Genomic DNA, 110,012 nt, shown 5'->3' on the forward strand with positions numbered 1-110,012 from the left:
ACGCCGCCAAACACCACTTCGCCCAGCTGCATCATCACCAGCGGCACCATGCCACCCAGCGGCGTGAGCGAGTCGTGCATGCCATTCACCGCACCGCAGGAGGCGGCGGTGGTGATGACGGCGAACAGGCTGCTGGCGGTGATGCCGTAGCGCACTTCCTTGCCTTCCATATTGCCGCCAGCCTGCAGGCTGCTGGCCAGTTGGTCCACGCCCAGCGGCGGCAACAGCGGGTTGCCGGCCTGCTCGGCGGGCATGATGGCCACCACGGCGATGACGAACAGGATGGTCATCGCCGCCAGCACGGCCCAGCCCTGGCGCGGGTCGCCGACCACGCGGCCGAAAGTGAAGCACAGCGCCGCCGGGATCAGGAAGATCGCCAGCATCTGGAAGAAGTTGCTCAGCGCCGTCGGGTTCTCATACGGGTGCGCCGAGTTGGCGTTGAAGAAGCCGCCGCCGTTGGTGCCGATCATCTTGATGGCCTCTTGCGACGCCACCGGGCCCATGGGCAGGGTTTGCGTCGGGGTCTTGGCGTCTTCCAGCACCGGCTGGCCTTTGGCGTCGAGTACCGGCGCACCCGCGGCATCCAGCTTGGGCTGCTGGTAGCTGGTGGTTTCCAGCGTGGTCACATCCTTGTAGCCGTCGAAGTTCTGGATCACGCCCTGGCCGACCAGGAAGATGGCGAACACCAGGGACAGCGGCAGCAGCACCCAGGTGGTGACGCGCACCATGTCGACCCAGAAGTTGCCGATCACGGCGGTGGAGCGTGCCGCAAAGCCGCGCATCAGCGCAAACACCACGGCAATGCCGGTGGCGGCCGAGAAGAAGTTCTGCACCGCCAGCGCCAACATCTGGGTCAGATAGCCCATGGTGGATTCACCCGCGTAGCCCTGCCAGTTGGTGTTGGACACAAAGCTCACCGCGGTGTTGAACGCCGAGTCGGCCGACACCGCGGCCATGCCCTGCGGGTTCAGCGGCAGCCAGACCTGCAGGCGCTGCAGCGCGTAGACCACCAGCACGCCCAACAGATTGAAGGCCAGCAGCGCCAGCGTGTAGTGGGCCCAGTGCATGGATTTGTCGGGGTCGGTACCCGCCAGCTTGTACAGCGGGGTTTCGAGCTTCTGCATCCAGCCGGGCACTTTGCCATTGGCCAGACGCGCCAGCCACAGGCCCAGCGGCCAGGCGGTGGCCAGCAACACGGTCAGGTAAAGGGCCAACAGGCCCCAGGCATTCGCGCTCATCAGAACTCCTCCGCGCAAATCAGCGCGTAGACCAGGTAGGCCAGCAACAGCACGGCACACAGGCCGCCCAGGCCGTACAGCATGTGGAGCGGGATCATGCGCGGCCTCCCTTGGGCTTTTCGAGCTTCTGGAAGCCCTTGACCAGCAACACCATCACGCCCCACAGCAGGCCTGCGCCCGCCAGATAGACCACGTCCATACCATCCCGCTTTCTTTGAGAAATTGATGGGCTAAGCGTAGGTTTCGGGGCGTAAAAACGGGGTACAGAGGTGGGGAGTGGGTATAAAGAAAGCGTAAAGACGCTTGGGGTTTGCTTTTGGGTTTGGGGGGTATTTATTGGCATCCCCGGCCGGGTCTCGCCCCGGCGAGCGAGGTACTTCTTCTTTGCTTCGCCAAAGAAAAGTACCCAAAAGAAAGGCGAGCCGAAGTCGTCGCCCGGCTGCGCCGGTACGCTGCGTTGCTCGGTCTGAGCGGGGTCTGGCTAAACTCGCTGCGCTCAGACAACGCCAGCCCTGATCCGCTCAGACCTCCGCTACTCGCCGACGCCACACGGCGGGGGAGCGGACAGCCAACACCAACAACCAATACCCAGCCCGGCGCAGCCGGGCTGCAACCATCTCGCGCCCAAGGCGCGATGTGGCGCACAGCGCCACCGATCCCGATCCCCGGGGTCCCCCTCTGCATGCGCCGAGGAGCGCAGCTTTGGGGGGATCAGGGCTGGCGTTGTTTGAGGCCGTAGGTCGAGTTTAGCCAGACCCCGCCCAAAGCGAGCACCGCAGGTTCCCGTAGCGCCAGCGGAGGGCGCAGGCGGTGGGGGCGCCTTTCTTTTGGTGACTTTTCTTTTGCGCAAAAGAAAAGTTACTGCGCCGCCGGGCGCACTACCCGGCCAGCAGCGCAGGTGACGTTATCGGCAGCAAACGCCACCAACAAACAACGTCGAAATATTTTATGAAAAGTGCCTCCAGCACAGGTTTAATAATCACAACCAGCTATCGCATTAGAGTGCCCATGCCAACTTCCCAACGCATCTCCTATGACCGAGGCTTCCGCACACTCTTTGAGGATGGTGTCTATCTGCTATTAGCGAGCGAAAAGGAACAGGACAATGACACGGCCAACAGCCTAGCGCGAGGCTCCATTGCATGCACAATGATGCTCCCTGAGGTGGCTGCGAACATTTGCATAGAGTCCTTAAACCTCGAGCCAAACGTATTCAAGGACATTGACAAGCTTTCTCCACTTGCGAAGTTCGACTTCTTCCTGCGAACAAATTTCAGACAGAAGAAGCTTCCAACAGGCGTGCTGTCAGTGCAGAAGGCTCAGGAGCTAAAACGACTGCGGGACACATTCGTGCATCCAAAGAAACAAGCTGTTATCTGGACTAACGCCGGATACGAAACAGAAGAAGGCATTTCCGAACGAACACAGTTTCTCGATATGTCCAAAAATCCGAGCGTGTGGGATGCGCTGGATGCTGAGCGTGCACTGCGTGGTGCTCACGAATTCTTGGCGCTATTCTTTCGCGGTCTTTGCGGCTACACGCAGAGGCGAACGACAACTCTGTTGTTCTCAGACGAACCTAATCTTGCATCAAGCGAAGGCGGCACCTATTACTATCATTTGCCATTCCGGCACGCACTCAAACGCTGGAAAGTCGACACCTCGTACTTTCGTATCGGCGCCCTCTAACCTCAGGAGCAACCGGACACGCAACGGCATGTTGGTTACCGCTAACCCCACGCCCCTCACCAAGCCACCCCCGCAAACCGCCCCACCAAAAAATCCAGCAAGGCCCGCACCGCCGGCGACAAGTGCCGGCGCGACGGGTACAGCGCATGGATGGTCATCGCCGGCAAACTCCATTCAGGCAACACCACCTGCAACTGCCCGCTGCGCAACAACGGATTCGCCAGATAGGTGGGCTGTAGTGCGATACCGCCGCCGGCCAGCGCGGCCTGCAGCAAGGTGGTGGCTTCGTTGGCGCTGAAATGGCTGGTGACGCTGACCTTGGCGGTCTCGCCCATGCGCTCCAGCTGCCAGACGCTTTTACCGAAATTGGCGTAGCTCAAACAACGGTGCCGGGCCAGCTCGGCCGGGGCCTGCGGCACGCCGTGCTGGGCCAGGTAGGCCGGCGAGGCGACCAGCAGCGAATCGCAGCGCGCCAACGGGCGCGACACCAGCATAGGGTCGGGCTCGCTGCTGATGCGGATCGCCAGGTCGATGCGTTTTTCCACCAGGTTCAGCGAGCCCTCGCTGACATCCAGGTCGATCTTCAGCTGCGGGTGCAGCGCCAGAAAGTCGGTGATCGCCGCGGCCATCTGGGCGTAGCCCAGCGACATGCTGCAGGTCAGGCGCAGTTGGCCGCGCAGCGCGCCCTCGGTGCTGGCGGTTTCTTCCTCCACGTCCTGCATCAGCGCCAGCATCTGCTGGCTGCGGCGCAGGCAGTGCTCGCCGGCATCGGTCAAGGTGACGCTACGGGTGGTGCGCTGCAGCAGCCGGGCGTTCAGCCACTGCTCCAGCTCGGCCACATAGCGCGTGACCATGGCGCGCGACATGTCCAGCTTGTCGGCGGCGGCGCTGAAACTGCCGCTGGTGGCGACCTCGGTAAACACCTGCATGGCGGTCAGTCTGTCCATGGTTTGCCCGATTTATGCAATAGATAAGCGCAGTCTAAGGGGTTTATTTGCCCGATTGGCGCAAATACACTGCTGCTACTGATTCTCGCCCTCACCCAAACTGATATGCAAAACACGACCCACATCACCTATTTGTTCGACCCGCTGTGCGGCTGGTGCTATGCCGCCGCACCCGGCCTGCGCAGGCTGAGCGAAGTGCCTGGCGTGGCCGTCACGCTGGCACCCACCGGCCTGTTTGCAGGCCAGGGCGCGCGCCGCATGGATGCGCAGTTTGCCGCTTATGCCTGGAGCAACGACCAGCGCATCCAGCAGCTGACCGGCCAGCCGTTCAGCCAGCGCTACCGCGACGAGGTGCTGGGCCAGCAGCAGGCGATGTTCAACTCCGGTCCGGCCACTCTGGCGCTGACCGCCGTGGCCCTGACGGCACCGGAGCGCGAACTGGACGCACTGCAGGCCTTTCAGCAAGCCCGCTATGTGGATGGGCGCGATACCAGCGCGCTGGCGGTGCTGGTGGAGATATTGCAATCCCTGGGGCTGGGTGCAGCGGCAGCGCGTTTGAGCGCCCCCGACAGCGCACTGCTGGCTGCCATGCAGGTCCGCATGGACCAGGCCCAGGCGGAGATGCGGGCCTTCGGCGCGCAAGGCGTGCCCACGGTGATCGTCTCGGATGCCGCAGGCCGGCGCCTGCTGCGCAGCGGCGCGCTGTATGGCGATCTGAAACCCTTGCTGGCCGAGCTGAAAGCGGCGGCGGGCTGAGCGCCTCAGTGCGCGGCCCACAGCCGGGCAAAGCTGGCTGCCGCCGCCAGGCCCGCAAAGCCCGCGCCCAGGGCCAGCGCCACGGTGGAGCCATGCACGCCGGCCAGGCCGAAGCACAGGGCCACCAAGGCCGCGCCGGTGGTCTGGCCGAGCAGCCGGGCCATGCCGATCACGCCGCTGGCGCCGCCACTGCGCTCGGGTGGCGCGCTGGACATCAGCGCCTTCAGATTCGGCGACTGAAAGAAGCCAAAACCGGCACCGCAGACCGCCATGCGCAGCACGATGTCCCAGGTCTGCGGCTCGGCGGGCAGCAGGGCCAGCGAGGCCAGCCCCAGGGTCAACAGGCTCAGGCCCACACCGCCGAGCAAACCGGGCGGATGGCGGTCCGACAGCCGGCCGGCAAACGGCGCAGCCAGGGCCACGATCACCGGCCAGGACATCATCAGGAAGCCGGTGTCCACCGGGTTGCGGTGCAGCACGGCTTCAAAGTAGAACGGCAGCGAAACAAAAGCCAGGCCTTGCGCGGCGAACGCCGCCATGGCGGTGATGGTGGACAGCGCGAACATCGGGCGGCGTAGCAAGTCCACCGGCAGCATGGGCGCAGGGTGGCCGGCTTGGCGCCTCAGCAGCAGGCCACCGGCCAGCAGCGCCACCCCCAGCGGCAACAGCACCAGGGCCCAGGCTTCGCGCTGCGCGGCCGCCCCCAGCGCCAGGATCAGCGCGGCAAACGTCAGCGCCGTCAGCAGCGCGGTCGCCGGGTCGAAGCCATGGCCGCGGCGCGGGCTGCGCTGCAGCGTGGGCACGGCAAAGGCAATCGCCAGCAGGCCCAGTGGCACATTGATGGCGAACAGCCAGGGCCAGGACGCCACCGACAGCACCAGCGAGGCCACGGCCGGCCCCAGGGTGAAGCCTATGCCCACCACCAGCGCGTTCAGCCCCACGCCGCGGCCCAGGCGCGAGGGCGGGTATAGCTGGCGTATCAGCGCGATGTTGACGCTCATCACCGCGCCTGCGCCTATGCCTTGCAGCGCGCGGGCACCGGCCAGCAGCGGCAAGGTGGTGGCAAACGCACACAGCAGCGATGCTGCGGTAAAGAAGGCCAGCCCGCCGATGAAGATCCGCCGCGGCCCCCACAGGTCGCCGAGCGCGGCAAACGGCAGCAGGCTAGCCACCACCGCCAGCTGGTAGGCATTGATCACCCAGACCGAGGTGGCGGGCGGCGCCTGCAGGTCGGCGGCGATGGCCGGCAGCGCGGTATTGGCAATCGCGGTGTCCAGCGCGCTCAGCACCACCCCCAGCAGGATCGCCACCAGGGCCAGCCATTCACGGGTTTGAAACGGGGTCGAGGGGCTGGCGCTGAGGGGTGGGGAAGTCCATTCGGGCATCGAAAAAATGTACCCGGGATGGCAGGCCGCCGTGGCTGCGGGGTTAATCGGCCGCCGCCCGCTGCTTCTGCCAGATCACCAGCGCGATGCCGCCGAGCACGGCCACCGACGCCAGCAGCAGGCGCAGGCTGGCGGTCTCGCCCAGGAACACAATGCCGCCCAGCGCCGCCAGCACCGGCACGCTGAGCTGCACGGTGGCGGCCGCCGTGGACGGCAGCTTGGGCAAGGCGCTGTACCAGATCGCATAGCCGATGCCCGAGGTCAATGCCCCCGAAGCCACCGCGTACAGCAGACCCGCAGAGTCCAGTGAGATCGCGGGATAGAGCAGCACGCTCAAGGCCAGCGCCATCGGGGCCGCGCGCATGAAGTTGCCGGCCGTCACGGCCAGCGGGTCGCCCGCACCTTTGCCGCGCAGCGAGTACACGCCCCAGGCCACACCCGCGCCCAGCATCAGCAGCGCGCTGGGCAGCGGTGGCGCAGACAGGCCGGGCAGCAGCAGTCCGACCAGTCCGCCCAGGGTGACCAGCAGCCCCGCCCATTGCAGCGACCGCAGGCGCTCGCCGGCCCAGACGCCATGGCCGATCATCGTGGCCTGCACCGCGCCAAACAGCAGCAGCGCCCCGGTGGCAGCGGATAAGCGCAGATAGGCAAACGAGAAGCCCGCCGCATACGCAAACAGCGCTCCGGCCGATAGCCAGTTGCCGCCCACCGGCGTACCAGGGCGGCGCATGCGCACCAGCAAGCACAGTACCAGCGCACCGGATACCAGCCGGATGCTGGTGAAGCTGGCCGCATCCAGGCTGGTGTGCTTCAGCGCCACCCGGCAGAGCAGTGAATTCCCGGCAAATGCCAGCATCGCCAAGGCCGTGTAAACCAGGGTGCGGGTACGGGACATACGTTGCCTCCAAGGCGTGTAGCGCTCGGTTGCGGGACCACACCATCTTAGTCTTTTCGGCATCTAGCGCAATCAGCATCTGCGCTAACAGCTATTCTTTATGTAGCACCACAAGCAACAATGCCGCACCTGGCCGGCTGCCACACTCTTTTTGCAGATATTATATAAATTGGTATATTGAAAAGTGAGCCCCACCGCATGCCCAAAGCCGCCCAGACCATCCACCCCGAAACCCTGCGCGGCGCAGCCCACCATGCGGTGGCGGCCATGAAAGTGTTGGCCAATGAAGACCGTTTGCTGCTGCTGTGCCAGCTGTCTCAGGGCGAGATGTGCGTGGGCGACCTGGAACAGCAGCTGGACATCCGCCAGCCCACCTTGTCGCAGCAGCTGGGTGTGCTGCGCAACGAGGGCGTGATCACGCCGCGCCGCGACGGCAAGAACATTTACTACAGCGTGGCCGACCCGGCGATGCTGGACATCCTGGCGCTGCTGTACCGCCTGTACTGCCCCAAGGAGGCGTAATGACCCTGGACTGGAACCATTTCACCCCGCTGGCTGCGCTGGCCGGAGGTGCATTGATCGGCCTGGCTGCAGCGCTGTTTGTGCTGCTCAACGGGCGGATTGCCGGCATCAGCGGCGTGCTGGGCGGGCTGCTGGTACCCACACGGGGCGATATCGCCTGGCGGCTGGCTTTTGTGCTGGGCCTGGTGGCTGCGCCCATGGTGTACCGGCTGTTCGCCGCGCTGCCCACGCTGCAGATCGACGCAGGCTACGGCAGCTTGGTGCTGGCCGGGCTGCTGGTGGGCGTGGGCACGCGCTATGGCGCGGGCTGCACCAGCGGACACGGCGTGTGCGGTCTGTCGCGCCTGTCGCCGCGCTCCCTGGTGGCGACGGCGGCCTTCATGGCCGCGGGCTTTGCCACGGTGTTCGTGCTGCGCCACGTATTGGCTTGGTAAGGAGTTGGCCATGGTGTTTATCTCTGCATTGCTGTCGGGCCTGGTGTTTGGCCTGGGCCTGATCGTCTCCGGCATGGCGAACCCGGCCAAGGTGCTGGGTTTTCTGGATCTGGCCGGCGTGTGGGACCCGTCGCTGGCATTTGTGATGGCCGGCGCCATCGCCGTGGCCGCTGTGGCCTTCGCCCTGGCCCGGCGGCGCAGCCACTCCCTGCTGGGCGCGCCCATGCAGCTGCCCAGCGCGCGCCGCATCGACCGCCGCCTGGTCATCGGCAGCCTGCTGTTCGGCGTAGGCTGGGGCGTCGCCGGCTTTTGCCCGGGCCCGGCTCTGGTGGGCTTGGGGATGGGAGCGGACAAAGCGCTGGTGTTCGTGGCCGCGATGCTGGCGGGCATGGGCCTGTTCGAGTGGCTGGAGCGCCGTTAGCACGTGCCGCATGGTGAATAAACTCGGGTTTTGACCACGCCACGCCCGATGCCCTCCAACCGTCTTCCTTCCAACTGGATTCGCTACCGCTATTTGCCGCTGATCGTGGGTGTTGTCGGCGGGGCCCTGGCGACCTCGCTGGCCTGGGTGGTGATCAACATCTCGCATACCAAGGCGCGGACCGAGATTGCGGTGCAGGCCCAAAACCATTTGCTGCAGATCCGCGACCGCATGGACCGGCAGCTGCAGAGCACCTTGTCGGTACCGGAAACGGTGGCCGCTTTTGTGGCCGCGCAGGGCCGTATGCCGCCCGATATTTTTGCCACCGTGGTGGGGCGCCTGCTGGAGCGCCAGCGCAATATCCGCAACCTGGCACTGGCGCCGGACAACGTCATTGCCGACATTTATCCGCGCCTGGGCAACGAGAAGGCCCTGGGCCTGCGCTACATGGACAACCCGCAGCAGCGCGGCGCGGTGGAGCGCGCCATCCAGACCCGCCGCACCGTGGTGGCCGGACCGATCCAACTGGTGCAGGGCGGGCTGGGCATTACCAGCCGCACACCGGTGTTCCTGGCGCCGGTACAGGACGGCAAGCACAACCCCGAGCCCGCCTACTGGGGCATCGTGTCGCTGACCGTGAACGCCGACACCTTGTTCGCCGACGTGGGCTTGACGACCGAGCAAATGGGCTTCCAGGTGGCGGCACGTGGCCAAGATGCCACCGGTGCCGGTGGCGCGGTGTTCTTGGGGCGCGCCGATCTGTTCAATGAGAGCCCGGCCACACTGGAGGTACCCCTGCCCGGTGGCGGTAGCTGGCTGCTGGGGGCTGTGCCCACCAGTGGCTGGCGTGCCGCGGGCAGCGCCCCCACGCTGGTGGTTTGGCTGTCGTACGCCTTTGCGGTACTGCTGGGCTTGTTGGGTGCGCGCCTGATGCGTGCCCACCAGCAGGTGCTGGCGCTGGCCAGCCACGACCGCCTGACCGGCCTGCCCAACCGCCGCCTGTTTGAAGACCGCTTGTCGCAGGCGGTGCTGACGGCGCACCGCGACCACCGCCCAGGTGCCCTGCTGTTGATCGACCTGGATGGCTTTAAGCCGGTCAACGACAGCCTGGGGCACCGCAGTGGCGACCAGGTGCTGGTGCGTGTAGGGCAGCGCTTGCAGGGCCTGGCCCGCGCCAACGACACGGCGGCCCGGATTGGCGGCGACGAGTTTGCCTTGGTGCTGAATGCCGTGGCCTCGCCCGAGGCTGCGATGGAGGTGGCCCACAAGGTGCTGCAAACCATGCTGACCCCGGTGGGGCTGGACAGCGGCGAGCACGTGTCCATGGCCGCCAGCATCGGCGTGGCGATGTTCCTGGGCGGCACGGTGGAGAGCCTGCCCAATCTGATGGACCGCGCCGACCAGGCCTTGTATGAAAGCAAGCGCAACGGCAAGGGCATGGCCAGCATGGCGCCGTTGGCGGTGCGGGACACGGCAGCGCAGGTGGCCTGAAAATGAGCGTCTACTAGGCTTCTCGCGCAGACACTACCTGCGCAGAAAGCTATACTTTCAATAGCAGTCGAGATGAAGATATCGCCCTCACCGCTGACCGCACTGCTCCATCCACTGCAACAAGCCGTCCAGCGCCGGGCACAGCGCCTGGCCCCATGCGGTCATGCGGTAGTCCACCCGTGGTGGCACCTCACCGTGGTCGGTGCGTTCGACAATGCCGTCGGCCTCCAGCTGGCGCAGCTGCTGGGCCAGCATCTTTTGCGAGATGCCGTCGATGCGCTTTTCCAGGTCCGAAAACCGCTGCACCTGGCCGCCGAACAGGTTGAACAAGATGAGTAGCTTCCAGCGGCCTTCAAGCAGGCTGAACACCGCCTCCAGATCGATGGCGGCAGAGAGGGCGGTGTAGGTTTTTCGGGGTGGTAGCTGCAGACCAGGCAGGGTACTTACTTGGGGGTGCGTTCTTGTCATGCCGGGATGGTGAACGCAACATGGCTGCATTGCAAACCCGATTGAAAGAGCCCCCATGCCGCTACAGCTTCCTACCGCCATCGCCCGCTACCTGGACGCCGACCGCACCGCCGACCCGGCGCTGCTGGCAGCTTGCTTCACACCGGACGCGGTGGTGCGTGATGAAGGCCACAACATCCACGGCATCGCCGCCATCCAGGCCTGGCGCCTGGCGGCCCGGGCCCAATACCAGTACACCGCCGAACCGCTGGGCAGCACGCAGGTCGGCGACAGCACCCGGTTGCTGGCGCGGGTGACGGGCAACTTTCCCGGCAGCCCGGTGGATTTGCTCTATGTGTTTGGTCTGCGGGACGACAGGATCGCCGCGCTGGAGATCCGCCCGCCGGTGGAGCTGGAGGGACGGCGCGCGCTGGTCACCGGCGGTACACAGGGCGTGGGTGCGGCGGTGGTGGCGCAGCTGACGCAGGCCGGGGCTACGGTGTTAACGACGGCGCGCCATCGGCCGGCCACACCGCCAGATGTCCGGTTTGTCACCGCCGATGTCAGCACGGCAGAAGGCTGCGCCACCGTCGCTGCTGCGGTGCTGGAGCAACTGGGCGGTGTGGACATCGTGGTCCACGTGGTGGGTGGCTCGTCGGCACCAGCGGGCGGCTTTGCCATGCTGGGGGATGAGGAGTGGCACCAGGCGCTCAACCTCAACTTGCTACCCGCCGTGCGGCTGGACCGGGCCTTGCTGCCGGGCATGCTGGCCCAGCGCGCGGGCGTCATCATCCACATCACTTCCATCCAAAGCCAGCTACCGCTGCCCGAGGCCACCACGGCCTACGCGGCGGCCAAGGCGGCCTTGTCTACCTACAGCAAAAGCCTGTCCAAAGAGGTCAGCCCCCAGGGTGTGCGCGTGGTGCGCGTGGCGCCGGGCTGGGTGGAGACCGACGCGGCTGTTCGCCTGGTAGAAAACATCGCGCGGCAGAACGGCAGCAGCGTCGACACGGCCCGCCGGTCGTTGATGGATTCGCTGGGTGGCATCCCCATCGGCCGGCCTTGCAAGCCGAAGGAAGTGGCCGACCTGGTGGGCTTTCTGGTGTCATCGCGTGCGGCATCCATCACCGGTACGGAATACGTGATCGACGGCGGTACGGTGCCGACGGCGTGATAGAGAATTTAAGCCTTATGGGGCGCTGGCGCAGGTAAAACCTGCGCCAGCAGCTATATTTTCAGTAGCAGACTAGCGTTCGGCCAGCGCCAGCCGCGCCGCCATGCCCAGGAACACCGTACCCGCCATCCGGTTCAGCCAGCGCTGGGCCGAGGCCGAGCTGCGCAGCCCGCTGCTGACCGCCGCCGCGAAATAGGTGATCGTGCCGAAGGCCACCAAGGTGGCAACGATGAAGATGCCGCCCAGCACGCAGAGCTGCAACGCAATCGCGCCGCGCTCGGCATGGACGAACTGCGGCAGCAGCGCCAGGAAGAAAAACACCACCTTGGGATTGGTCAGGTTCATCACCCAGCCACGTAAAAACATGCGCAGCATGCTGGGTTGCTGCTCGGCCTGCAGGGCCAGCGGGCCGACCGGCGCGCGGAACGCCTGCCAGGCCAGGTAGGCCAGATAGGTCGCACCCAGCACCTTGAGCACGGTGAAAGCCGTGGTCGAGGCGGCAAACACCGCCGCCAGGCCCAGCGCCACCGCCAGGGTGTGCACCACCAGGCCCGCACACAGGCCCAGAGTCACCACAAACCCCGCCTTGCGGCCCTGGGTGGCCGACTGCATCAGCACAAAAATATTGTCGGGGCCAGGCGTAAAGCCCAGCACCAGGGACAGGCCAAAGAAGGCGATACAGGTATCCAGAGACGGCATAAAGACCTTTTGAAAAGGGACGGGACACCGCGGCAAAGTGTCGGCAGAGGCAAATTATGCGCCCCGGAGCGGCCCCGATAATGGACCATGCCCACGACCCGCAAAAGCCATCTCGACCCCTTCGCCATCGCCCTGCTGCTGGCCTGCTGCATGTTCTGGGGCTTCCAGCAGGTGCTGGTCAAAGCCACCATGGCCGAGGTGCCGCCGGTGTTCCAGGCCTGCCTGCGCTTTGCGGTGTCCAGCCTGGCGGTGGCCGCCTGGTGCCGCTGGCGCGGCGTGCGCCTGGGGCTGGGCAGCGAGCCGGCCGGGGCCTGGCGCTTCGGCCTGCTGGCCGGCGCGCTGTTCGCCGCCGAATTTGCCTGCATCCACGCGGGGCTGCAGTACACGCTGGCCTCGCGGCTGACGGTGTTTCTGTACAGCGCGCCGTTCTGGGTGGCACTGCTGCTGCCGCGCTTCGTGCCCGGCGAGCGGCTGCGCGGCTGGCAATGGCTGGGCCTGGCCTGCGCATTTGCCGGCATGGCGCTGGCCCTGGGCGAAGGCCTGTTCCGCCATCCTGCCGGCAGCGCCTACCCACTGGGCTGGTTCGGCGATGCGCTGGGTCTGCTGGCCGGGCTGTTGTGGGGGCTGACCACGGTGGTGATACGCACCACCTCGTTCGCCCGGGTGGCGCCGGAAAAACAACTGCTCTACCAGGTGGGCGTGAGCGCAGCGCTGCTGCCGCTGGTGTCCATTGCGCTGGGCGAGGCCTGGGCGCTGGACTTCAGCGCCTTCGCCGCCGGCTCTCTGCTGCTGCAGGCGCTGGTGGGCGGCTTTGCCAGCTACCTGGCCTGGATGTGGATGCTGGCCCACTACCCGGCCACGCGGATGTCGGTGTTCGTGTTCCTGACGCCGGTGTTCGCACTGCTGTTCGGCGCCTGGTGGCTGGGCGAGCCGCTGTCGGCCGGGCTGCTGGCGGCGATGGCACTGGTGGGCACCGGCATCGTGCTGGTGAACCGCCAGCCCGCTGTGCAGACGCAGCAGAAGCCAGCCTGAATATGCAAGCTTTTTAGGCCTCTAGCGCAGGTAATACCTGCGCCAGCAGCTACTTTTTAGATAGCAAAAACTGTGTTTACTTCTTGCCGCCCATCGCCAGCAGCAGGCCCCCGACCACGATGGCGCCGACACCGGCCCACAGCGGCACGTTGACGGTTTCCTTTTCCTTCACCGACAGCTCCAGCGGGCCGAGCTTCACGGCGGTGGTTTCCTTGGTGTAGCTGAAGCCGCCATAGACCAGGGCGAGTACGCCGGCGGCAATCAGGACCACGGCGACGAATTTGAGAGAGTTCATGAAGGGGAATTCCAGGTTTGTAAGTCGGATGCTGTTGCGCGCATTCTGCACCGGCCGGCAACGGCTCAGGCCTCGGCCCTTTCGGCCCAGCGCTGGCGCCAGGCCTTGAAGCCGTCGACCGGCAACGGCCGGCTCATGTAGTAGCCCTGGGCTTCGTCGCAGTTTTGCTCGCGCAGCAGGTTCCAGACGGCGGCGTTTTCCACGCCTTCGGCGACCACGCTCAGGCCCATGTTGTGCGCCAGGTCGATGGTCGAGCGGACGATCTTGGCGTCGTCGGGATCGCGTTCCATGCCCATCACAAAGGATTTGTCGATCTTCAGTTCGTCCACCGGCAGGCGCTTGAGGTAGGCCAGCGACGAATAGCCGGTGCCGAAGTCGTCGATGGACAGCTTGAAGCCGCGGTCCGACAGGCGCTTCAGGGTGCCCTCGGCGCGCAGCGGGTCGTCCATGATGGCGCTTTCGGTGATCTCCAGGCAGAAGCCTTCGGGCGCCACCTGGTGCTTGTCGAGCAGCGCATCGAGCCGGGCCGGGAAGTCCAGGTCCAGCAGGTCGCGGGTCGACAGGTTGATCGACATACGCAGCGGCAGCCCGGGCTGCTGCAGGCCGGCCCACTGGCGTGCGGCTTCGTCGAACATCCACAGGGTCAGCTGGCGTACAAAACCGGTCTGCTCGGCAAACGGGATGAAGGCGTCGGGCGGCACCAGGCCGCGCACCGGGTGCTGCCAGCGCACCAGGGCTTCGGCGGCGATGACCCGGCCGTTGTCCAGCGCGATCTTGGGCTGCAGGAACAGCCGCAGCTCGTGGTGTTCCACCGCGTAGCGCAGCTCGGACAGCAGCGACAAGGTCTGTTTGCTGGACGAGTCGAGCGCCGGGTCGTAGAGTTCGAACACCGTGGCCTTGCGCTTGGCGATGTACATCGCCACCTCGGCCCGGCCCAGCAGACTGTCCACATCGCTGGCGTGCTGCGGCCAGCAGGCCACGCCCAGGCTGGCGCTCAGGTCGACGGTCTGGTCGTCGAAGCTCAGCGGGGCCTCGAACGCATTGGCGATGGTCTTGGCCGCCTCCATGGCCTGGCTCGCATCGGCGTTGAACAGCACCACCGAGAACTCGTCGCCGCCCAGCCGGGCCACCAGCGCGCCCTCGTCCATGCGCAGCAGCAGGCGCTCGGCCACGGCCATCAGCAGGCGGTCGCCCAGCGCGTAACCGAGGATGTCGTTGACGTGCTTGAAGCGGTCCAGGTTCAGGGTGATAACGGCCAGCGGCTGCGCCTCGGCATCGTTGCGGCGCTGGAGTATGGTTTCCTTGACGGTATCGCGAAAGCGCAGCCGGTTCGGCAAGCGGGTCAGCCGGTCCCAGTAGGCCAGCTGCTGGATCTCGTTGCGGCTGATGGCGATGTTCTTGCGCATGCGGTCGAAGGCATTGGCCAGGTCGCCGATCTCGTCCTGCCGCCAGGTGTATTGCACCGGCTGCTCGTATTCGCCGCGGCCCAGGCGCTCGGCGCCCTGCACCAGCGCGCTCAGCGGCGTGGTCACCCGGCGCGCGGCCCAGGTGCTGCCCAGGCCGAACAGCAGCAGGCCCAGCACGGTGATCACCAGCAGCACCAGCTGCACCTGCTGGAACGGCGCCACCACCTCGTTGAGCGAGCGCAGCAGCAGGGTCTGCACGCCGCCGCCCACGGCCTGCAGATCGACATGCCGGGTGACCAGACTGTCGTCGTCATTGTCCAGCTCGGTGACGCCGGCACCAGCGCTTTGCAGGGCCTGCAGGCTGGCGTCGGGCAAGGTGGACAGGCCGATCTGCGCCGGCTGGCCCCTGGCCTGGGTCAGCATGGCCACGTGCAGGCCCGACAAGGTCAGCATGTCGTTGGCCAGGGTCTGGTCGATGGGAAAGCCCATCAGCACCCAGCCGATGACCAGCGGCGCGCGCAGCGGCACCATCACGAACTGGTAGGGGGTATTGCCGACCAGGGCCACCGTGCCACCCAGCTCGCTCTTGGCCAGCGGCGCGGTGATCTCGGCGATGGCCGCGGTCAGGGCCGGGTTGTCGGGCGTGTCATTGAGGGCCCGCAACGCCATCTGGTTGTCCAGCAAGGCGGTGACGGTGGCACCGATGCGCGCGCCCTGGTTGTCCAGCGCCGAACGTATGGTTTCGATGTCACCGGAATTGACCGCCGCACGGAAGCCGAAGTCGCCGGCCAGCAAGCCCGCGCCCTGGCGCAGTTTTTCGGCGTTCTGGTCGAGCAGGCGGCGCCATACGCGGTCGCCCAGCTGCAGCTCGTGGCGGATCTGCTCGCGCGCATTGCGTTCTATGCTGGCCCGCACCACCAACAGGCCGGCGGTCTGCACCAGCAACAGCAGCAACAGCGAGAGCGCCACGATGCGGGTGGACAGGCGCCAGCGCCCGACGCCCATCCAGCTCAGCAGGCCCAGTCTCATGGAACCAGTCCGGCGATCCGCACGGTGGCCGCACCGCCGGCCGCCGCCAGCGCCAGCGGTTGGTCCAGCGCCGGCGCGCCCACCGCCATGTTGGCGTGCCAGACGCGCAGCCGGTAGTTGCCGGGCGGCACGTTGTCCAGGCTGAGCTTGCCGTCGGCGCCGCTGCGGCCGAAGTACGGGGTTTCGACGACCACCATCCAGGCCACCATCTTGTCGTGGATGTTGCAGCCCAGCACGGCGATGCCGGGCTTGTCGAACACCACCGGGTTGGCCGTGGTGCCCGCATACAGCTTGAGCTCGAAGGTCTTGGTCGGGGAGAAGGAATACACGTGGTGGCGCACCGCGTCGTGGTTCGGAAACTGCACCGCGCTGCCCACGGTGACCACCCGCACCTGCGGGTCGAACTGCTTGTTGGCCTGCGCCACCTCCACGCCCTGCAAGGGCTTGGCCGCGGCCTGGGCTTCGCGCGACTCCAGAAACACCACCGCCCCGGCCAGCGGCTTGCCGCCACCGTCCTGCACCTGGACCTGCATGCTCGCCGCCAAGGCAGGGCCAGCGGCACACAACAGGGCGGTCAACAGAAAGGACAGGCGCATGGAGTTATGGCAATCGGGGCTGGGCAAGAGAAATGGACGATCACCAGGCCAGGCCCGGTAACTGCATATTAATACGACCCGTTCGCGCCGCACCAAACAGGCGCTAAATATCTGCCTTCAGGTAGTGCGCACCGGGAATCGGGTTGTGGTAGTAGGGCGGCACCTCGGCAAACCCCAGTTCTTCGTAGAGGGTGCGGGCGGCTTCCATGTCGTCCAGGGTGTCAAGCAGCACGCAGCTGTAGCCGGCCGCGCGGGCGGCGTCCAGCGCGGCCTCGGCCAGTTGGCGGCCCAGGCCAAAGCCGCGGAAGGCCTTGCGCACGAACAGGCGTTTCATCTCGCTGGCGTTGGCATAGTCCGCGCTGTCCAGCGGGCGCAGTGCGCAGCAACCGGCCAGCTCGCCGTCGACCAGGGCCAGCAGCAGCGCACCGCGCGGGGCCGCGTATTCGCCGGGCAGGGTGGCCAGCTCTTCGTCGAACGACTGGAAGCACAGATCCACCCCAAGCTGGCCCGCGTATTCCTGGAAGATGGCACGGGTCGCGTCCAGCTCCTCCGCCTGGGTCGGCGAAACGAGTTCGATCACGGGAACATTCACAACGGGCTTGGAGGCTGAAGACACCATGCCAGTTTAGCCCCCCAGGCTGACCACCCAGGCCACCACCGCCGCGCACAGCCCAAATACCAGCAGCGCGACAGTGCGCGTCACCGCGTCGTCGCGCGAGGCTGGCTGGGGTGTGGCCAGCCATTTGTCGCCCAGCAGCATGGGCGTGACCAGGTTCTGCTTTCTCTTCCAGGCGTAGAACGCGATGGCCGCCAGGTGCAATAGCACCAGAACGATCAGCACGGTCTTGCCGACCTCGGCGTGGTACCAGGTGGCCTGGCTGACGGTGTCGTTGGAGACAAATTTGGTCAACGGGCCGGCGGCAGCGATCTCGTCATCGCTGACCAGGCCACTGCCTACCTGGGCCAGCAAGAAACCGAGCAGCGCAAACACCGAGCCTGCGCCCAGCGGGTTGTGGCCCACCGAATGCGCGGGCAGGCCCTGGCCGCGCAGGTAGCGCCAGATAGTGCGCGGCGCATAGATAAAGGCCGCAAAGCGCGACCAGCGCCCGCCCACCAGCCCCCAGACAATGCGGAACAGCAGCAGGCTCAGCACCGTATAGCCGAGGCGGAAGTGCCAGACCATGGCGGCGCCGCCGAGGGTGCCGGTCACCAGCAGGCCCACGACCGCGCAGGCCAGCACCCAGTGGAAGATCCGCGTCGGCAAATCCCAAACCCGTACTCTGTGCATCTGCATCGTGAAATCCTTGGTTTACGCGCCAGGGGGCTGCAAAACGGCTGCGCTAAGGCTACAGTGGGCCGCGCAGGTTTTTGAAAAATATTAACCCACGAAGGACTAACCACCATGCAACGGATTGCTTCATTTGTTCTGGCCGCGTCCGCGCTGGCCCTGGCTGGCCCGGCGGCAGCCCAGTTTGCCAAGCCCGAGGACGCCATCAAATACCGCCAGAGCGTGATGTTCGTGATGTCGCAGCATGCAGGGCGCATCGGCGCCATGGTGCAGGGCCGGGTGCCGTTTGACGCCAAGGTCGCCACCGAGAACGCCGAGGTGGTGGCCGCCATGGCCCAGCTGCCGTGGACCGCCTATATGCCGGGCACCGACAAGGGCGGCAATACCAAGGCCTTGCCCGAGATCTGGACCGACGCCGCCAAGTTCAAGGAGCACGGCGACAAGCTGCAGGCCGACAGCGCCAAGCTGCTGGCCGCCACCAAGACCGGTAATCTGGACAATGTGAAGACCGCGTTCGGCGCGGTGGGCGGCAACTGCAAGTCCTGCCACGACGCCTTTCGCGCCAGGTAGAACCGCTGATTTGCTATTGAATAAATAGCTGCCTGCGCAGGCAGCATCTGCGCCAGAGGCCTGTTTCATATAAAAAAACAGGCCAGGACGGGGTTCAGGCTTCGGCGAGCAGCTTCTCGATCATGCGGTGCAGTTCGGCAAAGTCGGGCTCGCCGATGAAGCGCTTGACGATTTCGCCGCGCTTGTTGACCAGAAAGGTGGTCGGCGTCAGCTGCACCGGGCCCCAGGCGTTGGCGGCGGCACCGGTGTTGTCAATGGCCACCTGGAACGGCAGCTTGCGGGTCTGCGCGTAGTTCACCACATAGCTCGGCGGGTCGTAGGCCATGGCCACAGCCAGGGTGTCGAAGCCCTGGGCGTGGTACTTGTCGTAGGTGGCGATGATCTTGGGCATCTCGGCCACGCAGGTGGTGCAGCTGGTGGCCCAGAAGTTCACCAGGGTGACCCGGCCCTTGAAATCGGCCGTGCTCTTTTGGCTGCCGTCGAGCAGCACATAAGTGGCCATAGGGGCGGCATTGTTGCTATGGGCCACCAGATAATAGGCACCCGAACCCACGGCTAGCAGGGCTGCTGCGCTGGCTGCAATAAATGTTTTTTTCATTTCAAAGGTTGCCCATGTATCGCCGTCATTTTAATTCCGCCTCGGTTTCTGCACTCGGCCTGCTGTTGTGGTCCACCGCCCAGCAGGTCCATGCCCTGTCGCTGGCCGACCTGAGCGACAAGGAAGCCAACCAGGGACTGAAGACCGCGCTGGAGAAATCCGCGCTCGCCGCCGTCGGCCTGCTCGGCAAGACGGATGGATTCCTGGGCAACGAAAAAGTTCGCATCCCGCTGCCCGGCTACCTCGAAGACGCAGCCAAATGGCTGAAAAAACTCGGCCAGGGCAAGCGCGTCGACGAATTGGTGACCAGCATGAACCGCGCCGCCGAAGCCGCCGTGCCGCTGGCCAAGGACGCATTGGTGGGCGCGGTGAAGAGCATGAACTTCAACGACGCCAAGAACATCCTCAGCGGCGGCGACAACGCCATGACCAATTTCTTCGCCGAAAAAACCCGCACCCCGCTGTTCGGCAAGTTCCTGCCGGTGGTCACCCAGGCCACCGAGCGCGTGGGCGCAGCCAACCAGTACAACCAGCTGGCCGGCAAGGCCGCGGGCCTGGGCCTGATCAAAAAGGAAGACGCGTCGATCCAGGACTACATCACCCACAAGACCCTGGACGGCCTGTACCTGATGATCGGCGAGCAAGAGAAGAACATCCGCCAGGACCCGATCGGCACCGGCAGCGCGGTGCTGAAAAAGGTGTTCGGCGCGTCCTTCTGAGCATGCGCCGGACCACCCTGCCCTACCTCTACTTGGTCGCGCTGGCCACACTGGCCGCCTGCAGCCCCTCGCTGAACTGGCGCAGCGTGCGTTCCGAAGCCCATGCACTGCAGATGCTGCTGCCCTGCAAGCCCGACAAGGCCAGCCGCGAAGTCCGCATGGCCGGCACCGATCTGCAGCTGGACATGCAGGGCTGCGACGCGGCCGGCGCCACCTTCGCCGTGTCCCATGTGCGGTTAGCCGATGCCCGGCAGGCCGGCGCCACGCTGGCGGGCTGGCAGGCGGCGACCCTGGCGCACCTGCATGCGGCCGACCCGCAGACCCAGGCCTTTGCCCTGCCCGGCAGTTGGTCGGGTGTGCGCTGGGCGCTGGCCGGCCAGCGCGCCGATGGCTCGCCGGTGAACGCCCAGGCGGTCTGGTTTGCCCATGCCGACCCGGCCGGCATCGACCTGTTCCATGCAGTGGTGTATGCCGACAAGCTGGACCCTGCCGCGGCCGAGACCTTCTTTACCGGGCTGAAATTCGAGTGAACTAAGCTTGGCGCTTGCCGCGTCGATAATTGACCCCAATGAACAGCATCCTCATCATCGCCCACGCCCCGCTGGCCCATGCCCTGCGCCAGTGTGCTCTGCACGTGTTTCCCGACTGTGCGGACGGCGTGGTGGCGCTCGATGTACAGCCCCATACCTCGCCCGAAGAAACCTTTGCCATGGCGCGCATCGCCATCGACCAGCTGGGCAACGGGCAGTTTCTGGTGCTGACCGATGTGTTCGGCGCCACGCCCTGCAATGTGGCGCAGAAGCTGGTGGACGGCATCAAGTCCAAGCTCATTACCGGCGTCAACCTGCCGATGCTGCTGCGCACCGTCAGCTACCGCCACGAGTCGCTGGAGGCCCTGGTGTCGCGCGCGCTGATCGGCGGCACGCAGGGCATCATGCAGGTCGCCATCACCGCTCCCCAGAACCAAGCCCGCAAGAAGCATGATCCAAACCACCACGACCATCAGCAATAAGCTGGGCCTGCACGCCCGCGCCTCCGCCAAACTTACCAAGCTGGCGGGCAGTTTCCCCTGCGAAATCTGGATCGCCCGCGGTGAGCGCCGGGTCAATGCCAAGAGCATCATGGGCGTAATGATGCTGGCCGCCGGCCTGGGCGCCACCGTGGTCATCGATACCGACGGCCCGCAGGAGCAGGATGCGATGGACGCCCTGCTCGCCTTGATTGCCGACAAGTTCGGCGAAGGCCAGTAACACCATGACGTTTGCGATCCACGGTCTGGCTGTCGCCCGGGGCATTGCCATCGGGCGCGCGGTGCTGGTCGGCTCCAGCCGCGTGGATGTGGCGCATTACTTCATCGAAGCGCACCAGGTCGCCGAAGAAATCGACCGCGTGCGCATGGGCCGCAATGCGGTGGTGGACGAGCTGCAGCGCCTGCAGCACGCCATGCCCAAAGACGCGCCGCCCGAGCTGACCGCCCTGCTCGACGTACACCTGATGCTGCTGGAAGACGAGACCCTGACCTCCGGCGTCAAGCACTGGATCACCGACCGCCTGTACAACGCCGAATGGGCGCTGACCACCCAGCTCGACATCCTGGCCCGCCAGTTCGACGAGATGGAGGACGAGTACCTGCGCGAACGCAAGGCCGACCTGGAGCAGGTGGTCGAGCGCATCCTGCGCTACATGAAGGGCGTGGTCTCACCCGTTGCCCAGCCGCTGCCCGCGCGCCGCAAGGCCGGCCAGCACCTGTGGCCCGACGAAAGCCTGACCGTGCCGCTGGTGCTGATCGCCCACGACCTGTCACCGGCCGACATGCTGCAGTTCAAGCAAAGCGTGTTCGCCGGCTTTGTCACCGATGTCGGCGGCAAGACCTCGCACACCGCCATCGTGGCGCGCAGCCTGGACATCCCGGCGGTGGTCGGCGCGCGCAGCGCCAGCCAGCTGGTGCGGCAGGACGACTGGGTGATCATCGACGGCGACAGCGGCGTGGTGATCGTCGACCCGTCCGCCATCATCCTGGCCGAATACGGTTTCAAGCAGCGCCAGGGCGAGCTGGAGCGCGAGCGCCTGATGCGGCTGCGCCACACCCCGGCGGTCACGCTGGACGGCCAGCGCATCGAGCTGCTGGCAAACATCGAAATGCCCGAAGACGCTGTCGGCGCGGTGAATGCCGGCGCGGTCGGCGTCGGCCTGTTCCGCAGCGAATTCCTGTTCATGGGCCGCAAAGGCAGCCTGCCGAACGAGGAAGAGCAGTACCAGGCGTATCGCCGCGCGGTCGAGGGCATGCAAGGCATGCCGGTGACCATCCGCACGGTCGACATCGGCGCAGACAAGCCGCTGGACAAGGGCCAGAAAGAAGACACCCACCTGAACCCGGCACTGGGCCTGCGCGCCATCCGCTGGAGCCTGGCCGACCCGGCGATGTTCCTGACCCAGCTGCGCGCCATCCTGCGCGCCGCCGCCCACGGCCAGGTGAACCTGCTGGTGCCCATGCTGGCGCACGGCAGCGAGATCCGCCAAACGCTGTCGCTGCTGGACTTCGCCCGCGCCGAACTGGACAACCGTGGCGCGGTCTACGGCCCGGTCAAGCTGGGCGCGATGATCGAGATCCCGGCGGCCGCGCTGACCTTGAAGCTGTTCCTCAAGTACTTCGACTTTTTGTCGGTCGGCACCAACGACCTGATCCAGTACACGCTGGCGATCGACCGCGCTGACGAATCGGTGGCCCATTTGTACGACCCGCTGCACCCGGCGGTGCTGCGCCTGCTGGCCGACACCATCCGCGAATGCCAGGCCCAGGGCAAGGGCGTCAGCGTCTGCGGCGAAATGGCCGGCGATGTGGCCATGACCCGGCTGCTGCTGGGCCTGGGCCTGCGCAGCTTCTCCATGCACCCGGCGCAGATCCTGGCGGTCAAGCAGGAAGTGCTGCGCGCCGACACCAGCCGGCTCACGCCCTGGGCCCAGCATGTGCTGGAAGCCGAAGAGCCGGCGCTGGCCATGGCCGACCCGTTGTCGGCCCGCACCGAGGCCGAGCCGGTCTGGGACTCGGGCCTGGGCCCGTTGTCGACCTACTGAACTTATAAGCAAAAAGAGCTGCCAGCGCATGTAAACCATGCGCTGGCAGCTCTTTTTTTAGTAGCAAACCTGCATCAGCCGATTGCCAGGGACGGCGCAGCGGCGTAGACCGGCGGCTGGGGGCTTTCTTCCTCGCCCGCAAAGGCGCTGATGGTGACGGTAAAGGCCAGCGCAAACAGGGCTGCGGCGGCAAATTTAAGCGTGTTCATGAAGCTTCTCTCCTGCACCAGCCGGGGGGCAGCAAGCTGCCTTGTCGCTATGTGACCCTGCGGGGGCTGAAATCACATCGCACTCAAGGCACTTGCTGCGGGTGTCCGGTAGGGCACGGTAGTGGTTTAGCTGCGGATGCGGACGATTTCACCGGCCTTCAGCGCGGCTTCATACTCGGCGCGGACTTCGGCACGGGTCTTGGTGCTAGCGGCATCGATCTTCGGATACTGCTTGTCGTTGTTGAACGAGAGCAGGCTGCCGTCCTGGCGGGCCTGTGCCAGCTCGGCTTGCACGTCGGCGCGGCTCTTGGTGCTGGTGACGGACAGCTGGGGGTAGTTGTTGTCGTTGCCGGCAAAGGCGCTGGTAGCGGCCACGGAAGCCAGGGCGATCAGGGCAGAAGCGGCGAATTTGGATGCGGTCATGGTAGTTTCCTTCAATCGGTCAGTTAAAAAGACCGCAGCCGGGTCGGCTGCAGCCATGGTCGGTTTTTTGAAGCTCCTGGATCAGGAGGCTTGCTTGCCGAATCCATGGACTGAACTTTAAAACCGCCAAGCGCCGTGGCGGTTCCCCGGGTTTGATGGCATCGTTCTATTAATTTCAACGATGAATGATTGACCGCACTAAAAATGTGGGAATTTCGACCCGGGAATGCAGGTTTCCACGGGTTAGTACCTAGAAACTGCTCAGGGCTTGGGGATGCGGATCCGGCTGATCATCAGCGAGCCCGACAGCGCAAACATCAGCACCAGCGGGTGCAGGGTGAAGCCGCCCATACGGACCTCGCCCAGCCACAGGGCTCCGCGCACATTGCCGGTCCAGGCGGCCATGGCCAGCACGAAGACCAGCACGATGGAGGTGGGGATCGGCGTGCCTTCGAAGTACTTCACCTTGTCCGTGCCCTGCGACAGGGTTTCGGCCGTCACGTTGTAGCGCGCCAGCCGCGACACGCCGCAGGCCACAAAAAAGGCCAGCACCACGCGGTCGTACAGGCCTTGCATGCCGCAGCCGTAGGCAATGATGGCCGGGGCCACGCCGAACGAGATCACGTCGGCCAGCGAATCCAGCTCGCGGCCCAGGATCGAGGTTTTCTGGCGCCAGCGCGCGATCTTGCCGTCCAGCACGTCGAACACAAAGGCCGCCAGCACCAGCCAGCAGGCAAAGTACACATGGCGCACATCGCCGAGCTCCAGGTAGGTCATGACGGAGAACAGCGCACCGACCCCGCAGACCGCGTTGGCCAGCGTGAACCAGTCGGCCAGGTGGAATTCGCGGATCATGGAGAAGGGTTTTTGCGGCTTGTCGGGGGTCATGGAATACAGCTCCTGTGGATGCGCGGGGGACGGATCGATGGTATGAGGATACCCGCCCACCGATTTATATAGAAAAAAGGCCTGTAGCGCTGGCACCACCTGCGCCAGCAGCTCCTAGTTTGATAGCGGCTTGAGCAATTCCTGCAGATCGGATTCGGAAAACAGCGGCTCTTTGCGCGCCTGGGCGCCGCTGTACATGCTCTCGGCCAGCGCGGCCTTGCGCTCCTGCAGGGCCAGGATACGCTCCTCAATCGTGCCCTGGGCTACCAGCTTCACCACCCAGACGCTCTGGGTCTGGCCGATGCGGTGGGCGCGGTCGGTGGCCTGGGTTTCCACCGCCGGGTTCCACCAGGGGTCGTAATGGATCACGGTGTCGGCCTGCGGCAGGTTCAGGCCCACGCCGCCAGCCTTCAGGCTGATCAGGAACAGCGGCACGGCGCCGCTGGTGAACTGGTCGATGATCTGGTCGCGCTTTTGCGACTGACCGGTGAGCTTGGTCCAGGCGATACCGCGCTTCTTCAACTCCAGCTCGATGCGCGCCAGCATGGTCGTGAACTGCGAGAACAACAGCACCTTGCGGCCCTCGGCCAGCATCTCGGGCAGGATCTCCATCAGCTGCTCCAGCTTGGCCGACTGCTGCACCTGGCGCGCCGACTCCAACCCCAGCAGCTGGGGGTCGCAGCAGACCTGGCGCAGCTTGAGCAGCGCGTCGAGGATGGTGATGTGCGACTTGGCCAGGCCCTTGCCGTCCAGCGCCTCGCGCACGGCTTTCTCGGTGCTCAGGCGTATGGTTTCGTACAGGTCGGCCTGGGCGCCGGCCAGCTCGACGCGCAGCACGGTCTCCACCTTGGGCGGCAGCTCGTGCGCCACCAGGGCCTTGGTCCGGCGCAGCATGAAGGGGGTGATGCGGCTGCGCAGCTGGGCCAGGCGCTCGCTGTCGCCGGCTTTCTCTATGGGCGTGCGGAACAAGGTATTGAACTGCGCCTGGCTGCCCAGGAAGCCCGGCATCAGGAAGTGGAACAGGCTCCAGATCTCGCCCAGGTGGTTTTCCATCGGCGTGCCGCTCAGCGCCAGCCGGTGCTGGGTGTTGAGCTCGCCCACCACCTGCGCAGCCTGGGTGCTGGCGTTCTTGATGTTCTGGGCTTCGTCCAGCACCACCAGGTGCCAGGGCGCCTGCAGCCAGCCGTCGCGGTCGCGCTGCAGCAGCGAATACGGGGCAATCACCACGTCGTGCGCATGCGTGCTGTCGGCCACCTCGTGCCGGTCCGCGCCGTGCAGCACCAGGCAGCACAGACCCGGGCAGAAGCGCTGGGCTTCGCGCTGCCAGTTGCCCATCAGGCTGACCGGGGCAATGATCAGCGCCGGGTTGGCCAGCCGGCCCGCGTCTTTTTCCACCTGGATATGGGCCAGGGTCTGCAAGGTCTTGCCCAGGCCCATGTCGTCGGCCAGGATGCCGTTGAGCCCCGCGCGGCGCAGGAACTGCAGCCAGTTCAGGCCTTGCTGCTGGTAGGGCCGCAGGCTGGCCTGCACGCCCGCGGGCAACGGCACCTCGGGCAAGGCGCTGTGGCCGGCCAGCTGGGCCACCAGTTCTTGCAGCGCCTGGGCGCCGGTCCATACCGCCCCCTGGCCCAGGGCCGCGCCAGCGCGCAAGGCTTCGAGCCGGCTCAGGCGCAGGCTGTCGCCGGCCAGATCGTGCTTGCGGTCGCCGACCAGCTCCAGCAGGGCCGACAGCCAGGGCCGCAGCGGCGCTGTCGGCACGCGGATGAAGCTGTCGTCGGGCTTGCGCATGAACACATGCTGCGGCAGCAGGCGTTCGCCGCTGTCGCCGTCCACCGGCGCATTCGCCAGCTGGGCCAGCAGACTGGGCAGCCAGGGCAGGATGTTGTGCCGCTCGCCATTGATCTCCATGCCCAGCGACAGGTCGAACCAGGGGGAGACGTCGGGGTCGGCCGCGGCGGATTGCATCTGCACGTCCAGGCTGTCGGCGCGCTGCAGCCAGTCGGTGAGTCCGTCGTCCAGCGTGACACTGAAGCCATCGGCGCGGAACTCCGCATAGCCGCTGTCGGCCCAGTCCAGCCAGGGCTGCTGGCTTTGCGCACCCGGCAGGCCGTAGCCCGAGGCCGGCAGGCCCACCAGGCCGCGCTGCAGCAACAGGCTGGTGAGCCGGGCTTCGGCGTCCAGGTCGCGCTGCAGCAGGGTCTGGCTGCCGGCGTGGGTAAGCAGTACGCTGGTTTCGCGGTGGTCCCAGCTGCCGCGCAGTCCGGCGTAGTCGAAATGCAGCTGGGCCCGCAATAGGCCCAGCTGGGCCTCGTCTTTCTTGGCCATCGGCAGCAGGTGCAGATGGCCGGTAGGTGCCACGCCTTGCACGCAGGGCAAGGGCGTCAGCGTCGGCGGCAAGGCCACCGCGCCCAGCCGGCGCAGCAGCGGCGCCTGGAACGGCTGCAACGCCGACTGCGGCACCGGCGGCGCATTCAGCAGCAGCGGCAGGTGCTCGGCGGCGATGCCCGTGGTCTGGGCCAGGCCACACGCGCCCTGGGCCGCGTCCAGGTACAGCGGCGGCTGGTTGGCGTACAGCTGGGCGGTGCTGCGGCCCGCGCCCAGCTGGGGCAGCAGCGCCCATACCGGTTCGCCGGCCTCGGGTGTGCTGGACTGCCAGCGCCAGGCCAGGTCCAGCGGCTCGGCCCAGCGCAGCGGTGCCCCCAGAAAGCCGCCGTCGGCCAGCGCAAACAGGCGGCCGCTGTCGGACGCCATCTGCAGCGCCAGCCGGCCGGCGGCACCGGCCACCAGGGCGCTGATGCCGTAGGAGGCCGAGGGCGTGGCCACGCTCTGGCCCTTGACCAGCAATAGCAGCTCGCGGTCCTGCGGGCTGGCCTCGTCCCACAGCGGGTGGCCGGGGTAGGGCAGGTTCTGCAGTATCTTGGGCTTGGCCCAGTCGCCGTTGCGCTTGCGGTTCGCCTTGTAGACCTGCAGCTCCAGCATGCGCACCAGGTGCGGCGCGGCGCAGGGGCCGAGCACATAGACCAGGTAGTCGCTGCGCTCCACGTCGGGGTGCGGGTGGTGGATGCGGTCCAGCGCGTCGAACTGCGCCAGCCAGTGGCCAACCTTGGCCTGGGCCGCGGCGCGCGCACGTTCGGCCGCGGCCTGGCGGGCGGCGGCCAGCTCGGCCTCGGTGGGCTGGCGCGGCGGGGCGTTGACCGTGGCCTGAGTGCGGTAGGCGGCTTTCAGCGACAAGGCGACCGCATGCTTGCAGTCCACGCCCACCGGGCAGCTGCAGTCGGCGTCCCAATGGGTCAGCATGCCGTGCACATTGATGTGCAGGCGGATGTTCTGCGTGTAGGGCGTGCGTTCGCTGCCCTGCACCTTGCCGGCCAGCTGCCAGCGGCCGTTGTCGATGGCGCGGACCTCGAGGTCCAGCACCTTTTGCCCGCGGTACAGCGTTAAGCCACGCTCCAGGACGGCGTTGGAGACGTAGTTGCCGAGATTTCTAGGGTTGAACCACAGGCCGCCAACCGTCGCCATTTACAGCGCAGTGTTGGCCAGGGCGTGTTCAGCCTGCTGGTCAGCGTGGTAGCTGCTGCGCACCATGGCGCCCACGGCGGCGTGGCTGAAGCCCATGGCGTAGGCCTTTTCCTCGAACATCTTGAAGGTGTCGGGGTGCACGTAGCGCTTGACCGGCAGATGGCTGTTGCTGGGCGACAGGTACTGGCCGATGGTCAGCATGTCGATGTTGTGGTCGCGCATGTCCTGCATCACCTGCAGGATTTCTTCGTCGGTCTCGCCCAGGCCGACCATGATGCCGCTCTTGGTGGGCACATTGGGGTGCAAGGCCTTGAACTTCTTCAGCAGGTTCAGGCTGAACTGGTAGTCGGAGCCGGGGCGGGCTTCCTTGTACAGGCGTGGCGCGGTTTCCAGGTTGTGGTTCATCACGTCGGGCGGGGCAGCCTTCAGGATTTCCAAAGCCCGGTCGTCGCGGCCACGGAAATCGGGCACCAGCACCTCGATCTGGGTCTGGGGCGAGAGTTCGCGGATGTTCTTGATGCAGTCCACAAAGTGCTGGGCACCGCCGTCGCGCAGGTCGTCGCGGTCCACGCTGGTAATCACCACGTATTTGAGCTTGAGCTTGGCGATGGTCTTGGCCAGGTTCAACGGCTCGTCCACGTCCAGCGGGTCGGGCCGGCCATGGCCCACGTCGCAGAACGGGCAGCGGCGGGTGCACTTGTCGCCCATGATCATGAAGGTGGCCGTGCCCTTGCCGAAGCATTCGCCGATGTTCGGGCAGCTGGCTTCCTCGCACACGGTGTGCAGATTGCTTTCACGCAAAATTTGTTTTATTTCGTAAAACCGGGTGCTGGGCGAACCGGCCTTGACGCGTATCCATTCGGGCTTCTTCAGCACCTCGCCCTGGACCACCTTCACCGGAATGCGCGACAGCTTGGCGCCCGCCTTTTGCTTGGCCAGCGGGTTGTAGGACTCGACAGATTGCGCGTCGCGGACGACTTCGGTAGTGCTCATGGGCTGGTACTTTGGTGGTTGGCCGGGGTGGCGATTATCGCCCGAGGCGGAAATTAGAGCTTCCTGTCTTGGCATTAACCGGGGGAGATGGCTATAGTTCGGTTCATGTTGCAGTGCAACATAAGTTGCACACCGCCTGTTTTGATATTTTTACCGGAGCCTTCCATGCTGAACTTTGCCACCCTCACCGCCACCCAGAAATCTGCTGCCACCGGCTTTTTCGAGCTGTCCAACACCTTGTTTGACGGCCTGCAAAGCCTGGTCAAGCTGAACCTGCAAGCCGCCAAGGCCACCTTGCAAGAAACCGCCGACACCACCCTGGCTGCCTTTCAGATCAAGGACCCGCAAGAACTGGTGACCCTGCAGACCAACCTGCTGAAGGCTGTGCCCGAAAAAGCCACTTCCTACCTGCGCCATGTACAGGCCATCGCCACATCCAGCGGCGCCGAAGTCCGCCAGTACGCGGAAGACCTGGGCGCTGACGCCAAGACCGGCTTCGCCACCCTGGTCGAAACCGCCACCCAGAACGCCCCGGCCGGCACCGAAAACGCCGTAGCCCTGGTGAAATCCACCGTCGCCGCTGCCACCAAGGCCATCGAATCGGCCCAGCAAGTCGCCAAGGAAGCCACCGACAAGGCCGTGGAAGCCGTCGAAGCCCACCTCGACGCCAAGGCCTAAGGCCTTGCCTGGGCGCATCGGCGTCCATCCCTGACAATATGCCCTGCGGCCTGGTGGATCACCGGGCCGTTTGTTTTTGTGGAAGGTCTTGACTCACCCCCAGGCTGCAGCGCTACGCGTCTTGCGCCAACCCCCTTGCAGGGGGCGACACCAGTAGCCCGGCGAAGCCGGTTCTACGGTGTCCTTGGAGGGATGCGTTCTGCCTGAAATATTTGTGGAGAAATCAATGCCCAGTCAAAGCCCCTCTTTTTTCACCCGCCTGGCCCTGGCTTTCGCCGTGCTGGGCAATGGCAAGCTCGCCGCCCAGCTGCAGGACGTGCGCGACGGCGTGCTACCCGCCGCGCCGCCCCCGCCACCGGCCCCGGTGGCGCCCCCCGCCCCGGCCCCGGTACTGAAGGTCGCCACCCCGGATGCGGCCTTGCAGCTGCTGGCCCTGCTGCAGCGCGAAGCCCGGTTTGTCGACTTCCTGCAGGAAGACGTGGCCGGCTACCCGGATGCCGACATCGGCGGCGCCGCCCGTCTGGTGCATGCGGGCTGCCGCAAAGTGCTGGACGCGCATTTCACCCTGGCCCCGGCCCGGCCCGAGGCCGAAGGCAGCCGCATCGTGCTGGAAGCCGGCTTTGACGCCGCCAGCGTGCGCCTGACCGGCAATGTGGTCGGCCAAGCCCCGTTCCGCGGCACGCTGCGGCACCCGGGCTGGAAGGCCACCGACGTGCGCCTGCCGCGCACCACCGAGGGCCACGACCCGCGCATCCTGGCCGCCGCCGAGGTCGAGCTATGAGCGAAGCACGTTACGCCATCGGCATCGACCTGGGCACCACGCATTGCGCGCTATCCTGGGTCGATCTGCAGGAGCCCGAGGCGCGGCCCCGCATCCTGCCCATCGCCCAGCAAAGCGCGCCCGGCGCGGTGCAGGACTACCCGCTGCTGCCGTCCTTCATCTACCTCCCGCACGCCAGCGAATTCGCCGATGGCGACCTGGCCCTGCCCTGGCAGGCCGCGCCCACGGCGGTGCTCGGCGAATGGGCACGCAGCCACGGCGCGCAAACCCCGATCCGCCTGGTGTCCAGCGCCAAGAGCTGGCTCTGCCACCCCGGCGTGGACCGGCGTGCGGCCATCTTGCCGCCGGACCTACCCGGTGCGGCGGCCGACGAGGTAGCGCGCATCTCGCCGCTGGAGGCCAGCACCCGTTACCTGGCGCATCTGCGCGATGCCTGGAACCACAGCCACCCGGATGCGCCGTTCGACCAGCAGGCGCTGACGGTGACCATCCCCGCGTCCTTCGACCCCGCCGCGCGCGAACTCACGGCCGAGGCAGCCCAGGCCGCCGGCTACACCGGCGTCACCCTGCTGGAAGAGCCGCAGGCCGCGCTGTACAGCTGGATCGCCCAAAGCAGCGGCGGCTGGCGCAAACAGGTCAAGGTGGGCGACGTGATCCTGGTGGTCGACGTAGGCGGCGGCACCAGCGACTTCTCGCTGATCGCCGTGGTCGAATCCGAAGGCAATCTGCAGCTGCACCGCGTGGCCGTGGGCGAACACATCCTGCTCGGCGGCGACAACATGGACCTGGCCCTGGCCCATGGTGTGGCGCGCCAGCTGGCGGCGGACGGCAAATCGTTGGACGCCTGGCAGTTGCGCGCCCTCACCTACGCCTGCCGGCTGGCCAAGGAAAAGCTGCTCAGCGACGCCGAGGTGCAGTCGATTCCGCTGGTCATCCCCAGCCGCGGCGCGCGCCTGATCGGCGGCTCCATCAGCGCCGAGCTGCGCCGCGAAGCGCTCACCGCCACCATCCTGGAAGGCTTCTTCCCCCAGGTGGACAGCAGCGCCCGCCCCATCAGCCGGGCCCGTGCGGGCTTGACCCAGCTGGGCCTGCCGTATGCGCAGGACGCGGCCGTCACCCGGCACCTGGCCGCGCTGCTGGGCCGCCAGGTGGGCGCAACTGCGGCCCTCGGCGGCTTTGCGCCCGCGCAGGACGCGAGCTTTCTGCACCCCACGGCCGTGCTGTTCAACGGCGGCGTGTTCAAGTCGGACCTGCTGGTGCAGCGCACCCTGGCCACGCTGAACAGCTGGCTGGCCGCAGAAGGCGCGCCGGCTGCGCGTCTGCTCGACGGTGCCGACCTGGACTACGCGGTAGCCCGCGGCGCCGCCTACTACGGCACGGTGCGCCAAGGCCAGGGCATCCGCATACGCGGCGGCACGGCCCAGTCCTACTACGTGGGCATTGAATCCGCCATGCCCGCCGTGCCCGGCCTGGAGCCGCCGGTGCAAGCCCTGTGCGTGGCGCCCTTCGGCATGGAAGAAGGCAGCCAGGCCGATCTGCCGCCGCAGGAGTTTGGCCTGGTGGTCGGCGAAGCCGTGCGCTTCCGATTCTTCGGCTCGTCCGTGCGGCGCGAAGACGCGGTCGGCATGCTGCTGGACTTCTGGACCCCGGACGAGCTGCAGGAGCTGGCCGAGATCGAAGCCCATCTGCCGGCCGAGGGCCGCGCCCCTGGCGAGGTAGTGCCCGTCAAGCTACGCGCCGCTGTCACCGAGGCCGGCACCTTGGAGTTGCATGCGATTCCACGCAACGGCGGGGACGGCTGGAAGATCGAGTTCGAAGTCCGTGCCGACGGGCAGTAAGGATTTATAAGAAATCGACCTCTGGCGCAGGTTCTACCTGCGCCAGCAGCTATTAAAAATGGAGCATCACGCCTCTCTGAGTTCGGTCTTGCGCTCAATGATCCGCGATACCAGGCCGTACTCCACGGCTTCCTCGGCCGACAGCCAGCGGTCCCGCTCTATGTCGACCAGTACGTCCTCCAGTGGCTTGCCGGTTTCGCGGGCGATGGTGCGGGCGATGCGCTCGCGGGCCTTGACGATCTCGCGTGCTTGGATGGCGATGTCGCTGGCCGGCCCGCCGGCGCCTCCGCTGGGCTGGTGGATCAGAAAGCGCGTGTTCGGCAGGCAGTAGCGCCGCGCACGCGGCACGGCCAGGAACAAATGGGTGGCGGCGCTGCCGACCCAGCCGGTGCCCACCATGTGCACCGGCGCGGCGATGAAGCGCAGGATGTCGTGGATGGCGTCGCCCGACTCCAGGTGGCCGCCCGGCGAGCTCACCAGCACGTCAATCGGGTCGGCGCTGTCGGCATCCAGCGCGATCAGCCTGCGCGCCACGTCGGCGGCCATCACGTCGGTGACGGTGCCGAAAATCAGCAGGGTACGCGACTTGAAGGCTTTTTCCTCCAGGTAGGAGGTGCGCGGCTCGGTGGCGCTGGAGGGCGGGGTGGTGTCTGGGGTGTCCATATCGGAGTCCTGGTAGTTGAACTGCCTTGACGAACAACGCATGGCTTTCGTGACACCGCAGCCCTGGCTGCGCTATGGCACCATGTAGACATGTACGACGAACACCATTGGGCCCTGATCGACGCTGACCGCCGCCACCTGCTGCGCGCTGCCACCCGCTTGCTGGGCCCGGCGGAAGCCGAGGACGCTGTGCAGGACGCCTACCTGCGCGCGCTGACGCCAGACACGCAGGCGCCCTTTGTTGCCCAGGCCTGGCTGCTCACCGTGGTGCGCAACCTGGCCATAGACCGCCTGCGTCGCCGCGACTGGATGCAGCAATGGCTGGCCGGAATGGACGCTGACGACGCCACATCCCCCTCGGCCGAGATGGATGCGGCGCTGGCGCAGGAAACCACCCACGCCTTGCGCCTGCTCGCGGCCCAGTTGGCGCCGGAAGATGGCGCAGCCCTGCTGCTGCACGAGGTCTTCGAGGTCACCCACGCCGAGATCGCCGAGGCCAGCGGCCGGTCCGAAGCCGCGAGCCGACAGCAGCTGCGCCGGGCGCTGTTGCGGCTGCGCCAAGCGGCAGGCCCCGGGGCCGGTACGGAGCCAACGGCGGAACAAGAAACCGTCTTCCGCCTCTACCTGCAATCCCTGCAGCTGCGCGATCCGCAGACCCTGTGGGCGATGCTGCGCCAGCCACCGATCAGCGCCTTGGCGGCTATGTCCACGCTGGCGGTAGCAACCACGACAGCGTCGCCTGCGACCACCTGCGGCGTGGTGCAGGTCGGCGGGCAGCTGGGCTTGGTACTCAGCCTGGACGGCGTCCGGCTGTGCGTGCTGCCGCTGGGCGTGCGGCCCGAGTGTGAGCCGGAAGCTGCGCTGCGGTAAGAGCCTCAGCCCGGCTGGCCGGTGCCCTGGGCTGATTACACTTCCAGTATGAAAAATGCCTCCGCCGCAGATGTTGTTTGCGCAAGCAGCTATGGTTAATGTAGCAAACAAGCAACCGCGCTACACCGTTGGCATCGACCTGGGCACGACCCACACGGTGGTGGCATTTGCCGAACGCGGGGCGGCGCAGATCCAGCTGTTCCCCATCGCCCAGCTGGTGGCGGCGGGCGAGGTGGCGGCGCTGCCGCTGCTGGCCTCGGTGCGCTTTCACCCTGCGGCCGGCACGCTGGCGCCGGCCGATGTGCAGCTGCCATGGCCGTCTACCGAGACGGCGGAATCTGCGGTACTCGGCCGCTTGGCGCTGGAGCTGGGTGCGCAGCAGCCGGGCCGGCTGGTGGCCAGCGCCAAAAGCTGGCTGTCGCACGCCGCGGTGGACCGCACCGCGCCCATCCTGCCCTGGGGCGCGCCCGACGACATTGCCAAGGTTTCGCCCCTGGCCGCCAGCGCCAGCACCCTGGCCCATGTGCGCTCCGCCTGGAACGCCCAGCACCCCAAAGCCCCGCTGGAACAGCAAGAGCTGGTGCTGACCGTGCCCGCGTCCTTCGACGAAGGTGCGCGCGCACTCACGCTGGAGGCCGCGCGCCTGGCCGGTTTGCCTGGCGTCAGGCTGATCGAAGAACCCCAGGCCGCGTTCTACGACTGGGTCTACAGCCACCGCGACACGCTGGCGGAAGATTTAAAGAAAACCCGCCGCGTGCTGGTCTGCGATGTGGGTGGCGGCACCACCGATTTGACGCTGATCGACGTGGAGATCGTCGGCGGCGAACCCAAGCTCACCCGCAGCGGCGTGGGCGACCACCTGGTGCTGGGCGGCGACAACATGGACCTGGCGCTGGCGCATCTGGTCGAGTCGCGCATGGGCAGCGAGCGCCTGAGCGCCACCCAGCTGGCGCAGCTGACCCAGCGCTGCCGCGCCGCCAAGGAGCTGCTGTGGAGCCCGGGCGCCCCCGACAGCACCACGGTAACCCTGCTGGGCAGCGGCTCCAGGCTGATTGGCGGCGCGCGCTCGGCGCCGCTAAGCCAGGCCGATCTGCAGCAGCTGCTGGTCGACGGCTTCTTCCCCCCGGTCGCCGCCGACGCCCTGCCGCAGCGCGCCCATAGCGGACGTGGTGGCCTGGTGGCCTTCGGCCTGCCGTATGCGAGCGACGCAGCCATCACCCGGCATATCGCCGCCTTTTTGCAGCGCCATCCGGGCGTGCAGCCCGATACCCTGCTGCTCAACGGCGGCGTGTTCCATGCGCAAGACTTGGTGCAGCGCCTGCAGCAGACGCTGGACGGTTGGAGCCTGCAGCCGTTGCAGCTGCTGCACAACCCGCACCTGGACGCCGCCGTGGCCCGCGGCGCCGTGGCCTATGCGCTAGCCCGTGCCGGCCAGGCGCCGCGCATAGGCGGCGGCTCGGCGCGCAGCTACTTCCTGGTGCTGGACGATGGCCTGACCAGCCAGCGCGGCATCTGCGTGCTGCCGCATGGCGCCGAAGAAGGCCGGGCCATCACCCTGGCCGACCGCACCTTTGCGCTGCGCCTGGGCCGGCCGGTGCGCTTCTACCTGGCCTCCAGCGTCACCGATACCCGGCACCAGCCGGGCGAGCTGATCGATCTGTCCACGGGCCACTTCGTGCGCCTGCCACCGATTTCCACCGTGGTCCAGGGCAGCGCCAGCGAGGTGCTGGTGCAGCTCAGCACTGCGCTCACCGAGGTCGGCACGCTGGAAATGCACTGCGTCGCGGTAGCCGACCCCAGGCAGCGCTGGCAGCTGGAATTCCAGCTGCGCGGCGAGGCCCCCGAGGCCAGCGTCGAAGCCGTGCCGCACCCGCGCCTGGCGGAGGCCAGCAACGCCATCGGCCGCGTCTACGGCGACCGCAGCCAGGGCGTGGACGCCAAAGAAGTCAAGCAGCTGCGCAGCCAGCTGGAACGCCTGCTGGGCAGCCGCGACAGCTGGGACACACCGCTGCTGCGCACCCTGTTCGGCCAGCTGCTGGACACGGCCAAGCGCCGGCGTCGCTCCGCCCAGCACGAACGCCAGTGGTTCAACCTGACCGGCTACGCCCTGCGCCCGGGCTTCGGCCACCCGTTGGACGACTGGCGGGTGCAGCAGCTGTGGGACTTGTTCGAGCCCGGCATCGCCCACAGCCATGAGCCGCAGCAGTGGTCCGAATGGTGGACGCTGTGGCGCCGCGTGGCCGGCGGGCTGACGGCCGAGCAGCAGGACATGGTGTATGAGGCGATTGCCTACTACCTGCAGCCCGTGGGCGGCCAGGACATTGAAGCGCCCGGCGGCCCGCCCATGCTGGCGCTGGACGAGATGCTGCGCATGGCGGCCTCGTTCGAGCGCCTGGCGGTGGCGAACAAGGTGCAGCTGGGCCAATGGCTGGTGCAGCGCCTGCAAAAACCCGGCGAGAACTCGCAAAACTGGTGGGCGCTGGGCCGCATAGGCGCGCGCCAACCGCTGTACGCCAGCCTGCACCATGTGGTGCCGCCGGACGTCGCCTCCCAGTGGTTGGAAACCGTGCTGGCGCAGGACTGGGCCCAGGTGGAGCCGGCAGCCTTTGCCGCCACCCAAATCGCCCGCGCCACCGGCGACCGCGCGCGCGATGTGCCCGAAGCGTTGCGCCAGCAGGTGTTGGATCGCCTTACCGCAGCACGCGCCGCGCCGGCCTGGATCGCCATGGTGCGCGAGGTCACGGCGCTGGACGCGGCCGACGCGCGGCGGGCGTTTGGCGAATCGCTGCCGGTGGGCTTGAAGCTGGTGCGCTGAGCCCGCCCGTCGGTCAGCCGGGCGAACCGCCCTATGATGGACTCATGCCCGAAGTCCATTCCGATCCCGCCCGCGCCGCCGCCCCCAACGACCACGATCTGTCCCCCCTAGCGCCGTTCCGCAGGCCGGTGTTCCGCATGCTCTGGAGCACCTGGCTGATGGCCAATATCTGCATGTGGATGAGCGATGTGGCGGCCGCCTGGATGATGACCTCGCTGAACGCCACGCCGCTGTGGGTCGCGCTGGTGCAGACCGCCAGCAGCCTGCCGGTGTTTCTGCTCGGCCTGCCCAGCGGCGCGCTGGCCGACATCCTGGACCGCAAGCGCTACTTTTTGGTCACCCAGATCTGGGTGGCGGTGGTGGCCTGCTTGCTGAGCCTGTGCATTTTTCTCGGCCTGCTGTCGCCGGTGTTGTTGCTGCTGCTGATTTTTGCCAATGGCATCGGCCTGGCCATGCGCTGGCCGGTGTTCTCGGCCATCGTGCCCGAGCTGGTGCCGCGCACCCAGCTGCCGGCGGCGCTGGCGCTGAACGGCGTGTCGATGAACGCCTCGCGCATCATCGGCCCGCTGGTCGCCGGGACGCTGATCGCCAGTGCCGGCAGCGCCTGGGTATTCCTGCTGAACGCCGTGCTGTCGCTGGCGGCGGCGGTCATCATCTCGCGCTGGCAGCGCGTGCATGTACCGCACCCGCTGGGGCGCGAGCGCCTGCTCAGCGCCATGCGCATAGGCGTGCAGTACGTGGCCCAGTCCTACCACCTGAAGGGCGTGCTGCTACGCATCTCCATCTTCTTCCTGACCTCGACCGCGCTGGTGGCGCTGCTGCCGCTGGTGGCGCGCAATCTGCACGGCGGCGGGGCCGGCACCTTCACCCTGCTACTGGCCTCGATGGGCCTGGGGGCGATCATTTCCACGCTGTTTTTGCCGCAGCTGCGCCGGCGCCTGGCGCGCGACGCCCTGGTGCTCAGCGGCGCCGCCGTGCAGTCGGCTGCCATGCTGGTGGTGGCGCTGACGCCTTACACCTGGATCGCGGTGCCGGCCATGCTGCTGGCCGGGGCCGCCTGGATCACCACCGCCAACACCCTCAGCGTGTCGGCCCAGATGGGCTTGCCCGACTGGGTGCGGGCGCGCGGCATGTCGATGTACCAGATGGCCATCATGGGCGCCAGCGCCGGCGGCGCCGCGCTCTGGGGCCAGGTCGCCACCGTGGGCTCGGTGCAGACCAGCCTGCTGCTGGCGGCGGTCTGCGGGGTATCGGCCATGGCGCTGGTGAACCGCCTGCTGCCCGGCCAGGGCATGGTCGAGGACCTGACGCCATCCAGCCAGTTCAAGACGCCGCAGGCCGAGGTACCGCCGGCCAGCGGCCATGTGATGGTGAGCATCGAATACCGCATCGACCCGGCCCGGGCGCGCGAATTCCGCAACCTGATGCAGGAATCGCGGCGCAGCCGCCTGAGCCATGGCGCGCTGTCCTGGGAGCTGCTGCACGACATCAACGAGCCGGGCCGTTTTGTCGAAATGATCGAGGACGCGTCGTGGACCGAGCACCTGCGCCGCTTCGACCGCGTGACCACCGCCGACGTGGCGCTGCGCGACCGCAAGCTGGCTTTCCACATCGGCGAATCGCCGCCGGCCGTGACCCGCTGCGTGATGGAAACCACCATCAAACCCACCTCGGCAGAAGGTTTCTGAAACCCCGGGTAACACGGCCGCGGTGGCCCGGCTTGCAAAAATGGGCGCTGCTTTGATACTGCACAATGTGTGGCTGCCCGCCAGCCCGGCCGGCCACCGTTGTCCCGGGCAACAAGCCAAACTGCCCACCACCAGGAGTTTTTATGTCGCTTCGCATCAATGACACCGCGCCCGATTTCACGGCGCAAACCACCCACGGCCCCATCAGCTTCCACCAATGGATCGGTGACCAGTGGGCTGTGCTGTTCTCGCACCCCAAGGACTTCACCCCGGTCTGCACCACCGAGCTGGGCTATATGGCCAAGATCGAGCCTGAGTTCACCAAGCGCAACACCAAGCTGATCGGCCTGTCGGTAGACCCGGTGGAAAACCACAGCAAGTGGGTTGCCGACATCGAGGAAACCCAGGGCGCCACCGTCAAATACCCGATGATCGGCGACACCGATCTGGCCGTGGCCAAGCTCTACAACATGCTGCCCGCCGACGAAGCCGGCAGTTCGGAAGGCCGCACCGCCGCCACCAACGCCACGGTGCGCTCGGTGTTCATCATCGGCCCGGACAAGAAGATCAAGCTGATGCTGACCTACCCCATGACCACCGGCCGCAACTTCGACGAAATCCTGCGCGTGCTCGACTCCATGCAGCTGACCGCCAAGCACAAGGTCGCCACCCCGGTGAACTGGAAGAACGGCGACGATGTGATCATCACCACCGCCGTGTCGAACGAAGACGCCGAGAAGACCTTCCCCGGCTACAAGACCATCAAGCCCTACCTGCGCGTTACGAAGCAGCCCAGCTGAAGCGGCACCACGGCACCATCGGCCAAACGCAGCTTGGACGCGGCAAGTCAATTTCAGTGCAGCGCATTTGCACTACAATTTGACTATGAAAACCGCAACCATCCCGTCTGTGCGCGTGGCCCCTGCGTTCCGGGCCGAAATCGAGGCTTTGCTAGGCAGCGGTGAAACGCTGTCTGAATTTGTCGAGAACTCTGTCGTCGAAGCTGTGCAACGCAGGCGCAACCAGGCTGAATTCATTGCACGCGGCATAGCATCCTTGGTAGATGCCCAACAGTCGGATAGTTACGTGGATGCCGATGTCGTCATAGGCAAATTGGAGCGCAAGCTGGCAGCGGCCAAGGCCCAGCGGTGACATTCCACGTCCGGCTGACCCACGCCGCCGCCGAAGACCTGGAGCGCTTGTTTGACTTTGTGCTGGAACGTGAGCTGCAGCGCAGCGACGGCGATTTGCAGCTGGCCGAACACGCACTTCAAGCCATCAAAGACGGCATCGCCACCTTGCGCAACTCTCCCTTCACCTGCCGCAAAGCCGGACCCAGCCCTTTGCTGCGTGAGCTGGTGATTCCATTTGGCCGCTCAGGCTATGTCGCGCTTTTCGAGATCATGGATAGCGCCAATGTGGTGGTGGCAGCGGTGCGGCACCAGCTGGAAGACGACTACCACTAAGAAGCGAGTGGACGGCCTTAACTCTGAAGTGCAACACCCCGCACTTATCTGAACTGCTCGGGCTTGTAGAAGCCGCTGTCCACCAGGACGGCGCGCCAGTTCTTGGCGTCGACCAGCACCGGCTTGAGCAGGAAGGCGGGCACGACTTTTTCGCCGTTGTCGTAGGTCTTCTCGTCGTTCAGCGTGGGCTTCTTGCCGGTCAGCAGCGCGTCGACCATGGTGGCGGTGACCTGGGCCAGATCCCGGTTGTCCTTGAACACGCTGGAGCTTTGCTCACCGCGGACGATGGAGCGCACCGAGGGCAGCTCGGCGTCCTGCCCGGTAATGAAGGGCAAAGGCTGGCTGCCCTGGCCGTAGCCGGCTTTCTTCAGTGCCTCGATCAGGTCGATGCTGATGCCGTCGTAGGGCGACAGGACGGCGTCGAGACGCTGCTTGGCGTAGTGCTTGTCCAGGATGCCGGCCAAGCGCGCCCGGGCCACCGAGCCACTCCAGCGCAGGGTGGACACCTTCTCCATGCCGATCTGGCCCGAGCCGACCACCAGCTGGCCCTTGTCGATATACGGCTTGAGTACCGACATCGCGCCGTTGTAGAAGAAGAACGCGTTGTTGTCGTCGGGCGAGCCGCCGAACAGCTCGATATGGAACGGCCCCTTGCCTGCGGCCAGGCCCAGGCGGGCGGCGATATCGCTGCCCTGCAGCACGCCGACCTGGAAGTTGTCGAAAGTGGCGTAGTAGTCGACGTGGCTGCTGCCGCGGATCAGCCGGTCATAGGCGATCACCTTGACCTTCTTGTCGGCCGCCGCCTTGAGCACCGGGGCCAGCTTGGTGCCGTCGATGGCGCCTACCACCAGCACCGTCGCGCCCTTGGCCAGCATGTCTTCGATCTGGGCCGTCTGGGTCGGGATGTCGTCGTTGGCGTACTGCAAAATGGCGCGGTAGCCGAGTTTGTCGAGCGACCGGGTCATGGCCAGGCCCTCGATCACCCAGCGTAGCGAGGTGATGGTGGGCAAGGAGATACCGATCACCCCCTTGTAGCCCTTGTCTGCATTCTGTGACCAGGCGGCCGCAGAGAACAGGCCGCCCACCAAACCACCGACCAACCGTCTGCGCCCAGATTGCATGCTGAAGTCCCCGTTATGTATTTTTCTCGTTTGATCGTAGCAGACAGGCTACGCTCACCCCCATACCCGCTCCCCCTGTATCCGCCCTCTCCAGAATGAAACTCACCGCCCCCTCCAAAGCCGACACCGCGCTGCTGCCCCCGTTTCCCGGCCTGCCGCTGGAGCGCATCCTGGTACCCAGCACTGCGGCGGAATTTGCCGCCGCCACGGCCGACATCCTGGCCGCCGGCGCAGTCGGCTTCGACACCGAGGCCAAGCCGACGTTTGCGCCGGGCGAGGTCAGCAGCGGCCCGCATGTGGTGCAGTTCGCGCTGCGCGACAAGGCCTACATCTTCCAGCTGCACTGGCCCGACTGCCGGGCCTGCCTGGTGCAGGTGCTGGAGTCCGAGCAGGTGCGCAAGGTCGGCTTCGGCCTGGAGCAGGACCGCGGCCAGCTGCACGCGCGGCTGGACGTGACGCTGCGCGCGGTGATGGACCTGAACCAGGTGTTCCGCAAGCAGGGCTACGGCAGCTCGATGGGGGTGCGCGCCGCCGTCGGCGTGGTGCTGCGCCAACGCTTCCACAAGTCGAAGAAGACCACCACCTCGAACTGGGCCCAGCCCACGCTCACGCCGACCCAGCTGCTGTACGCGGCCAACGATGCGTATGCGGCGCTCAAGGTTTTTGAAGCCTTATAGGCTGTTAGCGCTTATCCAGATTGCAGCAGAAGCTCTTGAAATTAGAGCAAATCCAGAGCCCACGCCGTCGGCCGAGTCACACCGCTATCGGACAATTGCGGCACTGATCCGCTTGCTGTAGAAACCCGCCATGTTGCTCAATGTCGATTTGTCCACCGTGTTGACGCTGCACGAGACCTCGCTCATGGTCGGTGCGCTGGTATTTCTGCACGTGCGCAGGCAGTCCACGCAGCCCCAGGGGCTGGGCCTGTTGGCGGTGGGCTTTGCGGCGCTGGCTCTCGGAGCCGTGTTGGCCGGTATGGGCGAGTCCCGCGCCGTGCCGGTGTGGCTGTGGACCCACTGCAGCCTGTGGCTGGGCATGCTGGGCTATGCGCTGCTCTGGGCCGGGTTTGGCGAACTGGACGGGCGGCCCAACTGGCTGCGCACACGCTGGGTGTTGCTACTGCCGGCAGCCGTGGGCGCGGCCGGCCTGGTGAGCGGGTTTCCGTACCAGAACCTGTGGCGCGCCAGTGCCTTCCACACCGGTGCGGTTCTGGCATTGGCGCTGGCCGCATGGCAGATACAGCGCGGCTACCGCCAAGAGGACTTGCCCGGCCGGCAGCTGCTGGCGGCCGCCCTGGCGCTCAGCGCGGGTGTGTATGCGGCCAACCTGTTCAACTTGCTGATGGACTTCCCCCTGCCTTTTGGCGTGGAAGACGCGTTCTTTGTGCAAATTCTGTGCAACTTCGGCATTGCGCTGCTCACCGTGTCGCTGGTGAGCCAGCGCAGCGCCAGGCGCTTGCAGCAGATGGCGCAAACCGACCCGTTGACCGGTGTCGGCAACCGGCGCTGGTTCCTGGCACAACTGCCTGCGCAGGTCCACACCGGTGCAGTGGTGGTAATGGACCTGGACCATTTCAAGCAGATCAACGACCGCTTCGGCCATGCGGTGGGCGACCAGGTGCTGGTCGACTTTGCCCATTGCGTCAACAGCATGCTGGGTGCAGGCGAGCGCTTTGCACGCTACGGGGGCGAGGAGTTCTCGCTGTTTCTGCCCCATGCGTCCGCCGCCGAAGCATTGGCCCTGGCCGAGCGCCTGCGCCAGGGCGTGGAGCAGCAGGTACACCTCAACCAGGACGTGCGCGTGCCCGTCACCGTCAGCCTGGGCGTGGCGTCGGCCACGCCGCACGACCTGTCCTGGCAGGCGCTGCTGCACCGGGCCGACCAGGCGCTGTACGCAGCCAAGAGCGCGGGGCGCAACCGGGTGATGGCTTAGAACCTGTTCAAAGTCGGGGCATTGCCTCCCCGTACACTCCCGGCCATGAAATTCAAGATGGCCCCCAATTCCTTATTCGCGATCCTGCTGCGCTCGCCGTGGTGGATCAGCATGCTGCTGGTGCTGGTATTTGCCCTGGCCTCGGGCGCGCTGTTGCCGCCCCAGTACGTGCTGTTTGGCGCCATGGGCGGGCTGCCGTTTCTGGTGATCGGCGTGCTGGCCGCCAAGCGCCAGTGGCATACACCCAGCGCCGCCCGGGTGGCCGAGACCCGCGACCGCTTGGCCGCCATGGCCTGGAAGGACTTTGCGAACACCCTGCAGGCCGCCTACAGCGCCCAGGGCTATACCGTGACCCGCCTCAGCGCCAAGGGTGCCGACCTGCGGCTGGAGAAGAACGGCAGCAGCAGCCTGGTCGCCGCCAAGCGCTGGAAGGCGGCCAACCAGGGCGTCGAGGCGCTGCGCGACCTGGCCGCCGACCGGCAGGCCCTGGGCGCCGACCAGGCGATCTACATCAGCCTGGGCGGCGTGACCGACACCGCCCAGCGCTTCGCCCAAGAGCAGGGCATACAGCTGCTGACCGACGCCGGCCTGGCGCAGTTGCTGAAGAACTAAGAGTAAAAACTGGCTCTGGCGCAGATAGATACTGCGCAGGCAGCTATCTTTTCAGGAGCTACCAGCTGGGCCCGCGGCGGATTGCATCGATCTTGCCTTCCAGCTTCTTGACGCTGGCCGTGCCCGTGGACTTGCCCGACAGCACCTCGTGCGTGGCGTTCCAGAAGGCCGCCGAAACCTCGTTGTACTTGACGCCGGTCACCGTGGCCGGCCGGGGGATGGCGACCTTCAGCGTCTCGAACAAATCGCCGTAGAACGGATTCGCGGCCAGGATGTCCTTGTCCTGGTACAGCTTGGGGATGGTGGGGTTGGAGGCCAGGGTGATGGCGCGCTCTTTTTGCACCGCCTCGCTGGTCAGGTACAGCACCAGATCCGCCGCTTCCTTCGGGTGTTTGGAGTACTTGCTGACCGCCATCTGCCAGCCGCCCAGCGCGGCCGCGCCCGTGCTGTCCGGGCCGTCGCCCTTGGGCATGGTGATCACGCCGATCTTGCCCTTGACGCCGCTGTCGGCCCCGTTACCCAGCGCCCAGGCGTACGGCCAGTTGCGCATGAAGACGGCATTGCCGCTTTGGAACACGCCGCGCGCCTCTTCTTCGGCGTAGTTCAGCACGCCCTGGGGGGCGATGGTGCCGATCCAGCCGGCCGCCATGTCCAGCGCCTTGGCGGCCTGGGGGTTGTTGATGGTGGTTTTGCCCGCGCGGTCGATGATGCTGCCGCCGCCGAAGCTGGCCACCCATTCCAGCCCGGTGCAGCTCAGGCCTTCATAGGCCTTGGCCTGGAACACAAAACCCTGCATGGCAGCATTGCCGGCTTTGCGCTCGGCGTCCATTACCTTCTTGGCGGTGGCGGTCAGCTCGGCCCAGGTGCTGGGCGGCTTTTCGCCGTATTTGGCCAGCAGGTCCTTGCGGTAGAACATCACGCCGGCATCGGTCAACCAGGGCATGGCCAGCAGCTTGCCGTTGACCGTGTTGTTGGCCACCATGGCCGGGAAGTGGTTCTTTTCCACACCGTTGGTATAGGGCTTGAGGTCGAGCAACTGGTCTTTCAGAATGCCGGGCCAGACCACGTCGATCTGCAGCACGTCGAGCTTGTCGGACTTGCCGGCCAGCATCTGGCGGAACAGGCCCAGGATGTCGCTGGACGACTGGGGAATGCTCAGCAGCTCCAGCGTGTTGCCGGTTTTGGCGCCCCACTCGGCGGCCATTTTTTTGCAGTACTGGATCTCCTGCTCGCTCGAGTTGCAGGACATGGTGAGAGTCACCCCCGCCGCCTGCGCGCTGGCCGCGCCGAATGCCCACACACCCATCCAAACCATCTTTTGCAGCTTCATCTTGTCTCCTGAAAGTTATTCAAAACCATTTACTCCAACCGAAGCATCGCGGCTTCAAAAGGCCGCAAAACCATGTTGTGCAGACTGGTGCCTGCAGACGGGTAGTTGGCGATCACCCGCTGCGCCACCTGGTAAGGCAGGTCCAGCACCGGCGTGCCGCCATAGAAGTTGCACAGCACCAGCCAACGCTCGTCCCCCAGCGTGCGCAGGTAGGCATAGACCTCGGGGTGCTCGGCCAGCAGCAGCTGGTAGCGGCCATGCACCAGCACCGGCTGGGCCTTGCGCAAGGCGATCAGCTGGCGGTAGTAATGGAACACCGAGTTCGTATCGAGCAAGGCCGCCTGGCTGTGGATCTGCGGGTAGTTGGGGTTCACCGGCTGCCAGGGCGTGCCGGTGGTGAAGCCGGCGTGGCTGTTGGCGTTCCACTGCATGGGCGTGCGGGCGTTGTCGCGGCCCTTGCTGCGGATGGCTTGCAGGGCGACCTCGGGCGCAATGCCGCGCTCCTGGGTGGCGCTACGGTACATGTTGATGGATTCCAGGTCGTAACAATCGGCCTCGGACGCATAGGGCTTGTTGGTCATACCCAGCTCTTCGCCCTGGTACACATAGGGCGTGCCCTGCATGCCGTGCAGCAAGGTGGCCAGCATCTTGGCGGACTCCACGCGGTAAGTGCTGTCGTTGCCAAAGCGCGATACGGGACGCGGCTGGTCGTGGTTGCCCAGGTACAGGCTGTTCCAGCCCTGGCCGGCCAGGCCGTCCTGCCAGCGCGTGAGGCAGGCTTTCAGATCGCGCAGGTCCAGGGTCTTCAGCGCCCATTTGCCCTCGCCGTGGCCGGGCACGGAGTCCAGGTCCATGTGCTCGAACTGGAACAGCATATTGAGTGCGCCGGTGTCGGGATGGGTGATCTCCACGCCCTGGCGGATGGTGGCGCAGGGCGCTTCGCCCACGGTCAGGGTGTCGTAGTGGTCCAGCACCTCGCGGCGCATTTCCTGCAAAAACTCCAGCAGCCGCGGCCCATTGGTGACCAGGGTGAAGGCGGGCTGCAAGAAGCCGGGCCGCAGCACCGGTGCGTCCTGCAGGCTGCCGTCGACCGCATAGGTCTTGGAGACCATGTTGATGACGTCCATGCGGAAGCCGTCCACGCCCTTTTCCAGCCAGAAGCGCATCAGGCCATGCACCTCGGCGCGCACCCGCGGGTTCTCCCAGTTCAGCTCGGGCTGCTTTTTGGAAAATAGGTGCAGGTAGTACTCGCCGGTAGGCGCATGGAACTCCCAGGTGGAGCCGGAGAACGCGGCCTCCCAATTCGTCGGTGGCCCGCCATCGGCGGCGGGTGCGCGCCAGATGTAGTAGTTGCGGTAGGGGTTGTCCTTGGACTTGCAGGCCTCGGTGAACCAGGGGTGTTCATCGGAGGTGTGGTTCACCACCAGGTCCATCACCAGCCGGATGCCGCGCTGGTGCATCTGGGCCAGCATCTGGTCGAAGTCGGCCATGCTGCCGAATTCGGGGGCGATGGCGCGGTAGTCGCTGATGTCGTAGCCACCATCGTCGTTGGGCGACGGGTAGATCGGCGACAGCCAGACCACGTCGACTCCCAGGGTCTGCAGGTAGTCCAGCTTGCTGGTGATGCCGCGCAGATCGCCGACGCCGTCGCCATTGCTGTCGCAAAAACTGCGCGGGTAGATCTGGTACACCACGCTGCTTTTCCACCATGCTGGGGCCATTGCGCTTCCTTCTCTCGGGGTTGTTGGGTTGCCGAAAGTTTAGAAGCCGCCCCTGCTTGCCACCAGCGAATCCACTGCCAAAAAACTGCAAGCTATGCAATAAAACTGGGATGCATTCCAGCCCATATCCAAGGGTAAATACGGTGAATCACCTGTGGTGCAGTTTGGTTCAACCGGTTTTAATGCCCAGGCCATGCAACAAAAACCCAATCGCCGCACCCTGCCCTATCCGGCGGAAGAAACCGCCCGCAACAGTGCCGAAAAAGCCCTGCGCATGCGCGCGCATCTGCGCCACAGCATGGCCAGCCTGCTGGCCGGCGGCATGGCAGTGCGCAGCTGCGGCGGCACGCGCGCCAGCAGTGCCGGCAGCCTGCGCGGCGAGGGCCATTTCCACCTGGTGCCCGAGCTGTTCCTGCAGATCGGCGGCAGCACCCAGTTCACGATGCCGCACGGCCCGCTGGCGCTGGGCACGGGCGAAGCCCTGCTGATGCCGCCGCGCATGCTGCATGCCGAAACCATCTCCGGCACTTTTAGCAACCTGGTGGTGTATGCCGACGGCACCGCCCTCACCTGCCACCTTGCGGCCGAAACCACGCCCGGCCGCCCTGGCATCGACCACCTGGAATCGCGCCAGCACCCGCACGCGGCCCGCATCCACGACTGGCTGGCCGACGCTGCCGCGCTGGGCTTTGATGCCGAAGATGCCAATGCCCGCCTGCAGGTGCGCGCCCTGCTGGCCAGCGCCTGCGCGGGCGTGCTGCGGGTGCTGGACGATGCGGCGCCGCGCACCCAGCCCGAGCCGCCGCTGGTGGCCCGGGTGCGCATGTGGGTCAACAACCAGCTGGGCGACCACGCCCTGAACGTCACCGCCCTGGCCGCGCAGGCTGGCTGCACGCCCGAATACCTGTCCCATGTGTTCAGCCAGACCACCGGCGGCCACCTGATCGCCCACATCAACCGCCAGCGCATGGCCCGCGCCGCGCATCTGCTGGAAGAGACCGATATGGTGGGCAAAGAAGTGGCCTGGGCCTGCGGCTTTACCACCCCCAGTTATTTCATCCAGACCTTCCGCCAGCAGTTCGGCGCCACACCGCAGCAGTGGCGCGCCAAGCGCCGGGCCGAGCGGGGCAGCACAATGCCGATAACGGAGTAAACATGGCCACCCACCCCAGCACCGCCGAATTTCTGCTTGACCAACTGGCCGCCACCGGCGCCGCGTCCGTGCGCCGCATGTTTGGCGAATACTGCGTCTACCTGGCGGGCAAGCCGGTAGCGCTGCTGTGCGACAACCAGCTGTTCCTCAAGCCCACCGAAGCCGGCCAGCGCCTGATCGGCCAGGCGGTGGAGGGCGCGCCCTTTCCCGGTGCCCGGCCGCATTGGCGGATCACCGCCGACCAGTGGGAAGACGCGACCTGGCTGTGCCAACTGGTGCAGGTCACGGCCCACGCGCTGCCCGAACCCAAGCCAAAACCACAACCCAAAGCGAAACCAAAAAAGAAGGCTCAGCCGAAAGCGTAGCTGCCGCCGGCCACGCCGACAAACACCGCAAACCCGACCCAGTGGTTCAGGCGAAAGGCCTTGAAGCAGCCATCGCGCTGGCGGCTGCGGATCAGGGTCCAGTGCCATAGCGCCTGCAGCGCCGCCACCCCGATTGCTACGTAAAAAATAGCACCTTGCACATACGGCTCAAGCGCCAGCAGCCAAATCAGCAAGTAAATCGCGTAGAAGGCCATGACGCCCGCCACGTCGAAACGGCCCAGGGTGATGGCCGATGTCTTCATGCCGATCTTCAGGTCGTCGTCGCGGTCGACCATCGCGTATTCGGTGTCGTAGGCCAGCACCCAGAACAGGTTGCCCAGCAACAAGACCCAGGCCAGCGGCGGCACGCTCTGCCACCAGGCGGCCAGGCTGAAGCCGGCCCAGCCGGCGGCGCTGAACACCTGCCAGGCCGGCCCACCCCGCACGGCAGAAAACGCCATCGGGATACCGAAGCTGAAGGCCACGCCCAACACGGCCTGCGGCATGGACACATAGCGCTTGGCATACGGATAGACCAGGGCCACGGCCAGCGCGGCAAACGACCAGACAACGGTGACCGCATTGGTGGTCAGCACCAGCGCAAACGCGGCAATGGCCAGCAGCGCGCCAAAGCGCAGCGCAGCCCCCACCGACAGCGCGCCGCTGGTCACCGGCCTCTGGGCCGTGCGCTTGACGTGCTTGTCGAACTCGCGGTCGGCCACGTCGTTGACGCAGCAGCCGGCGCTGCGCATCAGGATGGTGCCCAGGGTGAACACCGCCAGCAGATGCCAGCCCGGGAAGCCACCCGCCGCCACCCACAGCGCGCTGAGGGTGGGCCAGAGCAAGAGCAGCCAGCCAGCCGGGCGATCCCAGCGTATCAATTGCAGGTAAAGACGCACAGATTTCATAGCCAAACAGGCTGCCAGCGCAGGTAGAGTCTGCGCTGGCAGCTACGATTTATGTAGTAAACAGACTTACAGGCCGAGTTGCCGCAGGTCCAGCTTGCCCTGCAGCACCGGCGGGCACCACAGGTAGGCGCCGGAGACCGGCTTGGAGTAGCTGAACGTGGCATCGACCACGCCGTCCTCCTGCCCGGCCATGCGGCGCATCTGGGCTTCGAACGCATCCAGGGTGGCGCCGAAGGCCACGAAGAACAGGCCGCACTGGTGGCCCACAGCCCAGGGCATGGAGCGGCGCAGCACAAAGGCTTCGGGGCTGAAGCTTTCCTGGGCCGTACGCTTCACATGGGCCGAAATCGGCGCGTCGTCCAGCTCCTCGTTGTCGGACATGCGCCGGCCCATGGCCTTGTTTTGCCCGTCCGTGCCGAGTGCGTCGAAGGCATCCAGGTTGTGCACCCATTGCTGCACGGCGACAAAGCTGGAGCCGTCCTCTTGCAGTGCGGCGGCCACAGCCTCGGCGCCCTCGGGGTTTTCGGTGCCGTCTTCAAAGCCGGTCAGGTCGCGGCCATGCTCGGCCGCCGGTTCGCCGTGGCGGAAGCCGTCGAGCACCCGGTCCAGGTGGAAGGCCGGGGCCAGGGCTTTCTCGATGGCGCGGGCCTGCAGCACCAGCGCGCCTTGCGCCACGCCACGCAGCCAGCACCACAACGCCAGCGGGGTGCTGGGCACGTGCACGCCGTGGCCGGAGAAGTCGGGCATGCTGCGCAGGCCGGGCACGCGGGCCTCCAGGGTCTGCACCAGCGTCGCCCCCAGGCCGACCACCACCGCCTGGCCATCGGTCAGGGCCGCCAGGCGCTGCAGGCTGAAGCCCAGTACCGCGGGCGTGGCCTGGGCGGTGACCGAGAAGAAAAGATAACGCCCATGGGCGGGTACAGATTCCAGAATGCCGGCTTGCGCAAATTCCACAGGGTTCTCCATCGTTTTCAAGATAAGCGTTTCACGCCCGGCAGTTCGCAGGCATAGATGGCGTTGCGCAGCGCGGCAATCGCCTCGTAGCGGGTAAAGCTGCGCCGCCAGGCCAGCACCACGCGGCGCATCGGTGGCTCGCCGTCGAACGGCAGGTAGCGCACATAGGGGTCGTCGTCACGGCCGCGCTTCGGCTTGGCCGCCAAGGCGGACTTGGGCACGCTGAGCTGCGGCACCAGGGTGATGCCCATGCCGGCGGCCACCATGTGCTTGATGGTTTCCAGCGACGAGCCTTCGAAGCTCTTGCGTATGCCCTCGGCGCCGCTGGAGAAGCGCGCGAACTCGGGGCATACCTCGAGCACATGGTCGCGGAAGCAGTGGCCGTTGCCCAGCAGCAGCAGGGTTTCGTTCTTCAGCTGTTCCGCGGTGACGCTGGCCTGCGAAGCCAGCGCATGCGAGGTCGGCACGGCGACCATGAAGGGCTCGTCGTACAGCGCGGCCACGGCCAGGCCGGTGTCGGGGAAGGGCTCGGCCATGATGGCGCAGTCGATCTCGCCCATGCGCAGCATTTCCAGCAGCTTGACGGTGAAGTTCTCCTGCAGCATCAGCGGCATCTGCGGCGTGCGGCTGATCACCTGCTTGACCAGGTCGGGCAGCAGATAGGGCGCAATCGTGTAGATGATGCCCAGGCGCAGCGCGCCGCCCAGTGGGTCTTTGCCGCGCTGGGCAATCTCCTTGATGCTGGCGGCCTGCTCCAGCACGCTTTGCGCCTGGCGCACGATTTCTTCGCCCAGCGGGGTGATGGAGACTTCGTTGGCGCTGCGCTCGAACAGCTTGCAGTCCAGCTCTTCTTCCAGCTTTTTGATGGCCACCGACAAGGTGGGCTGCGACACAAAGCAGGCCTCGGCGGCTTTGCCAAAGTGCTTCTCGCGGGCCACGGCGACGATGTATTTCAGCTCAGTGAGGGTCATGGGCGTATTGTCTACCTAGCGGATGCTGTTGCGCGAGGGGCAGATGTTTCCGGTGGACACAATCCCCGCCCCTCTTCTTAACCTTCAGCCTGCTGCCGCCACAGGGCCGGCGTAGTGCCGGTGACGCGGCGGAACTCGCGCTGGAAATTCGACTTGGTCTGGAAGCCACTGGCCAGCATGGCCTCGGCCACGGTCTGCGGGCTGCTGCGCAGCAGGTCGCAGGCGTGCTGGATACGGAAGTCGTTGACGTACTGCGAGACGTTCTTGCCCTCGACCCGGTTGATGGCGGCCGAAATCTGCCGCGCCGGGATGCCGCTCTTGCGCGCCAGGCGGATCAGGTTCAGGTCCGGCTCCAGGTACAGGCGCTGGTCTTGCAGCAGCTGCTGCAGCGCGGCGACGGTACGCTGGTCATCGGCCAGCGGGGCGGCGGCTTCGGCTTGTATTACCGCCTCGGCCGGCGGCGTGGCGTGGTCCGGCAGGCTGTCGGCCGCCACCGAGGCTGCATAGCCCCAGATCAGCAGCAAGAACAGCTCGAAGCTGCCCAACAACAGCGCGCTGTAGCGGCCGCCGCTGCTGACCATGTCCCAGGCGATGAAAGCATCGACCAGCGCCGAAAGCAGCAGCGACACCGCGGTGGCCTGCAGCATGCGGTGCACCAGCGGCGCCTGGTCGAGCCGCGCGACCCCCAGCCCATCCGGCCCGCGCCGCGCCAGCCGCAGCAAGGCCAGACCGTAGCCCAGGTAGACCAGCACCACGGCCGCATCGATGGCCTGCGGCCACCAGGCGATCAGCGCCAGCACGCCCAGGGCCGGCAGCGCATGCAGCTTCTGCCAGGGCGAGGCCGCGGCGTCCTGCGCCAGGGTCTGGTAGCAGCGCAGAGCCCAGGGCGCGAGGCTGACCGCCAGCGTGGCCTGCAGCGGCAACAGCAGCTTGATGCCATAGCCCCAGCGCAGCCCCACCAGCACCGACAGCAGCGCGTAGCCGCCCAGCAGCAGGCGGAAGCGCTGGTTGGCCAGTACCACCACGCCCTGGCGCCAAGTCATCTGCGCGAGCAGGAACACCAGCACCAAGGCCACGATGAACGGGAGAGGAATGAAAAACATGGGCAATACCGGCAGATGGAGGTCGGGGCAAAGGAGCAAGACAAGGGCCTGGATCGTGTTCGAGGACGGCCTGTATCCGGTTGCAGGGCGCCAAAGCGCGCGGGAGTCGGCATTCTCGGGCATGCCTTTACCGCCATCCGGCGTATTTTTTGACACAGGAGTTTCCATGCACTTGCTTTGCTCTGTTTTTCTGGCTCTGGCCAGCCTTTGTGTATCCACCACCAGCGTCTGGGCGCAGGACGGCCCCGGTATCCAGCAGCTGCTGCTGCCGGCTGCGCACCGCGGCCGCCCGCTGCAGGTCGTGCTCTGGTACCCGGCCGAAGCTGGCGGTCGGGCCGATAAGGTGGGCGCCAACCAGCTTTTCTACGGCAGTCCGGCGCGCTGGGATGCACCGCCCGCGCCGGGCCGGCATCCGCTGCTGCTGCTATCGCACGGCTCGGGCGGCAATGCCATCGGCCTGGGCTGGCTCGCCACGCAGCTCGCACAGCAGGGCTTTATCGTGGCGGCGCCCAACCACCCGGGCAGCACCACCGGCGACTCCACGCCGTCCACCACGGTGCAGATCTGGCAGCGACCGGCCGACCTGTCGGCCGTCACCAGCGCCCTGCTCGCCCACCCCGACTGGCAGGCCCGGATTGCGCCGCGACGCATCGCCGTGCTGGGCTTTTCGCTCGGCGGCTACACCGCCCTGGCAATGGCCGGCGCCCAGGTCCGCCTGGCCGACTACATCCGCTACTGCGCCACGCCGGTGCCGCCGGGCACGGTCATCAACGAATGCCCGTGGTTTGCGCGCGGCGGCGTCGACCTGCAGCGCATAGACGCCAGCCGCTTCGAACAATCGCACGCCGACCCGCGCATCCGCGCCGTGGTGGCCGTAGACCCGGGCCTGGCCCAGGCCTTCGATGCGGCCAGCCTGCGCAGCATGGGCGTGCCGGTGCAGTTCATCAACCTGGGCCGGCCCGGCCAGCTGCCGCTGGCGGTGGACGCAACACGGCTCGCGCCCCTGGTGCCGGCGAGCCGCTATGCGTTCGTGCCCGATGCCACCCATTTCAGCTTTCTCGGCGTGTGCAAACCGAACGGGGCCGCCCTGCTAGCCGACGAAGGCGAGTTCGACCCCGTGTGCGAAGACGGCGGCGGCCGGCCCCGGGCCGAGATCCATGCAGAGCTGGTGCAGACCATTCTTGCCGGCCTGGCAGTGCTCATGCCGCCACAAGAACCTCAAAAACCATAGCGCTTTACGCAGGTGGGATATGCGGGAGCGGCTTTTTTCATCTAAAGTACGCAGGCCTGCGCCGCTGGATGTGTAAGCGAACGTAGCTTCCTGGGCCATACTATGCCCTCGTCCTTTGCCTCCCACCCCATGCTCAAACGAATCAGCGTTCAACAGCTCGCCCTCGGGATGCACATCGACGGGTTCTGCGCCCCCTGGATGGACCATCCGTTCTGGCGCAACCACTTTGTACTCAGCGACCCCAAGGACATCGAGCGCGTGCTGGCCAGCAGTGTGCTGGAGGTCTGGATCGATACCACCAAGGGCCTGGACGTGCCGCCGGGCGTCGAGCCCCTGGCCCAGACCACCTCGGCCGAGGCGATTGCGCAGGAGATTCTGCAGGTCGAAGCCCCGGCGCGCGACACCACCCCGACCACCGCCGCGGTCGAGTATGCGCGCGCCAGCCGCATCTGCGTCAAGTCCAAGCAAGCGGTGATGGCCATGTTCGACTCGGCGCGCTCGGGCCAGCCGGTGAACACCGAGCTGGCCACGCTGCTGGTGCAGGAGATCTCCGACTCGGTACAGCGCAACCCCGACGCCATGATCAGCCTGGCGCGGCTGAAGACCGCCGACAACTACACCTATATGCACTCGGTGGCGGTGTCGGCGCTGATGGTGTCGCTGGCGCTGCAGCTGCAGCTGGACGCAGAGCAGACCAAGATCGCCGGCATGGGCGGCCTGCTGCACGACCTGGGCAAGGCCTTGACGCCGTCCGAGGTGCTGAACAAACCGGCCAAGCTGACCGACGCCGAATTCGACGTCATCAAAGCCCACCCGGCGAATGGCTACGACATGCTGGTCAACGACCCCTCGCTCGACGCCATGGTGCTGGACATCGTGCTGCACCACCACGAGAAGACCGATGGCACAGGCTACCCCGCCGGCCTGAAGGGCGAGGACATCAGCCTGTTCGCCCGCATGGGCGCGATCTGCGATGTGTACGACGCCATCACCTCCGACCGGCCGTACAAGAAAGGCTGGGACCCGTCGGAAGCCATGCGCAAGATGGCCGGCTGGACCAGCGGCCACCTGGACGCCCAGGTGTTCCAGGCATTCGTGAAAAGCGTGGGCATCTACCCCACGGGCTCGCTGGTGCGGCTGTCGTCGGGGCGCATCGGCGTGGTCACTGCTCAAAACCCGCGCGCACTGCTGAAGCCGGTGGTGAAGGTGTTCTTCTCCACCAAGTCCGACATGCGCATTCCGCCGGTGCTGATCAACCTGGCCCTGCCCGAGTGCAAGGAAAAGATCACCAACCGCGAAGACCCGCAGGTCTGGAAGTTCCCCGACCTGAACCCGCTGTGGTCGGGCTTCGAGCCCAGCAGCTGGTAGCGCTCAGGCCGCTTGCCGCACATCCAGGCCACCCTGAAGATGGCGGGACGAATTAAATGGGCCTTGGTCGCAAATGGCTGAGACTGGAAGCCAAAGTCACCGTACTATGGAGAGGATCTCGGCACTCACCTAACCAGCCGGCGGTGTGCGACCTTCTACGCCACCCTACCAGCAGATTAGGCACACATGCTTTACCGCTTGAAATACGGCCAACGCCTCGCGTTCGGCCTTTGCATCGCTCTTGGCGCCATGTTGGGGGGATGCAGTGACAGCGACGATCCCTTGGTGCCGGCAGAGCCCAGTTATACGCTCAGTGGCACGATCACGGGCTTATCCAGTGGCACGGCCAGTGGCTTGGTGCTCGCCAACGGCAGCACGACTGCTACCGTTGCCGCGGACGGCAGCAGCTTCAGTTTTGCCCCCTTGGTTACGGGCAGCAACTACAACGTGGCCATACAAAGCGCCCCCTCAGGCATGGCCTGTTCTGTCACGGGTGGCAGCGGCACCTTGAGCGCCAGCGTAACCAGTGTGGTTGTCACCTGCTCCACACAGACCTACACACTGGGTGGCAGCATCGCCCCGGCATCCGGTACCACCAGCAGCGTGAGCGGCCTGGTTCTGGCCAATGGCAGCGATACCTTCAGCGTGCCGACTGGCGCCGCCACATTCACGATGCCCACGGCCGTGCCTTATGGCAGCAGCTACCAGATCAGCGTGCAGACACAACCCACCGGCATGGGTTGCACGGTCTCCCCCTCGACCGCGCAAACCATGCCCGCCGGCAACCTGACGAACGTGGTGGTGACCTGCGCCGACCAGTCCTTTGCCCTGGGGGGCACGATCATCGGTTTAGGCACCAGTACGGGATTGGTATTGGCCAACCAAGGTACGGACTCGACCACCATTTCGGCCAACGCCACCAGCTTCAGCATGAACACCACGGTGCCCCACGGCACGGCGTATGCGGTGACTGTGGCCAGCAACCCTGCCGGCAAGAGCTGCGCGGTCACCAATGGTTCCGGCACGATGCCAGCGACCAATGTCAGCAACGTGGCCATCAGCTGTACGTCCCCCTTCAGCAATCCCAGCGGCGTGGCCCTGGATGCCAGCGGGAATGTGTACGTGTCCAATGCCGGCAGCAATACAGTGAAGTTGATTACGGTGGGTACCCGGGCCGTCACAACCCTGGGCATAGGATTCAGCTTCCCGATTGGTGCCGCAGTCGACCCGAGCGGCAATGTCTATGTGGCGGACTTCAACAACAGCGCACTGAAAATGATTGCCGCCGGCACCGGCACCATCACCACCGTGGGTTCGGGATTCAGCCAACCTGTAGGCGTTTCATTGGACGCCGGCGGCAACATCTACGTGGCGGACTACGGCAACGGCCTGGTGAAGATGATTACGGCAGGCACCGGCACCATCACGACTTTAGGCTCCGGGTTCAGCCAGCCCACAGGTGTGGTGGTAGACAGCAGCGGCAATGTCTATGTAGCAGACTTTGGCGCCAACTTGGTGAAGATGATTGCCGCAGGCACCGGAACGATCACCACACTGGGTTCAGGATTCAACCAACCCCTGGGCATCGCAGTGGACAGCAGCGGCAATGTCTATGTGGCGGACAGAGCTAACAACGCAGTGAAAATGATCGCTGCCGGCACGGGCACGGTTACCACGCTGGGATCGGGGTTCAGCCAGCCCTGGGGCGTTGCAGTAGATGCGAGCGGCAACGTGTACGTGGCGGACTACGGCACCAACTCCGTCAAAAAAATTCTGCAGTCCACGGGGGCGGTGGTCAGCCTGCCTTGACGCAGCCCAGACCAGCGGAGCCCAACCAGGCGGACAGCACCTAGCTCAGGCCTTCAGGTATTCGGCCTTGCCGCCCAGCCAGCGCAGCACATGCTGCTCGGCCAGCGCCGGGTAGCGGTCCAGCATCTGGGGCGCCAGCTCGCGCGCCCATTCCAGCAGCTCGCTATCGGTTTCCAGGTCGGCAAAACGCAGCAGCGGCGCGCCCGACTGGCGCGCGCCCAGAAACTCACCCGGGCCGCGGATCTCCAGGTCGCGGCGGGCGATCTCGAAGCCGTCGTTGGTCTCGGCCATGGCTCTCAGCCGGGCCCGGGCAATCTCGCCCAGGCGCGGCGCATCGCCGGTGGAATACAGCAGCACACAGGCCGAGGCCGCCGCGCCGCGCCCGACCCGGCCGCGCAGCTGGTGCAGCTGGCTCAGGCCGAAGCGCTCGGCATGCTCGATCACCATCAGCGAGGCATTCGGCACATCGACCCCGACCTCGATCACCGTGGTGCTGACCAGCACGCCCATCACGCCGTCGGTGAACAAGCCCATCACCGCCTTCTTCTCGGCCACCGCCATGCGCGAATGCAGCAGGCCGACCAGTACGCCGGGCAGGGCTTCGCTCAGATCAGCATGGGTTTGCGTGGCGTTGACCAGGTCCAGCGCCTCGCTTTCCTCGATCAGCGGACAGACCCAGTAGATCTGCCGGCCCTCGTCGATCTGGGCGCGGATGCGCTCGATGACCTCGTCGCGCCGGGCGTCGTTGATGACCTTGGTGACGATGGGCGTGCGCCCCGGCGGTAGCTCGTCGATGGTGGACACGTCGAGGTCGGCGTAGTAGCTCATGGCCAGCGTCCGCGGGATCGGCGTGGCCGTCATCATCAGCAGATGCGGTTCCAGCGCGCCGTCGACCAGCTTGCTGCGCAGCGCCAGCCGCTGGGCCACGCCAAAGCGGTGCTGCTCGTCGATCAGCGCCAGCGCCAGGTTCTGGAACACCACTTTCTCCTGGATCACCGCATGCGTGCCGACCACCAGCGCGGCCTCGCCGCTGGCTATTCTTTCCAGCATCTCGCGGCGTTGCTTGGTCTTCTGGCTGCCGGTCAGCCAGGCCACGCATTTGCCCAAGGGGGCCAGCAGCGGCTCCAGCCAGCCGACCAGTTTGCGGAAATGCTGGTCGGCCAGGATTTCGGTCGGCGCCATCAGCGCGCACTGCCAGCCGGCGTCGATGGCGGTGCAGGCGGCGAGCGCGGCGACCACGGTTTTGCCGGAGCCCACATCGCCCTGCAGCAAGCGGTTCATGGGAATCGGCAAGGCCAGGTCGGCGGCGATCTCCTGGCCGACCCGCTGCTGCGCCGCCGTCAGCGCAAACGGCAGTGCGCCCAGCAGGCCCTGGCGCAGGCCAGCGCCTGGCAGCGCGGCCAGGGGCGGGGCCTGCAGGCGGTCGCGCTCGCGCTTGGCCTGCAGCTGCGACAGCTGCTGAGCCAGCAGCTCTTCGGCCTTCAGCCGCTGCCAGGCCGGGTGGCTGCGGTCTTCCAGCGCAGTCAGCGACACATTGGGCGCGGGGTGGTGCAAAAAAGATAGCGCCTCGCGCAGGCTGTAATTGCGCTGGAGGCCTGTTTTATTCAAATATTCGGAGTTATAGGGCGGGCAGCCGGGCGGCAGGGTTTCGCTTAAGGGGGCGCGCTGCAGGCCGCCCAGCACGGCGCGGCGCAGATAGGCCTGGGGCAGGCCGGCCACGCTGGGATACACCGGGGTCAGCGCCGTCGGCAGATCGCCACCGGCCAGCTTGAACACCGGGTGCAGCATCTGCCGGCCCAGAAAGCCGCCCTTGACCTCGCCGCGCACCCGCAGCCGCGCGCCCACGGCCAGAGTCTTCTGGTGCGAGGGATAGAAACTAAAAAACCGCAGCTGGCAGGTATCGCTGCCGTCGTCTACCGTCACCACCAGCTGGCGGCGGCCGTGCAGTGTGACTTCGCTGTGCGTCACCAACGCCTCGATCTGCACCGTCTCGCCCTCGCGCGCATCGGCCAGGCGGGTGATGCGGGTTTCGTCCTCGTAGCGCAGCGGCAGGTGCAGGGCCAGGTCGATGTCGCGCCGCAGCCCGAGTTTGAGCAACGCTTTCTGCGCGGGATTGAGCTTGGGCGGAGGTGCTGCCATGGGGGCGGATTTTGCCTTGTTGTGCCAATCCACCAGCGCAGCGCAGAAAGGCCCTGGTTCGCCACTTTTAGCCTGGGTAAACACCGGCTCTACGCCATACTCTGTAAAAACTTGTTCCAACGTGCATTTGGCCCGCCCAGCCTTGCTCCATTCAACGCAGCGCAACATGCTTAAACGAATCCACGTTCAACAGCTCGCCTTGGGCATGCACATCGACGGCTTTTGCGGCCCCTGGATGGAGCACCCGTTCTGGCGCAACCACTTTGTGCTGACCGACCCCCAGGATATCGCGCTGATTCTGGCCAGCAGCATCCAGGAGGTCTGGATCGACACCAGCAAGGGCAAGGACATTGCCGCCGACGCGCCAGCCCTGGCGCAAGCCGAGTCTCTGGCCGCCGTGGTGCAGGAGGTGCACGCCGCCGAGGCCACGCCCTCTGATACCCAACCCACTTCTCTGGCCGCCGAATACAAGCGGGCCGCGGAGATTTGCGCCAAGTCCAAGCGGGCCATCATGACCATGCTGCAGGAAGCGCGCATGGGCAAGACCGTGGATACCGAGCTGGCCTCGCACATGGTGCAAGAGATTTCAGATTCGATGCTGCGCAACCACGAAGCCATGATCAACCTGGCCCGTCTCAAGACCGCCGACGACTACACCTATATGCACTCGGTGGCGGTATGCGCGCTGATGGTGGCGCTGGCACGCCGCCTTGAGCTGGACGAAGACGTCACCCGCTCCATGGGGCTGGCCGGCCTGCTGCACGATCTGGGCAAGGCCATGATGCCCATGGATGTGCTAAACAAACCCGGCAAGCTGACCGACGCCGAGTTCGCCATCATCCAGTCGCACCCCGTGCAAGGCCACAAGCTACTGGTCGAGGGCCAGGTGCAGGACCCGATCGTGCTCGACGTGGTGCTGCACCACCACGAGAAAACCGATGGCACAGGCTACCCGCAACGGCAAAAAGACGAACAAATCAGCCTCTACGCCAAGATGGGCGCGGTCTGCGATGTCTACGACGCGATCACCTCCAACCGGCCCTACAAAAAGGGCTGGGACCCGGCCGAGTCCCTGAAACGCATGGCCGAATGGACCCATGGCCATTTGGACGCCCAGGTGTTCCAGGCCTTTGTGAAAAGCCTGGGCATCTACCCTACGGGTTCGCTGGTGCGGCTGACATCGGGGCGCATAGGCGTGGTGGTCGAACAGAATGCCGCCACCCTGCTCAAGCCACTGGTCAAGGTGTTCTTCTCGACCAAGTCGGATATGCGCATCCCGCCCCAGGTGATCGACCTGTCCGCCGAAGGCTGCAAGGAAAAGATCGTAGGGCGCGAAGACCCGGAAGCTTGGCACTTCCCGGACCTGAACGAGCTGTGGTCGGGCATGGCGCCCCTCGCCTGACGTTCAGTTCGAGGGCTTGTGTGGCGGCTCCAGCACCTCGCCGTCCGGCCCCCAGTCGACTCTGGTGATGCCGGGCTCCATAGCTTCCAGCCGGCGCGCCTCCAGCTCGGCCGCGCTCAGATCGCCAAACTGCTGCCGCCCTACATCGGCCAGCTCGCTCTCGTGCCGCAGATGGGCGGCGCGCTCCAGCGCCTGGCGGATGTGGTCGGTGAAATCCTTCTCGTCCCAAGGCTTCATGATGTAGCGAAAAATTTCCACATCGTTGACGGCCCGCATCAAGGTCTCGAAATCCGAGGTGGCGCTCAGAATCATCCGCACCGCCTGCGGCTGGATGTAGCGCACCAGGCCCAGAAACTCGGTGCCGGTGATCAAGGGCATGCGGTAGTCGGAAACCACCACGTCAAACGGCACCTGCTTGAGCCGAGCCAGGGCCTGCTCTGGGTCGACCGTGGTTTCAACCACCAGCGCCGCCCCGAAGCCCGAACGCAGCACGCGCTTGAGTGCAGACAGCACATGGTCCTCATCATCCAACAGCAAGATACGTTGCATCATGGCCTCCAAGACGATTTTTTGATCGGTAGCTTCAGCGGCATGCCCTCACGGCCCTCGCGCAGCTGTATGCGCCGGATCAGGTCGGCCGACAGCACATGGTCGGCCGCCAGCAGCACCACCCCTTCGGCGGACACCAGGTCGGTGGCCAGCGCCATGCCGGAGCGCAGGTCCTTGATGTCGGTCATCACCGGCTGGGCCTCTACCGCGACGGCGGCTTCGAGCAGCACCTGCAGAAACACATCCACCACTTCGGGGTGGAACTGGGTGCCGCGCCCGCGCGCAATCATGGCCCGCGCATCGGCGGCACCCAGATTGCCCGAACTCAGATGCCCATGCAGCAAATCGTCATAGGTGTCGGCCACAGCCAGAATGCGCGCGCCCACCGGAATCGCATCGCCAACCAAGCCGTCCGGATAGCCATGCCCGTCGTGGCGTTCATGGTGCGAGCGGATCAGGGCCGCCACACCTTGCATATCCTCCAGCGGCATCAAGGCCTGCTCGCCTAGCACCGGATGCTTGCGGTACAGCACCAACTCTTCCTCGGTCAGCCGGCCTACCGGCCGCGCGAGGATGTGGTCGGACAAACTGATCTGGCCGATGTCGTGCATCAGGCTGGCAATGAACAGGTCTTGCTGCTCGGCCTCGACCAGGCCCATGGAGCGCCCGGTGCGGCGCGTGAGATCCACCACCCGCCGCGCATGGCCCGACAAGCTGCCGCCGCGCCACTCCATCAGGTTGGAGAAGACCTTGATCGAGGTCAGGTAATTCTTTTTCAGCTTCTGCGTCAATAGCGACAGCTCGCTGGTACGGGCTTGGACCTTTTCCTCCAGGCTTGCGTTCAGCGCCAGCAGCTCGGCGTTCTTGATCTGGAGCAAGGCCTCCAGCCGGTGCTTCTCGCGCTCCAGGGACTGGCGTTCGAAAACCTGGCGGGCGGTACCCAGAATTTCGGCGTCGTCCCAGGGTTTGGTGATGTAGCGGAACACCTCGCCGCTGTTGATGGCAGCAATCGTCGACTTGATGTCAGCATAGCCGGTCAGCAGCACCCGCACCGTGTCCGGCCAACGCGCACGCACCTGCTCCAGCAACTGGGCGCCATCCATGCCGGGCATGCGCATATCCGAGATCAGCAGATCCACCGGCTGTTGCGCCATCAGCTCCAGCGCCTCGGCGCCGCTGGTGGCGGTGACCACGCTGTAGCCGGTGCCGCGGAACAGGCGGCGCAAGGCAGCCACGATGTTCGGTTCGTCATCCACGCACATGACGCGGTACACGTGGGCGGACGGCGGCTCGGCACTCGGGCCATCGCCCAAGGGCGCAGGGGCTTCACTGTCCATCAAAGATGCCACGGTTCAGTCCTCGTTAGGGTGTTGCACCGGCAGGCTCACCCTAAAGCGGGTACCCACGCCGACTTCGCTGAACACATCAATCTGGCCAAAATGTTTTTTGACGATGCCGTACGACAGCGACAAGCCCAGGCCCGTGCCTTTGCCCACCGCCTTGGTGGTGAAGAAGGGGTCAAAAATCCGGCCCAGGTTCTCTTTGGCGATGCCGCCGCCGTTGTCTTCCACATCGACCCACACCGTATCGCCTTCGGTGCCGGTGCGGATGGTGATCAGGCCGCGCTCCGCCTGGATGGAATGGGCTGCGTTAACCAACAGGTTCATGAACACCTGATTGAGTTCCGACGGCAGGCATTCGATGTCCGGGATTTCGCCAAACTCCTTCACTACATCGGCCTTGTATTTGATCTCGTTGTTGACGATGTTCAGGGTGGAGGAAATGCCGTGGTGCAGGTCGGCCAGCACCCATTCCTGCGAGGTGTCCACGCGCGAAAAATCCTTCAGGTTCTGCACGATGTTGCGCACCCGGGTGATGCCGTCCTTGGACTCGTTCATCAAGGTGGGGATGTCTTCCTTCAGGAAATCCAGCTCCACTTTCTCGCGCAAAGCCTTCAGCTGCGCCGCCACCGGGGTGCCGGCCAGCGCGGGTTCGGCCTGCTCGTAGGCCGATAGCATCTGGAACAGGTCGTCAAGGTAGCGCTCCAGCGTGCCAAAGTTGGAGAAGATGAAACCGATGGGGTTGTTGATCTCGTGTGCCACACCCGCCGCCAACTGGCCGATGGAGGCCAGCTTTTCGGACTGCATTAGCTTGTCTTGCGCATCCGAGAGCCGTGCGTTGAGCTGCTTCAGCTCTTCGTTGGCACGCAGCAGCTCCTTCACCTGGTCGCCGGTAAGGTTGTCACCCATATCCGGCGCGGTGGACGCAACAGAATTGCTTATCGTGTTCAAGGCTGGCTCCTACGTTAAAAGGATCTGGCAGACGGATTCGTACTGCTGCTCGGTGGCATAAAACACCTGGGCGTAGGCACTCTCGCCCAGCCCCAGCCGGGACCAGGCAGGCAGGGACAACGCTGGCACCATGTCGCCGTCCTGGTGCGACAAGTCCATCGCATGCGCGATGTTGTCGGCCACATGTACCACGTCGGTCAGGCTTTTCTCCGGCGTCTCGGGTGGGCTGTGGTGCTCGACAATCGCGGCCACGATGGCTGGCGAAAAGTTCCAATGCTCGGCAATCAGCCCGCCCACCACGGTGTGGTTGGTCCCCAAAATATGCTGCTCGGCCACCAGGTTCAGACAATCCTGCTCGCGCCGATAGGCCATGGCCGCAGCGTATTGCGCGCTGTAATGTGTGGCCAGCACCAGTCGCCCGATGTCATGCAGCAGGCCCAGGGTAAACGCCGCGTCCTCGTCCAGCCGCGCCGCCTGCGCCACAGAGCGGGCGCACAAGGCGGTACCAATGGAATGGCGCCAGAACGCGGCGAAGTCAAAGCTCGAGCCCTCCGGCCGCGGAAAACCGCCCACCAGGCCGGCAGCCGTGGCGATGCTGCGCAAGGTACGCAGTCCGAGAATCGTGGTCGCTTCGGCGATGGAAGTCACCTGGCGCGACAAGCCATAAAAAGAGGAATTGGCCAGGCGCAGGGTCTTGGACGCCAAGGCCTGATCATGCGAAATCTTGACCGCCAGTTGCTCCATATTGGCATGCGGGTCGCCCATGCACTGGATCAGCTCCATCACGATGGCCGGCAAGGCCGGCAGGTCACGCGCACTGCGCAGAATTTCCTGGGTGGACAAGCTGGTCATGGGCTTCCTCCCTGCCGATAACGTGCCACCATATGCAGCAAGGGGTTGACTTGGCCGGCTTGCAGCGCATGCCGGAACAGGTATTGCAATCTCTCGTCGGTTTGCGCTTGCAGCGCCAGTGATTCCACCGCATCCGGTGCGGCAGCCACAATCACCAGGCGGGTTACCCCCCGCTGCCGCAGGCTGTCCAGCCGCGCCGGTGTGAGCAAGGTACCCGCAGACAGCAGCACCTGCTGGTGCACGTCGAGCACCGGTTCGGCCAGCACGGCGGCCTCCGGCACGTCCTCGATGGCAACCGTGGTTTTGTGCATGGCCTACACCAGGGACAGGCCAGGGCCTGCCGGGGTCAACACCAGCAACTTGCCCCGGGAATGGGACTCCTCGCCGATCACCCGGCAGACCACGCGGTAGGCCTGCGCAGCAAACTGCAAGTCGTGGTAGGCCCCATCGGCCTGGCGCCAGACCTGCAGCAACTCGGGAGACAGCACCTCATCGGCATCGCGCCCCAGCAGCAGCGCCGCACTGCCAAACAAAGCCTCTGCGTCGGCATTCACAAAAGCCACCATGCCCGCCAGGTCCAGGCCGATGATGGCCGTCGGGATCAGGTCCAGCACCTCGCGCGCCACCACCAGGCTGTTGGACTCCCGGTTGATCTGCTCGCGCTGCTCGGCCAGCAGGGTTTGCAGACGCTCGTTCACCGCGCTCAGTTCCTGGTTGGCCACGATCACCGCGCGGCCCAACCGGCTGTTCTCGTCGGCCATCTCCTTGTGCGAAAAGGCTTCTGCAATATGCCCGCGCAGGCGCTCATCGTCCCAGGGCTTGGTCAGGAACTTGTAGATCGCGCCTTCGTTTATGGCATCGGTGATGGACTGCAGCTCGGTATAGCCCGACAAGACCATGCGCACGGTTTCGGGATACAGCTCCTTGGCCCGGCGCAGAAACTCCACGCCGGTCATACCGGGCATGCGCTGGTCGGAGACGATCACATCCACCGCATGTTCGGCCAGGCGCTGCAAGCCCTGGGCGCCGCTGTTGGCGGTCACCACGTTGTAGCCGTCGCGGCGCAGCAGCCGCTTGAGCGAAGCCACGATGTTGTCCTCATCGTCCACCAGCAGCAAGGTGCGCTGGTGGGTGCGCCGCAGCAGCAGATGCTCGGGCAACTGCCGGCCTTGGCGCAAGACTTCGGCCATAGCGTCCGCCGGGATGGAGGTGCTGAAATAATGCCCTTGCATCTGGTCGCAGTGGTTGGCAATCAGCAGCGCCAACTGGCCCTCGGTCTCCACGCCTTCGGCCAGCACCTTCATTTGCAGGCTGTGGGCCATGGTGATGATGGCCCGGGTGATGGAAACGTCTTGCGACGCAGCAGTCACATCGTGCACAAACGAGCGGTCCACCTTGACCACATCGATAGGCAAAGTCCGCAGATAACTCAGGTTCGAGTAGCCGGTACCAAAGTCCTCCAGCGAGATCTCGATGCCCATGGCCTTCAGCTCGCCAAGTACCCGCGTCACATGGGCACGCTCGCCCAGCAGTACGCCCTCGGTGATCTCCAGGCCCAGGTAACGCGACTCCAGCCCGGTTTCCGCCAGGATCGTTTGTATGCGCTGGACAATGTCGGACTGCAGCAGTTGCCGGGCCGACAGGTTCATCGCCAACCTGCCCGGTGCCAGGCCCTGCCGCTGCCAGGCCAGCGACTGTTCGCACAGGCTGCGCAACACCCATTCCCCGATGGGCACGATCAAGCCGGTTTCCTCCGCGACGTCCAGGAACGCGGTACGCGCACCCAGCGGCTGCCCTGACGCATGCCATTGCAGCAAGGCCTCGGCGCCCACCACCGCACCACTGACCAGGTCCAGCTTGGGTTGGTAATACAGCTCAAATTCATTGCGCTCCAGGGCGCGCCGCAAGCCGGACTCCAGTGCCAGCCGCGTCACGGCTTTGGACTGCATGTCGACACTGAAAACACAGATCTGGTTGCTGCCCAGCGCGTCCGCATGGTAGGTCGCGGCCTGGACATGGTGGAGCAGTTCTTCAGGTTCCTGCCCATGCTGGGGAAACAGCGCGATCCCCATGCCACAGGTCACCTTGATCTCGTTGTCACCCACCATCAAGGGCACACCCAGCGCATCCATCCACGCCACCGCGAGCTGCCGCGCCAGCGGTTCGTCCATGGGCTCATCGCGCGCCAGCAGCACCGTGAATTCGCCATTGCCGAAGTGCGCCAGCATGTCACTCGCGTCCAGGTTCTCTTGCAAGCGGCCGGCTACGGCTGCCAGTAAAAGATTTCCCCCCGCCTTGCCCAGGGATTCGCTGACCAGTTTCAATTGGCCAATTTGGATACCGATGACGGCAATCTGGACTTCCTTGCGCTGGGCCTCTCGCAACGCCGTATCCAGCCGCTCGCTGAGTGCATTGCGGTTGCGCAGCCCGGTGATTTCATCGGTGTTCGCCAGCGTATCCAGGCGCTGCTCGGCCGCGCGTTGCTCGGTGATGTCCTGCAAGATGGTGACCGAGCGCACAACCTGGCCCTGGGCATCCGCCTCGGCCAGGCCGCGGTGCAGTACCGTGCGCAAACTGCCATCGGTATGCGTGATGCGGTGCTGGAACTCCAGAATCTCCCCGGGCGATACGCCTTCACTGATGGCCTGCACATACGGTCGGTCGGCCGCCGGCACGCGCGACAACAGCCATTCCCGCGTGACGGTCGCCTCGCTGGGCGTTTCACCAAAGATATTGAACATGCCGGAGGACAAGGTCATGGCCCCGGTCGCCAGATCCATTTCTGCCGACCCGATGCGGGCCAGTTCCTCTGCGTTGTTCAACAGTTGCGCCCGTGACTGGGCCATACGTGTCGCCCGCTTGATGTCACTGACGTCATGCAAGGTGACAAGATCGGCCACGCCATTGGGAAGCTCAATGCGAACACCCCGGACCTGCGCCGAAAACTGCGTGCCATCTTTGCGTATGCATTCGATTTCATACACATGCCCTGGCACACCTTCCACCCGTGCCTGCACCTGTTGACGCACATAGTCACGGTAGTCAGGAGCCGTGAGTTCCGCCGCCTCCATGCCATAAAGGTCGTCTTCCGGCAGATAGCCGAACAATTGCTTCAAGTTCGGATTGACGTACACCAGGCAATGTTCTTGCACCACGAAAATCGCAGCCTGCACCTGCTCCAGCAAGAAACGATAAGTGTCAACGGGCAAATTAACGGACACGGCATTCCCACCCGCGTGATGTGCTGGAAGAGCTGGCGGCCAAGCTGGCAACGGCAGATAAAAGCTTAGGCCTCAAATCCATAAGCACGACCGCAATACGCCACAGAAAGTCGTGCCGCCCGGGCCAGCTTCGCGTGGAAACATGCATATGTGTTGACCTCCTGCCACGGTGCATGCTGTTCGCATGCCAATGGTTTTACCCACTTTACACCCGCGAAACCCATTCTGCCGTATCCGCAAGAATCCAGGACGCAACAGACGCAGGTATATACCCACTTTGCATGACGCTGCTCGGCTCTCCCGCCCGCATGGGACAATCCACAGCTTTTTCCAAAACTCTTGGTATGGGCTTGTCCAGCCCTCAAGTTACATGCGACCCTACACCCTCAGCGATTTCGACTTCACTCTGCCGGAGGCCTTGATTGCCCAGCACCCGGCCCCAGAACGCAGCAGCTCCCGCCTGCTGGACGGCAGCAGCCCCCAGGCACAGGACCGCATCTTCCGCGAGCTGCCCAGCCTTTTGCGCGCCGGTGACCTGCTGGTCTTCAACGACACCAAGGTGCTCAAAGCCCGCTTGTTCGGCGAAAAAGCCAGCGGCGGCAAGGTCGAACTGCTGGTCGAGCGCGTACTCACCGGCAACCAGGTTGCTGCCCATATGCGGGTCAGCAAGAAGCCCGAGCCCGGCGCTACCATCAGCCTGGTAGGCGATGGCGGTTTCCGCGCCACCCTGCTGGGCCGCTGGCCCGATGCCGACGGCACGCTGTTCCGCTTCGTGCTCAGCAACGACGCAGGCGACGACCCCTACACATTGATGGAACGCCACGGCCATGTGCCGCTGCCGCCCTACATCACGCACACCGATTCGGCCGAGGACGCGCAGCGCTACCAGACCGTGTTCGCCCGCGCACCCGGCGCCGTGGCCGCGCCCACCGCCGCCCTGCACTTTGACGACGCTTTGCTGGCCGAACTCGAAGCCCGTGGTGTACAGCGCGCCAGCGTCACCCTGCACGTGGGCGCCGGCACCTTCCAGCCGGTGAAAACCGAGAACATCGCCGAGCACCAGATGCACAGCGAGTGGTACGAAGTGCCTACCGCCACCCAGCAGGCGATTGCGGCCTGCAAGGCCCGTGGCGGCCGGGTGGTCGCCGTGGGCACCACCACCGTGCGCACGCTCGAATCCTGGGCCCAGTCCGGGCTGGCCAGTGGCGACACCCGCATCTTCATCACGCCGGGCTTTGTATTCCAGCATGTGGACCTGCTGGTGACCAACTTCCATTTGCCCAAGTCCAGCCTGATGATGCTGGTCAGCGCGTTTGCCGGCTACGAGCACATCATGGACCTGTACCGCCACGCCATCGCCAACCAATACCGTTTCTTCAGCTATGGCGACGCCATGCTGCTCCAGCGAAAGACCGCCTGACCATGTTGAAATTTGACCTACTCGCCACCGATGCCCCTTCTGCCGACGGCAGCTACGCTGGCAGCCATGCGCGCCGCGGCACTTTGACGCTAAACCACGGCGTGGTGCAAACCCCGATCTTCATGCCCGTGGGCACCTACGGCACCGTCAAGGGCGTGATGCCCCGCAGCCTGGAAGAAATGGGCGCGCAGATCATCCTGGGCAACACCTTCCATTTGTGGATGCGCCCGGGCCTGGACGTGATGGCTCAGTTCGGCGGCCTGCACCAGTTCGAGAAGTGGAACAAGCCCATACTCACCGACAGCGGCGGATTCCAGGTCTGGAGCCTGGGCGAGATGCGCAAGATCAGCGAAGAAGGCGTGAAGTTCTCGTCGCCGGTGAACGGCGACAAGCTGTTCCTGACGCCCGAGATCAGCATGCAGATCCAGACCACGCTGAACTCCGACATCGTGATGCAGTTCGACGAATGCACGCCCTACGACACCAAGGGCCATATCACCACCGAGCGCGAAGCCCGCAACTCCATGGAGCTCAGCCTGCGCTGGGCCAAGCGCTGCCAGGCCGAGTTCGCCCGGCTTGCGAACCCGAACGCGCTGTTTGGCATCGTCCAGGGTGGCATGTTCGAAAACCTGCGCCAGGAGTCGCTGGACCAGCTGGTGGAGATGGACTTCCCCGGCTACGCGGTCGGCGGCGTCAGCGTGGGCGAGCCCAAGGACGAGATGCTGCGCATCATGGCCCACACGCCGCACAAGCTGCCAGCCCACAAGCCGCGCTACCTGATGGGCGTGGGCACGCCCGAAGATCTGGTGCAAGGCGTGGCCGAAGGCGTGGACATGTTCGACTGCGTGATGCCGACCCGCAATGCGCGCAACGGCACGCTGTTCACCCGCTATGGCGACCTGAAGATCCGCAACGCCCGCCACAAGACCGACGAGCAGCCGCTGGACGTGACCTGCAGCTGCCACGCCTGCGCCGGCACAAGCGGCGTGTCCTACGCCAATGGCGGCCGCGACGGCTTCAGCCGCGCCTACCTGCACCACCTGGACCGCTGCGCCGAAATGCTCGGCCCCATGCTGGCCAGCATCCACAACCTGCACTACTTCTTGAACCTGATGCGCGAAATGCGCGAGGCGCTGGACGCGGGTACGTTCGGTGCATTCCGCGCGCAGTTCAAGGCGGACCGGGCGCGCGGGGTGTAAGCGGTGTGCGGCGCCCGGCCGCACGTAACGCTACATAATTCATAGCTGCCAGCGCAGACAATACCTGCGCGATAGGCAGTTTTTATCTAAAGGCAGCACTTCCTGCTCAGAAAAATTCCGTCTTAGGTAACACGGAATCCTTCGTTGGCCTGCATGCCATCGGCTTCTACATTGAAAGGCCGATCTGCATTGCACCCCACGGAGAATTCTGATGAACGACCGCCTGTACACCGCCCAAGCCTCGCGTTCCGCTGCCGTCAAGGTGCGGCTGGACCACCCGGTGATCGACACCGATGTGCATGTCAACGACTTCGCGCCGGCGCTGGAAGACTATGTGCACCACTACGGTGGCACGGCCCTGGTGGAGGCGCTGCGCAAGGCCCTGGGCGGCCGCTTCGCCACCAAGAGCGCGGCCGGCAAGGACTGGTACCAGCAGACAGCCGAGGAGCGCCAGCACAACCGCACGCTGCGCGCGCCCTGGTGGGCCCGGGTCACCCGCAATACACTGGACCTGGCCACCTACACCCTGCCGGATCTGCTGGCCGAACGCCTGGCCGAGCAAGGCGCCGACTACTCGGTGCTGTTCCCCAACGACGTGCTGTCGCCGGCCGCCGCCGGCACCGAATTCCGCCAGCCGCTGCACCGCGCGATCAACCACTTCCACGCCGACCAGTACCGCAAGCACGCGCACCGCCTGACCCCGGTGGCCGGCATCCCGATGCACACGCCGCAAGAGGCCATCGAAGAGCTGGAATTTGCGGTGAACACGCTGGGCCTGAAGGTCATCAACATCCCCGGCGGCGTGCGCCGGCCCATCCCTGCCGTGGCCGCGCTCTACCCCAAGGACGTGCACCCCGAGGTGGCCAAGCACGCCACCTACACCGACTTCTTCGGCATCGACAGCGCGCACGACTACGACCCGTTCTGGGCCAAGGTGGTGGAGCTCGGCGTGCCGGTCACCACCCATTACGGCAGCCAGGGCTGGACCGGCCGGCAGTCGATCAGCAACTACATGTTCAACCACGTAGGCCACTTCGCCGATGGCTCGCAGGCCTTTGCCAAGGCGCTGTTCTTCGGCGGCGTGACCAAACGCTTCCCCGGCCTGCGCGTGGGCCTGCTGGAAGGCGGCGCCGACTGGGGCTCGCACGTCTACACGCATCTGGTGGACCGCTGGGAAAAGCGCAACCGCCATGCGGTGCAGAACTACAACCCCGCGCATGCCGACATTGAGTTGCTGGCTTCGCTGTTCGAACGCTACGGCCAGGACCTGACCAAGGGCAAGCCGGTGAACCGCGAGACCCTGCTGCGCGACAGCCTGGGCATCTCGGCGCTGCCGCACAGCCGCGATCCGGTGGATGATGAGCTGGACGATTTCAAAGCCGCCGGCATCGAAAGCGTGGAAGACATCCGCGACCGCTGGGTGAACAACTTCTTCTTCGGCTCCGAGGCCGACGACCGCACCGTGGCCGCGGCCTTCAACCACAAGGTGCACCCGCTGGGCGTGAAGATCAACGCCATCTGGTCGTCCGACATCGGCCACTGGGACGTGCCGGACCTGACCGAGCCGCTGGCCGAAAGCTGGGACCTGGTGGAGCAAGGCGTGATCTCGGCCGCCGACTTCAAGGCCTTCACCTTCGGCAACCCCTACAAGTTCTACACCGAGGCCCATCCGCGCTTCTTCGAAGGCACAGACATCGCTGACAAAGTACGCGGCAAGGTCTGAGCGGCTCTCTATTCCATTTCCAAGGTAGCACCATGTCCAAAGCATTCTCCAAAATCCGCCGCATCAGCCTGGCCGCCGCCGGTCTGGCGCTGTCCATTGCCTCCTTCTCGCTGCAGGCCGCGCCGCAGGTGATACGCATCGGCGTGGCCACCGCCGGGGGTGGCGACCCGGTCAACTGGGGTGGCTCGCCCGGTGGCGTGGTGCGCGGCAACCAGTGGCTGGAGGAGGAGTTCAAGGCATCGGGTGTGCAGGTCGAATGGCTGTTCTTCAAGGGCGCAGGGCCAGCCGTGAATGAAGCGCTGTCGAACAAGCAGATCGACTTCGCCTACCAGGGCGACCTGCCCCAGGTCATCGGCCTGGCCAACGGCCTGAAGACCAAGCTGCTGCTGGTCAGCGGCGCGCGCAACAACCTGTATGTGGTGACGCCGCCGCAGTCGGAGATCCGCGGTATCAAGGACCTGAAGGACAAGAAGGTATCGATCTTCCGCGGCACCAACGGCCACCTGGTGGCCAACAATGTGTTGGCAGCCAACGGCCTGGCCGAGCGGGACCTGAAGGCGGTGAACCTGGACACCGGCAGTTCACAGGCCGCCCTGGTGTCGAACGGTGTGGACGCGGCTTTTGGCGGCTACGAATGGTTCAAGGTGCGCGACCAGGGCCTGGCCAAGGTGGTCTATTCCACCCAGGGCCAGGACCCGGCCTACACCCGCCAGGCATCGCTGCTGGTGCGTGAAGACTTCGAGAAAGAGAATCCGGCCGAAGTCCAGCGTGTCGTCGACGTCTTCGTGCGCGCGGCCGACTGGGCCTCGGACGAGAAGAACCGGGCCGAGCTGTTCAAGCTCTGGGCGCGCAGCGGCACGCCGGTGGCCTCGTGGGAGGCCGAGTTCGACAAGCAGGACCTGGCGGTACGCAACTCGCCCCTGGTCGACGACTTCATCATCGGCCGCTACAAGGCGGTGGTCAGCGATGCGGTCAAGCTCAAGCTGATACGGCGCGAAGTGCCGGTGGACGGCTGGTTCGACACCCGCTACCTGAAGGCCGCGCTGAAGAAGCAGGGCCTGGAAAACCGCTGGACCGCCTTCGACGCCAAGGGCAAACCCAAGACCGGTGCGGCCACGGTGGCCTCGAAGTAAGCATAGACGCCCATGTCCGCTGACGCCACCGCCACCCTGCCGGCCCCGGCCGAGCAGGCCGCCACCCCGCCGCTGAGCACCGGCTCCACGGTGCAGCATCTGCTGCACCGCACGACCGCGGTGCTGGAGCCACTCTGGCTACCGCTGACCCTGCTGGCCCTGTGGACGCTGGGCGCGGCCCAAGGCTGGATCTCTGCCCAGGTGCTGCCACCGCCACTGTTTGTGCTGGAGACGCTGCAGGACCTGGCCGCCAGCGGCGACCTGTGGCTGCATGTGTCGGCGAGTTTGCAGCGGGTGCTGGTGGGCTTCGCGGTCGGCAGCCTGATCGGCCTGGCCCTGGGCACGGCCATGGGCTTGTCGCGCAGCGTGGAAGCCTATGTGCTGCCCAGCTTCAACGCGCTGGTGCAGATACCGGTGCTGGCCTGGCTGCCGTTTGTGCTGTTGCTGGTCGGCATAGGCGAGCCGCTGAAATACATACTCATCGCCAAGGCGGCACTGGTGCCGGTGGCGCTGAACACCTTGCAGGGCTTTCGACAATCCCCCGTGAACCTGCGCGAAGTGGGCGAGGTCTATGGCTATACGCGGCGCCAGCAGGTGCTGGAGATCGTGCTGCCCACCGCCGTGCCCACGCTGTTCACCGGCATCCGCCTCGGTTTCACCAAGGCCTGGTTGTCGCTGGTGGTAGTCGAGCTGGTGGCGTCGAGCGAAGGCCTGGGCTATTTGATCGTCTACGGCCGGCAGCTGTTCCAGCTGGACCTGGTGATGGCCGCGGTGATCGTGGTCGGCGCCATCGGCTACGCCATCGACCGGCTGCTGGATCTGACCGAGCGCCGCTTCATCGGCAGCCGCGTAGCCAGCGCCGAGGGAGCGCACTGATGGCCGGCGCACTCGACAACGCCGAGCTTGCCACCGTCGTGCCGCTGGCCGTGCCCGCCAGCCAGCGCTGGCGCGGCCTGGTGCTGCCGGTGGCCGCTGTCGCGCTGTGGTGGCTGGTCTCCAAACTCGACCTGGTGAACTCCGCCCTGCTGGTCTCGCCCGCCAAGGTGCTGGAGACGGCCTGGGAGATGGTTAGCAGCGGCCGGCTCTGGCGAGCCCTCAGCGCCAGCCTGGCGCGCGAGCTGACCGGCTTCTTCATAGGCACAGCCTCCGGCCTGGTACTCGGCGCGCTGCTCGGCCTGTGGCCGCGCTTCAACCGCCTGGTTGGCCCGAGCTTCAACACCTTCAAGCAGATCTCGCTGTTCGCCTGGATTCCACTGATCTCGGTGTGGTTCGGCCTGGGGGACGTGGCCAAGGTGGTGTTCCTGTCGCTGGCCGCGCTGGTGCCGGTGGTGGTCAACACCGCGGCCGGCATCCGCAACACGCCGGCCAGCCTGCTGGAAGTGGCCCGCGTCTATGGCTACACGCGCTGGCAGACGGTCACGCAGGTGGTACTGCCCTCGGCGATTCCGTCGATCTTCACTGGCGTCTACCTGGCGCTGATCTATTCCTGGCTGGCCACCATCGGCGCCGAATACCTGCTGGTATCGGGCCGCGGCGTCGGCAATCTGCTGATCGAAGGCAGCGAGCATTTCCAGATGGACCTGGTGATCTTCGGCATGGCGGTGATCGGCGTGGTGGGCTGGTTAATGAACGCATCCGCGCGCCTGCTGGAACGGCGCATTTTCAAAGGTAGAACAACATGACGACTGAGACCGTGGTAGCCAACGAGCTCGACATCCGCGGCGTGGGCAAACGCTACGCCAGCACCCAGGCCGCAGGTGGCACGCTGCAGGTGCTGCAGAACATCGACCTGCACATCCCCAGCGGCCAGTTCGTCAGCATCGTCGGCGCCAGCGGCTGCGGCAAGTCGACGCTGCTGCGCCTGGTGCTCGGCCTCGATGCCGACTACGAGGGCCAGATCCTGCTCGATGGCGAACCCATCACCGGCACGGGGCGCGAGCGCGGCATCGTGTTCCAGGACCATCGCCTGTTCCCCTGGCTCACCGTGGCGCAGAACATCGCGGTAGGCCTGCGCAACGCACCCTTCACCGAAGGCCAGAAGCGCGGCCTGGTGGCCGAACACGTGGCCCTGGTGGGCCTGGAAGGCTTCGAACACTCTTATCCGCACCAAATCTCCGGCGGCATGGCGCAACGCGTGGCGATCGCCCGCGGCCTGGTGAACCGGCCGCGCGTACTGCTGCTGGACGAGCCGTTTGGCGCACTCGATGCGCTGACCCGCGCGCGCCTGCAGGGCGAGCTGCAGCGCATCTGGCAAAAGGAAAAGATCACCATGCTGCTGGTCACCCACGACGTGGAGGAAGCCGTGTTCCTGGGCGACCAGGTGGTGGTGATGCAGCCGCACCCGGGGCGCATCCGCCGCACCGTGCGGGTCGATCTGCCGCACCCGCGCAATCGCAGCGACCCGGCCTTCATCCGCCTGCGCGACGACGTGCTCAGCGACTTCCTGGACCCGCGCGAACGCGGCCCTAGCGAGGTGTTTCCCGCCGCACCGGCGGTACCCGTATTTCCGGCGCAGGGGCGGCCGCTGCAGCTGGCCTGGTAGCTTGGCGCACGGCCGATAATTTGCCCATGAGCAAATCCTACGTCGATGCCAACTACCGCTTTATCGCCGCGAACCAGGAGGTCAATGCCCGCATTGTCCAGCGGCAGCAGGCCCTGGCCCTGTATGTGACCCTGGTGGTGAGCCTGCTGGCCGCGCTGGTGGCGCTGCGGCCCGGCGCAGGTGCCGAAGAACCACCGATCGAATGGCTGTTGCTGGGTTTTCCGGTGGCGTCGCTGTGCCTGGCGCTGCTCAACTACAAGGCCGAGCGCGCGATTTCCAACCTGCGCACTTTTCTGTCCGAGCTCGAACGCCTGGACAACGCCCACCAGACTTTGCCCAGCTACAACACCGAACCGCGCTGGGCCAAAGGCGCCAACAAGGCCCGGCGCTTCCATGACTTCGCCACCACCATGCTGGCCGCAGGCGGCAATGCCATCGGGCTGGGCGCCGCCTGGAAGATTTATCCGCTGCGGCTCGGTGGCAGCAGCGTGTTTTTATATGGCAGCGTACTGCTGGCGCTGGCGTCGCTGGCCATACTGTTGCTGACCCCGCAATGGAGCTACAGCCCCGACGCAGCAGACCGCTGAACCGCAACACTATGGCAGAGACGCGACCGCAGAGGCACTATCTATTTGATAGCTGCCTGCGCTGATTCCACCTGCGCCAGCGGCATGATTTATCTAAAAATCAATGGGCAAAAGCCGCAGCGTCCCGCGCTGCGCCCGCTTGGCGGCCGTACTTGCGGTCCTGGGCCCGGGCGACGAAAGTCATGCCAAACGCCAACAACGCCAGCGCCGCGCCCACCCAGGGCAGCTGCGCATAGGACACACCCGACTGGATGGCCAGGCCGCCCAGATAGGCGCCGCCCGCACAGCCGATGTTGAAACCGCCCTGGTTCAGCGTGGAAGCCAGATTGGGCGAGCCGTGGGCAGCGTCCATCACGCGGATCTGCAGGGCCGGCACGGCGGCGAACGAAATGACGCCCCAGACGAACAGGGTCAGCAGCGCCGGGCCCCAGTAGGCGCTGGTCAGCGTGAAGCCCGCCAGCACCAGGGTCAGCAGGAAGAAGATGGCCACCAGCATGCGCAGCGGCCGGCGGTCGGCCAGGCGTCCGCCCAGCAGATTGCCCACCGTCAGGCCCACGCCGAACAGCAGCAGGAACAGGCTGACGCCGTCATCGCTGACCTGGGTCACACCGCTCAAGATCGGGCGGATATAGGTGAAGACGGAAAACAGGCTGGCCGCCGATACCCCGCTCAAGGCCATGCCCAGCAACACCCGCGGGTCGCGCAGCATGCTGAACTCCTTGGCCAGGCCGGGGCCGGGCACAGCCGCCATGCGCGGCAGCAAAGCCGCCAGCCCCACCAGCGCCACCAGGCCGATGGCCGCCACCACGCCGAAGGTATAGCGCCAGCCCAGCGCCTGGCCCAAGGCAGTACCGCCGGGCACGCCCAGCACATTGGCCAGGGTCAGGCCGGCAAACATCAGCGCCATGGCCTGGGCCCGCTGGTCGCGCGGCACCAGGTCCGCGGCCACCACCGCGCCCATGCCGAAGAAGGCCGCATGCGCGAACGCGGTAAACACCCGCGCCGCCATCATCAGGCCGAAGCTGGGCGCCAGCGCGCACAGCAGATTGCCCAGCATGAAGATGGCCATCAGGGTCAGCAGAGCACCCTTGCGCGGCGCCTTGGACAAGGTCACGGCCATCAGCGGTGCGCCGACCACCACGCCCATGGCATAGCCGGTGACCAGCATGCCGGCCGAGGGGATGGACACATCCAGGTCACCCGCCACCTCGGGCAGCAAGCCCATGATGACGAACTCGGTAGAGCCTATGCCGAAGGAACCCACGGTCAGGGCGAACAGGGGCAGGCGGGTGCGCAAGTGGTCAAGCAAAGACATGGTGGGGCAGCCCGTGCGGGTCGCGGGCCAGGTTCAGATAGGGGATAACCCGTATCTTAAATGCAGCCCCCTGCCCGTGCCGGACTGTGGCTAAGTTCCCACAGGCTCTGCCGGGCGGCTCGCCGAGGTGCCGCAGGCGTGGCAAAACTTGGCGAACGCGCTCTTGCGGGTGTGGCAGGGCGCGCAGTGGTCGAACAGGCCGATGCCGCAGTGCGGGCAGAAGTCGATGCTGTCGTTCTTCAGGTCCACCGGGCGTTCGCAGCCCGGGCAAACGCTTTTGGCCAAACGGGCCAGGGCCACGTCGTAGCTGAGTTCCTCGCGGCGCTGGGCATCGGGCAGGGCTTCGGCGAGCTTTTGCTTTTCCAGGTAGCGGTTCAGTCCCACGATGGCCTGGCGTCCGACCAGCACGGTGAGCACGATGCCGACCACATAGCGCACATAGCCGCCGTAACTGGGCAGATACGGCACGAGTTCGACAAAAAAGGCGAACAGCGCAAAGTAGATGAAACCCCAGACAAACGGCCAGTAGGTGCTTTTGCGCTGTTTCACAAACAGCCAGCCGGCAATGGCCAGCAGCGGCAGGGTGAGCGCCAGCCGGTAGCCGAACACCCGCAGCTCCTGTTTGCGCTGCGCCTGGTCCAGGCCGGTCTGGGCCGATTCTTCCAGCGCTGTAAGCCGGGTTTGCGCGGCCTGCACCGACTGGCGGGCATCCAGCGCAATCTGCTCCTGCTGGTCGATCAGGGTCTGGGCGCTACGCTCGGCGGCCTTCAGCTGGTCCAGCGCCTTGGTGCGGCTGAGCAGCTCGGGGTCCTGGTCGGAGCGGCCGGTGGCGTGGCGCGTGGCCAGCCAGTTGTCAAAGGTTTCGCGGGCCGCCGCGCCATTGGACTGGGCCACCTGCAGCTTCAGGTTGGCCTGCTCCAGCGCGGTGTCGGCATCGCGTTCGGCCAGTTGGCCGGCTTTGACCGCGGCCCGCGCCTCGGTGGCCGCCGGCTTGTCGATGAAGTCCTCCAGGGTGAACTGGTGCTCGACCTGGGGCAGATCGCCCACCACGCTGCCGCCCAGGCCGATCAGAAAGCCCGCAAAAATGAAGGCCACCAGCCACAGGCCGCGGCGGAACCACTTTTCGGACAAACGCAGTGCTTTGCTCATACCAACTCCTTGTTACAGCGCCAACTGTACGGGCGCGCCCGCCAGTTGTGCGCGTTGCAGCCAGCTGAATACCGAATCCACGGTGATGGTCTCGATGCGGTCGCTGAAGCGCTTCTCGTTCGGGTGGTCGTCGAAGGCCACATTGGCCTTGGTGGCGCGCGCGCCGAGCCGGGTCAGCGGCCCGATCTTGAGGGTGGTGGGCGTATAGCCCTTGAACTTCAACCAGGCCTGGGCCCGCTCGCGCGAGTCCGTACTGGGCTCCATGGCGGCGGCCAGGGTTTCCAGCGCCCACTGGTTCGACTGCTGGTACTTGGTCGCCCAGGCATAGCTGACCAGACTGTAGGGCTTGCTGTGCAGGCGGGTGGCGCGGGGGGTGTCTTGTAGCAACACCAGCAGGCGCTCTTGGACCTCGGGCGTGGGCACGGCCCAGGCGGCTTCATAGCGCCAGAGGTCGTCCATGAAAAATTCGCCCAGGCCCTGGCGGTAGATGGAGGCATCCGGTGTGCCGCACTGGTTGAGCTTGTGCAGCACCCGCCACACATAGCCGCCCTGGCCGTCGGGCTGGCGGTAGGCAAACCCCAGGTGCGAATAGCGCAGGCCGTACGGGCTCAGGTCTTGCCCGGCGCGGGCCAGGATCACCACCCGCGCGCCGCTGGCGTCCAGCGCCACCAGGGTGCGTTCGGCCAGGGTGAGGCCGCGCTCTATGGTGGCGGCCTTGGGCGGCTGCTCGGCATCGCAGGAACGCCCGGCCAGCGCGGGTGGGGCCAGCCACAGGCCAACACACAGACAGATGGCGGGCAGAATTTGCAGGCGCATGGCGGGCTTTCGGTTCAGTTGGTCACACGTTCGTTGTGCAGCAAGGCCCGGCCCAGCGCGTTCGGGATGAAGGCAATCGCCTCACCCGCCGCCGACAGCAGGGTGCCCGCGCCGATCACGCTCACCGTGACCACGCTGCCCGCCACCAGCGATGCGCCCGCCACGCCCTTGCCGACTACTTCAATACTGGCCTGCGCACCGTCCGAGGCGCGCTCCAGCAGATACACCGTGCCGCGGGCGGTGGACTGCACCGTCTTGACCACCAGTACCGCACCGGCGGTGGACAAGGCAACCGGCAGCGCCACCACCGCGCCCGCGGCGGCACTGGCGCCCACCACGACCGAGGCCACCGGCAGGGCCGACACGGCGCTCAGCGCCGAGGCCTCGCTCTGCGCCTGTGCATCAAAAAAGGCTCCGCCGAAGATAGAGAATGCGCTGGCAGCTATTAAAAAAGTAGCAAACGTCTTGTTCATGGCTTTTCCTTGGGGCTTATTCCGCAGCCGTGTCGGCACGCGCCGCCCGGCCTTGCAGACGGGCTTCGCCCACATCCGCGTCATGCTTGTCGCGCAGCGTCTTGGCCAGGGTGAAGGTGCAGGTAATCAGGTACAGCCAGCTCACGCCGAGGAAGGCCTTGTAGGTTTCGTTCACGTCCATGCGCGCCAGGCCCCAGCCGGTCAGGCCCATGGCCAGCAAGAAGCCACCCCAAACCACGAACTTGAACATCGGCGTGTCGGCGACGCGGGCTTCACCCTGGGCGCGTTCGTTGTCGCGCACAAACTTGGCCAGTACGAAGGCCGCCGACAGGCAGAAGAAGTAACCCATCACCATGAACGCCCGGTCCAGGTCCTGTCCCGGCAGATAGGCCAGGCCGACGGCGCAGACAAAGATGGCGATGGCGAACGACAGCCAGACCTGCAGCGACCAGGCTTTGGAGTCGCGGTGGATCAGAACGGTTTTGGAGGCTTGCATGGTTTCCTGCGAGGGGTGGTTGAACATGGGCGCCATTGTGTCCAGCGCCCGGCCTTGTCCGTACGCATTCTTCGTCTAGTTTGATGAAATACGCTACCGGGTATCGAATTACGATACTTTTGACCGCGGAGGTGCGCGGTGCAAAATGGGCCGCATGAAAGCTCCCCCCAGACTGCAAGCCTTGGTCGAAGAAGGCCTGATCGACACCGTGGTCCGCCAGCTGATGAGCGGCAAGGAAGCCATGGTCTACGTGGTGCGCCGCGGCGACCACACCCTGTGCGCCAAGATCTACAAGGAAGCAACGAACCGCAGCTTCCGCCAGGCGGTGGACTACACCGAAAACCGCAAGGTGAAGAACAGCCGCCAGGCCCGCGCCATGGCCAAAGGCAGCAAGTTCGGCCGCGAAGCGCAGGAGGCGGCCTGGCAAAGCGCCGAGGTCGATGCGCTGTACAAGCTGGCCGATGCCGGCGTGCGCGTGCCCCGGCCGTACAACTTCTTTGAAGGCGTTCTGCTGATGGAGCTGGTCACCGATGCCGCTGGCGACGCCGCGCCGCGCCTGAACGACGTGGTGTTCAGCGCCGAGGATGCACGCCGCCACCACGCCAGCCTGCTGGCCGAGGTGGTGCGCATGCTGTGCGCGGGCACGGTGCATGGCGATCTGTCGGAATTCAACATCCTGCTGGCAGCGGATGGCCCGGTGATCATCGACCTGCCCCAGGCGGTGGATGCTGCCGGCAACAACCACGCCCAGCGCATGCTGCTGCGCGATGTGCTCAATCTGCGCGACTTCTTTGGCCAGTTCGCGCCCGAGCTGCTGCACACCGACTTCGGCCCCGAGATGTGGGAGCTGTACCAGCGCGGCCTGCTCAGCACCGAAGTGACGCTCACCGGCCATTACCAGCGCAAAACCGGCGCCGTCGACATGGGCAGCGTGCTGCGCGAAATTGACGATGCCCGGGCCGAAGATGCCGCCCGCAGGCTGCGGATGCAGCAAAGCGGGTAGAACCCTACCCAGCCCGATAGCCTTGCGGGGCCGATGCAGGCTAAGATCAAGTGCATCTCTGCATGGCGGAAAGCGCCCTCTTGGGAAAGGTCGGTATGCGTCTGTGGCAAGCTGGAAAGTGGAGCTCCTTGTCGGCCAGGATCCGGCTGCTGGTGCTGGTCACCATCTTGCCGGCCGTGGTGCTGGTGGTCTACCAGGCGCAGGCCAACCGCACCGAAGCGATTGCCGCTACCGAAGAGCGTGCCACGCTGACCGTCAAAAGCCTGGCCGCCACCCAGCAAAGGCTGATCAACAACACCCGCGAATTTCTGCAGAACCTGGCCTACCTGCCGCAGGCCCAGCAACCCGAGGCAGCGGGCTGCTCGCAGTACCTGGCCGAAGTGCTGTCGCTGAACAACACCTATGTCAACCTGGGCCTGCCGCGGGCAGATGGCGCACTGCTGTGCAACGCCACCCCCTTGAGGGCGCCGGTGAACGTGGCAGACCGCCCCTACTTCCAGCGCGCCATCCAATCGCGGGAGTTTTCGGTCGGCGCGTTCCAGGTGGACCGCGCAACCCAGGCCTCCAGCGTCAACTTTGCCTATCCGGTGGTCAACTTCGCCAGCCAGAAGGTGGTGGGCGCGGCGGTGGCGGTGGTATCTCTCGACTGGTGGAGCCGCCGCCTGGCCGACCTGAGCCTGCCGGATGGCGCCGTGGCCCGGGTGACCGACCCCAGCGGCTACGTGATTGCCCGCTACCCGCCGGCGCCGCTGGAACTGGGACTGCTGTTCTATGACGCCAATTTCAGCAGCGCGCTCAGCCAGCATGGCGATATCGGCGTGCTGCACCGCCACGACAGCGATGGCAAGCGCCAGCTGGTGGTGTTCCGGCCGCTGATCGAAGCGGATGGCAAAGCCATTGCCACCATGAGCCTGACCATTCCGCTGGAGAACCTGTATGCCGCTGCCAACCAGCGGATGTGGAACGACATCGGCTTTCTGCTGCTCGGCCTGCTGCTCAGCTTTGGGCTGGCGCACGAAGGCATACGCCGCGCGGTCGCCCAGCCGCTGCAGCGCCTGCTCGACGCCACCGATGGGCTGGCCCATGGGCGCTATCTGCCGCAGATGCCGACCACCGGCATACGCGAACTGGGCGAGCTGGCCCAGCGCTTCAACAACATGGCCTTGAAACGGCAGAGCTTCGAGAACCAGCTGCGCGAGAGCGAGGAAAACCTGGCCATCACCTTGCATTCGATTGGTGACGCCGTGATTGCCACCGATGCCGAGGGCCAAGTCACCCGCATGAACGGCGTGGCCGAGCGGCTCACGGGCTGGTCGCTGGCCGAAGCCCTGGGGCAGCCGCTGCGGGCCGTGTTCCGCATCGTCGATACCAGTTCACGCCAACCCATCCCAGACCCTGTGGAACTGGTGATGGCACACGGTGAAGTCGTAGAGCTGGCCAACCACACGGCACTGCTGGCGCGCGACGGCGCCGAATACCAGATTGCCGACAGCGCAGCCCCCATCCGCAACGCCAGCGGCCAGGTGGTGGGCGTGGTGCTGGTGTTCAGCGACGTGTCCGAGTCGTACCGCGTGCACCGGCAGCTGGAAGCCAACGAGGCACGTTTTCGCATCCTCTCGGCCCTGTCATCCGACTGGTACTGGGAACAGGATGCACAGTTTCGGTTCGTGCGCTTCGAGGGCAACGCACAATCACAGCTCGACAAAAAAGACACTTCACCTTATGGGCATACCCGCTGGGAGGAGCCCACGCTGAATGTGACCGAGGCCCAATGGGAACAGCACAAGGCACTGCTGCAACAGCACCAGCCGTTCCATGATTTTGAAATCGAACGCGTCAACATTCACACCAAGCAGCCGTACTGGATATCCATCAGCGGTACACCGATTTTTGACGACCGCGGCCAGTTTTGCGGCTACCACGGGATCGGCAAGGACATCACGGCACGCAAACATACCGAGAATGAATTGCGCATCGCCGCCATTGCCTTTGAGTCACAAGAAGGCGTGCTGGTCACCGACCGCAACGCGGTGGTACTGCGCACCAACCACGCCTTCAGCAAAATCACCGGCTACAGCGCCGAAGAAACCATTGGCCAGCCCATGCGCATGCTGGCCTCGGGTCGCCACGACGCGGCTTTTTTTACAGCCATGTACAGCAGCCTGAAAACCGCCAACGAATGGCAGGGCGAAATCTGGAACCGCTGCAAGAACGCCGACGTGCGGCTGTACTACATGACCATCACCGCCGTCACAGACTCGGGCGGCAGCCTCACCCACTACGTCGCCACGCTGGTGGACATCACCCAGAAAGCCGCCGCCGCCAAGGAGATCGAGCACCTGGCGTTCTACGATGCGCTGACGCATCTGCCGAACCGCCGGCTGATGATGGACCGCCTGCAGCAGGCCTTCGCCTCCAGCACCCGTACCGACAAGCACGGCGCGCTGCTGTGTCTGGACCTGGACCACTTCAAGACCTTGAACGACACCCTGGGCCACGACATGGGCGATGTGCTGCTGCAGCAGGTGGCCCTGCGCCTGAAAAGCTGTGTCCGCGAAGGCGACACCGTGGCCCGGTTTGGCGGCGACGAGTTCCTGGTGCTGCTGGAAGACCTGAGCCCGTTTGCCACCGAAGCCGCGGAACAGACCCAGGCCGTGGGCACGAAGATCCTGGACACCTTGAACCAGCCCTACCAACTGGCCTCGCACCATGTGCACAGCACCACCAGCATGGGTGCGGTGCTGTTCAGCGGGCAAACCCAGTCCCTGGAAGAGCTGGTCAAGTACGCCGACCTCGCCATGTACGCGGCCAAGAATGACGGGCGCAACGCCATCCGCTTCTTCGATCCGATGATGCAGGCCGCAGTCACCGCCCGCGCCGCGCTGGAAAACGATTTGCGCACCGCGCTGGCCGAGCAGCAGTTCCTGCTGTACTACCAGATCCAGATCGGCCCGGGCGACCAGCCGGTGGGTGCCGAGGCGCTGATCCGCTGGCAGCACCCCACGCGCGGTCTGGTTTCACCCTTCGACTTCATCCCGCTGGCCGAGGAAACCGGGCTGATCCTGCCCATCGGCCTGTGGGTGCTGCAAACCGCCTGCAAGCAACTGCAGCGCTGGCGCAACGACCCGGCCACCGCCGATCTGCAGCTGGCGGTGAACGTCAGCGCACTGCAGTTCCGGCAGCCGGACTTCATGGAGCAGGTCGGCGCCCTGCTGCGCCACACCGGTGCCCGCCCGGACCGCCTGAAGCTCGAGCTCACCGAAAGCCTGGCCCTGGAAAACGTGGAAGACACCATCGCCAAGATGAAGGTGCTGCGGGGGCTGGGGCTGCGCTTCTCGATGGACGACTTCGGCACCGGCCAGTCCTCGCTGTCCTACCTGACGCGGCTGCCGCTCGACCAGCTGAAGATCGACCAGAGCTTTGTGCGCAACATCGGCATCCAGCACACCGACGCCCTGATCGTCCAGACCATCATCGGCATGGCCCACAGCCTGGGCATCGACGTGATCGCCGAGGGCGTGGAAACCGAGCAGCAGCGTGCGTTCCTGGCGCTGAATGGCTGCACGCTGTGCCAGGGCTATCTGTTCAGCCGGCCAGTGCCGCTGGATGCGTTTGAAAGCCTGCTCACCCAGTACGCGAGTCCGGCCTAAGCCAGCAGTTCCTCCACCCGATTACGCAGCAGCGCCGGCTGCACCTCGGCGGCAGACACCACCGTACCCACGTTCAAGCCCACCCGGTTCAGCATGCCGCGCCGAAACGGACGCACCATGGCGCCGCCCTGCTCGATACGGCTGAAATACGAGCCCCACAGATTGGTCAGCGCCATCGGAATCACCGGCACCGGCGCGCGCTCCAGGATCTTCATGATGCCGCCCTTGAATTCCTGCAGCGTGCCGTCCTTGGTGATGCCGCCTTCGGGGAAGATGCCCAGCAGATCGCCGTCCTGCAGCACCTTGGCGGCAGCCGCAAACGCGGCGTCGTAGGCCGCCGGGTCTTCGGCGCGCGGCGCGATGGGAATCGCCTTGGCCAGGCGGAACAGCCAGCCCAGCACCGGCACCTGGAAGATGCGGTGGTCCATCAGAAACACGATGGGCCGTGGGCTGGCCGCCATCAGCAGCACCGCATCGACAAAGCTCACATGGTTGCAGGCCAGGATGGCCGGGCCGCTGATCGGGATGTGTTGCTCGCCCGTCACCTTGAAGCGGTACACGCAGTGCGACAGCAGCCAGGCCACGAAGCGCAGCAGGTATTCGGGCACCAGCAGGAAGATGTAGAAAGCCACCACCGCATTCGCCAGGCCGGTGAACAAGAAGATCTGCGGAATGCTGAAGCCGCTGCTGAGCAGCGCGCCGGCGATCACCGAGCTGCCAATCATGAACAGCGCGTTCAGGATATTGTTGGCTGCGATGATGCGGGCCCGGTGCGTGGGCTGGCTGCGCAGCTGGATCAGCGCGTACATGGGCACGCTGTACAGCCCGGCAAACAGGCTGAGCAGCGCCAGGTCGGCCATCACCCGCCAGTGCGCGGATTGCGCCACAAAAGCCCCCAGACCCATCACCGGCACCACCGGCAGGCCGCGCGAGGCAAAGTACAGGTCCACCGCAAACACGCTCATGCCGATGGCGCCCAGCGGCACCAGGCCGATCTCCACATGCCGGCGGCTCAGCACCTCGCACAGCAGCGAACCGGTGCCGATGCCGATGGAAAACAGCACCAGCAGCAGCGTGGCCACCTGCTCGTCGCCGTGCAGCACCTCCTTGGCAAAGCTGGGGAACTGGCTGAGGAACACCGCACCAAAGAACCACATCCAGCTGATGCCCAGCAGCGAGCGGAACACCACCAGGTTGCCGTGCGCCAGCTGCAGGTTGCGCCAGGTTTCGGTGAACGGGTTCCAATTGATCTTCAGCTGCGGATCGGTGGCCGCCAGCTCGGGAATCGCCTGCGCCAGCCAGCGGCCGATCAGCGCCAGCGCCACGCAGCCGATGGCCACCGCGGTGTGCCCGACCTCAGGAATCGTCACCAGCAGCCCGCCGACGATATTGCCCAGCAAAATGGCCACGAAGGTGCCCATCTCCACCATGCCGTTGCCGCCGGTCAACTCGGCGTCCGACAGCACCTGCGGCAGGTAGGCGAACTTGACCGGCCCGAACAAGGTGGAGTGCAGGCCCATCAGGAACACGCAGGCCAGCAGCACCGGAATCTGCACCGTCAGGTTGGTCGTGAAGAAGCCATAGGCCGCCACCAGCATGATGGCGATCTCCAGGTTCTTCACCGCGCGGATCATCCGGGTCTTGGGGAACTTGTCGGTCAGCTGCCCGCTGGTCGCCGAGAACAGCAGGAACGGCAGAATGAACAGCGCCCCGATCACCAGCCCTGCCAGCGCCGGCGGCAACCAGCTGACGCTGAGCTGGTAGGTCACCATCACCGTGAACGAGAACTTGAACAGGTTGTCGTTCGCCGCGCCGGAAAACTGGGTCCAGAAGAACGGCGCAAACCGCCGCTGCTTGAGCAGCGCGAACTGGTTGGGATGGGGCGCGGAATCGTTTGTCTGTAGTGTCATTTTTAATGCCAAATAGGGCTGTAGCGCACATTCTATGTGCACGTACAGCTATTTAAAATATAGCAAACATAGTGGTGTTCAAACGCCGTACCGGTCCCACAAGGCATTGCTGAACCGGGTCGCCCCCAGGCTTTGGCGCAAGGCCCGCAGCCTGGTGGCCTGGGGATAAGCCGCATCGAACTGCTGCTGCGTGGCATGCAACTGGTAGGGCAGATAGTACGTGCCCCCATGCGCCAGGGCCAGGCCCACCATCGATCGGGTCCATTCGGCCACGGCAGGCTGGGCGGCCCCGGCGACCCGCTGCTTGTAATAGACCACGAAGGAAAACACGTCCTCCTGTGCCCAGGCCATCAAGGTCTGGCGGTCGGCGGGCGCATGGCGGATCGACACGTTCAAGGTGCCGGTGGACGACTGCTGCAGCAGCGCCGCCATCTGGCGCGCGAACGCCAGGAAATGGCGCTCGGGAATAAAGTACTCCTGCAGCACATAGGTGGCGATGGAGCGCGTAGCGGGCTCCAGCTCGGCCACGTCGTGGCTGGCCTCGTAGTTGCGCCAGACCACGGCGGGTCGGTCCTGCAAAGGGTCGACCAGCTGGCGGCGCAACACGTCCCCGCCCGGCAGTTCGGTCATGGCCCAGATGGCGGCTTTTTCCTTCAGGTAGCGCCCCTGGGTGCTGCGCAGCCGGGCCGGCTGCGTCAGCGGCTTGTCGCTGCGCCGCCAGGTCACGCAATGCGGCTGCCCGAAGTCCGGCGCCTGCAGATCCGCGTTGTGCAGCAGCGCGCCGGGATCGCTGGCCACCTGTTGCTTGAACCAGGCGGGATAGTCCGCCAGCGCCACCCGTTCGGTATGGCGCTGTATGGCAAAGTTGTCGTCCAGCGCCAACTCCACCTCGGTCACCACGCCCACGCCGCCGTAGCCGCCAATCGCCGCAAAAAACAGCTCGGCATGCTGCTCGGGCGAGACCTCCAGCACCGTGCCATCTGCCAACACCAATTGCAGCGCCCGCACGCTGGAGACGATAGGCCCGTGCCCCACGTAGCGCCCATGGCAGTTCACCGATACCGAGCCGCCAACCGTGAAGTTGGCGTAGCTCTGCATGGTGCGCACCGCCAGGCCGTGCGGGTCGATCAGCGTCTGCAAGTCCCGCCAGCGCATGCCCGCCTGCACCCTCGCCACCTTGCCCACCGGGTCGAGCGCAACCAGCTGCTGCATGCTGCGCATATCCAGCTGCAGCCCACCCGCCAGCGCGGTCTGCCCGCCCATGCTGAAGCGCCCGCCGCCCACGCTGACCCGGCCCGGCCAGCGCCGCAGGGCTTGGCGGATGTCGTCGGCATTGCGCACCGCCACAATCTGCGCCGTTGGCACCGAATACAGGTGGGTCACATTGCACACGCTCAAGGGGTCGGCTGGGCAAGTGGCCGCCGCATCGGTCGCCGCCAGCGCCGCCCCAGCGGCCACGCTGCCCAAGAACGCGCGGCGGGTGAGCTCAGTGGTGGATGGGGGCATGGTGGCTTCCTTGTGGCATGTGGGCTGCATTGTGCCCAGCCCCTGTGCATTGCAGAGCAGGCCGCCGCCGGCGGTTGCCCAGATCCCGTAAAAAGAACGTCACAGCCAACTCCTTGAAAATTGAGTGGCGCGAGTGTCGAGACTGCGCGCACAAACCCGCCACAAAATCCCGACCTGCATACGCTTGCAGTACAAAAGGTATCAATAATCGATACCCATGAGCACCACCGCCGACCTCGTCACCGCCCTGAAGAAGGAACTCAAAGCCGCCCAGCTGACCTACGCCGACCTGGCGGCCAAGCTGGGGGTGGCGGAGTCCAGCGTCAAGCGCATGCTGTCCAAAGGGGACATGCCCTTGTCGCGGGTGGACGCGATCTGCCGCGCGCTGAAGCTGGACTTTGCCGAGCTGGCGCGCCGGGTGGCCGACGCCCAGCCACTGCTGGCCGAGCTGACGCAGGAACAGGAGCGCGCGGTGGTAGCCGACAAAAAGCTGCTGCTGGTAGCGATCTGCGTGCTCAGCCAGTGGACGCTGGAGCAGATCGTCACTTGCTACCGGCTCAGCGAGGCCGAGTGCATTGCCTGCCTGGCGCAGCTGGACCGCATCGGCATCATCGAGCTGCGCCCCCTGAACCGCTACCGGTTGCGGCTGGCCAAAGCCTTCCGCTGGCGGCCGCACGGGCCGGTGATGCAGTTCTTCCGCGAGGACGTGGTGCTGGACTACTACAGCGGAGGTTTTGACGGCCCGGGCGAGGGCCTGCTGCTGGTGCATGGCTCGGTGAGCCGCAGCCTGGCGCCGGTGTTCCTGGAGCGGCTGCAGCGGGTAGCGCAGGACTTTGCCCAGCAGCACCTGGCCGACCAAAAGCTGCCCGAGGATGCGCGCGAAGCCTACACCCTGGTGCTGGGCATGCGGCGCTGGGAGTTTGCGGCGTTTATGGCCTTGCGTCGGTAAACACCGTCAGCACGCCGGTGTAGCCGTACAGGTTTTGCCGGGCGATCTCGCCAGCTGCGAAGAAGCCGACCAGGGGGACGTCGCCCAGGGCCCGGCGCACGATTTGCAGCTCGGCGCTGGGGCCACCAAAGTGGTTGCCGCCGCGGCCGGTGCAACTCACGTAGACAGCGCCGGCAATGCGCCGCGCCGGGTGGGGGGCGGATTCGGCCTCGGGCGCAGCCAGCGCGGTGGCCAGCTCGACCGACAGCTCTTCGGGCTCGAGTTCTTCGCGGATCTCGGCGCAGATGCGCACCAGATCAGCCCTGGCCGCCGCCACATTGCGCTGGCAGAAGGCCAGCCGGGTGCCGACCTCCACGTTGTCGCCAATCGCCACGCCTTTGCGCGTGGGGTCCAGGCCGATGATGTGACGCACCACCACATCGCTGCCGAAATGCGCGGTGCGCACCACGGCATCGCCAACGGCGGCGCGGGTCAGGCCGACCAGGGTGGCGCGGACCCGGCCCAGGGCTTCCTGCGGCTGCTCCAGGTTCACGCCCAGGTCGCGCAGCAGCACGTCGAGCGCGGGCTCGCCGTCCAGTTCCAGCACCAGGTTGGCGTCGGACGCGGTGACCACCCGGGTAGCGGTGATCGGCTGGCAGCCCTGGGTGACGCGCGACACCAGGGGCACGCCGCCACCAAAGGCCACGCCGCTCAGGCCGCCGCTGAACACGCCGCGCGCCGCGCCATGGCCTTTGATGTTGCCGTTGCCACCGACCGCAAACTGCACCGAGCGCGAGCGGCTCGACGCCAGGCCGCCGAACAGGTAGCCGGTATCGGTGCGCTGGGCCATTTCGGCCACCAGCTCGGTCAAATCGGGGGTGTTGGCATCGGCATGGACCAGGGCGGTATGCGCCTCGAAACCCAGGCCCAGCGGGGCCACGCCCGAAAACACCCGGTACTGGTCGGCCGGCAGGTCGCACAGCATGACGCTGAGCGCAGGCTCATCCACATACTCGACATTGTTGGCGGCGATGCCTATGCCCACGGTGCCCGACCAGTCGGTCACCTCGGGCAGCTCGCCGCTGAGGTGGTCCAGGATGTCCTGGGCGTCGGCCGCATAGTGGTCGGTGATGTAAAGCAGGCCCAGGGCGGGCGCGCTGGCGTAGTCGGGCAAGGCCATGTGGGCGCGCAGTTGCGCCAGGACCAGACCGGCGGCCATGCGCCATTGCGGGTGGGTGGCATGGCCGTGGGGAAAGAGTTTCATAGCCAGCTCGGAATGCAGTTCGGATTCAGGATATCAGTTCAGCGGCTTTTTCACCGCGGCCTTTTTCGCCGGCGCTTTCTTGGTTGGGGTCTTTTTGGCAGCGGCTTTGGCGGCGGCAGGCTTGGCCGGCGGCACCTGGGCGGCCTTGGCCATGGCGCCTACGCTTTTCAGGGCTTCGGCCGCGAAATTGGTCGCCAGGTTCTTGCTCTTCTCGATGGCCGCCTGGGTGCTGGCGTCCTTCAGGGCCACGCCGGCGATCTGCTGGAACTGCTCGGTCAGCGAGCCCCACCACTTCAGCGGGTCGACCACACCGGACGCGGCGGGCGCCTCGGCAGCGGCTTCGGCGGGCGCCGGTGCAGGTTCGGGCGCAGCAGGCTTTTCGGCCGGTTTCTCTACCGGTTTTTCGGCCGCCACATCCGGCTTGAGCTTGAAGGCACTGGCCAGGTCGGTCATGCTGAAATTCATGCCCTTGAGCGTGGCCAGTGTCATTTTCTGCACCTCCAGCGCCTGGATGGTGGCCTTCAGCGCGACCGCGTTCTGGTCGAGCCAGAACTGCACGGCCTTCAACTCGGTGATGCGCTTGTCCAGCTCTTCGACATTGATGGTGGGAGCAACCCAGCCGCCCATGGCGGGCATGGCCGGGGCCGCGTTCGCCGCGCCTTTGCCCAGGTTCTGCAAGAAGTCGAAGCCGGGCACGAATTTGCTGAAATCAAAGGCGGGTGTATCGCTCATGGTGTCTCCTGGGGTGGTGTCCACGCAGCTTACCCCAATGGCCTGCGGGATCGCAACGCTAACCCCATGGCAAGTGCGACGGACCGTACGCCAAGAACCCGTGGAACCGGCTTTGCCGGGCCACTGGGTTCGCCCCCTGCAAGGGGGTTGGCGAAAACATGCAGTGTGCAGCCTGGGGGTGAGCCAAACCTTCAGTGCTTGTGCTCGGCCGTGCCGGCTGGCGCAGTGGTGGCGATCGGCAACTTGAGCTCCTGCTTGCTCTGCACACCCTTGGCGTCCTGGAACACCAGGGTCAGCGGGATGGTGCTGTCCTTGGGCAGTGCGGCCTTCAGGTCCATCAGCATGATGTGGTAGCCGCCGGGGGTCAGGGCCACGGCTTTGCCGGCCGGCAGATCCAGGCCGCCGGGCAGCGCGCGCATCTTCATCACATCACCCTCCATCTTCATCTCGTGCACCTCGGCCACGCCGGCCACCGGGGTGGAGACGGAGACCAGCCGGGCCGCCTCCTTGGCGGTCAGTGTCATGAAGGCGCCGCTGCCCTTCTGGCCTGGCACGGTGGTGCGGGCCCAGGCGTTGCTGACTTCCACGTTCTGGGCAAACAATGGGCCGCTGGCGCAGACCAACATTGCGGCAATAGCTGCGAATTTCATAGCATTCATTCCTTTAATGGGCATGGCCGACGTGTTCGGACGGGATGATTTCCAGCAGCGCCGCCGGGTTCTTCAAGCCCTTGCTGGAGGTTCCGCTGGCAGGCACTTCAGACCAGTCGACGCTGCCTTTCTCGCAGACCTGCAGCACCTTGAACCACATGGCGCCGGCCGTGGCAGGCAGGGCGCCGCGCAGCACGAATTCGTCGTAGTAGGCGTCCTGCAGCCAGCTGTCTTTGGAGGCGGCGGTCCAGGTGATTTCGGTCACGCCTTCGGTGATCTGCGTGCCGTGGTCGTCATAGGGCTTGTCGAGCTTGCCGCTCTTGATGGCCAGCAGCCAGCCGGCCTTGGGCATGGGCTTGGCGCCCTGGAAGCCGGCCGGGATGGTGACGCGCAAGGCGGTCACGGGCGAGCCCTCACAGCCGTGGCCGACGCGCAGGGTGGCGCGGTAGTAGGTGCCGGCCAGCGCCGCCTGGTCGGCGAGGGTGACATGGGCCAAAGCGCTGCTGGCGCAGATAACAGCTGCGCAGGCAGCTACGGATTTAATAGCAATTGAAATAGACATGGCAATATTGGGTCGCGTGACCCAAGCTCAAAACAAACAAGAAATCAGCCGCTAGCGCAGGTGGTACCTGCACGAGTAGCTACATATTTGATAGTTCAGAGCAGGGTCGGCGGCCCGCGCGCCGGCAGCGGCGCGGCGGTCAGCCAGGCGATGTGGGCAGCCGGAATGCTGCGCAGCACATAGGCCAGGGGTTGGGCCGGTTCGACCTGCACCCGGGCTGTTGGCGGCGGTGCGCCAGGGGTCAGGCACAGCGGGCAGTCTCCCATCTGGCTCACCACCTGGGTGCTGCCATCGGCCGACTTGACCAGCAGCTTGACGGCACCGGCGCTGGAGCAGACCAGCTCCATGGCCAGCGGATGCGTCAGCGGCGCGGCAATCGCCACGCCCAGCGACAGCGCAAAACACAGCAGCACCCAGCGCGCCAGATGGCGGGCGAAGGCGTGGGGGTTGCGCAGCGTGGGCATGGCGGCGATTATGCCGCGCCTGCGCGCAACCTCAGGCGCCGCGCACCATGGCCAGCACCTTGCCCGCATCCAGACTGCGGGCTGTCTGCTGCATGGCCGGCAGGTAGCGGCTGTGCAGGCCTTGCGCCTCCTGGGTCACGCTGGCGTAGACGTCCTTGAGCACCTGAGTCGACAGCGTGCGCCCGCCTGCGTAGTAGCGCTTGGCCACATGGCCCAGCGCGTAGGTGGCGGCAAAGCTCATGCCGGTGCTGACGGCTTGCTGGCCCAGCCCGCGCAGCAGGCCGCCGCCGACCTTGCCTAGCAAACCGCCAAGCAGCTTGCGCCCGGCCTGCTCCAGGTACTGCGAGGTCAGGCCCACGCCGACGGTGGCCAGAAAGTCTTTGATATGGCCGCGGTCCAGCTCGAAGCCATGGGCCTTGCCGATGCCGTAGACCAGCTTCATCTGCAAGGGAATGATGGCCATGGTGGACAGGGATTCGGGCAGCAGCTCGAGCGCGCCGTTGACGATGGCGGCGTTGAGAATCGTCTTGTCCAGCTCGGCATCGCCGGGCTTGGCCGCGGCCGCGGCTGGGGTTGCTGAGGGCGTGGCCGCGGCCAGGGGCACGGAGGCCATGGCATCGGCTTGCTGCACGAACTGTTCGGCAGTCGCCTTGTGCAGCCCCAGCGCCTGTTGCAGGCTGGCCAGAAAGCGCTGCTCGGCGGGGGAATGCACGCCATCGGCATCGCAGACGCAGACCGCCATTTCATAGGCCAGCTGCTTGGATTCGACGCTGACCAGCGCCGCCGCCACGCTGTCCAGCGAGACGCGCTGCAGCAGCACGTCCTGGTACAGCGTGGGCAGGTTCAGGCCATCGGCTTGCGACAGGCCTTCGGCGATGCGCTTGATCTCGGCGCGCTCGCGCTCGTGCTTTTCACCATCGACAAAGGCGGCGAGCAGGCTCAGGGTGACGATGGCCCGGGTTTCAGATGCGTTCATGGAAGGTTCTCTGGACATGGCGGAGCCTGTTGGTGCCGATACGGGGCCAAAGGTTCCAGGCGGCAGCCGCCGCACGTCATGCGTTTGCCACATTAGCGCCTTCTGCGTGTCACATGGCCGCCGCACACTCGCGGGCAACTGCATTGCCATGGAGCTGCCATGAACCCTATGTCGCACCGCATCTGCACAACCTGTGGGGCTGCCGCACCGGCAGGGGCCTGATGTTCCAGGCCTTTGACGCCAGCCCGCCGGCCAGCGGGCTCTGGCGCGCCGCGCTGGCCCCATCTGACGACGATGGGCCGGACGACGACGCGGTGCCGGCGCAACGCCTGCGCTGCATCTTCATCTCCGACCTGCACCTGGGCACACCAGGCTGCCAGGCCGAGCCGCTGCTGCGCTTTCTGAAAGCCCACCCCAGCGACTACCTGTACCTAGTGGGCGACATCATCGACGGCTGGCAGCTGCGCCGGCGCTGGTACTGGCCGCAATCGCACAACGACGTGGTGCAAAAGCTGCTGCGCCGCGCCCGCAAAGGCTGCCGGGTGATCTTTGTGCCCGGCAACCACGACGAGTTTGCGCGTGGCTTTGTCGGCCACCACTTCGGTGGCATCGAGGTGGTGCAGGAGGCGGTGCATGTGACCACCGACGGCCGCAAGCTGTGGGTGGTGCATGGCGACTACTTCGACGCCGTGGTGCAGTACGCCAAGTGGCTGGCCTACCTGGGCGACAACCTGTACGAGCTGACCCTGAAGCTGAACCGGCACCTGAACAGCCTGCGCGCCCGCATGGGCCTGCCCTACTGGTCGCTGTCCTCGTACCTGAAGAACAAGGTGAAGACCGCGCTGAACTACGTGACCGACTTCGAGGAAGCCGTGGCCGCCGAGGCCCGCAAGCGCGGCCACCACGGCGTGGTCTGCGGCCACATCCACCGCGCCGAGATGCGCACTATCAACGGCACGCTGTACTGCAACGACGGCGACTGGGTGGAGAGCCGCACCGCGCTGGTCGAACACATGGACGGCCGGCTGGAACTGCTGCACTGGCAGGACCCGTCACCGTCTACCGCCCTCACCGTGCCACAGCCACATACCGCCACCGTTTAACCAGGAGAGCCCCATGTCCGACTTCTTCGAACAACTCAGAATCCAGCGCTGGGACGACCACCGCTACTACCACCACAGCCGCATCAACCAGTCGCTGCACCTGGTCAGCGCGCTCAGCTTTGTTTGCGCCTATGCGCTGCTGTTCAAGGACCCGGCGCTGGCCGCGCTGCTGGCCTGGCTGGTGTCGATGACCAGCCGCCAGGCCGGGCATTTCTTCTTCGAGCCCAAGGGCTATGACGTGGTGAACCAGGCCACGCACGAGCACAAGGAAGACATCAAGGTCGGCTACAACCTGCGCCGCAAAGTGGTGCTGCTGGCCATCTGGGCCGCATCGCCGCTGCTGCTGGTCTGGCAGCCCAGCCTGTTCGGCCTGCTGGAGCCGCACACCGGCCTGGAAAGCTTTACCCGCAACACCGGCCTGCTGTGGCTGGCCGTGGGCGTGGGCGGCCTGGTGTTCCGCACCGTGCACCTGTTCTTCCTGAAGGACGTGGAAGCCGGCCTGGTGTGGATGACCAAGATCCTGACCGACCCGTTCCACGACATCCTGCTGTACTACAAGGCGCCTTTGGCCTTGCTGCGCGGCGAGTTAATCGAGCCGCGCCAGGCTGCGCATTAAAACTTCTGCGCCAGCATTTCTCGAAGCACCCGGCGTTTGATCAGCTTGTTGGTCAGCGCCGGGTTATGCCACCACCAGCCATCGGCCTGCATCGCCTGGGCGGCGCGCACGAAGCGCTCGGCCACGGCGGCAAAGTCGGCATCGCTGTAGTTCAGGCTGAAGATGAAACGCCCGGTACCGACCCAGCTCAAGGCCAAGCCTTCGAGCCGCAGGTAATGCTGCAGCAACCAGTTGTAGCAGGCCGGTTGGGTGTAGAGCACGGTCCAGATGGACGACATATGCGCCACCTGCACCGGTACGCCGGCAGCGGCCAGGCGCTGGTTCAAGTCTGCCGCCCGTTGGTCCCAGCGTGCGTCCTGTCCGGTGTACATGGCCTGGATCGGCGCGGTCTCCAGGCTCTGCAGAAACACATTCATCGCGCCCATCACATAGGGGTGGGCATTGAAGGTGCCGCGGGCAAAACAGATGTCGGCCGGGGCCTCGTCGCGGAAGCGCTTCATCCACGCATGCTGGCCGCAGACCACACCCACCGGCAGGCCGCCGCCGAGGGTCTTGCCGTAGGTCACCATATCGGCCTGCACGCCAAAGTATTCCTGCGCGCCGCCGGGCGCCAGGCGGAAGCCGACAAACACCTCGTCGAAGATCAGCGCAATGTTTTTCTCGGTACAGATCTGGCGCAATTGCTTCAACCAGCGTGTCGTGGCAGCGCGGTCGAAATGCGCGCTGCGGCCGCTATCCAGCAGCGAGGAGTCGCCCGGTGCACCGATGTTCGGGTGCAGGGCCTGCAGCGGGTTCACCAGCACGCAGGCGATGTCCTTGCGCTTGCGCAGCACACGCAAGGTGGCCTCGCCCATGTCCTGCAAGGTGTAGGTATCGCGCTCGGTCACCGGGTTGCCGATGCCGGGCTGCACATCGCCCCACCAGCCGTGGTAGGCGCCACAAAAACGCAGCAAATGCGTGCGCTTGGTGTGGTAGCGGGCCAGGCGCACGGCCTGCATCACCGCCTCGGTGCCCGACATGTGGAAGCTCACCTCGTCCATGCCGGAGATGGCTTTCAGCCGCTTAGCGTTGTCGGCCACCACCGGGTGGTAGGAGCCCAGCACCGGGCCGAGTTCGGCCACCATGGCGCTACCCTGGCGGATGCAGTCTTTGTAGAAGTCGTTGCCGAACAGGTTCACGCCGTAGGAGCCGGTGAGGTCGTAGAACACATTGCCGTCCAGGTCGGTCAGGGTCACGCCTGCCGTGGACTGCACGAACGAGCCCGTCTTCAGCGCCTTGCCGAACAGCTCGCGGAACTGGTAGGGCACTTTGTAGGCGGCGATGAACTGCATGTCGGAGATATCGCCCTCGGCCTCGCACGTCAGCTGCAGGCTGTGGGCGAAGCGGCTGGCGTACTCGGCGGCGAGACGGGCCAGCGCGGTCTTGCGCAGCCCCACCACCTCGGGCGGCGCGCCGTCCAGGTCGAAAGCCTGGGCTTCGTCGTAGCCGTAATTCGGCAGCTGTGCCGCCATGCGCCGGGCCATGCGCGGGTGCCCGGTCAGCGAGCGGTGTTTGGCCAGAGACAGTTCCAGCCGCGTCTTCACGCGGGTTGCGCCGTAGAGCAGCGCGACGCCGCCCACGGCAACCCAAGCCATTGATTCATTCACAGATTTTTCCTTTCAAAAGAGATACGACCATGCAGATTCGCCAGCAGATACAGCAACTACTGAAACAGGAAGACCTGAACTTCTTGCTCACCAACCGCCTGCCGCGGCGCTGGCTCACACAGGCCATGGGCTGGTTCAGCCAGATCGAGCAGCCGCTGGTGCGCGATGCGTCGATTGCGGTGTGGAAGTTCTTCTCGGACCTGGACTTGAGTGAAGCGAAGAAGACGCAGTTCAAAAGCATGCACGACTGCTTTACCCGCGAGCTGAAAGACGGCCTGCGGCCCATCGCGCGAGACCCTGCCGTGCTGAGCAGCCCCAGCGACGGCATCGTCGGCGCCCATGGACCGATTGAAGGCAGCCAGGTGTTCCAGGCCAAGGGCTTTCCGTACACGCTGCAGGAGCTGCTGGGCGACGAGGCACACAGCGGTGAATGGCGCGACGGCTACTTCGTGACCCTGCGGCTGACGTCCAGCATGTACCACCGCTTCCACGCACCGCAGGACTGCACGGTGGAGAAAGTCACCTACTTTTCCGGCGACACCTGGAACGTGAACCCGATCGCTTTGAAACGCGTTGAAAAACTGTTCTGCAAGAACGAGCGCGCCTTTCTGAAGACCCGCATCACGGGCGACGGCCCGGCGCGCGGCCAGACGGTTGCACTGGTGCCGGTGGCGGCCATCCTGGTGGCCAGCATCCGCCTGCATTTTCTGGATGTGCTGCTGCACCTGAAGTACCAGGGCCCGAACACCCTGCCCTGCAACGCCCACTTCGCCAAGGGCCAGGAGATGGGCTGGTTTCAGCATGGATCGACCATCATCGTGCTGGCGCCCAAGGGCTTTGCGCTGTGCGAAGGTCTGCGCGATGGCTCAACGGTCCGCATGGGCCAAGCCCTTATGCGCTGGACGCAACCGACGGTTTAGGCTGCACAAACTGGGCCGCGGGCAGGCTGCTGAAGTGCCCGCCGTGGCATTGCACCACGGTGCGCAGGGTGCCGATAAAGCTGTCCACCACCGCAGCCCAGCCCAGGTGGGCCACGCTGGCCGGGGCGTTGAGGCGCAGCGCCTGCAGCCGCTGCGGGTGGCTGGCCAGGGCCGCCGCGGCCTGCACAAACTGGGCTTCCTCGCCCAGCGGCACCAGTACACCGTTGTGCTCCTGGCGGATCAGATGGGCCGCCGCCGCATGCGCATACGACAGCACGGCCAGGCCGCTGGCCAGGGCTTCGGGCACCACATTGCCGTAGGTCTCGGTCATGCTGGGGAACAGGAACAGGTCGCCCGATGCATAGTAGGTGGCCAGCTCTTCGCCCTGGCGCACACCCGCAAAAATCGCCTGCGGGCAGCTGTCCTGCAAGGCCTTGCGCAGCGGGCCGTCACCGACCAACACCAGCCGTGCCGTGGGCTGGCGCGCCTGGACCGCGCCAAAGGCCGCCAGCACGGCGGCCACGTTCTTCTCGCGGGCCAGGCGGCCCACATACAGCGCCACCACGTCCTGCTCGCCCACGCCCCAGCTGGCGCGCAGCGCGCTGGAGCGACGCGCCGGGCTGAACTGGGCGATCTCCACGCCGCGCGACAGCACCGACACATTGCGGTAGCCGCGCGCCTGCAGCGCATAGACCATGGCCGGTGTCGGCACCAGGGTGGCCATGGTGCGGTTGTGCAGCTTGCGCAGGTAGGCGTCGATCGGCGTCTTCAGCAGGCCCAGGCCGTAGTGGCCCGAGTAGTTGTCGAAATTGGTGTGGAACGAGCTGGTCACCGGCAGCTGCAGCTTGCGCGCCGCCGTCACTGCCGACCAGCCCAGCGGGCCTTCGGTGGCAACGTGCACCACGTCCGGCCGCATCTGCTGCCACAGCGCCAGCAGGCGGTTCTTCGACGGCAGGCCGAAGCGGAAATTGCCGTAGCTGGGAATCGGCACGCCGGCGGACAGCACCTCGTCCAGCCCGGCGCGCGGCCCTGGCGCCTCCACCCCCGGCTGGCGCGGCCGCACGATTTGCAGCGCATGGCCGCGCTGCAGCATGCCTTCCACCAGGCGCCCCAGGGTCATGGCGACGCCATTCACTTCGGGCGGAAAAGTCTCGGTCACCAGCGCAATCCGCAGACTGGCCGGTTGTGCAGCGAATGATTCCACGATGATCTCTTCAGCGTTGTTCACGCTGCCGAGACTACGGCCCGCCCATGGCAGATTGATGGCAGGGGCATGTCAGTTTCAAGACACCCCCGAATCTCAATGTAAAAAGTGCCTCTGGCGCTTATTTCACCAGCGCAAGAAGCTACTTTTTATATAGCAAACCAGTCCGCTTATCTGGGCCGGTCGTAGAACGGGAAAGTCATGGGCGCGACCACCGTGACGGCCTCGGCACCGCCGACGCCGCGGTAGGGCGCGAACTCCATGTCGTTCACCGCCAGCAGGCAGGCCTCGTCGAGCACCGGGTTCAGGCTGGACTTGGCGATCCGCTTGCGCAGCACCTTGCCGTCGGCATCCACCAGGATCTCCACGATGACGGTGCTGGTGCGCGAGCGGTCCCGCACCAGATCGGGCGCTGGCGTCGGCACCTTGACCCGCCAGGGGCTGCTGGTGCGCATCTGGGCGATGTCGATCTGCTGGTCGGGCCATGGGGCCTCGGGCGGGGCGGATGCGCAGCCGGCCAGGACGGCCAGCGTGGCAACCAACAATACATGGCGAAAACGATGCTGCATATGTGTTCCTATATTCCGTGTCTGGGCTGCGCGTTCAGCGCAGCAGAGGGGCCAGTTCCTGGTCGATGGCGCCGAACAGGCTGAGGCCGTCCATGCCCTTCATCTCGATGCGCACCGTGTCGCCGAACTGCAGGTAAGCCGTACTCGGCTGGCCGCCGTGCAGCGTCTCCATGGCGCGCTTCTCGGCGATGCAGTTATAGCCTTTGGGCCAGTCGGTCTTGGCCTTGCTGCCCACGCCTGCGTTGGCCACCGGGCCGGAGCCGACGATGCTACCCGCCCGCACGTGGCGGGTGGCGCACAGCTGGGCGATCAGCTGGCCGAAGTGGTATTGCATCTCGGGTCCGGCATCGCACATGCCGACCTTGCGGCCGTTCCAGCTGGTGTGCAGCGGCAGATGCACGCGGCCCTTGTCCCAGGCGTCGCCGAGTTCATCCAGGGTAATGGCGACCGGGCTGAACGCGGTGGCCGGCGCGCTCTGCACCCAGCCCGCGCCCTTGGCCCGCTCGACCGGCTCCAGGCTGCGCAGCCGCACGCTATTGCTCAGCAGCAGCAGACGCACGCCGTCCAGCGCCTGGGCCGGGGTCGAGCCCTGCGGCACGTCGGCGGTGATGGCGGCCAGGCCGGCGCCGAAATCCACGTCCAGCGCCTCCGACTGGCAGCGCAGCAGCTCGCAGGCGCCCAGCAGGTTGTCGCCGCTGCCCGGGGCCAGCACCAGGCCGGGCTCGGCGTCCTGGGCCTGCAGCAGGCTGGGATAGGCCTGGCCCTCCACCCATTGGTAGGCGCGCGGCAGCGGCGCCATGCATTGCAGCGGGTCGAAGGGAAATGTGTGGCGGCCGCGGCCCTGGTTCAGCGCGTCGTACAGGTCTTGCAGCTGCGGGCTGAGGAAGCCCCAGTCGTCCAGTACCTGCTGCAGGCGGCTGGCAATGCCGGTCGCATAATGGGCCGAAGCCAGGTCGCGCGACACCACTACGAGCTGGCCGTCGCGGGAACCGTCTTGGTAGGTGGCCAATTTCATAGGGGAGTCAGCCGGGTGGAGTGGATCAAGCGTTGCATAGACAAATGAGTTTAACGAAGCCCACCCTGCCCCTGCGTGCGCTGCTGCTGATCGGCGGCGGCGTGGCACTGGCCCACCTGCTGCTGCTGCGCGAGCTGCCGGCGGCGCTGCAGGTACAGGGGGAAGCCGCGCCAGTCCGGGCGCTGCAGACCCGCAGCATCCCGCCGCCACCGCCCCCGGTGCAGGCCGCGCCGGCGCCGCCGCCTCCGGTAGCCCGCCCCAAGCCCCGGCCGGCACCGCCCCCCGTGGAAGCGCCCCCCCCCAGCACCACCGTTGCCAGCCTGGAAACCACGGAACCTGTGCCCGCCGAGCCAGCCCCGCTGCCCGAGCCACCGGCCTCGGCGCCAGAAGCTCCGGTGGCAGCGCCCCCAACACCGCCGCCACCGGAACCCGCGGCGTCCGCCCCGGCCCCGCCCGCCCCGCCCGTACTGACCCAGGCCACGGCCTTCGTATTCCCGGCGCCGGTGCGGCTGCTCTACGAACTCAGCGGTGAATCGAAAAAACTGCGCTACCAGGCGCGCGGCGAGCTGCTGTGGCGCCAGGACGGCCAGCACTACGACGCCCAGCTGCAGGCCAGCATGCTGTTCTTCGGCTCGCGCACCCGCACCAGCAACGGCCAGATCACGCCCAGCGGCCTGGCACCGACCCGGTTTTCCGACAAATGGCGCAGCGAACAGGCCGCGCACTTCGACCAGGAGAAGCACCGCGTCACCTTCAGCGCCAACACGCCCGAGGTGGCGTTGCAGGCCGCCGCGCAGGACCAGCTGAGCGTGATTCTGCAAATTGCCGGTATGCTGGCGGCCGATCCGGCCAGCTACCCCGCCGGCAGCGGCATTGCGCTGCAGACCGTAGGCCCCAAGGATGCAGACATCTGGGCCTTCAGCGTCGAGGCACCGGAGAAGATCCGCGTGCCCAGCGGCGAGCTGGAGACCATCAAACTGATCCGCAAACCGCGCAAGGAATTCGACCAGAAGGTCGAAATCTGGCTCGCACCCAGCCTCGGCTACCTGCCGGCGCGGCTAAAAATCACGAATGCCAACGGTGATTTCATCGACCAGCAACTGCGTGGCGTGGAAAAGCCGTAATCTGTAGCTGCCTTGAAAACTACCGAAACGTAGCCATCTGTGCATCAGTGATTGAAAAGGACCGCACCATGAACACGCTTTACGACTCTGAATCCTTTGTGGTGGTCCATATGCAGCCGAATGCCGACCTGGAAGCCTTGCTGCCGCAGATGGACACCGCACCCGCCCCCACGCTGGAGCGCCACGGCTTTGAAATTGTTGACAAACGCTCGGGCAAAGAGGTCTACCTGGATGGCTCCTGGGCCGAGCTGTTCCAGCGCCACATTGCCGCCTGGCAGCAAAACACCCCGACCCAGGAAGAAGTCGAAGACACGCTGGAGCAGTACGCCGGCCTGGCCCAGAACCCGGTCGTCATCCACTAGAGCATGCTGCTGCGCGCCGCCCTGCTGGCCACGGCATTGTTGACGGGCTGCGCCAGCATGTCGCCGAACCGCGCCCTGGCGCTGCTGCCCGCGGATGCCATCCTGCTGGGCGAGCAGCACGACGCGCCCGACCACCAGCGCATCCACCGCGAAACCATAGAAGCCCTGGCCGCCCAAGGCCAACTCGTCGCCGTGGCGATAGAAATGGCCGAACAAGGTCGCAGCACTGCCGCCCTGCCACGCGATGCCGATGCCGCCCAGGTGCAGGCTGCCCTGCAGTGGGACGACGCCGGCTGGCCCTGGGCCGCCTACGGCCCGGCGGTGATAGCCGCGGTGCGGGCTGGCGTGCCGGTACTCGGCGCGAACCTGCCGCGGGCCCAGATGCGCAGCGCCATGGCGAACAGCGCCCTGGACAGCCAGCTGCCCGGCCCGGCACTGAAGGCCCAGCAGCAGGCGATCCGCCTCGGCCACTGCGGCCTGCTGCCCGAAAGCCAGATCGCCCCCATGACGCGCATCCAGATCGCCCGCGACATGGCCATGGCGCAAACCCTGCAGGCCGCCGCCGTGCGCGGCAAGACCGTGCTGCTGCTGGCCGGTGCCGGCCATGTGGACCGCAGCCTGGGTGTGCCGCAATATTTGCCAGAAAATCTGGTATCAAAAGCGGTGCTGCTGCAGGCAGGATCAGCGCCAGAAGCTACTAAAAGCATAGTAAATTTTGATAGCACCTGGCAGACACCCAGCATTCCCGCCACCGACTACTGCGCCAGCCTGCAAAACAAGCTGCCCGGCTGACCCGCAGCCGCAAGCTGGGCGACAATCCAGCCTGTATGACCCCTACCCACAACCACGCCTACATCCTCACCCTGTCCTGCCCCGACCGCCAGGGCATCGTGCATGCCGTCTCCGGCTTTCTGCTGGAACGCGGCAGCAACATCGAAGAGGCCGCGCAGTACAACGACCACGACACCGGTCTGTTCTTCATGCGCGTGCAGTTCGCCTGCGGCGCCGTCAACGCCGCCGACTTGCGCAGCCAGCTGGGCAGCTTTGCCGAAGGCTTTGCCATGCGCTGGAGCCTGCACGAGACCTCGGAGCCGGTGCGCACCGTGCTGATGGTCAGCAAGGAAGGCCATTGCCTGAACGACCTGCTGTTCCGCTGGAAGAGTGGCCTGCTGCCGCTGGACATCCGCGCCATCGTCAGCAACCACCGCGACTTCTACCAGCTGGCGGCCAGCTACAACGTGCCGTTCCACCACATCCCGGTGACCGCCGCCACCAAGGCCCAGGCCGAGGCGCGTGCCTACGAGGTGATAGAGAACGAAGGTGCCGAGCTGGTGGTGCTGGCGCGCTACATGCAGATCCTCAGCGACGACCTGTGCCGCAAACTAGCCGGCCGGGCCATCAACATCCACCACAGCTTTCTGCCCAGCTTCAAGGGCGCCAAGCCCTACTACCAGGCGCACGACCGCGGCGTAAAGCTGATCGGCGCCACCGCCCACTATGTGACGGCGGACCTGGACGAAGGCCCGATCATCGAACAGGACGTGGCCCGCGTGGACCACAGCCGCACGGTAGAGCACTTCACCGCCCAGGGCCGGGATACCGAGAGCCAGGTGCTGGCCCGCGCCGTCAAGTGGCACAGCGAGCACCGCGTGCTGCTGAACGGCCACAAGACGGTGATTTTCAAATAGCGTTGGCCATGACCTCGCCCAGGCGCACGCTGCCAGCGGGTGCCCAGGCGGGGTTGAACGTGAGCGGTCCCTTGGGGAACAGCATCACCACGGTGGAACCCAGCAGGAAGCGGCCCATCTCGTCGCCCTGCTTCAACACCACCTGCTGGTCGTCGTAACGCCACTCGCGCACCGGGCCGCGCGGCGGATTGATCACACCCTGCCAGACGGTCGCCATGCTGCCGACGATGGCGGCGCCTACCAGCACCAGCACGAATGGCCCGCGGGCCGAGTCAAACACGCAGACCACCCGCTCGTTGCGCGCAAACAGGCCGGGCACGCCCTGGGCCGTCACCGGGTTTACCGAAAACAGATCGCCCGGCACATAGACCATGCGCGTCAGCCGCCCATCGCAGGGCATGTGGATGCGGTGGTAGTCCTTGGGGCTCAGGTAGATGTTGGCAAAGTGGCCGTTCTCGAACAACGCGCCCAGCGCCGCGTCGCCGCCCACCAGCGCCGTGGTCGAAAAGGTATGGCCCTTGGCCTGGAAGATCTGGTCGCGCTCAATCCGGCCAAACTGGCTGATCGCGCCGTCCACCGGGCACACCAGGTCGGCCTGGGCCAGCGGACGCGCACCGGGCTTCAGTGCGCGGGTGAAGAACTCGTTGAAGCTGGCGTAGCTGGTGATATCGGGATTGGCCGCCTCGGCCATGTTCACCCCGTATTTGGCTACGAACCAGCGGATGATGCCGGTGGTGATACTGCCGGCGCGCGCCGTGGCCACGTGCCAGCCGAATGCGGTGATGGCGTGCTTGGGCAGCAGGTACTGCAGCCACACTTTGAAACGGTCAGACACGCGCAATCCCCTAGGCAAAAAGGGGGCCATTGTAGCGAGCACCCCCTGGCGTAAGAGGGACAATGCCGGCATGAGTGCTACGCGTATACCCCCAATCCAGTGCCTGCTGACCTTCGAAGCTTTGGCCCGTTTGCGCAGCGTAACCCAGGCGGCCGACGAACTGTGCGTCACCTCCAGCGCGGTCAGCCACCGGGTCAAGCAGCTGGAGCAGATCCTGGGCACCAAGCTGTTTGGCCGGGCCGACTTTTCGCTGACCACCGAGGGCAGCGAGTACCTGGCCCATGTACGCGAGGGCCTGGCGATCCTGGAGCGCTTCCCCAGCACCCAGTCGGCACCCGGCAAACGCAAGCTGCGGCTGGCGGTCACGCCGACCTTTGCCCGGGCCATCCTGATCCCGCGGTTGCGCCAGTTCACCGAGGCCTATCCCGAGATCGACCTGACCCTGCAGGTGTCGATTCCCTTGCTCGACGTGGTGGCCGAAGACGCCGACCTGATGGTGCGCTTCGGCACCGGCCGCTATGCGGATGTAGAGCATGTGTGCCTGACCCGTGACGAGGTCACGCCGCTGGCCTCGCCGGCCTTTGTGCGCGAGCACGGCCCGTTCGACGCAGTCGACGACCTGGAAGGTGCACGCCTGCTGCGCTCGCCGCTCGAGCCCTGGCGTACCTGGTTCGCGGCCCACCAACTGGACTGGCCCGAGCCCGCCGAGGGTTCGCAGTTCAACGACATCGGCCTGATGTGCGATGCCGCAGCCGCCGGCATGGGCATCGCCCTGGTGCGGCTGCGCTTGGGCGCACCCTGGCTGGACAACGGTGCGCTGGTGCGCTTGTACGCGCGCAGCGTGCCCAGCCCGCATGCGCATTACCTGTGCTGGAACACTGGCGCCATGGACCGCTGGGAGTGCGCAGCCTTTGCCGACTGGCTAAAAAAAGCCGTCGCCTGACACTCAATTTTCAAACAAAAAGAGCTGCTGGCGCAGGTACTACGCGCGCCAGCAGCTCTTTTATTGATAGCAAATGACTTATACGGCCTTGGCTTGGGCCAGCAGGGTGGCGGCATCGCTGACTTCAAACTTGCCCGGACCTTCGACGTTCAGGCTGGCGACCACGCCGTTCTTCACGAGCATCGAATAACGGTTGCTGCGCAGGCCCAAGCCTTTGGCGGTCAGGTCCAGGGTCAGGCCGGCGGCCTTGGCGAAGTCAGCGCTGCCGTCGCCCAGCATACGGACCTTGCCAGCGGTCTTCTGGTCACGCGCCCAGGCGCCCATCACAAAGGCATCGTTCACGCTGAGGCACCAGATTTCGTCCACGCCAGCGGCTTTGAAGGCCTCGGCATTGGCCACGTAGCCGGGCACATGCTGGGCCGAGCAGGTGGGCGTGAAAGCGCCTGGCAGGGCGAACAAGGCAATCGTCTTGCCCGCGGTGGCCTTGGCTACGTCGACCGCGTTCGGGCCGATGCTGCAGCCTTCGCCTTCGACTTCGGAGTATTCGAACAGGGTGGTGGATGGAAGGGTATCGCCGACTTTGATCATGGTGTGCTCCTGGAGTGAAAAGAAAAATGGGGCTGTGCCAGCCCCATAAACAAAAACGGTCCACATTGTGGACCGTTTTTTAACTAGTTTGCAGTTTTAGACTGCAATAGCCTTTTGCACCAAGCGGGTAGCAACCCAGTTCTTGGTCTTCGAGATCGGACGGCTTTCCGTGATCTCGATGGTGTCGCCCAGCTTGAACTCGCCCTTTTCGTCATGGGCGTGGTACTTGCTCGACTTGCCAACGATCTTGCCGTAGAGCTCGTGCTTCACACGGCGCTCGATCAGCACGGTCACAGTCTTTGCTCGTTTGTCGCTGACCACCTTGCCAATCAAGGTGCGCTTGAGGGATGTTTTAGCTTCCGTCATGTTTTCGCTCCTTACTTAGCGGTTTTGTCAGCGGCTTGCTTCTCGACAAGAATGGTCTTGGCGCGGGCAATGTCACGACGCGCAGTGCGGATCGTGGCTGTGTTGGTGAGTTGTTGCGTGGCTTTTTGCATACGCAGACCGAAATGGGCGCGTTGCAGCGCTTTCACTTCGTCCTTCAGGCCGGCAACGTCTTTGGTGCGCAGTTCAGTAGATTTGGTCATATCAGTCTCCTGCTTACTGGCCAATCATGCGGGCAACGAAGGTGGTGCGCAAAGGCAGTTTGGCAGCAGCCAAACGGAACGCTTCACGGGCCAGTTCTTCAGGAACGCCGACGATTTCAAAAACGATCTTACCCGGCTGAATTTCAGCCACGTAATACTCAGGGTTACCCTTGCCGTTACCCATACGCACTTCAGCAGGCTTTTGGGAAATTGGCTTGTCGGGGAACACGCGGATCCAGATACGGCCACCACGCTTCACGTGGCGGGAAATCGCACGGCGTGCGGATTCAATCTGGCGGGCCGTCAGACGGCCACGGTCCGTGCACTTCAGACCGAAGTCACCGAACGCAACCGAGCTACCCCGGGTTGCGATGCCGGTGTTACGGCCTTTTTGCTCTTTGCGGTACTTGCGACGCGCGGGTTGCAACATGTTTATTCTCCTTTACCGTCAGCTGCAGCAGGTGCAGCAGGCGCGGCTACTTTACGGACGCGCTGAACGGTAGATTTCGGTGCAGCTGCACCTGTGGCTTCAACAGGCTTGTCGCTACCGTCTGCAGGGGCCGCATTGGCACCTACAGGGCGGCGGGGGGCACGTGCTGGAGGACGGTCATTGCCACCGGGACGGCCACCGCGGTCATCGCGACGGGGTCCACGGGGACGACGTTCTTCTTCGCTGCGCGGCTCTTGCGCGGCGGGGGCATCATTGCGACCCAGGTGGTCACCCTTGTAGACCCAAACTTTCACGCCAATAATGCCGTAAGTGGTTTTGGCTTCGGAGGTGCCGTAGTCGATGTCCGCACGCAAGGTGTGCAGTGGCACGCGACCTTCGCGGTACCACTCGCAACGAGCGATTTCAATGCCATTCAGACGGCCAGACGACATGATCTTGATGCCCAGGGCACCCAGACGCATGGCGTTTTGCATGGCGCGCTTCATCGCACGGCGGAACATGATGCGCTTTTCCAGCTGCTGGGTGATGCTGTCGGCAATCAGCTTGGCATCGATTTCAGGCTTGCGCACTTCTTCGATGTTGACTGCGACGGGCACGCCCAATTGCTTGGCCAGGTCACGCTTGAGGTTCTCGATGTCTTCGCCTTTCTTCCCGATCACGACGCCCGGACGAGCCGAGAAAATCGTGATACGGGCGTTCTTGGCAGGACGCTCGATCAGAATGCGCGAAACCGAAGCGTTTTTCAGCTTGGCTTTCAGGTACTCACGTACCTTGATGTCTTCGGCCAGCATGCCGGCGAAGTCGTTGTTGCTTGCGTACCAACGGCTGGACCAGTTACGGCTGACCGACAAACGAAAGCCGGTAGGGTGGATTTTTTGTCCCATATCTTCCGAACCTCTTAGTTGCCGACCGTCACGTACACATGGCACGTGGGCTTGCTGATACGGTTACCACGGCCTTTTGCACGGGCCGTGAAGCGCTTGAGCGTGGCACCTTGTTCGACGTAGATGGTTTTAACCTTCAACTCGTCGATATCGGCACCGTCATTGTGCTCAGCGTTGGCGATAGCCGACTCCAGCACCTTCTTGATGATCACAGCAGCTTTTTTCTGCGTGAATTCAAGAACGTTCAGAGCTTGGTCTACCTTTTTGCCGCGGATCAAATCTGCGACCAGACGGCCTTTGTCTACTGACAAACGCACGCCACGAAGGACTGCACGTGTTTCCATGGTCTTTCCTTATTTCCGCACGACTTTTTTGTCGGCAGGGTGACCCTTGAAAGTACGGGTGAGTGCGAACTCTCCCAACTTGTGGCCCACCATTTGGTCGGTAATATAGACAGGGACGTGCTGTTTGCCGTTATGCACAGCAATGGTCAGGCCGATGAAATCGGGCAAGATCATGGAACGACGCGACCAGGTCTTAATTGGCTTTTTGTCCTTGGTTGCCACGGCCTTTTCGGCCTTGGCAATCAAGTGGTGGTCTACGAACGGACCTTTTTTGAGTGAGCGAGTCATCTAGCTACCCCTTACTTCTTGCGACGCGACACCACCATCACTTGGGTGCGCTTGTTGTTACGGGTACGGTAACCCTTGGTCAGATTGCCCCAAGGATCGACTGGATGACGGCCTTCGCCGGTCTTACCTTCACCACCGCCGTGTGGGTGATCCACAGGGTTCATCACCACACCGCGAACGGTTGGGCGGATACCCATCCAACGCTTGACACCGGCCTTGCCCAAACGGCGCAGGCTGTGTTCTTCGTTGGCGACTTCACCAATGGTGGCGCGGCATTCGATATGGATCTTGCGAACTTCACCCGAACGCATACGCACCTGGGCGTAGGTGCCTTCGCGCGCCAGCAGCGTCGCGGAGGTACCGGCCGAACGGGCGATCTGCGCACCAGCACCGGGCTTAAGCTCGATGCAGTGGATGGTCGAACCGACAGGAATGTTGCGGATAGGCAAGGTGTTACCAGCGCGGATCGGGGCTTCAGCACCGCTCAGCAGGGTTGCACCGGCTTCCAGACCACGGGGAGCAATGATGTAGCGACGTTCGCCGTCGGCATAGCACACCAGAGCGATGTGGGCCGTACGGTTAGGATCGTATTCAATACGCTCGACCTTTGCGGGAATGCCATCCTTGTTGCGAACGAAGTCCACAACACGGTAATGGTGCTTATGACCGCCGCCGCGGTGGCGGGTGGTGATATGACCATTGTTGTTACGGCCCGCCTTTTGGAACTGGGGTTCCAACAGCGCCGCGTGAGGAGCACCCTTGTACAGGTGGTCACGCGAGATCTTCACCATGCCGCGTTGGCCTGGCGAAGTGGGTTTCATTTTAATGACAGCCATGATTACGCGGCCTCCCCGGTCAGGTTCAGCTCTTGACCTGGCTTCAGCGTCACATAGGCCTTGCGCACGTTGTCGCGGCGACCGATGGATTTGCCAAAACGCTTGGTTTTGCCTTTGGTGTTGACCACAGAAACGCCCTTGACTTCCACCTTGAACATCAGCTGCACTGCAGCCATGATCTCGTGCTTGGTCGCGTCCTGGAGTACCTTGAACGTCACTGCATTGGACTTCTCAGCCACCATGGTTGCCTTTTCAGACACGATGGGAGCGATCAGCACTTGCATCAGACGGCCTTCGTCAAATTGACGGTTGGTCAAGTTCATGCGGCTCATGCGAACATCTCCTGGAGTTTGTCCATGGCAGCCTTGGTCACCAGAACCTTCTTGTAGTGCACCAGCGACACCGGATCGGCGTAGCGGGGTTCAACCACCAGAATGTTCACGAGGTTACGGGAAGCCAGATACAGGTTTTCATCGATTTGGTCAGAAATGACCAGCACGGATGCCAGGTTCATCGCCTTGAACTTAGCCGCCAGCGGCTTGGTCTTGGGCGAATCAACAGTCAACGAGTCCACCACAGCCAGACGGCCTTCACGGGCCAGCTGCGACAGGATCGCGGCCATACCAGCGCGGTACATCTTCTTGTTGATTTTCTGCGTAAAGTTTTCATCAGGCATGTTCGGGAAAATACGACCGCCGCCGCGCCACAGAGGCGAGGAGGTCATACCGGCGCGAGCGCGGCCGGTGCCCTTTTGCTTGAATGGCTTCTTGGTCGAGTGGCGAACCTGCTCACGGTCTTTTTGGGCACGGGTGCCTTGACGCGCGTTGGCTTGGAAAGCGACTACGACTTGGTGAACCAGGTCTTCGTTGTAAGCACGACCGAATACGGTTTCGGGCACATCGATCTTGGATGCGGCCTGGCCTTGGTCATTCAGGAGTTCGA

The 110,012-nt window shown here is 65.4% G+C and carries 112 protein-coding genes and 1 pseudogene (2 of these 113 cut by a window edge); 52 read left to right on the forward strand and 61 right to left on the reverse strand.

Annotated features, from left to right (window positions below; genetic code table 11):
* Window positions 1-1,238: the 5' portion of a potassium-transporting ATPase subunit KdpA gene (gene kdpA, locus J2X19_RS22620; protein WP_310376685.1), read on the reverse strand. The gene continues 562 nt to the left of window position 1, outside the view; the window shows 1,238 of its 1,800 coding nt (coding positions 1-1,238); its start codon is at window positions 1,236-1,238; its stop codon lies beyond the left edge, outside the window.
* Complete coding sequence (gene kdpF / locus J2X19_RS22625; protein WP_116606671.1) at window positions 1,238-1,336, reverse strand: K(+)-transporting ATPase subunit F; 99 nt, start codon at window positions 1,334-1,336, stop codon at window positions 1,238-1,240. The genes kdpA and kdpF overlap by 1 nt, the downstream gene beginning before the upstream one ends.
* Before the next feature lie 910 nt (window positions 1,337-2,246).
* On the opposite strand from kdpF, the gene J2X19_RS22630 reads away from it, so the two are divergent.
* On the forward strand, window positions 2,247-2,927 hold the full coding sequence (locus tag J2X19_RS22630; RefSeq protein ID WP_310376688.1) for a hypothetical protein: 681 nt from the start codon (window positions 2,247-2,249) through the stop codon (window positions 2,925-2,927).
* A gap of 56 nt (window positions 2,928-2,983) precedes the next feature.
* Here the strand turns inward: J2X19_RS22630 and J2X19_RS22635 are convergent, their stop codons facing one another.
* Window positions 2,984-3,874, reverse strand: a complete 891-nt coding sequence (locus J2X19_RS22635) for a LysR family transcriptional regulator (protein WP_310376690.1) — start codon at window positions 3,872-3,874, stop codon at window positions 2,984-2,986.
* A gap of 105 nt (window positions 3,875-3,979) precedes the next feature.
* Between J2X19_RS22635 and J2X19_RS22640 the strand changes: the two genes are divergently transcribed.
* Window positions 3,980-4,630 (forward strand): DsbA family protein, encoded by a 651-nt coding sequence (locus J2X19_RS22640; protein WP_310376693.1) that lies wholly within the window; start codon window positions 3,980-3,982, stop codon window positions 4,628-4,630.
* Between the two features lie 5 nt (window positions 4,631-4,635).
* Here J2X19_RS22640 and J2X19_RS22645 read toward each other — a convergent pair whose 3' ends face one another.
* Together J2X19_RS22645 and J2X19_RS22650 are read right to left on the reverse strand one after the other, a co-directional pair.
* Window positions 4,636-6,015 carry an MFS transporter gene (locus J2X19_RS22645; RefSeq protein WP_310376695.1) on the reverse strand — a complete coding sequence of 460 codons (1,380 nt, stop codon included), beginning with the start codon at window positions 6,013-6,015 and terminating at the stop codon, window positions 4,636-4,638.
* Between the two features lie 43 nt (window positions 6,016-6,058).
* Window positions 6,059-6,910, reverse strand: a complete 852-nt coding sequence (locus J2X19_RS22650) for a DMT family transporter (protein WP_310376697.1) — start codon at window positions 6,908-6,910, stop codon at window positions 6,059-6,061.
* 198 nt (window positions 6,911-7,108) lie between these two features.
* Between J2X19_RS22650 and J2X19_RS22655 the strand changes: the two genes are divergently transcribed.
* From J2X19_RS22655 to J2X19_RS22670, 4 genes are read left to right on the forward strand one after another with little or no spacing between them, the layout of a single operon-like run.
* Window positions 7,109-7,432 carry an ArsR/SmtB family transcription factor gene (locus tag J2X19_RS22655; RefSeq protein ID WP_310376699.1) on the forward strand — a complete coding sequence of 108 codons (324 nt, stop codon included), beginning with the start codon at window positions 7,109-7,111 and terminating at the stop codon, window positions 7,430-7,432.
* On the forward strand, window positions 7,432-7,866 hold the full coding sequence (locus J2X19_RS22660) for a YeeE/YedE family protein (protein WP_310376701.1): 435 nt from the start codon (window positions 7,432-7,434) through the stop codon (window positions 7,864-7,866). Before J2X19_RS22655 ends, J2X19_RS22660 begins: the two co-directional genes overlap by 1 nt.
* Window positions 7,867-7,876: 10 nt before the next feature.
* Complete coding sequence (locus J2X19_RS22665) at window positions 7,877-8,287, forward strand: DUF6691 family protein (protein WP_310376703.1); 411 nt, start codon at window positions 7,877-7,879, stop codon at window positions 8,285-8,287.
* A gap of 48 nt (window positions 8,288-8,335) precedes the next feature.
* A complete protein-coding gene (locus J2X19_RS22670) occupies window positions 8,336-9,778 on the forward strand; it encodes a diguanylate cyclase domain-containing protein (RefSeq protein WP_310376705.1) in 1,443 nt (480 codons plus the stop codon).
* Window positions 9,779-9,865: 87 nt separating this feature from the next.
* Here the strand turns inward: J2X19_RS22670 and J2X19_RS22675 are convergent, their stop codons facing one another.
* The gene (locus J2X19_RS22675; RefSeq protein WP_310376707.1) at window positions 9,866-10,246 is read right to left on the reverse strand and encodes a winged helix-turn-helix transcriptional regulator; all 381 of its coding nucleotides are present in this window, start codon (window positions 10,244-10,246) and stop codon (window positions 9,866-9,868) included.
* Between the two features lie 55 nt (window positions 10,247-10,301).
* Between J2X19_RS22675 and J2X19_RS22680 the strand changes: the two are divergent.
* Together J2X19_RS22680 and J2X19_RS22685 are read left to right on the forward strand one after the other, a co-directional pair.
* Window positions 10,302-10,598 (forward strand): annotated as a pseudogene (locus J2X19_RS22680) (nuclear transport factor 2 family protein); the annotation flags it as partial.
* Between the two features lie 21 nt (window positions 10,599-10,619).
* Window positions 10,620-11,399, forward strand: coding sequence for an SDR family oxidoreductase (locus tag J2X19_RS22685; protein ID WP_310376890.1), 780 nt, complete (start codon window positions 10,620-10,622; stop codon window positions 11,397-11,399).
* Window positions 11,400-11,471: 72 nt separating this feature from the next.
* Here the strand turns inward: J2X19_RS22685 and J2X19_RS22690 are convergent, their stop codons facing one another.
* Window positions 11,472-12,098, reverse strand: a complete 627-nt coding sequence (locus tag J2X19_RS22690) for a LysE family translocator (RefSeq protein ID WP_310376709.1) — start codon at window positions 12,096-12,098, stop codon at window positions 11,472-11,474.
* A gap of 87 nt (window positions 12,099-12,185) precedes the next feature.
* Between J2X19_RS22690 and J2X19_RS22695 the strand changes: the two genes are divergently transcribed.
* Window positions 12,186-13,130 (forward strand): DMT family transporter, encoded by a 945-nt coding sequence (locus J2X19_RS22695; protein WP_310376711.1) that lies wholly within the window; start codon window positions 12,186-12,188, stop codon window positions 13,128-13,130.
* Window positions 13,131-13,206: 76 nt separating this feature from the next.
* Here the strand turns inward: J2X19_RS22695 and J2X19_RS22700 are convergent, their stop codons facing one another.
* The 5 genes from J2X19_RS22700 to J2X19_RS22720 all read right to left on the reverse strand — a co-directional run bounded on the left by J2X19_RS22700 (window position 13,207) and on the right by J2X19_RS22720 (window position 17,750).
* A complete protein-coding gene (locus J2X19_RS22700) occupies window positions 13,207-13,425 on the reverse strand; it encodes a hypothetical protein (RefSeq protein ID WP_116606649.1) in 219 nt (72 codons plus the stop codon).
* Window positions 13,426-13,490: 65 nt separating this feature from the next.
* Entirely contained in the window at window positions 13,491-15,860 is a 2,370-nt protein-coding gene (locus tag J2X19_RS22705) for a putative bifunctional diguanylate cyclase/phosphodiesterase (protein ID WP_310376713.1), read from the reverse strand.
* A complete protein-coding gene (locus J2X19_RS22710) occupies window positions 15,857-16,456 on the reverse strand; it encodes a methylamine utilization protein (protein WP_310376716.1) in 600 nt (199 codons plus the stop codon). Before J2X19_RS22710 ends, J2X19_RS22705 begins: the two co-directional genes overlap by 4 nt.
* A 103-nt stretch (window positions 16,457-16,559) precedes the next feature.
* Window positions 16,560-17,075 (reverse strand): GNAT family N-acetyltransferase, encoded by a 516-nt coding sequence (locus J2X19_RS22715; protein ID WP_310376719.1) that lies wholly within the window; start codon window positions 17,073-17,075, stop codon window positions 16,560-16,562.
* Window positions 17,076-17,081: 6 nt separating this feature from the next.
* Window positions 17,082-17,750 (reverse strand): cytochrome b/b6 domain-containing protein, encoded by a 669-nt coding sequence (locus tag J2X19_RS22720; RefSeq protein ID WP_116606646.1) that lies wholly within the window; start codon window positions 17,748-17,750, stop codon window positions 17,082-17,084.
* A gap of 108 nt (window positions 17,751-17,858) precedes the next feature.
* On the opposite strand from J2X19_RS22720, the gene J2X19_RS22725 reads away from it, so the two are divergent.
* On the forward strand, window positions 17,859-18,314 hold the full coding sequence (locus tag J2X19_RS22725) for a c-type cytochrome (RefSeq protein ID WP_116606645.1): 456 nt from the start codon (window positions 17,859-17,861) through the stop codon (window positions 18,312-18,314).
* 94 nt (window positions 18,315-18,408) lie between these two features.
* Here the strand turns inward: J2X19_RS22725 and J2X19_RS22730 are convergent, their stop codons facing one another.
* A complete protein-coding gene (locus tag J2X19_RS22730; RefSeq protein ID WP_116606644.1) occupies window positions 18,409-18,912 on the reverse strand; it encodes a TlpA disulfide reductase family protein in 504 nt (167 codons plus the stop codon).
* Between the two features lie 14 nt (window positions 18,913-18,926).
* Between J2X19_RS22730 and J2X19_RS22735 the strand changes: the two genes are divergently transcribed.
* From J2X19_RS22735 to ptsP, 5 genes are read left to right on the forward strand one after another with little or no spacing between them, the layout of a single operon-like run.
* The gene (locus tag J2X19_RS22735; protein ID WP_310376724.1) at window positions 18,927-19,631 is read left to right on the forward strand and encodes a DUF4197 domain-containing protein; all 705 of its coding nucleotides are present in this window, start codon (window positions 18,927-18,929) and stop codon (window positions 19,629-19,631) included.
* A gap of 2 nt (window positions 19,632-19,633) precedes the next feature.
* Window positions 19,634-20,161: a hypothetical protein gene (locus J2X19_RS22740; RefSeq protein ID WP_310376726.1), complete on the forward strand. Its 528-nt coding sequence runs from the start codon at window positions 19,634-19,636 to the stop codon at window positions 20,159-20,161.
* Between the two features lie 38 nt (window positions 20,162-20,199).
* Window positions 20,200-20,643 carry a PTS sugar transporter subunit IIA gene (locus tag J2X19_RS22745; protein ID WP_092760106.1) on the forward strand — a complete coding sequence of 148 codons (444 nt, stop codon included), beginning with the start codon at window positions 20,200-20,202 and terminating at the stop codon, window positions 20,641-20,643.
* The gene (locus J2X19_RS22750; protein WP_116606641.1) at window positions 20,612-20,881 is read left to right on the forward strand and encodes an HPr family phosphocarrier protein; all 270 of its coding nucleotides are present in this window, start codon (window positions 20,612-20,614) and stop codon (window positions 20,879-20,881) included. The genes J2X19_RS22745 and J2X19_RS22750 overlap by 32 nt, the downstream gene beginning before the upstream one ends.
* A 4-nt stretch (window positions 20,882-20,885) precedes the next feature.
* Window positions 20,886-22,706, forward strand: a complete 1,821-nt coding sequence (gene ptsP / locus J2X19_RS22755; protein ID WP_310376731.1) for a phosphoenolpyruvate--protein phosphotransferase — start codon at window positions 20,886-20,888, stop codon at window positions 22,704-22,706.
* 74 nt (window positions 22,707-22,780) lie between these two features.
* On the opposite strand, the gene J2X19_RS22760 is transcribed toward ptsP, so the two are convergent.
* The 5 genes from J2X19_RS22760 to lipA all read right to left on the reverse strand — a co-directional run bounded on the left by J2X19_RS22760 (window position 22,781) and on the right by lipA (window position 28,738).
* Entirely contained in the window at window positions 22,781-22,915 is a 135-nt protein-coding gene (locus J2X19_RS22760; RefSeq protein ID WP_310376733.1) for a hypothetical protein, read from the reverse strand.
* 126 nt (window positions 22,916-23,041) lie between these two features.
* The gene (locus tag J2X19_RS22765; protein ID WP_310376734.1) at window positions 23,042-23,338 is read right to left on the reverse strand and encodes a DUF4148 domain-containing protein; all 297 of its coding nucleotides are present in this window, start codon (window positions 23,336-23,338) and stop codon (window positions 23,042-23,044) included.
* Window positions 23,339-23,599: 261 nt separating this feature from the next.
* On the reverse strand, window positions 23,600-24,226 hold the full coding sequence (pssA, locus tag J2X19_RS22770; protein WP_116606638.1) for a CDP-diacylglycerol--serine O-phosphatidyltransferase: 627 nt from the start codon (window positions 24,224-24,226) through the stop codon (window positions 23,600-23,602).
* A 114-nt stretch (window positions 24,227-24,340) separates the two neighbouring features.
* Window positions 24,341-27,745, reverse strand: coding sequence for a DEAD/DEAH box helicase (locus tag J2X19_RS22775; RefSeq protein ID WP_310376738.1), 3,405 nt, complete (start codon window positions 27,743-27,745; stop codon window positions 24,341-24,343).
* Window positions 27,746-28,738, reverse strand: a complete 993-nt coding sequence (gene lipA, locus J2X19_RS22780) for a lipoyl synthase (protein ID WP_310376740.1) — start codon at window positions 28,736-28,738, stop codon at window positions 27,746-27,748.
* A gap of 165 nt (window positions 28,739-28,903) precedes the next feature.
* Between lipA and phaP the strand changes: the two genes are divergently transcribed.
* The 3 genes from phaP to J2X19_RS22795 all read left to right on the forward strand — a co-directional run bounded on the left by phaP (window position 28,904) and on the right by J2X19_RS22795 (window position 32,035).
* A complete protein-coding gene (phaP, locus tag J2X19_RS22785) occupies window positions 28,904-29,416 on the forward strand; it encodes a TIGR01841 family phasin (protein WP_310376742.1) in 513 nt (170 codons plus the stop codon).
* A gap of 226 nt (window positions 29,417-29,642) precedes the next feature.
* Complete coding sequence (locus J2X19_RS22790; protein ID WP_310376744.1) at window positions 29,643-30,197, forward strand: DUF2760 domain-containing protein; 555 nt, start codon at window positions 29,643-29,645, stop codon at window positions 30,195-30,197.
* Window positions 30,194-32,035, forward strand: coding sequence for an Hsp70 family protein (locus tag J2X19_RS22795; protein ID WP_310376746.1), 1,842 nt, complete (start codon window positions 30,194-30,196; stop codon window positions 32,033-32,035). Before J2X19_RS22790 ends, J2X19_RS22795 begins: the two co-directional genes overlap by 4 nt.
* Before the next feature lie 66 nt (window positions 32,036-32,101).
* On the opposite strand, the gene J2X19_RS22800 is transcribed toward J2X19_RS22795, so the two are convergent.
* The gene (locus J2X19_RS22800; protein WP_310376748.1) at window positions 32,102-32,698 is read right to left on the reverse strand and encodes an ATP-dependent Clp protease proteolytic subunit; all 597 of its coding nucleotides are present in this window, start codon (window positions 32,696-32,698) and stop codon (window positions 32,102-32,104) included.
* Window positions 32,699-32,788: 90 nt separating this feature from the next.
* Between J2X19_RS22800 and J2X19_RS22805 the strand changes: the two genes are divergently transcribed.
* From J2X19_RS22805 to J2X19_RS22830, 6 genes are all read left to right on the forward strand, one after another.
* The gene (locus J2X19_RS22805) at window positions 32,789-33,568 is read left to right on the forward strand and encodes an RNA polymerase sigma factor (RefSeq protein WP_310376749.1); all 780 of its coding nucleotides are present in this window, start codon (window positions 32,789-32,791) and stop codon (window positions 33,566-33,568) included.
* A 91-nt stretch (window positions 33,569-33,659) separates the two neighbouring features.
* Window positions 33,660-36,383 (forward strand): Hsp70 family protein, encoded by a 2,724-nt coding sequence (locus tag J2X19_RS22810; protein ID WP_310376751.1) that lies wholly within the window; start codon window positions 33,660-33,662, stop codon window positions 36,381-36,383.
* Between the two features lie 44 nt (window positions 36,384-36,427).
* Entirely contained in the window at window positions 36,428-38,071 is a 1,644-nt protein-coding gene (locus tag J2X19_RS22815) for an MFS transporter (RefSeq protein WP_310376753.1), read from the forward strand.
* A 143-nt stretch (window positions 38,072-38,214) separates the two neighbouring features.
* On the forward strand, window positions 38,215-38,871 hold the full coding sequence (locus tag J2X19_RS22820) for a peroxiredoxin (protein ID WP_310376755.1): 657 nt from the start codon (window positions 38,215-38,217) through the stop codon (window positions 38,869-38,871).
* A gap of 85 nt (window positions 38,872-38,956) precedes the next feature.
* Entirely contained in the window at window positions 38,957-39,223 is a 267-nt protein-coding gene (locus tag J2X19_RS22825; protein WP_310376756.1) for a YlcI/YnfO family protein, read from the forward strand.
* Window positions 39,220-39,537 carry a type II toxin-antitoxin system RelE/ParE family toxin gene (locus tag J2X19_RS22830; protein WP_310376758.1) on the forward strand — a complete coding sequence of 106 codons (318 nt, stop codon included), beginning with the start codon at window positions 39,220-39,222 and terminating at the stop codon, window positions 39,535-39,537. The genes J2X19_RS22825 and J2X19_RS22830 overlap by 4 nt, the downstream gene beginning before the upstream one ends.
* A 44-nt stretch (window positions 39,538-39,581) precedes the next feature.
* Here J2X19_RS22830 and chvE read toward each other — a convergent pair whose 3' ends face one another.
* Window positions 39,582-40,658 (reverse strand): multiple monosaccharide ABC transporter substrate-binding protein, encoded by a 1,077-nt coding sequence (gene chvE, locus J2X19_RS22835; RefSeq protein ID WP_310376761.1) that lies wholly within the window; start codon window positions 40,656-40,658, stop codon window positions 39,582-39,584.
* A 95-nt stretch (window positions 40,659-40,753) separates the two neighbouring features.
* Between chvE and J2X19_RS22840 the strand changes: the two genes are divergently transcribed.
* The 3 genes from J2X19_RS22840 to J2X19_RS22850 all read left to right on the forward strand — a co-directional run bounded on the left by J2X19_RS22840 (window position 40,754) and on the right by J2X19_RS22850 (window position 43,202).
* Window positions 40,754-41,335, forward strand: a complete 582-nt coding sequence (locus J2X19_RS22840) for a 3'-5' exonuclease (protein WP_310376763.1) — start codon at window positions 40,754-40,756, stop codon at window positions 41,333-41,335.
* Window positions 41,336-41,465: 130 nt separating this feature from the next.
* A complete protein-coding gene (locus J2X19_RS22845) occupies window positions 41,466-42,590 on the forward strand; it encodes a GGDEF domain-containing protein (protein ID WP_310376765.1) in 1,125 nt (374 codons plus the stop codon).
* Between the two features lie 57 nt (window positions 42,591-42,647).
* Window positions 42,648-43,202, forward strand: coding sequence for a restriction endonuclease (locus J2X19_RS22850; RefSeq protein WP_310376767.1), 555 nt, complete (start codon window positions 42,648-42,650; stop codon window positions 43,200-43,202).
* Window positions 43,203-43,260: 58 nt separating this feature from the next.
* Here the strand turns inward: J2X19_RS22850 and J2X19_RS22855 are convergent, their stop codons facing one another.
* Complete coding sequence (locus J2X19_RS22855; RefSeq protein WP_310376769.1) at window positions 43,261-44,532, reverse strand: ABC transporter substrate-binding protein; 1,272 nt, start codon at window positions 44,530-44,532, stop codon at window positions 43,261-43,263.
* Window positions 44,533-44,561: 29 nt separating this feature from the next.
* Entirely contained in the window at window positions 44,562-46,253 is a 1,692-nt protein-coding gene (locus J2X19_RS22860) for a glycoside hydrolase family 13 protein (RefSeq protein WP_310376770.1), read from the reverse strand.
* Between the two features lie 193 nt (window positions 46,254-46,446).
* On the opposite strand from J2X19_RS22860, the gene J2X19_RS22865 reads away from it, so the two are divergent.
* Both J2X19_RS22865 and J2X19_RS22870 read left to right on the forward strand, forming a co-directional pair.
* Window positions 46,447-47,406, forward strand: a complete 960-nt coding sequence (locus tag J2X19_RS22865) for a helix-turn-helix transcriptional regulator (protein ID WP_310376772.1) — start codon at window positions 46,447-46,449, stop codon at window positions 47,404-47,406.
* Window positions 47,407-47,408: 2 nt separating this feature from the next.
* Window positions 47,409-47,771, forward strand: coding sequence for a TfoX/Sxy family protein (locus J2X19_RS22870; protein WP_310376774.1), 363 nt, complete (start codon window positions 47,409-47,411; stop codon window positions 47,769-47,771).
* Here the strand turns inward: J2X19_RS22870 and J2X19_RS22875 are convergent.
* The 4 genes from J2X19_RS22875 to J2X19_RS22890 form a co-directional block, all read right to left on the reverse strand.
* On the reverse strand, window positions 47,756-48,679 hold the full coding sequence (locus tag J2X19_RS22875) for a 4-hydroxybenzoate octaprenyltransferase (protein WP_310376776.1): 924 nt from the start codon (window positions 48,677-48,679) through the stop codon (window positions 47,756-47,758). The genes J2X19_RS22870 and J2X19_RS22875 overlap by 16 nt on opposite strands.
* A gap of 66 nt (window positions 48,680-48,745) precedes the next feature.
* On the reverse strand, window positions 48,746-49,633 hold the full coding sequence (locus J2X19_RS22880; protein ID WP_310376778.1) for a Dyp-type peroxidase: 888 nt from the start codon (window positions 49,631-49,633) through the stop codon (window positions 48,746-48,748).
* 17 nt (window positions 49,634-49,650) lie between these two features.
* The gene (locus J2X19_RS22885) at window positions 49,651-50,604 is read right to left on the reverse strand and encodes a LysR substrate-binding domain-containing protein (RefSeq protein ID WP_310376780.1); all 954 of its coding nucleotides are present in this window, start codon (window positions 50,602-50,604) and stop codon (window positions 49,651-49,653) included.
* Window positions 50,605-50,681: 77 nt separating this feature from the next.
* On the reverse strand, window positions 50,682-51,707 hold the full coding sequence (locus J2X19_RS22890; RefSeq protein WP_310376782.1) for a helix-turn-helix domain-containing protein: 1,026 nt from the start codon (window positions 51,705-51,707) through the stop codon (window positions 50,682-50,684).
* Window positions 51,708-51,873: 166 nt separating this feature from the next.
* Here J2X19_RS22890 and J2X19_RS22895 point away from each other — a divergent pair, with 166 nt between their 5' ends.
* The 3 genes from J2X19_RS22895 (at window position 51,874) to J2X19_RS22905 (ending at window position 56,115) form a co-directional block, all read left to right on the forward strand.
* Window positions 51,874-52,938 carry an alpha/beta hydrolase family protein gene (locus J2X19_RS22895; protein ID WP_310376785.1) on the forward strand — a complete coding sequence of 355 codons (1,065 nt, stop codon included), beginning with the start codon at window positions 51,874-51,876 and terminating at the stop codon, window positions 52,936-52,938.
* Between the two features lie 129 nt (window positions 52,939-53,067).
* On the forward strand, window positions 53,068-54,306 hold the full coding sequence (locus J2X19_RS22900) for a cyclic di-GMP phosphodiesterase (protein WP_116606620.1): 1,239 nt from the start codon (window positions 53,068-53,070) through the stop codon (window positions 54,304-54,306).
* Between the two features lie 357 nt (window positions 54,307-54,663).
* Complete coding sequence (locus J2X19_RS22905) at window positions 54,664-56,115, forward strand: NHL repeat-containing protein (protein WP_310376891.1); 1,452 nt, start codon at window positions 54,664-54,666, stop codon at window positions 56,113-56,115.
* Window positions 56,116-56,160: 45 nt separating this feature from the next.
* On the opposite strand, the gene recG is transcribed toward J2X19_RS22905, so the two are convergent.
* On the reverse strand, window positions 56,161-58,254 hold the full coding sequence (gene recG / locus J2X19_RS22910; RefSeq protein WP_310376789.1) for an ATP-dependent DNA helicase RecG: 2,094 nt from the start codon (window positions 58,252-58,254) through the stop codon (window positions 56,161-56,163).
* Window positions 58,255-58,420: 166 nt separating this feature from the next.
* Here recG and J2X19_RS22915 point away from each other — a divergent pair, with 166 nt between their 5' ends.
* Window positions 58,421-59,656, forward strand: a complete 1,236-nt coding sequence (locus tag J2X19_RS22915) for an HD-GYP domain-containing protein (RefSeq protein ID WP_310376792.1) — start codon at window positions 58,421-58,423, stop codon at window positions 59,654-59,656.
* A gap of 3 nt (window positions 59,657-59,659) precedes the next feature.
* On the opposite strand, the gene J2X19_RS22920 is transcribed toward J2X19_RS22915, so the two are convergent.
* Genes J2X19_RS22920 through J2X19_RS22945 form a run of 6 tightly spaced genes read right to left on the reverse strand, consistent with a single transcriptional unit; the run spans window position 59,660 to window position 66,569 of the window.
* Window positions 59,660-60,205: a response regulator gene (locus tag J2X19_RS22920; RefSeq protein ID WP_310376793.1), complete on the reverse strand. Its 546-nt coding sequence runs from the start codon at window positions 60,203-60,205 to the stop codon at window positions 59,660-59,662.
* Window positions 60,205-61,554 (reverse strand): response regulator c-di-GMP phosphodiesterase, NosR family, encoded by a 1,350-nt coding sequence (gene nosR / locus J2X19_RS22925; protein WP_310376795.1) that lies wholly within the window; start codon window positions 61,552-61,554, stop codon window positions 60,205-60,207. Before nosR ends, J2X19_RS22920 begins: the two co-directional genes overlap by 1 nt.
* A 3-nt stretch (window positions 61,555-61,557) precedes the next feature.
* Window positions 61,558-62,496, reverse strand: a complete 939-nt coding sequence (locus tag J2X19_RS22930) for an ATP-binding protein (protein ID WP_310376800.1) — start codon at window positions 62,494-62,496, stop codon at window positions 61,558-61,560.
* 9 nt (window positions 62,497-62,505) lie between these two features.
* Window positions 62,506-63,348: an HDOD domain-containing protein gene (locus J2X19_RS22935; RefSeq protein WP_310376802.1), complete on the reverse strand. Its 843-nt coding sequence runs from the start codon at window positions 63,346-63,348 to the stop codon at window positions 62,506-62,508.
* Window positions 63,345-63,659: a hypothetical protein gene (locus J2X19_RS22940; RefSeq protein WP_116606614.1), complete on the reverse strand. Its 315-nt coding sequence runs from the start codon at window positions 63,657-63,659 to the stop codon at window positions 63,345-63,347. The genes J2X19_RS22935 and J2X19_RS22940 overlap by 4 nt, the downstream gene beginning before the upstream one ends.
* 3 nt (window positions 63,660-63,662) lie before the next feature.
* Window positions 63,663-66,569 (reverse strand): EAL domain-containing protein, encoded by a 2,907-nt coding sequence (locus J2X19_RS22945; RefSeq protein WP_310376805.1) that lies wholly within the window; start codon window positions 66,567-66,569, stop codon window positions 63,663-63,665.
* A 370-nt stretch (window positions 66,570-66,939) separates the two neighbouring features.
* On the opposite strand from J2X19_RS22945, the gene queA reads away from it, so the two are divergent.
* The 8 genes from queA to J2X19_RS22985 all read left to right on the forward strand — a co-directional run bounded on the left by queA (window position 66,940) and on the right by J2X19_RS22985 (window position 75,173).
* Complete coding sequence (gene queA, locus J2X19_RS22950) at window positions 66,940-67,989, forward strand: tRNA preQ1(34) S-adenosylmethionine ribosyltransferase-isomerase QueA (RefSeq protein WP_310376807.1); 1,050 nt, start codon at window positions 66,940-66,942, stop codon at window positions 67,987-67,989.
* A 2-nt stretch (window positions 67,990-67,991) separates the two neighbouring features.
* Complete coding sequence (gene tgt, locus J2X19_RS22955) at window positions 67,992-69,188, forward strand: tRNA guanosine(34) transglycosylase Tgt (protein WP_310376809.1); 1,197 nt, start codon at window positions 67,992-67,994, stop codon at window positions 69,186-69,188.
* A gap of 211 nt (window positions 69,189-69,399) precedes the next feature.
* Entirely contained in the window at window positions 69,400-70,911 is a 1,512-nt protein-coding gene (locus tag J2X19_RS22960) for an amidohydrolase family protein (protein ID WP_310376811.1), read from the forward strand.
* A 32-nt stretch (window positions 70,912-70,943) separates the two neighbouring features.
* A complete protein-coding gene (locus J2X19_RS22965) occupies window positions 70,944-72,044 on the forward strand; it encodes an ABC transporter substrate-binding protein (RefSeq protein WP_310376813.1) in 1,101 nt (366 codons plus the stop codon).
* A gap of 12 nt (window positions 72,045-72,056) precedes the next feature.
* Window positions 72,057-72,920, forward strand: a complete 864-nt coding sequence (locus J2X19_RS22970; protein WP_310376815.1) for an ABC transporter permease — start codon at window positions 72,057-72,059, stop codon at window positions 72,918-72,920.
* Window positions 72,920-73,726, forward strand: a complete 807-nt coding sequence (locus tag J2X19_RS22975) for an ABC transporter permease (protein ID WP_310376816.1) — start codon at window positions 72,920-72,922, stop codon at window positions 73,724-73,726. The genes J2X19_RS22970 and J2X19_RS22975 overlap by 1 nt, the downstream gene beginning before the upstream one ends.
* On the forward strand, window positions 73,723-74,586 hold the full coding sequence (locus tag J2X19_RS22980; RefSeq protein ID WP_310376818.1) for an ABC transporter ATP-binding protein: 864 nt from the start codon (window positions 73,723-73,725) through the stop codon (window positions 74,584-74,586). The genes J2X19_RS22975 and J2X19_RS22980 overlap by 4 nt, the downstream gene beginning before the upstream one ends.
* A 26-nt stretch (window positions 74,587-74,612) precedes the next feature.
* Complete coding sequence (locus J2X19_RS22985) at window positions 74,613-75,173, forward strand: hypothetical protein (RefSeq protein ID WP_310376820.1); 561 nt, start codon at window positions 74,613-74,615, stop codon at window positions 75,171-75,173.
* Window positions 75,174-75,273: 100 nt separating this feature from the next.
* On the opposite strand, the gene J2X19_RS22990 is transcribed toward J2X19_RS22985, so the two are convergent.
* From J2X19_RS22990 to J2X19_RS23010, 5 genes are all read right to left on the reverse strand, one after another.
* Window positions 75,274-76,488: an MFS transporter gene (locus J2X19_RS22990; RefSeq protein WP_310376822.1), complete on the reverse strand. Its 1,215-nt coding sequence runs from the start codon at window positions 76,486-76,488 to the stop codon at window positions 75,274-75,276.
* Between the two features lie 90 nt (window positions 76,489-76,578).
* Window positions 76,579-77,637 carry a serine endopeptidase gene (locus J2X19_RS22995; RefSeq protein WP_116606604.1) on the reverse strand — a complete coding sequence of 353 codons (1,059 nt, stop codon included), beginning with the start codon at window positions 77,635-77,637 and terminating at the stop codon, window positions 76,579-76,581.
* Window positions 77,638-77,649: 12 nt separating this feature from the next.
* On the reverse strand, window positions 77,650-78,453 hold the full coding sequence (locus J2X19_RS23000) for a DUF2145 domain-containing protein (RefSeq protein ID WP_310376824.1): 804 nt from the start codon (window positions 78,451-78,453) through the stop codon (window positions 77,650-77,652).
* A gap of 14 nt (window positions 78,454-78,467) precedes the next feature.
* On the reverse strand, window positions 78,468-78,926 hold the full coding sequence (locus J2X19_RS23005) for a hypothetical protein (protein WP_116606602.1): 459 nt from the start codon (window positions 78,924-78,926) through the stop codon (window positions 78,468-78,470).
* Between the two features lie 16 nt (window positions 78,927-78,942).
* Window positions 78,943-79,449 (reverse strand): YiaA/YiaB family inner membrane protein, encoded by a 507-nt coding sequence (locus J2X19_RS23010; RefSeq protein ID WP_405048726.1) that lies wholly within the window; start codon window positions 79,447-79,449, stop codon window positions 78,943-78,945.
* Window positions 79,450-79,576: 127 nt separating this feature from the next.
* Here J2X19_RS23010 and J2X19_RS23015 point away from each other — a divergent pair, with 127 nt between their 5' ends.
* Window positions 79,577-80,425: a PA4780 family RIO1-like protein kinase gene (locus J2X19_RS23015; RefSeq protein WP_310376827.1), complete on the forward strand. Its 849-nt coding sequence runs from the start codon at window positions 79,577-79,579 to the stop codon at window positions 80,423-80,425.
* A 95-nt stretch (window positions 80,426-80,520) separates the two neighbouring features.
* Window positions 80,521-84,075: an EAL domain-containing protein gene (locus J2X19_RS23020; protein ID WP_473198106.1), complete on the forward strand. Its 3,555-nt coding sequence runs from the start codon at window positions 80,521-80,523 to the stop codon at window positions 84,073-84,075.
* Here the strand turns inward: J2X19_RS23020 and J2X19_RS23025 are convergent.
* Together J2X19_RS23025 and J2X19_RS23030 are read right to left on the reverse strand one after the other, a co-directional pair.
* On the reverse strand, window positions 84,072-85,985 hold the full coding sequence (locus J2X19_RS23025; protein WP_310376831.1) for an MFS transporter: 1,914 nt from the start codon (window positions 85,983-85,985) through the stop codon (window positions 84,072-84,074). The genes J2X19_RS23020 and J2X19_RS23025 overlap by 4 nt on opposite strands.
* A 78-nt stretch (window positions 85,986-86,063) precedes the next feature.
* The gene (locus J2X19_RS23030) at window positions 86,064-87,491 is read right to left on the reverse strand and encodes an FAD-binding oxidoreductase (RefSeq protein WP_310376832.1); all 1,428 of its coding nucleotides are present in this window, start codon (window positions 87,489-87,491) and stop codon (window positions 86,064-86,066) included.
* Window positions 87,492-87,708: 217 nt separating this feature from the next.
* On the opposite strand from J2X19_RS23030, the gene J2X19_RS23035 reads away from it, so the two are divergent.
* The gene (locus J2X19_RS23035) at window positions 87,709-88,440 is read left to right on the forward strand and encodes a helix-turn-helix domain-containing protein (RefSeq protein ID WP_116606599.1); all 732 of its coding nucleotides are present in this window, start codon (window positions 87,709-87,711) and stop codon (window positions 88,438-88,440) included.
* On the opposite strand, the gene J2X19_RS23040 is transcribed toward J2X19_RS23035, so the two are convergent.
* From J2X19_RS23040 to J2X19_RS23065, 6 genes are all read right to left on the reverse strand, one after another.
* Window positions 88,421-89,683 carry an FIST signal transduction protein gene (locus J2X19_RS23040; RefSeq protein ID WP_310376835.1) on the reverse strand — a complete coding sequence of 421 codons (1,263 nt, stop codon included), beginning with the start codon at window positions 89,681-89,683 and terminating at the stop codon, window positions 88,421-88,423. The two genes, J2X19_RS23035 and J2X19_RS23040, sit on opposite strands and share 20 nt — an antisense overlap.
* A gap of 33 nt (window positions 89,684-89,716) precedes the next feature.
* On the reverse strand, window positions 89,717-90,415 hold the full coding sequence (locus J2X19_RS23045; protein WP_310376837.1) for a PhaM family polyhydroxyalkanoate granule multifunctional regulatory protein: 699 nt from the start codon (window positions 90,413-90,415) through the stop codon (window positions 89,717-89,719).
* Window positions 90,416-90,606: 191 nt separating this feature from the next.
* Complete coding sequence (locus J2X19_RS23050) at window positions 90,607-91,065, reverse strand: copper chaperone PCu(A)C (protein ID WP_310376839.1); 459 nt, start codon at window positions 91,063-91,065, stop codon at window positions 90,607-90,609.
* A gap of 13 nt (window positions 91,066-91,078) precedes the next feature.
* Entirely contained in the window at window positions 91,079-91,627 is a 549-nt protein-coding gene (locus tag J2X19_RS23055) for a YcnI family copper-binding membrane protein (protein WP_310376841.1), read from the reverse strand.
* Window positions 91,628-91,722: 95 nt separating this feature from the next.
* Window positions 91,723-92,091: a hypothetical protein gene (locus J2X19_RS23060; RefSeq protein WP_092759992.1), complete on the reverse strand. Its 369-nt coding sequence runs from the start codon at window positions 92,089-92,091 to the stop codon at window positions 91,723-91,725.
* A 31-nt stretch (window positions 92,092-92,122) separates the two neighbouring features.
* Window positions 92,123-93,067: a YcjF family protein gene (locus J2X19_RS23065; RefSeq protein WP_310376844.1), complete on the reverse strand. Its 945-nt coding sequence runs from the start codon at window positions 93,065-93,067 to the stop codon at window positions 92,123-92,125.
* A gap of 221 nt (window positions 93,068-93,288) precedes the next feature.
* Between J2X19_RS23065 and J2X19_RS23070 the strand changes: the two genes are divergently transcribed.
* Both J2X19_RS23070 and J2X19_RS23075 read left to right on the forward strand, forming a co-directional pair.
* Entirely contained in the window at window positions 93,289-94,170 is an 882-nt protein-coding gene (locus J2X19_RS23070) for a UDP-2,3-diacylglucosamine diphosphatase (RefSeq protein WP_405048734.1), read from the forward strand.
* A gap of 13 nt (window positions 94,171-94,183) precedes the next feature.
* Window positions 94,184-94,786, forward strand: a complete 603-nt coding sequence (locus J2X19_RS23075; protein ID WP_310376848.1) for a hypothetical protein — start codon at window positions 94,184-94,186, stop codon at window positions 94,784-94,786.
* Here J2X19_RS23075 and J2X19_RS23080 read toward each other — a convergent pair.
* A complete protein-coding gene (locus J2X19_RS23080; RefSeq protein WP_310376850.1) occupies window positions 94,783-96,432 on the reverse strand; it encodes an aminotransferase class III-fold pyridoxal phosphate-dependent enzyme in 1,650 nt (549 codons plus the stop codon). The two genes, J2X19_RS23075 and J2X19_RS23080, sit on opposite strands and share 4 nt — an antisense overlap.
* A 29-nt stretch (window positions 96,433-96,461) precedes the next feature.
* Here J2X19_RS23080 and asd (J2X19_RS23085) point away from each other — a divergent pair, with 29 nt between their 5' ends.
* The gene (asd, locus tag J2X19_RS23085) at window positions 96,462-97,352 is read left to right on the forward strand and encodes an archaetidylserine decarboxylase (RefSeq protein ID WP_310376852.1); all 891 of its coding nucleotides are present in this window, start codon (window positions 96,462-96,464) and stop codon (window positions 97,350-97,352) included.
* Here asd (J2X19_RS23085) and J2X19_RS23090 read toward each other — a convergent pair.
* The 3 genes from J2X19_RS23090 to J2X19_RS23100 all read right to left on the reverse strand — a co-directional run bounded on the left by J2X19_RS23090 (window position 97,324) and on the right by J2X19_RS23100 (window position 100,140).
* Entirely contained in the window at window positions 97,324-98,580 is a 1,257-nt protein-coding gene (locus tag J2X19_RS23090) for a glycosyltransferase family 4 protein (protein WP_310376855.1), read from the reverse strand. The two genes, asd (J2X19_RS23085) and J2X19_RS23090, sit on opposite strands and share 29 nt — an antisense overlap.
* Before the next feature lie 146 nt (window positions 98,581-98,726).
* Window positions 98,727-99,125 (reverse strand): energy transducer TonB family protein, encoded by a 399-nt coding sequence (locus J2X19_RS23095; protein ID WP_116606589.1) that lies wholly within the window; start codon window positions 99,123-99,125, stop codon window positions 98,727-98,729.
* A 34-nt stretch (window positions 99,126-99,159) separates the two neighbouring features.
* Complete coding sequence (locus tag J2X19_RS23100; RefSeq protein ID WP_116606588.1) at window positions 99,160-100,140, reverse strand: fumarylacetoacetate hydrolase family protein; 981 nt, start codon at window positions 100,138-100,140, stop codon at window positions 99,160-99,162.
* A gap of 44 nt (window positions 100,141-100,184) precedes the next feature.
* Here J2X19_RS23100 and J2X19_RS23105 point away from each other — a divergent pair, with 44 nt between their 5' ends.
* The 4 genes from J2X19_RS23105 (at window position 100,185) to purU (ending at window position 103,314) form a co-directional block, all read left to right on the forward strand.
* On the forward strand, window positions 100,185-101,264 hold the full coding sequence (locus tag J2X19_RS23105; protein WP_310376858.1) for a DUF3108 domain-containing protein: 1,080 nt from the start codon (window positions 100,185-100,187) through the stop codon (window positions 101,262-101,264).
* Between the two features lie 68 nt (window positions 101,265-101,332).
* A complete protein-coding gene (locus J2X19_RS23110) occupies window positions 101,333-101,626 on the forward strand; it encodes a BTH_I0359 family protein (RefSeq protein ID WP_116606974.1) in 294 nt (97 codons plus the stop codon).
* A gap of 3 nt (window positions 101,627-101,629) precedes the next feature.
* A complete protein-coding gene (locus tag J2X19_RS23115) occupies window positions 101,630-102,418 on the forward strand; it encodes a ChaN family lipoprotein (protein WP_310376860.1) in 789 nt (262 codons plus the stop codon).
* A gap of 35 nt (window positions 102,419-102,453) precedes the next feature.
* Window positions 102,454-103,314, forward strand: a complete 861-nt coding sequence (gene purU / locus J2X19_RS23120; protein WP_310376862.1) for a formyltetrahydrofolate deformylase — start codon at window positions 102,454-102,456, stop codon at window positions 103,312-103,314.
* On the opposite strand, the gene asd (J2X19_RS23125) is transcribed toward purU, so the two are convergent.
* Window positions 103,307-104,149, reverse strand: a complete 843-nt coding sequence (gene asd, locus J2X19_RS23125) for an archaetidylserine decarboxylase (RefSeq protein WP_310376864.1) — start codon at window positions 104,147-104,149, stop codon at window positions 103,307-103,309. The two genes, purU and asd (J2X19_RS23125), sit on opposite strands and share 8 nt — an antisense overlap.
* Before the next feature lie 70 nt (window positions 104,150-104,219).
* Between asd (J2X19_RS23125) and J2X19_RS23130 the strand changes: the two genes are divergently transcribed.
* Window positions 104,220-105,092 (forward strand): LysR substrate-binding domain-containing protein, encoded by an 873-nt coding sequence (locus J2X19_RS23130; protein WP_116606584.1) that lies wholly within the window; start codon window positions 104,220-104,222, stop codon window positions 105,090-105,092.
* 78 nt (window positions 105,093-105,170) lie between these two features.
* Here J2X19_RS23130 and J2X19_RS23135 read toward each other — a convergent pair whose 3' ends face one another.
* The 10 genes from J2X19_RS23135 to rplD all read right to left on the reverse strand — a co-directional run.
* A complete protein-coding gene (locus J2X19_RS23135; RefSeq protein WP_310376866.1) occupies window positions 105,171-105,680 on the reverse strand; it encodes a peroxiredoxin in 510 nt (169 codons plus the stop codon).
* Window positions 105,681-105,776: 96 nt separating this feature from the next.
* Complete coding sequence (rpsQ, locus tag J2X19_RS23140) at window positions 105,777-106,046, reverse strand: 30S ribosomal protein S17 (protein ID WP_092759968.1); 270 nt, start codon at window positions 106,044-106,046, stop codon at window positions 105,777-105,779.
* An 11-nt stretch (window positions 106,047-106,057) separates the two neighbouring features.
* Window positions 106,058-106,267 carry a 50S ribosomal protein L29 gene (rpmC, locus tag J2X19_RS23145; RefSeq protein ID WP_092759966.1) on the reverse strand — a complete coding sequence of 70 codons (210 nt, stop codon included), beginning with the start codon at window positions 106,265-106,267 and terminating at the stop codon, window positions 106,058-106,060.
* A gap of 13 nt (window positions 106,268-106,280) precedes the next feature.
* The gene (gene rplP / locus J2X19_RS23150; RefSeq protein ID WP_116606582.1) at window positions 106,281-106,697 is read right to left on the reverse strand and encodes a 50S ribosomal protein L16; all 417 of its coding nucleotides are present in this window, start codon (window positions 106,695-106,697) and stop codon (window positions 106,281-106,283) included.
* Between the two features lie 2 nt (window positions 106,698-106,699).
* Window positions 106,700-107,602, reverse strand: coding sequence for a 30S ribosomal protein S3 (gene rpsC / locus J2X19_RS23155; RefSeq protein ID WP_092759964.1), 903 nt, complete (start codon window positions 107,600-107,602; stop codon window positions 106,700-106,702).
* Window positions 107,603-107,616: 14 nt separating this feature from the next.
* Window positions 107,617-107,946, reverse strand: a complete 330-nt coding sequence (rplV, locus tag J2X19_RS23160; RefSeq protein ID WP_076196166.1) for a 50S ribosomal protein L22 — start codon at window positions 107,944-107,946, stop codon at window positions 107,617-107,619.
* Window positions 107,947-107,955: 9 nt separating this feature from the next.
* Entirely contained in the window at window positions 107,956-108,234 is a 279-nt protein-coding gene (rpsS, locus tag J2X19_RS23165) for a 30S ribosomal protein S19 (RefSeq protein WP_076196164.1), read from the reverse strand.
* 11 nt (window positions 108,235-108,245) lie between these two features.
* Window positions 108,246-109,070, reverse strand: a complete 825-nt coding sequence (gene rplB, locus J2X19_RS23170) for a 50S ribosomal protein L2 (RefSeq protein ID WP_092759962.1) — start codon at window positions 109,068-109,070, stop codon at window positions 108,246-108,248.
* A 2-nt stretch (window positions 109,071-109,072) separates the two neighbouring features.
* A complete protein-coding gene (rplW, locus tag J2X19_RS23175; protein ID WP_369821623.1) occupies window positions 109,073-109,393 on the reverse strand; it encodes a 50S ribosomal protein L23 in 321 nt (106 codons plus the stop codon).
* Window positions 109,394-109,398: 5 nt separating this feature from the next.
* A protein-coding gene (gene rplD / locus J2X19_RS23180; RefSeq protein ID WP_092759960.1) for a 50S ribosomal protein L4 crosses the window boundary here: on the reverse strand, window positions 109,399-110,012 show its 3' portion. It continues 7 nt past the right edge of the window; the window shows 614 of its 621 coding nt (coding positions 8-621); the start codon falls outside the window, past its right edge; it ends in the stop codon at window positions 109,399-109,401.

It is taken from the genome of Rhodoferax ferrireducens, assembly GCF_031458075.1.
In the GTDB taxonomy this organism is placed as follows: domain Bacteria; phylum Pseudomonadota; class Gammaproteobacteria; order Burkholderiales; family Burkholderiaceae_C; genus Rhodoferax_B; species Rhodoferax_B ferrireducens_A.

Excerpts from the sequence above, each read along its gene's own strand:
- J2X19_RS22860 (WP_310376770.1), bottom strand. The coding sequence starts at position 46,253 with ATGGCCCCAGCATGGTGGAAAAGCAGCGTGGTGTACCAGATCTACCCG.
- J2X19_RS22800 (WP_310376748.1), bottom strand. The coding sequence starts at position 32,698 with ATGGACACCCCAGACACCACCCCGCCCTCCAGCGCCACCGAGCCGCGC.
- J2X19_RS22865 (WP_310376772.1), top strand. The coding sequence starts at position 46,447 with ATGCAACAAAAACCCAATCGCCGCACCCTGCCCTATCCGGCGGAAGAA.
- J2X19_RS23010 (WP_405048726.1), bottom strand. The coding sequence starts at position 79,449 with ATGTTCAACCACCCCTCGCAGGAAACCATGCAAGCCTCCAAAACCGTT.
- J2X19_RS22960 (WP_310376811.1), top strand. The coding sequence starts at position 69,400 with ATGAACGACCGCCTGTACACCGCCCAAGCCTCGCGTTCCGCTGCCGTC.
- J2X19_RS23045 (WP_310376837.1), bottom strand. The coding sequence starts at position 90,415 with ATGAGCGATACACCCGCCTTTGATTTCAGCAAATTCGTGCCCGGCTTC.
- J2X19_RS22995 (WP_116606604.1), bottom strand. The coding sequence starts at position 77,637 with ATGAGCAAAGCACTGCGTTTGTCCGAAAAGTGGTTCCGCCGCGGCCTG.
- J2X19_RS22790 (WP_310376744.1), top strand. The coding sequence starts at position 29,643 with ATGCCCAGTCAAAGCCCCTCTTTTTTCACCCGCCTGGCCCTGGCTTTC.
- J2X19_RS22715 (WP_310376719.1), bottom strand. The coding sequence starts at position 17,075 with ATGGTGTCTTCAGCCTCCAAGCCCGTTGTGAATGTTCCCGTGATCGAA.
- J2X19_RS22875 (WP_310376776.1), bottom strand. The coding sequence starts at position 48,679 with ATGAAATCTGTGCGTCTTTACCTGCAATTGATACGCTGGGATCGCCCG.
- rplP (WP_116606582.1), bottom strand. The coding sequence starts at position 106,697 with ATGTTGCAACCCGCGCGTCGCAAGTACCGCAAAGAGCAAAAAGGCCGT.
- J2X19_RS22700 (WP_116606649.1), bottom strand. The coding sequence starts at position 13,425 with ATGAACTCTCTCAAATTCGTCGCCGTGGTCCTGATTGCCGCCGGCGTA.
- J2X19_RS22730 (WP_116606644.1), bottom strand. The coding sequence starts at position 18,912 with ATGAAAAAAACATTTATTGCAGCCAGCGCAGCAGCCCTGCTAGCCGTG.
- J2X19_RS23020 (WP_473198106.1), top strand. The coding sequence starts at position 80,521 with ATGCGTCTGTGGCAAGCTGGAAAGTGGAGCTCCTTGTCGGCCAGGATC.
- phaP (WP_310376742.1), top strand. The coding sequence starts at position 28,904 with ATGCTGAACTTTGCCACCCTCACCGCCACCCAGAAATCTGCTGCCACC.
- J2X19_RS22765 (WP_310376734.1), bottom strand. The coding sequence starts at position 23,338 with ATGACCGCATCCAAATTCGCCGCTTCTGCCCTGATCGCCCTGGCTTCC.
- J2X19_RS22735 (WP_310376724.1), top strand. The coding sequence starts at position 18,927 with ATGTATCGCCGTCATTTTAATTCCGCCTCGGTTTCTGCACTCGGCCTG.
- J2X19_RS22655 (WP_310376699.1), top strand. The coding sequence starts at position 7,109 with ATGCCCAAAGCCGCCCAGACCATCCACCCCGAAACCCTGCGCGGCGCA.
- chvE (WP_310376761.1), bottom strand. The coding sequence starts at position 40,658 with ATGCAATCTGGGCGCAGACGGTTGGTCGGTGGTTTGGTGGGCGGCCTG.
- J2X19_RS23030 (WP_310376832.1), bottom strand. The coding sequence starts at position 87,491 with ATGCCCCCATCCACCACTGAGCTCACCCGCCGCGCGTTCTTGGGCAGC.
- J2X19_RS22710 (WP_310376716.1), bottom strand. The coding sequence starts at position 16,456 with ATGCGCCTGTCCTTTCTGTTGACCGCCCTGTTGTGTGCCGCTGGCCCT.
- J2X19_RS22990 (WP_310376822.1), bottom strand. The coding sequence starts at position 76,488 with ATGTCTTTGCTTGACCACTTGCGCACCCGCCTGCCCCTGTTCGCCCTG.
- J2X19_RS23040 (WP_310376835.1), bottom strand. The coding sequence starts at position 89,683 with ATGAAACTCTTTCCCCACGGCCATGCCACCCACCCGCAATGGCGCATG.
- J2X19_RS23050 (WP_310376839.1), bottom strand. The coding sequence starts at position 91,065 with ATGAAATTCGCAGCTATTGCCGCAATGTTGGTCTGCGCCAGCGGCCCA.
- J2X19_RS22690 (WP_310376709.1), bottom strand. The coding sequence starts at position 12,098 with ATGCCGTCTCTGGATACCTGTATCGCCTTCTTTGGCCTGTCCCTGGTG.
- J2X19_RS22815 (WP_310376753.1), top strand. The coding sequence starts at position 36,428 with ATGCCCGAAGTCCATTCCGATCCCGCCCGCGCCGCCGCCCCCAACGAC.
- J2X19_RS23135 (WP_310376866.1), bottom strand. The coding sequence starts at position 105,680 with ATGATCAAAGTCGGCGATACCCTTCCATCCACCACCCTGTTCGAATAC.
- J2X19_RS23025 (WP_310376831.1), bottom strand. The coding sequence starts at position 85,985 with ATGACACTACAGACAAACGATTCCGCGCCCCATCCCAACCAGTTCGCG.
- J2X19_RS22775 (WP_310376738.1), bottom strand. The coding sequence starts at position 27,745 with ATGGCGACGGTTGGCGGCCTGTGGTTCAACCCTAGAAATCTCGGCAAC.
- J2X19_RS23005 (WP_116606602.1), bottom strand. The coding sequence starts at position 78,926 with ATGAACAAGACGTTTGCTACTTTTTTAATAGCTGCCAGCGCATTCTCT.
- J2X19_RS22640 (WP_310376693.1), top strand. The coding sequence starts at position 3,980 with ATGCAAAACACGACCCACATCACCTATTTGTTCGACCCGCTGTGCGGC.
- J2X19_RS22915 (WP_310376792.1), top strand. The coding sequence starts at position 58,421 with ATGCTTAAACGAATCCACGTTCAACAGCTCGCCTTGGGCATGCACATC.
- J2X19_RS22900 (WP_116606620.1), top strand. The coding sequence starts at position 53,068 with ATGCTCAAACGAATCAGCGTTCAACAGCTCGCCCTCGGGATGCACATC.
- J2X19_RS22920 (WP_310376793.1), bottom strand. The coding sequence starts at position 60,205 with ATGCAACGTATCTTGCTGTTGGATGATGAGGACCATGTGCTGTCTGCA.
- J2X19_RS22705 (WP_310376713.1), bottom strand. The coding sequence starts at position 15,860 with ATGAGACTGGGCCTGCTGAGCTGGATGGGCGTCGGGCGCTGGCGCCTG.
- J2X19_RS22675 (WP_310376707.1), bottom strand. The coding sequence starts at position 10,246 with ATGACAAGAACGCACCCCCAAGTAAGTACCCTGCCTGGTCTGCAGCTA.
- tgt (WP_310376809.1), top strand. The coding sequence starts at position 67,992 with ATGTTGAAATTTGACCTACTCGCCACCGATGCCCCTTCTGCCGACGGC.
- J2X19_RS23015 (WP_310376827.1), top strand. The coding sequence starts at position 79,577 with ATGAAAGCTCCCCCCAGACTGCAAGCCTTGGTCGAAGAAGGCCTGATC.
- J2X19_RS23105 (WP_310376858.1), top strand. The coding sequence starts at position 100,185 with ATGAGTTTAACGAAGCCCACCCTGCCCCTGCGTGCGCTGCTGCTGATC.
- J2X19_RS22985 (WP_310376820.1), top strand. The coding sequence starts at position 74,613 with ATGAGCAAATCCTACGTCGATGCCAACTACCGCTTTATCGCCGCGAAC.
- J2X19_RS22980 (WP_310376818.1), top strand. The coding sequence starts at position 73,723 with ATGACGACTGAGACCGTGGTAGCCAACGAGCTCGACATCCGCGGCGTG.
- J2X19_RS23065 (WP_310376844.1), bottom strand. The coding sequence starts at position 93,067 with ATGAACGCATCTGAAACCCGGGCCATCGTCACCCTGAGCCTGCTCGCC.
- J2X19_RS22845 (WP_310376765.1), top strand. The coding sequence starts at position 41,466 with ATGTTGCTCAATGTCGATTTGTCCACCGTGTTGACGCTGCACGAGACC.
- J2X19_RS22890 (WP_310376782.1), bottom strand. The coding sequence starts at position 51,707 with ATGTTTTTCATTCCTCTCCCGTTCATCGTGGCCTTGGTGCTGGTGTTC.
- J2X19_RS22650 (WP_310376697.1), bottom strand. The coding sequence starts at position 6,910 with ATGTCCCGTACCCGCACCCTGGTTTACACGGCCTTGGCGATGCTGGCA.
- J2X19_RS23095 (WP_116606589.1), bottom strand. The coding sequence starts at position 99,125 with ATGCAGCATCGTTTTCGCCATGTATTGTTGGTTGCCACGCTGGCCGTC.
- J2X19_RS23070 (WP_405048734.1), top strand. The coding sequence starts at position 93,289 with ATGTTCCAGGCCTTTGACGCCAGCCCGCCGGCCAGCGGGCTCTGGCGC.
- J2X19_RS22895 (WP_310376785.1), top strand. The coding sequence starts at position 51,874 with ATGCACTTGCTTTGCTCTGTTTTTCTGGCTCTGGCCAGCCTTTGTGTA.
- J2X19_RS22720 (WP_116606646.1), bottom strand. The coding sequence starts at position 17,750 with ATGCAGATGCACAGAGTACGGGTTTGGGATTTGCCGACGCGGATCTTC.
- J2X19_RS22805 (WP_310376749.1), top strand. The coding sequence starts at position 32,789 with ATGTACGACGAACACCATTGGGCCCTGATCGACGCTGACCGCCGCCAC.
- J2X19_RS22850 (WP_310376767.1), top strand. The coding sequence starts at position 42,648 with ATGGCCCCCAATTCCTTATTCGCGATCCTGCTGCGCTCGCCGTGGTGG.
- J2X19_RS22855 (WP_310376769.1), bottom strand. The coding sequence starts at position 44,532 with ATGAAGCTGCAAAAGATGGTTTGGATGGGTGTGTGGGCATTCGGCGCG.
- kdpF (WP_116606671.1), bottom strand. The coding sequence starts at position 1,336 with ATGATCCCGCTCCACATGCTGTACGGCCTGGGCGGCCTGTGTGCCGTG.
- J2X19_RS22795 (WP_310376746.1), top strand. The coding sequence starts at position 30,194 with ATGAGCGAAGCACGTTACGCCATCGGCATCGACCTGGGCACCACGCAT.
- rpsS (WP_076196164.1), bottom strand. The coding sequence starts at position 108,234 with ATGACTCGCTCACTCAAAAAAGGTCCGTTCGTAGACCACCACTTGATT.
- lipA (WP_310376740.1), bottom strand. The coding sequence starts at position 28,738 with ATGAGCACTACCGAAGTCGTCCGCGACGCGCAATCTGTCGAGTCCTAC.
- queA (WP_310376807.1), top strand. The coding sequence starts at position 66,940 with ATGCGACCCTACACCCTCAGCGATTTCGACTTCACTCTGCCGGAGGCC.
- J2X19_RS22750 (WP_116606641.1), top strand. The coding sequence starts at position 20,612 with ATGATCCAAACCACCACGACCATCAGCAATAAGCTGGGCCTGCACGCC.
- J2X19_RS22630 (WP_310376688.1), top strand. The coding sequence starts at position 2,247 with ATGCCAACTTCCCAACGCATCTCCTATGACCGAGGCTTCCGCACACTC.
- J2X19_RS22740 (WP_310376726.1), top strand. The coding sequence starts at position 19,634 with ATGCGCCGGACCACCCTGCCCTACCTCTACTTGGTCGCGCTGGCCACA.
- J2X19_RS23100 (WP_116606588.1), bottom strand. The coding sequence starts at position 100,140 with ATGAAATTGGCCACCTACCAAGACGGTTCCCGCGACGGCCAGCTCGTA.
- rpmC (WP_092759966.1), bottom strand. The coding sequence starts at position 106,267 with ATGACCAAATCTACTGAACTGCGCACCAAAGACGTTGCCGGCCTGAAG.
- J2X19_RS22935 (WP_310376802.1), bottom strand. The coding sequence starts at position 63,348 with ATGACCAGCTTGTCCACCCAGGAAATTCTGCGCAGTGCGCGTGACCTG.
- J2X19_RS22965 (WP_310376813.1), top strand. The coding sequence starts at position 70,944 with ATGTCCAAAGCATTCTCCAAAATCCGCCGCATCAGCCTGGCCGCCGCC.
- J2X19_RS22670 (WP_310376705.1), top strand. The coding sequence starts at position 8,336 with ATGCCCTCCAACCGTCTTCCTTCCAACTGGATTCGCTACCGCTATTTG.
- J2X19_RS23110 (WP_116606974.1), top strand. The coding sequence starts at position 101,333 with ATGAACACGCTTTACGACTCTGAATCCTTTGTGGTGGTCCATATGCAG.
- J2X19_RS23000 (WP_310376824.1), bottom strand. The coding sequence starts at position 78,453 with ATGCGCCTGCAAATTCTGCCCGCCATCTGTCTGTGTGTTGGCCTGTGG.
- J2X19_RS22745 (WP_092760106.1), top strand. The coding sequence starts at position 20,200 with ATGAACAGCATCCTCATCATCGCCCACGCCCCGCTGGCCCATGCCCTG.
- J2X19_RS23055 (WP_310376841.1), bottom strand. The coding sequence starts at position 91,627 with ATGTCTATTTCAATTGCTATTAAATCCGTAGCTGCCTGCGCAGCTGTT.
- rplV (WP_076196166.1), bottom strand. The coding sequence starts at position 107,946 with ATGGAAACACGTGCAGTCCTTCGTGGCGTGCGTTTGTCAGTAGACAAA.
- J2X19_RS22665 (WP_310376703.1), top strand. The coding sequence starts at position 7,877 with ATGGTGTTTATCTCTGCATTGCTGTCGGGCCTGGTGTTTGGCCTGGGC.
- J2X19_RS23075 (WP_310376848.1), top strand. The coding sequence starts at position 94,184 with ATGTCCGACTTCTTCGAACAACTCAGAATCCAGCGCTGGGACGACCAC.
- J2X19_RS23130 (WP_116606584.1), top strand. The coding sequence starts at position 104,220 with ATGAGTGCTACGCGTATACCCCCAATCCAGTGCCTGCTGACCTTCGAA.
- J2X19_RS22810 (WP_310376751.1), top strand. The coding sequence starts at position 33,660 with ATGGTTAATGTAGCAAACAAGCAACCGCGCTACACCGTTGGCATCGAC.
- J2X19_RS22970 (WP_310376815.1), top strand. The coding sequence starts at position 72,057 with ATGTCCGCTGACGCCACCGCCACCCTGCCGGCCCCGGCCGAGCAGGCC.
- rpsQ (WP_092759968.1), bottom strand. The coding sequence starts at position 106,046 with ATGACGGAAGCTAAAACATCCCTCAAGCGCACCTTGATTGGCAAGGTG.
- J2X19_RS22660 (WP_310376701.1), top strand. The coding sequence starts at position 7,432 with ATGACCCTGGACTGGAACCATTTCACCCCGCTGGCTGCGCTGGCCGGA.
- J2X19_RS23115 (WP_310376860.1), top strand. The coding sequence starts at position 101,630 with ATGCTGCTGCGCGCCGCCCTGCTGGCCACGGCATTGTTGACGGGCTGC.
- J2X19_RS22760 (WP_310376733.1), bottom strand. The coding sequence starts at position 22,915 with ATGAACACGCTTAAATTTGCCGCCGCAGCCCTGTTTGCGCTGGCCTTT.
- J2X19_RS22820 (WP_310376755.1), top strand. The coding sequence starts at position 38,215 with ATGTCGCTTCGCATCAATGACACCGCGCCCGATTTCACGGCGCAAACC.
- J2X19_RS22975 (WP_310376816.1), top strand. The coding sequence starts at position 72,920 with ATGGCCGGCGCACTCGACAACGCCGAGCTTGCCACCGTCGTGCCGCTG.
- J2X19_RS22870 (WP_310376774.1), top strand. The coding sequence starts at position 47,409 with ATGGCCACCCACCCCAGCACCGCCGAATTTCTGCTTGACCAACTGGCC.
- J2X19_RS23060 (WP_092759992.1), bottom strand. The coding sequence starts at position 92,091 with ATGCCCACGCTGCGCAACCCCCACGCCTTCGCCCGCCATCTGGCGCGC.
- purU (WP_310376862.1), top strand. The coding sequence starts at position 102,454 with ATGACCCCTACCCACAACCACGCCTACATCCTCACCCTGTCCTGCCCC.
- J2X19_RS22825 (WP_310376756.1), top strand. The coding sequence starts at position 38,957 with ATGAAAACCGCAACCATCCCGTCTGTGCGCGTGGCCCCTGCGTTCCGG.
- J2X19_RS22885 (WP_310376780.1), bottom strand. The coding sequence starts at position 50,604 with ATGACCCTCACTGAGCTGAAATACATCGTCGCCGTGGCCCGCGAGAAG.
- rpsC (WP_092759964.1), bottom strand. The coding sequence starts at position 107,602 with ATGGGACAAAAAATCCACCCTACCGGCTTTCGTTTGTCGGTCAGCCGT.
- J2X19_RS22635 (WP_310376690.1), bottom strand. The coding sequence starts at position 3,874 with ATGGACAGACTGACCGCCATGCAGGTGTTTACCGAGGTCGCCACCAGC.
- rplB (WP_092759962.1), bottom strand. The coding sequence starts at position 109,070 with ATGGCTGTCATTAAAATGAAACCCACTTCGCCAGGCCAACGCGGCATG.
- J2X19_RS22645 (WP_310376695.1), bottom strand. The coding sequence starts at position 6,015 with ATGCCCGAATGGACTTCCCCACCCCTCAGCGCCAGCCCCTCGACCCCG.
- J2X19_RS22725 (WP_116606645.1), top strand. The coding sequence starts at position 17,859 with ATGCAACGGATTGCTTCATTTGTTCTGGCCGCGTCCGCGCTGGCCCTG.
- rplW (WP_369821623.1), bottom strand. The coding sequence starts at position 109,393 with ATGAACTTGACCAACCGTCAATTTGACGAAGGCCGTCTGATGCAAGTG.
- J2X19_RS22840 (WP_310376763.1), top strand. The coding sequence starts at position 40,754 with ATGAAACTCACCGCCCCCTCCAAAGCCGACACCGCGCTGCTGCCCCCG.
- J2X19_RS22695 (WP_310376711.1), top strand. The coding sequence starts at position 12,186 with ATGCCCACGACCCGCAAAAGCCATCTCGACCCCTTCGCCATCGCCCTG.
- asd (WP_310376852.1), top strand. The coding sequence starts at position 96,462 with ATGCAGATTCGCCAGCAGATACAGCAACTACTGAAACAGGAAGACCTG.
- pssA (WP_116606638.1), bottom strand. The coding sequence starts at position 24,226 with ATGACCCCCGACAAGCCGCAAAAACCCTTCTCCATGATCCGCGAATTC.
- ptsP (WP_310376731.1), top strand. The coding sequence starts at position 20,886 with ATGACGTTTGCGATCCACGGTCTGGCTGTCGCCCGGGGCATTGCCATC.
- recG (WP_310376789.1), bottom strand. The coding sequence starts at position 58,254 with ATGGCAGCACCTCCGCCCAAGCTCAATCCCGCGCAGAAAGCGTTGCTC.
- J2X19_RS23035 (WP_116606599.1), top strand. The coding sequence starts at position 87,709 with ATGAGCACCACCGCCGACCTCGTCACCGCCCTGAAGAAGGAACTCAAA.
- J2X19_RS22940 (WP_116606614.1), bottom strand. The coding sequence starts at position 63,659 with ATGCACAAAACCACGGTTGCCATCGAGGACGTGCCGGAGGCCGCCGTG.